This is a genomic window from Caulobacter sp. AVps18, from assembly GCF_058681425.1.
On the sequence record NZ_CM178737.1, the window covers coordinates 4370828 to 4483900 of the forward strand.

105 protein-coding genes, 1 tRNA gene, 1 other RNA gene and 2 pseudogenes (2 of these 109 only partly in view) are annotated in these 113073 nt (G+C 66.9%); 35 read left to right on the top strand and 74 right to left on the bottom strand.

Features of this window, described 5'->3' with window-relative positions; all coding sequences use genetic code 11:
- Positions 1-353, top strand: the 3' end of a protein-coding gene (locus ACW179_RS19890) for an alkaline phosphatase D family protein (RefSeq protein ID WP_492061357.1). It extends 760 nt beyond the left edge of the window; only the last 353 of its 1113 coding nucleotides appear in the window; the start codon falls outside the window, past its left edge; its stop codon occupies positions 351-353.
- 147 nt (positions 354-500) lie between these two features.
- Here ACW179_RS19890 and ACW179_RS19895 read toward each other — a convergent pair whose 3' ends face one another.
- From ACW179_RS19895 to ACW179_RS19905, 3 genes are read right to left on the bottom strand one after another with little or no spacing between them, the layout of a single operon-like run.
- Positions 501-947: an NUDIX domain-containing protein gene (locus ACW179_RS19895; protein WP_492061359.1), complete on the bottom strand. Its 447-nt coding sequence runs from the start codon at positions 945-947 to the stop codon at positions 501-503.
- 4 nt (positions 948-951) lie between these two features.
- Positions 952-1983 carry a phospholipase C/P1 nuclease family protein gene (locus tag ACW179_RS19900; protein WP_492061361.1) on the bottom strand — a complete coding sequence of 344 codons (1032 nt, stop codon included), beginning with the start codon at positions 1981-1983 and terminating at the stop codon, positions 952-954.
- A gap of 22 nt (positions 1984-2005) precedes the next feature.
- Positions 2006-2593, bottom strand: coding sequence for a glutathione S-transferase family protein (locus ACW179_RS19905; RefSeq protein ID WP_492061363.1), 588 nt, complete (start codon positions 2591-2593; stop codon positions 2006-2008).
- Positions 2594-2680: 87 nt separating this feature from the next.
- Between ACW179_RS19905 and ACW179_RS19910 the strand changes: the two genes are divergently transcribed.
- Both ACW179_RS19910 and ACW179_RS19915 read left to right on the top strand, forming a co-directional pair.
- The gene (locus tag ACW179_RS19910; RefSeq protein WP_492061365.1) at positions 2681-3178 is read left to right on the top strand and encodes a 3D domain-containing protein; all 498 of its coding nucleotides are present in this window, start codon (positions 2681-2683) and stop codon (positions 3176-3178) included.
- 117 nt (positions 3179-3295) lie between these two features.
- Positions 3296-3934 (top strand): CatB-related O-acetyltransferase, encoded by a 639-nt coding sequence (locus ACW179_RS19915; RefSeq protein WP_492061367.1) that lies wholly within the window; start codon positions 3296-3298, stop codon positions 3932-3934.
- On the opposite strand, the gene ACW179_RS19920 is transcribed toward ACW179_RS19915, so the two are convergent.
- The 5 genes from ACW179_RS19920 to cobA are packed head-to-tail and all read right to left on the bottom strand — an operon-like array spanning position 3931 to position 8057.
- Entirely contained in the window at positions 3931-4686 is a 756-nt protein-coding gene (locus ACW179_RS19920; RefSeq protein ID WP_492061369.1) for a phosphoadenylyl-sulfate reductase, read from the bottom strand. The two genes, ACW179_RS19915 and ACW179_RS19920, sit on opposite strands and share 4 nt — an antisense overlap.
- Positions 4686-5192 (bottom strand): DUF934 domain-containing protein, encoded by a 507-nt coding sequence (locus ACW179_RS19925; protein ID WP_492061371.1) that lies wholly within the window; start codon positions 5190-5192, stop codon positions 4686-4688. Before ACW179_RS19925 ends, ACW179_RS19920 begins: the two co-directional genes overlap by 1 nt.
- On the bottom strand, positions 5176-6834 hold the full coding sequence (locus tag ACW179_RS19930) for a nitrite/sulfite reductase (RefSeq protein WP_492061373.1): 1659 nt from the start codon (positions 6832-6834) through the stop codon (positions 5176-5178). The genes ACW179_RS19925 and ACW179_RS19930 overlap by 17 nt, the downstream gene beginning before the upstream one ends.
- A gap of 3 nt (positions 6835-6837) precedes the next feature.
- Complete coding sequence (locus ACW179_RS19935) at positions 6838-7200, bottom strand: DUF2849 domain-containing protein (protein ID WP_492061375.1); 363 nt, start codon at positions 7198-7200, stop codon at positions 6838-6840.
- Complete coding sequence (gene cobA, locus ACW179_RS19940; RefSeq protein ID WP_492061377.1) at positions 7197-8057, bottom strand: uroporphyrinogen-III C-methyltransferase; 861 nt, start codon at positions 8055-8057, stop codon at positions 7197-7199. The genes ACW179_RS19935 and cobA overlap by 4 nt, the downstream gene beginning before the upstream one ends.
- 188 nt (positions 8058-8245) lie before the next feature.
- Here cobA and gcvA point away from each other — a divergent pair, with 188 nt between their 5' ends.
- Complete coding sequence (gene gcvA, locus ACW179_RS19945) at positions 8246-9202, top strand: transcriptional regulator GcvA (RefSeq protein ID WP_492061378.1); 957 nt, start codon at positions 8246-8248, stop codon at positions 9200-9202.
- 7 nt (positions 9203-9209) lie between these two features.
- Positions 9210-9542 (top strand): chorismate mutase, encoded by a 333-nt coding sequence (locus tag ACW179_RS19950; RefSeq protein WP_492061380.1) that lies wholly within the window; start codon positions 9210-9212, stop codon positions 9540-9542.
- Between the two features lie 145 nt (positions 9543-9687).
- On the opposite strand, the gene ACW179_RS19955 is transcribed toward ACW179_RS19950, so the two are convergent.
- The 3 genes from ACW179_RS19955 to ACW179_RS19965 all read right to left on the bottom strand — a co-directional run bounded on the left by ACW179_RS19955 (position 9688) and on the right by ACW179_RS19965 (position 11892).
- Positions 9688-10518, bottom strand: coding sequence for a TIGR00266 family protein (locus ACW179_RS19955; protein ID WP_492061382.1), 831 nt, complete (start codon positions 10516-10518; stop codon positions 9688-9690).
- Positions 10519-10618: 100 nt separating this feature from the next.
- Positions 10619-11382, bottom strand: a protein-coding gene (locus ACW179_RS19960) for an IS5 family transposase (protein ID WP_492059466.1) whose coding sequence is annotated in 2 segments (ribosomal slippage) — positions 10619-11044 and positions 11047-11382 — 762 coding nt in all. Because the reading frame shifts where the segments join, the coding sequence is not laid out codon by codon here.
- A gap of 171 nt (positions 11383-11553) precedes the next feature.
- Complete coding sequence (locus ACW179_RS19965; RefSeq protein ID WP_492061384.1) at positions 11554-11892, bottom strand: Hpt domain-containing protein; 339 nt, start codon at positions 11890-11892, stop codon at positions 11554-11556.
- Positions 11893-11973: 81 nt separating this feature from the next.
- Between ACW179_RS19965 and ACW179_RS19970 the strand changes: the two genes are divergently transcribed.
- A tRNA-Lys gene (locus ACW179_RS19970) sits at positions 11974-12049 on the top strand.
- Positions 12050-12262: 213 nt separating this feature from the next.
- On the opposite strand, the gene ACW179_RS19975 is transcribed toward ACW179_RS19970, so the two are convergent.
- The 4 genes from ACW179_RS19975 to ACW179_RS19990 form a co-directional block, all read right to left on the bottom strand.
- A complete protein-coding gene (locus ACW179_RS19975; RefSeq protein WP_492061386.1) occupies positions 12263-19888 on the bottom strand; it encodes a family 16 glycosylhydrolase in 7626 nt (2541 codons plus the stop codon).
- 275 nt (positions 19889-20163) lie between these two features.
- A complete protein-coding gene (locus tag ACW179_RS19980; RefSeq protein WP_492061388.1) occupies positions 20164-22164 on the bottom strand; it encodes a TonB-dependent receptor in 2001 nt (666 codons plus the stop codon).
- 17 nt (positions 22165-22181) lie between these two features.
- Positions 22182-22487 carry an EthD family reductase gene (locus tag ACW179_RS19985; protein ID WP_492061390.1) on the bottom strand — a complete coding sequence of 102 codons (306 nt, stop codon included), beginning with the start codon at positions 22485-22487 and terminating at the stop codon, positions 22182-22184.
- A gap of 72 nt (positions 22488-22559) precedes the next feature.
- Positions 22560-25841, bottom strand: coding sequence for an amidohydrolase family protein (locus tag ACW179_RS19990; protein ID WP_492061391.1), 3282 nt, complete (start codon positions 25839-25841; stop codon positions 22560-22562).
- 289 nt (positions 25842-26130) lie between these two features.
- On the opposite strand from ACW179_RS19990, the gene ACW179_RS19995 reads away from it, so the two are divergent.
- Positions 26131-26733 carry a peptidylprolyl isomerase gene (locus ACW179_RS19995; protein ID WP_492061393.1) on the top strand — a complete coding sequence of 201 codons (603 nt, stop codon included), beginning with the start codon at positions 26131-26133 and terminating at the stop codon, positions 26731-26733.
- A gap of 170 nt (positions 26734-26903) precedes the next feature.
- On the opposite strand, the gene ACW179_RS20000 is transcribed toward ACW179_RS19995, so the two are convergent.
- The 17 genes and pseudogenes from ACW179_RS20000 to ACW179_RS20080 all read right to left on the bottom strand — a co-directional run bounded on the left by ACW179_RS20000 (position 26904) and on the right by ACW179_RS20080 (position 44006).
- Positions 26904-27230: a GIY-YIG nuclease family protein gene (locus ACW179_RS20000; protein ID WP_492061395.1), complete on the bottom strand. Its 327-nt coding sequence runs from the start codon at positions 27228-27230 to the stop codon at positions 26904-26906.
- Between the two features lie 43 nt (positions 27231-27273).
- A pseudogene (locus ACW179_RS20005) lies at positions 27274-27455 on the bottom strand (hypothetical protein); the annotation flags it as partial.
- 61 nt (positions 27456-27516) lie between these two features.
- The gene (locus tag ACW179_RS20010) at positions 27517-27972 is read right to left on the bottom strand and encodes a hypothetical protein (RefSeq protein ID WP_492061396.1); all 456 of its coding nucleotides are present in this window, start codon (positions 27970-27972) and stop codon (positions 27517-27519) included.
- Between the two features lie 57 nt (positions 27973-28029).
- Entirely contained in the window at positions 28030-28737 is a 708-nt protein-coding gene (locus ACW179_RS20015; RefSeq protein WP_492061398.1) for a hypothetical protein, read from the bottom strand.
- Between the two features lie 108 nt (positions 28738-28845).
- Complete coding sequence (gene murD / locus ACW179_RS20020; protein ID WP_492061400.1) at positions 28846-30255, bottom strand: UDP-N-acetylmuramoyl-L-alanine--D-glutamate ligase; 1410 nt, start codon at positions 30253-30255, stop codon at positions 28846-28848.
- Positions 30256-30266: 11 nt separating this feature from the next.
- A complete protein-coding gene (mraY, locus tag ACW179_RS20025) occupies positions 30267-31379 on the bottom strand; it encodes a phospho-N-acetylmuramoyl-pentapeptide-transferase (RefSeq protein WP_492061402.1) in 1113 nt (370 codons plus the stop codon).
- Entirely contained in the window at positions 31379-32767 is a 1389-nt protein-coding gene (locus ACW179_RS20030) for a UDP-N-acetylmuramoyl-tripeptide--D-alanyl-D-alanine ligase (protein WP_492061404.1), read from the bottom strand. Before ACW179_RS20030 ends, mraY begins: the two co-directional genes overlap by 1 nt.
- Complete coding sequence (locus ACW179_RS20035) at positions 32760-34217, bottom strand: UDP-N-acetylmuramoyl-L-alanyl-D-glutamate--2,6-diaminopimelate ligase (protein ID WP_492061408.1); 1458 nt, start codon at positions 34215-34217, stop codon at positions 32760-32762. The genes ACW179_RS20030 and ACW179_RS20035 overlap by 8 nt, the downstream gene beginning before the upstream one ends.
- Positions 34214-35989 carry a peptidoglycan D,D-transpeptidase FtsI family protein gene (locus ACW179_RS20040; RefSeq protein WP_492061411.1) on the bottom strand — a complete coding sequence of 592 codons (1776 nt, stop codon included), beginning with the start codon at positions 35987-35989 and terminating at the stop codon, positions 34214-34216. The genes ACW179_RS20035 and ACW179_RS20040 overlap by 4 nt, the downstream gene beginning before the upstream one ends.
- Positions 35986-36441 carry a cell division protein FtsL gene (gene ftsL / locus ACW179_RS20045; RefSeq protein ID WP_492061416.1) on the bottom strand — a complete coding sequence of 152 codons (456 nt, stop codon included), beginning with the start codon at positions 36439-36441 and terminating at the stop codon, positions 35986-35988. Before ftsL ends, ACW179_RS20040 begins: the two co-directional genes overlap by 4 nt.
- A complete protein-coding gene (gene rsmH / locus ACW179_RS20050; protein ID WP_492061420.1) occupies positions 36438-37376 on the bottom strand; it encodes a 16S rRNA (cytosine(1402)-N(4))-methyltransferase RsmH in 939 nt (312 codons plus the stop codon). The genes ftsL and rsmH overlap by 4 nt, the downstream gene beginning before the upstream one ends.
- Positions 37373-37837 (bottom strand): division/cell wall cluster transcriptional repressor MraZ, encoded by a 465-nt coding sequence (locus tag ACW179_RS20055; RefSeq protein WP_492061423.1) that lies wholly within the window; start codon positions 37835-37837, stop codon positions 37373-37375. The genes rsmH and ACW179_RS20055 overlap by 4 nt, the downstream gene beginning before the upstream one ends.
- A 499-nt stretch (positions 37838-38336) precedes the next feature.
- Positions 38337-41117: a pentapeptide repeat-containing protein gene (locus ACW179_RS20060; protein ID WP_492061426.1), complete on the bottom strand. Its 2781-nt coding sequence runs from the start codon at positions 41115-41117 to the stop codon at positions 38337-38339.
- A 99-nt stretch (positions 41118-41216) separates the two neighbouring features.
- Positions 41217-41609, bottom strand: an RNA gene (gene rnpB, locus ACW179_RS20065) — RNase P RNA component class A.
- Positions 41610-41785: 176 nt separating this feature from the next.
- Positions 41786-42391: an FMN-binding negative transcriptional regulator gene (locus tag ACW179_RS20070; RefSeq protein WP_492061427.1), complete on the bottom strand. Its 606-nt coding sequence runs from the start codon at positions 42389-42391 to the stop codon at positions 41786-41788.
- Entirely contained in the window at positions 42391-43116 is a 726-nt protein-coding gene (locus tag ACW179_RS20075) for an N-acetylmuramoyl-L-alanine amidase (protein WP_492061429.1), read from the bottom strand. Before ACW179_RS20075 ends, ACW179_RS20070 begins: the two co-directional genes overlap by 1 nt.
- A complete protein-coding gene (locus tag ACW179_RS20080; protein ID WP_492061431.1) occupies positions 43113-44006 on the bottom strand; it encodes a DMT family transporter in 894 nt (297 codons plus the stop codon). Before ACW179_RS20080 ends, ACW179_RS20075 begins: the two co-directional genes overlap by 4 nt.
- A gap of 163 nt (positions 44007-44169) precedes the next feature.
- Between ACW179_RS20080 and ACW179_RS20085 the strand changes: the two genes are divergently transcribed.
- Both ACW179_RS20085 and ACW179_RS20090 read left to right on the top strand, forming a co-directional pair.
- The gene (locus ACW179_RS20085) at positions 44170-45639 is read left to right on the top strand and encodes a flavin-containing monooxygenase (protein WP_492061432.1); all 1470 of its coding nucleotides are present in this window, start codon (positions 44170-44172) and stop codon (positions 45637-45639) included.
- Between the two features lie 199 nt (positions 45640-45838).
- Positions 45839-46501, top strand: a complete 663-nt coding sequence (locus tag ACW179_RS20090; protein WP_492061434.1) for a DUF4760 domain-containing protein — start codon at positions 45839-45841, stop codon at positions 46499-46501.
- Positions 46502-47231: 730 nt separating this feature from the next.
- On the opposite strand, the gene ACW179_RS20095 is transcribed toward ACW179_RS20090, so the two are convergent.
- Genes ACW179_RS20095 through ACW179_RS20110 form a run of 4 tightly spaced genes read right to left on the bottom strand, consistent with a single transcriptional unit; the run spans position 47232 to position 50136 of the window.
- Positions 47232-47750 (bottom strand): SgcJ/EcaC family oxidoreductase, encoded by a 519-nt coding sequence (locus tag ACW179_RS20095; protein WP_492061435.1) that lies wholly within the window; start codon positions 47748-47750, stop codon positions 47232-47234.
- A 34-nt stretch (positions 47751-47784) separates the two neighbouring features.
- On the bottom strand, positions 47785-48636 hold the full coding sequence (locus tag ACW179_RS20100; RefSeq protein ID WP_492061436.1) for a helix-turn-helix domain-containing protein: 852 nt from the start codon (positions 48634-48636) through the stop codon (positions 47785-47787).
- Positions 48637-48653: 17 nt separating this feature from the next.
- Positions 48654-49307 (bottom strand): DUF3052 domain-containing protein, encoded by a 654-nt coding sequence (locus ACW179_RS20105; RefSeq protein ID WP_492061438.1) that lies wholly within the window; start codon positions 49305-49307, stop codon positions 48654-48656.
- A 4-nt stretch (positions 49308-49311) separates the two neighbouring features.
- The gene (locus tag ACW179_RS20110; RefSeq protein WP_492061440.1) at positions 49312-50136 is read right to left on the bottom strand and encodes a crotonase/enoyl-CoA hydratase family protein; all 825 of its coding nucleotides are present in this window, start codon (positions 50134-50136) and stop codon (positions 49312-49314) included.
- A 392-nt stretch (positions 50137-50528) separates the two neighbouring features.
- On the opposite strand from ACW179_RS20110, the gene ACW179_RS20115 reads away from it, so the two are divergent.
- The gene (locus tag ACW179_RS20115) at positions 50529-50891 is read left to right on the top strand and encodes a response regulator (RefSeq protein ID WP_492064361.1); all 363 of its coding nucleotides are present in this window, start codon (positions 50529-50531) and stop codon (positions 50889-50891) included.
- Between the two features lie 64 nt (positions 50892-50955).
- A complete protein-coding gene (locus tag ACW179_RS20120) occupies positions 50956-51570 on the top strand; it encodes a pyridoxamine 5'-phosphate oxidase family protein (protein ID WP_492061441.1) in 615 nt (204 codons plus the stop codon).
- Between the two features lie 53 nt (positions 51571-51623).
- On the opposite strand, the gene ACW179_RS20125 is transcribed toward ACW179_RS20120, so the two are convergent.
- The 3 genes from ACW179_RS20125 to fliX form a co-directional block, all read right to left on the bottom strand.
- Positions 51624-52127 carry a DUF2199 domain-containing protein gene (locus ACW179_RS20125; RefSeq protein WP_492061443.1) on the bottom strand — a complete coding sequence of 168 codons (504 nt, stop codon included), beginning with the start codon at positions 52125-52127 and terminating at the stop codon, positions 51624-51626.
- 314 nt (positions 52128-52441) lie between these two features.
- Positions 52442-52870 carry an RNA polymerase-binding protein DksA gene (gene dksA / locus ACW179_RS20130; protein ID WP_492061445.1) on the bottom strand — a complete coding sequence of 143 codons (429 nt, stop codon included), beginning with the start codon at positions 52868-52870 and terminating at the stop codon, positions 52442-52444.
- Between the two features lie 235 nt (positions 52871-53105).
- Complete coding sequence (gene fliX, locus ACW179_RS20135) at positions 53106-53534, bottom strand: flagellar assembly regulator FliX (protein ID WP_492061446.1); 429 nt, start codon at positions 53532-53534, stop codon at positions 53106-53108.
- Positions 53535-53753: 219 nt separating this feature from the next.
- On the opposite strand from fliX, the gene ACW179_RS20140 reads away from it, so the two are divergent.
- From ACW179_RS20140 to ACW179_RS20150, 3 genes are read left to right on the top strand one after another with little or no spacing between them, the layout of a single operon-like run.
- Positions 53754-54866, top strand: a complete 1113-nt coding sequence (locus ACW179_RS20140) for a flagellar basal body P-ring protein FlgI (protein WP_492061448.1) — start codon at positions 53754-53756, stop codon at positions 54864-54866.
- A complete protein-coding gene (locus tag ACW179_RS20145) occupies positions 54866-55204 on the top strand; it encodes a rod-binding protein (RefSeq protein WP_492061450.1) in 339 nt (112 codons plus the stop codon). The genes ACW179_RS20140 and ACW179_RS20145 overlap by 1 nt, the downstream gene beginning before the upstream one ends.
- Positions 55205-55207: 3 nt before the next feature.
- Complete coding sequence (locus tag ACW179_RS20150) at positions 55208-55654, top strand: flagellar basal body protein (RefSeq protein ID WP_492061452.1); 447 nt, start codon at positions 55208-55210, stop codon at positions 55652-55654.
- A gap of 523 nt (positions 55655-56177) precedes the next feature.
- On the opposite strand, the gene ACW179_RS20155 is transcribed toward ACW179_RS20150, so the two are convergent.
- Positions 56178-56333 carry a hypothetical protein gene (locus ACW179_RS20155; protein WP_492061454.1) on the bottom strand — a complete coding sequence of 52 codons (156 nt, stop codon included), beginning with the start codon at positions 56331-56333 and terminating at the stop codon, positions 56178-56180.
- A gap of 254 nt (positions 56334-56587) precedes the next feature.
- Between ACW179_RS20155 and uvrA the strand changes: the two genes are divergently transcribed.
- Entirely contained in the window at positions 56588-59497 is a 2910-nt protein-coding gene (uvrA, locus tag ACW179_RS20160) for an excinuclease ABC subunit UvrA (RefSeq protein WP_492061456.1), read from the top strand.
- Between the two features lie 157 nt (positions 59498-59654).
- On the opposite strand, the gene ACW179_RS20165 is transcribed toward uvrA, so the two are convergent.
- Entirely contained in the window at positions 59655-60575 is a 921-nt protein-coding gene (locus ACW179_RS20165) for a hypothetical protein (RefSeq protein ID WP_492061458.1), read from the bottom strand.
- A gap of 176 nt (positions 60576-60751) precedes the next feature.
- Here ACW179_RS20165 and ACW179_RS20170 point away from each other — a divergent pair, with 176 nt between their 5' ends.
- Complete coding sequence (locus ACW179_RS20170; RefSeq protein WP_492061459.1) at positions 60752-61369, top strand: glutathione S-transferase family protein; 618 nt, start codon at positions 60752-60754, stop codon at positions 61367-61369.
- Here ACW179_RS20170 and ACW179_RS20175 read toward each other — a convergent pair.
- The 3 genes from ACW179_RS20175 to ACW179_RS20185 are packed head-to-tail and all read right to left on the bottom strand — an operon-like array spanning position 61366 to position 64111.
- Positions 61366-62196 (bottom strand): hypothetical protein, encoded by an 831-nt coding sequence (locus tag ACW179_RS20175; RefSeq protein ID WP_492061461.1) that lies wholly within the window; start codon positions 62194-62196, stop codon positions 61366-61368. The genes ACW179_RS20170 and ACW179_RS20175 overlap by 4 nt on opposite strands.
- 48 nt (positions 62197-62244) lie before the next feature.
- A complete protein-coding gene (locus tag ACW179_RS20180; RefSeq protein ID WP_492061463.1) occupies positions 62245-63045 on the bottom strand; it encodes a hypothetical protein in 801 nt (266 codons plus the stop codon).
- A 58-nt stretch (positions 63046-63103) separates the two neighbouring features.
- Entirely contained in the window at positions 63104-64111 is a 1008-nt protein-coding gene (locus tag ACW179_RS20185; RefSeq protein ID WP_492061464.1) for a hypothetical protein, read from the bottom strand.
- 98 nt (positions 64112-64209) lie between these two features.
- Between ACW179_RS20185 and trmFO the strand changes: the two genes are divergently transcribed.
- Together trmFO and ACW179_RS20195 are read left to right on the top strand one after the other, a co-directional pair.
- A complete protein-coding gene (trmFO, locus tag ACW179_RS20190; protein ID WP_492061465.1) occupies positions 64210-65634 on the top strand; it encodes a methylenetetrahydrofolate--tRNA-(uracil(54)-C(5))-methyltransferase (FADH(2)-oxidizing) TrmFO in 1425 nt (474 codons plus the stop codon).
- Positions 65635-65954: 320 nt separating this feature from the next.
- Positions 65955-69347, top strand: coding sequence for a TonB-dependent receptor (locus tag ACW179_RS20195; RefSeq protein WP_492061466.1), 3393 nt, complete (start codon positions 65955-65957; stop codon positions 69345-69347).
- A 39-nt stretch (positions 69348-69386) separates the two neighbouring features.
- Here the strand turns inward: ACW179_RS20195 and ACW179_RS20200 are convergent, their stop codons facing one another.
- Both ACW179_RS20200 and ACW179_RS20205 read right to left on the bottom strand, forming a co-directional pair.
- Positions 69387-70184, bottom strand: coding sequence for a DUF1365 domain-containing protein (locus ACW179_RS20200; protein ID WP_492061467.1), 798 nt, complete (start codon positions 70182-70184; stop codon positions 69387-69389).
- Entirely contained in the window at positions 70181-71521 is a 1341-nt protein-coding gene (locus ACW179_RS20205; RefSeq protein ID WP_492061468.1) for an NAD(P)/FAD-dependent oxidoreductase, read from the bottom strand. Before ACW179_RS20205 ends, ACW179_RS20200 begins: the two co-directional genes overlap by 4 nt.
- A 157-nt stretch (positions 71522-71678) precedes the next feature.
- Between ACW179_RS20205 and ACW179_RS20210 the strand changes: the two genes are divergently transcribed.
- The 4 genes from ACW179_RS20210 (at position 71679) to ACW179_RS20225 (ending at position 74481) form a co-directional block, all read left to right on the top strand.
- Complete coding sequence (locus ACW179_RS20210; protein WP_492061469.1) at positions 71679-72734, top strand: SAM-dependent methyltransferase; 1056 nt, start codon at positions 71679-71681, stop codon at positions 72732-72734.
- Positions 72731-73132 (top strand): DUF2177 family protein, encoded by a 402-nt coding sequence (locus ACW179_RS20215; protein ID WP_492061471.1) that lies wholly within the window; start codon positions 72731-72733, stop codon positions 73130-73132. Before ACW179_RS20210 ends, ACW179_RS20215 begins: the two co-directional genes overlap by 4 nt.
- Positions 73133-73204: 72 nt before the next feature.
- Entirely contained in the window at positions 73205-73759 is a 555-nt protein-coding gene (locus ACW179_RS20220; RefSeq protein ID WP_492061473.1) for a sigma-70 family RNA polymerase sigma factor, read from the top strand.
- On the top strand, positions 73756-74481 hold the full coding sequence (locus ACW179_RS20225) for an anti-sigma factor (protein ID WP_492061475.1): 726 nt from the start codon (positions 73756-73758) through the stop codon (positions 74479-74481). The genes ACW179_RS20220 and ACW179_RS20225 overlap by 4 nt, the downstream gene beginning before the upstream one ends.
- Here the strand turns inward: ACW179_RS20225 and ACW179_RS20230 are convergent.
- A complete protein-coding gene (locus ACW179_RS20230; RefSeq protein WP_492061477.1) occupies positions 74478-75035 on the bottom strand; it encodes a demethoxyubiquinone hydroxylase family protein in 558 nt (185 codons plus the stop codon). The genes ACW179_RS20225 and ACW179_RS20230 overlap by 4 nt on opposite strands.
- A gap of 252 nt (positions 75036-75287) precedes the next feature.
- Between ACW179_RS20230 and ACW179_RS20235 the strand changes: the two are divergent.
- The 6 genes and pseudogenes from ACW179_RS20235 to ACW179_RS20260 all read left to right on the top strand — a co-directional run.
- Positions 75288-76526: pseudogene (locus tag ACW179_RS20235) on the top strand (allantoate amidohydrolase); the annotation flags it as partial.
- Between the two features lie 145 nt (positions 76527-76671).
- Positions 76672-77892, top strand: a complete 1221-nt coding sequence (locus ACW179_RS20240; RefSeq protein ID WP_492061479.1) for a pyridoxal-phosphate-dependent aminotransferase family protein — start codon at positions 76672-76674, stop codon at positions 77890-77892.
- 121 nt (positions 77893-78013) lie between these two features.
- The gene (puuE, locus tag ACW179_RS20245; RefSeq protein WP_492061480.1) at positions 78014-78931 is read left to right on the top strand and encodes an allantoinase PuuE; all 918 of its coding nucleotides are present in this window, start codon (positions 78014-78016) and stop codon (positions 78929-78931) included.
- A gap of 163 nt (positions 78932-79094) precedes the next feature.
- Positions 79095-79619: a 2-oxo-4-hydroxy-4-carboxy-5-ureidoimidazoline decarboxylase gene (gene uraD, locus ACW179_RS20250; RefSeq protein WP_492061483.1), complete on the top strand. Its 525-nt coding sequence runs from the start codon at positions 79095-79097 to the stop codon at positions 79617-79619.
- Positions 79619-80806, top strand: coding sequence for a urate hydroxylase PuuD (locus ACW179_RS20255; protein WP_492061485.1), 1188 nt, complete (start codon positions 79619-79621; stop codon positions 80804-80806). The genes uraD and ACW179_RS20255 overlap by 1 nt, the downstream gene beginning before the upstream one ends.
- The gene (locus tag ACW179_RS20260) at positions 80803-81492 is read left to right on the top strand and encodes a TetR/AcrR family transcriptional regulator (protein WP_492061487.1); all 690 of its coding nucleotides are present in this window, start codon (positions 80803-80805) and stop codon (positions 81490-81492) included. Before ACW179_RS20255 ends, ACW179_RS20260 begins: the two co-directional genes overlap by 4 nt.
- Here the strand turns inward: ACW179_RS20260 and ACW179_RS20265 are convergent.
- Together ACW179_RS20265 and ACW179_RS20270 are read right to left on the bottom strand one after the other, a co-directional pair.
- Positions 81489-82190, bottom strand: a complete 702-nt coding sequence (locus tag ACW179_RS20265; protein WP_492061489.1) for a YceI family protein — start codon at positions 82188-82190, stop codon at positions 81489-81491. The genes ACW179_RS20260 and ACW179_RS20265 overlap by 4 nt on opposite strands.
- A 94-nt stretch (positions 82191-82284) precedes the next feature.
- Positions 82285-83238 carry an acetamidase/formamidase family protein gene (locus tag ACW179_RS20270; protein WP_492061491.1) on the bottom strand — a complete coding sequence of 318 codons (954 nt, stop codon included), beginning with the start codon at positions 83236-83238 and terminating at the stop codon, positions 82285-82287.
- A gap of 232 nt (positions 83239-83470) precedes the next feature.
- On the opposite strand from ACW179_RS20270, the gene ACW179_RS20275 reads away from it, so the two are divergent.
- The 6 genes from ACW179_RS20275 (at position 83471) to ACW179_RS20300 (ending at position 88592) form a co-directional block, all read left to right on the top strand.
- Positions 83471-83689: a hypothetical protein gene (locus ACW179_RS20275; RefSeq protein WP_492061493.1), complete on the top strand. Its 219-nt coding sequence runs from the start codon at positions 83471-83473 to the stop codon at positions 83687-83689.
- Positions 83686-85080 (top strand): AtzE family amidohydrolase, encoded by a 1395-nt coding sequence (locus tag ACW179_RS20280; protein ID WP_492061495.1) that lies wholly within the window; start codon positions 83686-83688, stop codon positions 85078-85080. Before ACW179_RS20275 ends, ACW179_RS20280 begins: the two co-directional genes overlap by 4 nt.
- The gene (gene hpxZ / locus ACW179_RS20285; protein ID WP_492061497.1) at positions 85077-85493 is read left to right on the top strand and encodes an oxalurate catabolism protein HpxZ; all 417 of its coding nucleotides are present in this window, start codon (positions 85077-85079) and stop codon (positions 85491-85493) included. Before ACW179_RS20280 ends, hpxZ begins: the two co-directional genes overlap by 4 nt.
- Positions 85494-85502: 9 nt before the next feature.
- Positions 85503-86477 (top strand): nucleoside hydrolase, encoded by a 975-nt coding sequence (locus ACW179_RS20290; protein ID WP_492061499.1) that lies wholly within the window; start codon positions 85503-85505, stop codon positions 86475-86477.
- A gap of 59 nt (positions 86478-86536) precedes the next feature.
- On the top strand, positions 86537-87250 hold the full coding sequence (gene radC, locus ACW179_RS20295) for a RadC family protein (RefSeq protein WP_492061501.1): 714 nt from the start codon (positions 86537-86539) through the stop codon (positions 87248-87250).
- Between the two features lie 88 nt (positions 87251-87338).
- Entirely contained in the window at positions 87339-88592 is a 1254-nt protein-coding gene (locus tag ACW179_RS20300; RefSeq protein ID WP_492061504.1) for a dipeptidase, read from the top strand.
- 216 nt (positions 88593-88808) lie between these two features.
- Here ACW179_RS20300 and msrQ read toward each other — a convergent pair whose 3' ends face one another.
- The 8 genes from msrQ to ACW179_RS20340 form a co-directional block, all read right to left on the bottom strand.
- On the bottom strand, positions 88809-89432 hold the full coding sequence (gene msrQ / locus ACW179_RS20305) for a protein-methionine-sulfoxide reductase heme-binding subunit MsrQ (RefSeq protein WP_492061507.1): 624 nt from the start codon (positions 89430-89432) through the stop codon (positions 88809-88811).
- The gene (gene msrP, locus ACW179_RS20310) at positions 89432-90352 is read right to left on the bottom strand and encodes a protein-methionine-sulfoxide reductase catalytic subunit MsrP (RefSeq protein ID WP_492061512.1); all 921 of its coding nucleotides are present in this window, start codon (positions 90350-90352) and stop codon (positions 89432-89434) included. Before msrP ends, msrQ begins: the two co-directional genes overlap by 1 nt.
- A gap of 73 nt (positions 90353-90425) precedes the next feature.
- Positions 90426-90911: a periplasmic heavy metal sensor gene (locus ACW179_RS20315; protein ID WP_492061516.1), complete on the bottom strand. Its 486-nt coding sequence runs from the start codon at positions 90909-90911 to the stop codon at positions 90426-90428.
- The gene (locus tag ACW179_RS20320) at positions 90908-91348 is read right to left on the bottom strand and encodes a hypothetical protein (protein WP_492061518.1); all 441 of its coding nucleotides are present in this window, start codon (positions 91346-91348) and stop codon (positions 90908-90910) included. Before ACW179_RS20320 ends, ACW179_RS20315 begins: the two co-directional genes overlap by 4 nt.
- A gap of 13 nt (positions 91349-91361) precedes the next feature.
- Positions 91362-91922 (bottom strand): RNA polymerase sigma factor, encoded by a 561-nt coding sequence (locus ACW179_RS20325; protein WP_492061521.1) that lies wholly within the window; start codon positions 91920-91922, stop codon positions 91362-91364.
- Positions 91923-91952: 30 nt separating this feature from the next.
- A complete protein-coding gene (locus tag ACW179_RS20330) occupies positions 91953-92363 on the bottom strand; it encodes an EF-hand domain-containing protein (protein WP_492061525.1) in 411 nt (136 codons plus the stop codon).
- A 111-nt stretch (positions 92364-92474) separates the two neighbouring features.
- Complete coding sequence (locus ACW179_RS20335; protein ID WP_492061527.1) at positions 92475-93545, bottom strand: DUF5694 domain-containing protein; 1071 nt, start codon at positions 93543-93545, stop codon at positions 92475-92477.
- A 135-nt stretch (positions 93546-93680) separates the two neighbouring features.
- The gene (locus ACW179_RS20340; protein ID WP_492061531.1) at positions 93681-96563 is read right to left on the bottom strand and encodes a bifunctional [glutamine synthetase] adenylyltransferase/[glutamine synthetase]-adenylyl-L-tyrosine phosphorylase; all 2883 of its coding nucleotides are present in this window, start codon (positions 96561-96563) and stop codon (positions 93681-93683) included.
- A gap of 113 nt (positions 96564-96676) precedes the next feature.
- On the opposite strand from ACW179_RS20340, the gene ACW179_RS20345 reads away from it, so the two are divergent.
- The gene (locus ACW179_RS20345) at positions 96677-97570 is read left to right on the top strand and encodes a M56 family metallopeptidase (RefSeq protein WP_492061535.1); all 894 of its coding nucleotides are present in this window, start codon (positions 96677-96679) and stop codon (positions 97568-97570) included.
- On the opposite strand, the gene ACW179_RS20350 is transcribed toward ACW179_RS20345, so the two are convergent.
- The 17 genes from ACW179_RS20350 to ACW179_RS20430 form a co-directional block, all read right to left on the bottom strand.
- Positions 97540-98757, bottom strand: a complete 1218-nt coding sequence (locus tag ACW179_RS20350) for an FAD-dependent oxidoreductase (RefSeq protein WP_492061537.1) — start codon at positions 98755-98757, stop codon at positions 97540-97542. The two genes, ACW179_RS20345 and ACW179_RS20350, sit on opposite strands and share 31 nt — an antisense overlap.
- 122 nt (positions 98758-98879) lie before the next feature.
- On the bottom strand, positions 98880-99251 hold the full coding sequence (locus ACW179_RS20355) for a type II toxin-antitoxin system RelE/ParE family toxin (RefSeq protein WP_492061539.1): 372 nt from the start codon (positions 99249-99251) through the stop codon (positions 98880-98882).
- Complete coding sequence (locus tag ACW179_RS20360; protein WP_492061541.1) at positions 99248-99517, bottom strand: type II toxin-antitoxin system ParD family antitoxin; 270 nt, start codon at positions 99515-99517, stop codon at positions 99248-99250. Before ACW179_RS20360 ends, ACW179_RS20355 begins: the two co-directional genes overlap by 4 nt.
- 60 nt (positions 99518-99577) lie before the next feature.
- The gene (locus ACW179_RS20365; protein WP_492061544.1) at positions 99578-100984 is read right to left on the bottom strand and encodes a sensor histidine kinase; all 1407 of its coding nucleotides are present in this window, start codon (positions 100982-100984) and stop codon (positions 99578-99580) included.
- Between the two features lie 3 nt (positions 100985-100987).
- The gene (locus ACW179_RS20370; RefSeq protein WP_492061546.1) at positions 100988-101302 is read right to left on the bottom strand and encodes a type II toxin-antitoxin system RelE/ParE family toxin; all 315 of its coding nucleotides are present in this window, start codon (positions 101300-101302) and stop codon (positions 100988-100990) included.
- Positions 101302-101523 (bottom strand): hypothetical protein, encoded by a 222-nt coding sequence (locus ACW179_RS20375; protein ID WP_492061548.1) that lies wholly within the window; start codon positions 101521-101523, stop codon positions 101302-101304. Before ACW179_RS20375 ends, ACW179_RS20370 begins: the two co-directional genes overlap by 1 nt.
- Before the next feature lie 33 nt (positions 101524-101556).
- A complete protein-coding gene (locus tag ACW179_RS20380; protein ID WP_492061550.1) occupies positions 101557-102228 on the bottom strand; it encodes a response regulator transcription factor in 672 nt (223 codons plus the stop codon).
- A 193-nt stretch (positions 102229-102421) separates the two neighbouring features.
- Positions 102422-103993 carry a trypsin-like peptidase domain-containing protein gene (locus tag ACW179_RS20385; RefSeq protein WP_492061552.1) on the bottom strand — a complete coding sequence of 524 codons (1572 nt, stop codon included), beginning with the start codon at positions 103991-103993 and terminating at the stop codon, positions 102422-102424.
- Between the two features lie 101 nt (positions 103994-104094).
- Positions 104095-104619, bottom strand: a complete 525-nt coding sequence (locus tag ACW179_RS20390) for a cytochrome c-type biogenesis protein (RefSeq protein ID WP_492061554.1) — start codon at positions 104617-104619, stop codon at positions 104095-104097.
- Complete coding sequence (locus ACW179_RS20395; protein WP_492061557.1) at positions 104616-106598, bottom strand: heme lyase CcmF/NrfE family subunit; 1983 nt, start codon at positions 106596-106598, stop codon at positions 104616-104618. The genes ACW179_RS20390 and ACW179_RS20395 overlap by 4 nt, the downstream gene beginning before the upstream one ends.
- The gene (gene ccmE / locus ACW179_RS20400; protein WP_492061559.1) at positions 106595-107092 is read right to left on the bottom strand and encodes a cytochrome c maturation protein CcmE; all 498 of its coding nucleotides are present in this window, start codon (positions 107090-107092) and stop codon (positions 106595-106597) included. Before ccmE ends, ACW179_RS20395 begins: the two co-directional genes overlap by 4 nt.
- Positions 107089-108222 carry a c-type cytochrome biogenesis protein CcmI gene (gene ccmI / locus ACW179_RS20405; RefSeq protein WP_492061561.1) on the bottom strand — a complete coding sequence of 378 codons (1134 nt, stop codon included), beginning with the start codon at positions 108220-108222 and terminating at the stop codon, positions 107089-107091. The genes ccmE and ccmI overlap by 4 nt, the downstream gene beginning before the upstream one ends.
- A 60-nt stretch (positions 108223-108282) precedes the next feature.
- Positions 108283-109617 (bottom strand): hypothetical protein, encoded by a 1335-nt coding sequence (locus ACW179_RS20410; protein WP_492061563.1) that lies wholly within the window; start codon positions 109615-109617, stop codon positions 108283-108285.
- A gap of 340 nt (positions 109618-109957) precedes the next feature.
- A complete protein-coding gene (locus ACW179_RS20415) occupies positions 109958-111355 on the bottom strand; it encodes an ATP-binding protein (protein ID WP_492064362.1) in 1398 nt (465 codons plus the stop codon).
- Between the two features lie 16 nt (positions 111356-111371).
- Positions 111372-112049, bottom strand: coding sequence for a response regulator transcription factor (locus tag ACW179_RS20420; protein ID WP_492061565.1), 678 nt, complete (start codon positions 112047-112049; stop codon positions 111372-111374).
- 13 nt (positions 112050-112062) lie between these two features.
- On the bottom strand, positions 112063-112380 hold the full coding sequence (locus ACW179_RS20425) for a PepSY domain-containing protein (RefSeq protein WP_492061567.1): 318 nt from the start codon (positions 112378-112380) through the stop codon (positions 112063-112065).
- Positions 112381-112481: 101 nt separating this feature from the next.
- Positions 112482-113073 carry the 3' end of a hypothetical protein gene (locus ACW179_RS20430; RefSeq protein WP_492061569.1) on the bottom strand. The gene runs 2261 nt beyond the window's last position, so only the last 592 of its 2853 coding nucleotides appear in the window; its start codon lies beyond the right edge, outside the window; its stop codon occupies positions 112482-112484.

Below are 113073 nucleotides of genomic sequence, written 5' to 3' on the forward strand. Positions count from 1 at the left end.
GCTGGATCAACTATGCTCGCGACCATGAGCGCCTGATCGCAGCGATCCGCCGCCAAAAGGCCGAACGCCTGATCTGCATCAGCGGCGACACCCACTATGCCGAGGTCTCGCGGCTGGACACCAATGTCCCCTACCCGATCTGGGACATCACCTCGTCGGGCCTGACCGAGGTCTGGCCCGTCGTGACGCCCAACGCCCTGCGGGTCTCGCCCGTGGTGCGCGAGCGCAATTTCGGGATGATCGAGATCGACTGGAGCGGTGCCGCGCCGGTGGCCACGGTCAGGGTCCATGACGAAAAAGGCGCGGTGAAGATCGAGCAGCGGATCGATACGGCGACGCTGACGGTCGGTTGATTTTTCGAAATACGCTCGGGATCGACCTGCCGCTCCAGCCCCCTCCGGATGCTACGCATCCTCCTCCCCCAACGGGAGAAGATGACGGCATCCGCCCCCTATGGGGGCGGACGACCGCGCAGCGGTCAGGTGGGGGCGAGTAAGGCGCTACCCCTGCCGCATCCAGGCTGCGACCGCCCAGGCGTGGGCATCGTGGCGCAGGGCGACGACGGCGTCGCGCGGGTCCAGCCAGACCAGGGTGTGGTCGTCCTCGACTTTCAGGGCGGGCTGGGTGCCCACCGCGCGGGCCACATGCACGCCGCCGACGTTTCGCACCGGCGCGCCGTTCGACTTGAGGAACAGTTGCGAGACCTCGACGATCAGGCGCTCGACCTCGACCACAAGACCGGTCTCTTCGCCAAACTCGCGGACCACGGCCTGGGGTTCGGTCTCGCCGGGATCGACCGCCCCGCCCGGCAGGTCAAAATAGGGCGGCTGGCCGGGCTTTTCCACCTGCACCAGGGCGATCTGGCCCGCCGCGTTCTCGACCACGCCGAAGGCGGCGGGCCGCTCCAGATAGTCGAGCCCCGCAACAGCCTTGCCGAAGGCGAGCACCCGGTCAGTCCTTGCCGTACAGGTCATTCCAGGGATCGGCCTTGCCGCTTTCGACGTCGGCCACGGTGATCTCGGGGCGATAGCCGATCTTGCCGTCGGCGCTGGCCTTCCAGGCATCCGTCACCAGATCGCGCAGGGCCGCCGCGCCGACCGCCAGTTGCTTTTGCACAAAGGCCCGGCCGCGCGGGTCGGTCTCGACCAGGGCGCCGGCCTTTTCCAGGGCATAGAGCGGCTCGGTCAGCTTCCAGGTTTGCGTCAGATAGCCCACCACGCGGGTCTCTACCGAGCAGGCGCAGTCGGTATAGGCCGGCATCAGGGCGGCCACCTGGACCGGGTCGCCCACCGCCTTGGCCAGCGGTCCCTCGAAGCTGCCATGGATGGCGCGCGACTGGGTGTAGCCGTTGGGATTGGGATAGTCGCCCCAGCCGTTATAGTGGACCGACAGGTGCAGGGGCTGGCTGGCGTCGCCGACATAGTGGGCCCAGACGCCAAGGTCGCGCAGCAGCAGCTCTTCGCGACGCTTCAGGTCGGCTGTGTAATAGGCCAGCCGGGTCGGGTCCTTCTCGATCTTCAGGGCCGCCGTCAACACGCGCCAGTAGGTGAAGTCCTTCACCAGCTGCTGGTAGCCGTCGATCAAGGCGTAGTTCAGATAGCCGGCCTTCCAGCTGTCGACCCCGACGGCGCGCAGGGCGGTCTCATAGTCGGCGCGCGTGGCCGGGATGGTCGCCACGGTGAACATCGGCCCGCCATACATCCGGCCTTCATCGTCGATGTCCAGGAAGTGGGCCGAGTCGCGGTCGTGGTCGTGGACCTTGCCCGAGCCCTTCCAGCGGTCGGGCTCGCGGGCATATTCGCCGATCGCGGCGATGGCGCTTTCGGTGCGCAGGAAGGCCGGAACGTCGGCGGGCAGGCTGCGCGCGCCCAGCACGCCGACCAGCCGGTGGCCCGAAGCGCCCCAGGCCAGGGCCGACTGGGCCGGCGCGGCCAGGGCGGCGGCGAGGGCGAGGACTTTCAGGCTGGACGACAGACGCGACATGCGAAACTCCGCACTTTTCAACTCAGGACAGGCCAAGGTCGGCGTCCACCCGCCCGATCCAGGCCTGGACGGCCGGATACAGCGCTAGATCGAAACCGCCCTCATCGGCGACCCGGGTGTAAGCCACCAGCGCAATATCCGCCAGAGTGAGGCTTTGCCCCACCAGATAGGGCGTGGTGGAAAGCTGGGTTTCGAGCCGGGCCAGGGCTGCGGCGCCCCGCTCGACCAGCTTGGCATCCAGGGCCTCGCGCGGCTTGCCCAGATAGGCCATCTGGAAGCGGGCCACGGCCACATAGGGCTCGTGGCTGTACTGCTCCCAGAACAGCCATTCCAGCACCTTGGCGCGGTCATAGGCGTCGGCCGGGATCAGGTCTGAGCCCTGCGCCAGATGCAGCAGGATGGCGTTGGACTGGGCCAGCGGCCGGCCGTCGTCCAGAACCACCATGGGCACCTGGCCGGCGGGGTTCAGGGCGAGGAACTCCGGGGTCCGCGACTGTGACTTCAGGATGTCGATCTCGACCCAGTCGAAAGCCAGGCCCAGGCGTTGCGCCGCCCATTTGACCTTCAGGCAGTTGCCCGATTTCGTATCGCCAAAGATGCGTAAAGCCACAGCTATACCTCCAGTGGGTTGTCACAGACCCGTGATCGGCCTATCCAGATCCTGCCCGACAGATACGCCGATAAGAGGATTCCCTCGATGCGTCGCACGCTCGCCGGACTATTGGCCATCTTGGCCATGTCCACCGCCCTCCCCGCCTTCGCTTCCGACTCCGAATCCGCCGCGCAGCCAGACCCTCTCGGCGACCTGATCGCAGGGGCCCTGACGGGGACTCTACCCGGCAGCCTGGAATGGAAGATGCGGGCCACCCTGTACCACGCCGGTGCCAAGGGCATTCGCGGCCTGGACTCCCTGGGCTGCAAGGTGGCGGCCATGCGCACCGTCGCCGTCGACCCCAAGGTGATCCCGCGCCGCACGGTGCTGTTCATCAAGGAAACCGTCGGCCTGCCCATGCCCGACGGCTCCACCCACGACGGCTACTGGTACGCCTCGGACATCGGCGGCGCGATCAAGGGCCTGAAGCTGGACCTGTTCAGCGGCCATGGCGCGTCTTCGATGGCGCCGTTGCGGGCCCTCAACCTCTCGACCCTGTCGGTGACCAAGGTCGGCGAGTTCAAGGGCTGCCCGCCGCAATAGGGCCCGGACCTGCGGTTCACATCGCCTGTTGGATACCGGCTGGCTCCGCAGCGGGTGACGGGGGCGCGCGTCCAAACCTCGGACTATCCGTAAATCGCGCCTGCAAGAGCATTTCCTATGACGAACGGCCCCGACCCTTCCGCCCGTTTCCCGATACCCGCCGCGCCGACCATGGTCTTTCTCAAGCCTGTGGTCAGCAATCCGCAGATCGAGATTGGCGAGTTCACCTATTACCACGATGACCACGACCCTGAGGGGTTCGAGAAGAACGTTCTCTACGCCTTCCCCTTCATCGGCGACCGCCTGGTGATCGGAAAGTTCTGCGCGATCGCGTCGGGCGCGACCTTCATGCTGAACGGCGGCAATCATCACACGGAAACCCTGTCGAGCTTTCCGTTCGGCATCTTCGGCCAGGGATGGGAAACCGCCCTGCCGGACCATTGGCCCAACAAGGGCGACCTTGTCGTGGGTCACGACGTCTGGATCGGCCAGGGTGCCGTCCTGACGCCGGGGGTCAAGATCGGGTCCGGCGCGGTGATCGCGGCGCGGTCCGTCGTGACCAGCGACGTGCCGCCCTATGCGATCGTGGGCGGCAATCCGGCCCGCGTGATCCGCATGCGGCGCTCGGAAGCGGAAATCGAACGCCTGCTGGCCCTGGCCTGGTGGGACTGGCCGATCGCGAAGATCACCCGCCTGGCACCGCTGATCGCTGCCGGCGACCTTGCTGCTCTAGAGAACGCCTCCGCAGAGGGTTAGATATCACCGCCCACATTCGGCGCGACACCCGGAGCCCGGGCGACGTGGATGCCGCACTCGGTCTTGTCCTGGCCCGCCCAGCGACCGGCGCGGACGTCTTCGCCCTCTTCGGCGGGCTTGGTGCAGGGCCAGCAGCCGACTGACGGGAAGCCCTGGGCCACCAGCGGATGAGCCGGCAGGTCATATTCGGCGACATAGGCGTCGAGTTCGGCCTTGGACCAGTTGGCCAGCGGGTTGAACTTGATCTTGCCGTCAGCTTCTTCGACCACGGCAAGGCTCAGGCGATCGGCGCCGTGAAAGCGCTTGCGGCCGGTGATCCAGCCCTCGAAGCCGCCAAGGGCGCGGTCCAGCGGCAGCACCTTGCGGATATGGCAGCAGCCGTCGACGTTGGTGCGCCAGAGGTCGGACTTGGGATCCTTGACGGCCAGGTCGGCGAAGGCCGGGCGCAGGTCGCGCACATCGGTCAGGCCCAGCCGGGCGGCCAACTGCTTGCGGTAGTCCAGGGTCTGGCCAAACAGCATGCCGGTGTCGAGGAACAGCACGCTGATGTCAGGCGACACCCGCGCGGCCAGGTGCAGCAGCACGGCCGATTCCGCCCCGAATGACGAGACCAGGGCCAGCTTGTTACCGAAGGTCTCAAAGGCCGTGCGCAGGATGGTCAGGGGATGGGCGTCGCGCAGGTCGGCGTCCAGCCGTGCAGCCAGGCCCGCGCTACCCGACAGGACCGTCGCATCGGTCTGGTCGTACGCCATCACCCTAGTCTTTCCTCATAGGCCACGGCGCGATCGTCGGCGGCGCGCTGATAGACATGGCGGAAGCGGCCGGCGGCCTTGGTCAGGATCTCGGGCGTCGTCGCATCGGCCGGTTCGAACCCGTCAAAGCCGCAGCGGAGCATGAAGCCCAGCTGCTCCTGCAACACATCGCCCACCGCCCTCACCTCGCCGGTAAAGCCCAGTCGCTCGCGCAGCAGGCGGGCCGACGTGTAGGCGCGACCGTCGCGGAACTTGGGGAAGGCCACCGCCACCACGGCCAGGCGCGGCAGGTCATAGGCCAGGGCCTCGACCTCCTCGTTGGACTCGATGCGCACCCCGACCTTGCGGCTGTTAGACGACAGCAAGGCGTCGCCCTCGGCCTGGAAGCGGGTCAGGGACAGGATCACGTCGCCCGTTTCCGGGATCGCGTCCTCGTCGGTGACATTGACGAAGCTGTCGTCGGCGAAGGCGGCGACGCCGCCCGTCAGCTTAATCAGCCTGGGCATAGACAGCCTCCTTGAAGGGTTCGAGACCGACGCGGCGATAGGTGTCGAGGAAGCGCTCCTCGCCCGTGCGGATGCCCAGATAGGCTTCGACCAGGGTGTCGATGGCGCCGGCAACCTTGTCGGCGGGCAGCGCCGGGCCGAGGATCTTGCCGATCGAGGCGTCTTCCGCGCCCGATCCGCCCAGCGACAGCTGGTAGAATTCCTCGCCCTTCTTATCCACACCCAGGATGCCGATGTGGGCCACGTGGTGGTGTCCGCAGGCATTGATGCAGCCGCTGATCTTGATCTTCAGCTCGCCCACCTTTTCGGCGTGGTCCTCGTCGGCGAACTTGGCGGCGATGTCCTGGGCCACCCCGATGGCGCGGGCATTGGCCAGGGCGCAGTAGTCCAGGCCCGGGCAGGCGATGATGTCGCTGGCCAGGTCGATATTGGCCGTCGCCAGACCCGCCGAGGCCAGGGCCGCGTGGACGGCCGGAACGTCGTCCAGCTTGACGTGCGGCAGGACCATGTTCTGGGCGTGGGTCACCCGCACGTCGTTGAGGCCATACTGCTCGGCGAGATCCGCGATCAGCTCCATCTGGTCAGCGGTGGCGTCGCCCGGTGTCTGGCCCTGGGCTTTCAGCGAGATCTCGACGATGGCGTAGCCGCTCTTCTTGTGCGGCTTGATGTTGTTGCGGGCAAAGCGTTGCAGGGCCGGGCTGGTGGCGCGAGCGGCCTCGAAGACTTCCGACACGGCCGGCAGGACCTCGAACGACGTCTGGGCGAAGGCACCGCGGATGCGGGCCAGTTCGAGGTCGGGCAGGTCGGCGCGGGCCGCGTCGATCTTGGCCCATTCTTCCTCGACCTGACGGCCGAACTCTTCGGCACCCAGGGCCGCGACCAGGATCTTGATGCGCGCCTTGTAGATGTTGTCGCGGCGGCCGTGGCGGTTATAGACCCGCAGCACCGCTTCCAGATAGCTGAGCAGGCGGCCGACCGGCAGGTGCTCCTTGATGGTCGGGCCGACATAGGGCGTGCGCCCCTGACCGCCGCCGACGATCACCTCAAAGCCCAGCGAGCCATCCCGGGCCCGGCGCAGCATCAGGCCGATATCATGCACCTTGGCGGCCGTGCGGTCCTTGAGCGCGCCGGTGATGGCGATCTTGAACTTGCGCGGCAGATAGCTGAACTCGGGATGCAGGGTCGACCACTGACGGATCACCTCGGCCCAGACGCGCGGATCGTCGATCTCCTCGGCCGTGGCACCGGCATAGGGGTCCGACGTGGTGTTGCGGATGCAGTTGCCGCTGGTCTGGATGGCGTGCAGGTCCACCTGGGCCAGGGCGTCGAGAATATCGGGCGCGTCCTTCAGCTTCACCCAGTTGAACTGGATGTTCTGACGCGTGGTCATGTGGCCGTAGCCCTTGTCGTAGGTCCGGGCGATCCAGGCCAGGCGACGCAGCTGGGCGGCGTTGAGCGAGCCATAGGGAATGGCCACCCGCAGCATATAGGCGTGCAGTTGCAGATAGAGGCCGTTCATCAGCCGCAGGGGCTTGAACTGGTCTTCGGTCAGCTCACCGGCCAGCCGGCGCTGCACCTGACCCCGGAACTCGTTGGAGCGGTCGGTCAGGAACTCGCGGTCGATGATGTCGTACTGGTACATCGCTTACTTCCTGCGGATCAGGTCGACACGGCCGGTCGAGCGGGCCGCGCCGGCCGCGTGGCGCAGGGCCTCGATGGCTTCGCCGCCGTCGGCCTGCTTGCCGTGGTCAAGTTCGTTGGTGGGGCCCAGCGCCCGGATGCGCTCGCGGTAGCTGACCGGCGCCCAGCGCCCCTCCGAGGGCGTCAGGTCGATCGGATAGACATCGACCACGACGGTAGGCTGGCCCTTGCCGGTGGCGACGGCGGCCTCGACGGCGGCGTCGTCGTTGTCGAACAGCTGGGCGTCGCCGAAGGCCTCGACCCACTGGCCGGACTTCCAGAACACGACCTCGCCGTCGAGCAGGCGGTTGGCGGTGATGGCTTTCATGAGCGCGAGCTCCGCTCGAACAGGGAAACGGGAAGGACCAGATCGACGGGCGCGGGCGCGACGTCGGCCATGGCCATGGCCTCGCCGACCATCAGCAGCGCGGGGCCCTTCAGGCCCTCGGCGGCGATGGCCAGGCCGGCCAGGGTGGTCAGGATGCGGCGCTCGTCGGCGCGGCTGGCGTTCTCTACGATCAGGGCCGGGGTCGAGACCGCGCGGCCGGCGTCGATCAGCCGACCCGCGATCAGCCCGGCGGTCGAGACGCCCATATAGACAACGACGGTCTGGTTGGCCCGGGCCAGCGAGGCCCAGTCCAGATCCGGCTCGCCCATCACGCCATCCTGGGGCGCGGCATGACCGGTGACGAAGGTGACGGCCTGCGCGCTTCCGCGATGGGTCAGAGGCGCGCCGGCCCCGGCCGAGGCGGCCAGGGCGGCGGTGATCCCGGGAACGACATGGCAGACGACGCCGGCCTCGCGGCAGGCGGCCAGTTCCTCGCCGCCACGCCCGAACAGGAACGGATCGCCGCCCTTCAGGCGCACGACGGTCTGGCCGTCCAGGGCCAGGGCGATCAGCAGCTGGTTGATATCGTCCTGCGGTAGGGTATGGCGCGACTTGCGCTTGGCGACATTGATGCGCTGGGCGCTGGCGGGGGCCAGATCGAGGATCTCGTCGGAGACCAGCCCGTCATGCACGATGACGTCGGCGGCCTGCAGCGCCTTCAGCGCCTTGATCGTCAGCAGGTCCGGATCGCCGGGCCCCGCGCCCACCAGGTGCACCACGCCCGGCGCGCGCACGGCCTCGCCCCCGCCGAGAACGACGAGGCCAGACTTGCGGTTACGGACCGTGGGCCGGGACATTGGGTATCAGAACCTCTATCAACGCAGTCGGGATAAATCCGTAGAATGCAAGACGGGGCCGTTCCAAGGAACGACCCCGCACGCGCTCACCTGTGAAAAGGGCCATTCCACCCGCGAGCCCTTGCAAACTGGTCGCGGGCGGTCCAATTCGCAAACAAGGACTTCTGCCGAGGCGTTCAGTAAAACTCATGGAAAGACAGAACGAGCGCCGTAGGCTTCCTCCGTTGAATGCCCTTCGGGCATTCGAGGCTGCAGCCCGCCATCTGAACTTCAGCCGCGCCGCCGACGAGCTTTCGGTGACCCCCGGCGCGGTCAGCCAGCAGATCCAGAACCTGGAAGACTATGTCGGCGCGGCCCTGTTCAAGCGCACGCCCAAGGGTCTTTTACTGACCGATGCGGCCCAGACCGCCCTGCCCGCCCTGCGCGAGGCCTTTGACCGCCTGGCCGAGGCCGCCAGCTTGCTCACCGCCGCCGTCGATGGCCGCCGCCTGACCCTGACCGCCGCCCCTTCGTTCGCCGCCAAGTGGCTGGTGCCGCGCCTGGGCAAGTTCGAACAGGCCCAGCCGCAGGTCGATGTCTGGCTGTCGGCCGGCATGGAGGTGGTCGATTTCGCGGCCGGCGAGGTCGACCTGGCGATTCGCTATGGCTCGGGTCGCTATCCCGGGCTGGAGGTGATCCGCTTGCTCAGCGAGACCGTGGTGCCGGTCGTCAGTCCCACCCTGCTGGCAGACAACCCTCTGGTCGCTCCCGAGGATCTCTCGCACCACATCCTGCTGCACGACGGCTCGCCCGACGCTGACGACAGCTGCCCCGACTGGGCCATGTGGCTGGCGGCGCGCGGTCTGCGCAGCATCGACGGCTCGCGCGGGCCGCGCTTCAACCAGTCCAGCATGGTCATCGAAGCCGCCGCCAACGGCCGGGGCGTGGCCCTGGCCAAGCGCACCCTGGCCCAGGCCGATCTGGACGCGGGACGGCTGGTGATCCCGTTCGAGATGGCCACGGCCGTCGACTTTGCCTATTACGTCGTCCATCCCAAGGCCAAGGGACGACTGCCGCAGGTGAAGGCCTTCGTCGGCTGGCTGAAGGACGAAGCGGCGGCCCATGAAGCGGCCCTGCTGACCCTGGACAACGGCGCGGGTATCTAGAGATTTCATGGCCAAGACGACGATAGAGATCGACGAGCGACTGGCTCCCGCAGACTGCCAGTCCATGGCCGATGTGCGCCAGGGCGTCGACGCCCTGGATCGGGCCCTGGTGGCCCTGCTGACCCAGCGCCAGGGCTATATGGACGCCGCCGCCCGCATCAAGCCCGACCGCAGCAAGGTCTTCGACCGCGCCCGGATCGAGGACGTGGTGGACAAGGTCAAGGCCGCCGCGCGGGAGTCGGGTCTGTCGGAAGCGATTGCCGAGCCGGTCTGGCGGACGCTGGTGGATCGCTGCATCGCCTATGAATATGCGAGCTGGGACAAAACGAAGGGCTCATAAGAGCCCCCTTCCCCCTTGATGGGGGAAGGGTTGGGGATGGGGGTGACTGCTGAGCAGGCCGCAGAGCGCGGCGCTCTAGATCATCCGCCGCATCACCACCAACCCCGCCCTTCCCCCATCAAGGGGGAAGGGAGAAGAAATGCCCCTACCTGTTCCCGCCGATCAGGTCTCCAAGCCCGCCCAGTAGCGACCCCTCGCCCTGGTTGCCGCCCTGGCCGCTCGCCGCCTGCATCATCCGGCCCGCCAGACGCGAGAACGGCAGGGACTGGATCCAGACCTTTCCGGGGCCACGCAGGCGGGCGAAGAACAGGCCCTCGCCGCCGAACAGCACGCTCTTGACCCCGCCGGCCATCACCAGATCGAAATCAATGCCGGGGGTGTAGGCGGCCAGGCAGCCGGTATCGACGTGCAGCTCCTCACCGGGTGCCAGCTCGCGCTCGACCAGGGTTCCGCCCATCTGCACGAACACCCAGCCGTCGCCCTCCAGCTTCTGCATGATGAAGCCTTCGCCCCCGAACAGGCCGGTCATCATCCGCTTCTGGAAGTGGATGCCGATCGACACGCCGCGCGCGGCCGCCAGGAAGCTGTCCTTCTGGCAGATCAGCTGGCCGCCCAGCTGGCCCAGGTTCAGCGGCAGAATCGAACCGGGCGTCGGCGAGGCGAAGGCCACCCGCGCCTTGCCCTGCCCCGTATGGGTGAAGACGGTGGTGAACAGGCTCTCGCCGGTGATCAGCCGCTTGCCGGCCCCCAGCAGCTTGCCCATGAAGCCGCCGCCGGCCTCGCCCGAGCCGTCGCCAAACACCGTGGTCATCTGGACGCTGGCGTCCTTCCAGACGAAGGACCCGGCCTCGGCCACGGCGCTCTCGCCGGGATCCAGCTCGATCTCCAGGAACTGAAGTTCCTGACCCTTGATGTCAAAGTCGATATCGTCGGCGACGCTGGCGTTGCGCTCGTGATGCCAGGGATTGGACGGCATGGAACAGGGCTCCGGTTGATTTGCCGCCAGCTTATCCGGACGCCCCGCCCCTCGCCAATTACACATCCTTCAGATTGAAGGCCCTAGGGGCTGTGGACACTTATCGCATCCAGAGTATTGCGGCAGCGAGGTGCAGGACGGCGAGGTAGTTTCTCGCCGTCTTCTCGAAGCGGGTGGCGACACGGCGGAACTGCTTGAGGCGACTGAAGCAGCACTCGACGAGGTGGCGCTGGGCGTAGAGGTGCGGGTCGAGCGTATATTTCTGAGCGCGTGAAGGATTGTTGGGGATGACGGCGACGGCGCCCTTGGCGGTGATCGCCTGACGCAGATGATCTGCATCGTAGGCGGTGTCGGCCATGACGACCTTGGCCGGCAAGCCTTCGATCAACGGACCCGCTTGAGGTGCGTCTCCCCGTTGCCCGGCCGTGAGAATGAACCGGACTGGTTGGCCCAGGCCTCGCACGGCCATGTGGACCTTGGTGCTCAGTCCGCCGCGCGAGCGTCCAAGGGCTTGATCTTCAGACCCCCCTTTTTGGCCCCGCTAGCGTGCTGGTGGGCGCGGACGATGGTGGAGTCTATGATCAGGTATTCGAAGTCTGGATCGCCCGACATCGCCTCGAAGATCCGCCGCCAGACGCCCTTCTGGCTCCAGCGACTGAACCGCCGGAAGGCGCTATTCCAATCGCCGAACACCTCGGGCAGATCGCGCCAGGGCGAGCCCGTCCTCACGATCCACAACACGCCCTCGACGAACATCCGGTTGTCGCGGCCGGTCGAGCCCTTCTGGTCAGGACGCCCGATGATCAGGCCAGACATCCGGTCCCAATCAGCGTCACTCAGCACCAAACGATCCATCACACCCAAGACCGCCTCCCAAAAGACAGTCTTGAATCACGCTTCGCACCCTTCGGGAATCCCTAGAGTCTACAGCTCCTAGAGCAACGCGCGCGAAATCAAACTCGCTTGCCTTGCTCTAGTTTCCTGTTTTCGCATCGCTTTTGCGGAAAACCGGGGGCCACTTTTCCGCGCGATGCTCTACCCCTTCAGCGATTTGAGCATCTGCTCGTGGGCATAGGCGGCGATGTCGAGCAGGGCCGCGTCCAGGGCCGTGCGCACGGCGTCCAGGCCCACCTCGCCCAGCTCGGCCTTCTCGCACACATCACCCAGCGCAAAGGCCCCAACGCCCCGCGCTGCGCCCTTGACGGTGTGGACCGCGTCACGCCAGCCTTCATGGGCCGAATCCAGCATGGGCGTCCACATGGAGGCCTGCTCCCGGAACAGGGCCAGCACCTCGTCTATGACGATGAAATCCCCTGCGGCGAACCCTTCCAGGTAAGCAAAATCCACTGCACCGCTAATGTCTCGTCTGGCCACGAAATAGCCCCTTGCGTTCCAAAAATCTTTGCGTATGTTCCGCGCCTCGCCGCTGAGGCACGCAAGTGCTTCGGACCCGGCGGGCGCATAGCTCAGTTGGTAGAGCAGCTGACTCTTAATCAGCGGGTCGTAGGTTCGAATCCTACTGCGCCCACCATTTTCTCCAAGAACTTCCAAAACTTAAAGCCATCCCCTTCGGGGACCCGGAAGCCTGCGCCACCCCCAAAGCGGCAGACGGCGCGGACCTGCGTCACACAACCCTACGTCAAGACAGGCGGCGTGGCGAACGCTCTCAGTCTACGCCCGGGCGATGAAGATTTCCACGCGTCTCAGCGTTGAAGGCGGTGGACCTGCGCGGTCCTTCGCGGTGTCAGACCAGCAGGATATCCGCCAGGGTCAGGGCCGGGCGGCCGTTCAGCACGGCGATCTGCACCTGATCGCTGGCGTCTCCGCCATTGGCGTCGAGGAAGAGCGCCCCGGTGGCGGTGTCATACCGCAACAGGGCCTCTCCGGACGCCGCTGGGGGGATAAGCGCGGTCGGGCCCGAGATCAGCTCCAGCGTACTGATCAGACCGAAACTGGCGCCGCGCAGCGCGATGTGGTCGACCCCGATCTGGAAGTCGGTGATGCGGTCCACGCCCAGGCCCGGCGCATCGAAATAGAAGGTGTCGGCCCCTGCCCCGCCGGTCAGCACGTCGGCGCCCGCCATGCCGCCCAGGAAATCCGAGCCCGCCGCGCCGGTCAGGGTGTCGGCCCCCGCCCCGCCGAACAGCGACGTGCCGGCCGCATTGGCGAAGCCCTGGAAATTGCCGGTGCCGATGAACAGCAGCTCCTCGACATTATCCTGTGCCTTGGCGCTGTTGAGGGTCGTCAGCAGGCGGTCGCGGCCCTGGCCGGCCAGCTCGACCACCGTGTCGCCGACGTTGTCGGAATAGTAGACATCATCGCCCAGGCCGCCGATCAGCCGGTCGGCGCCGGCCCGGCCATCCAGGATGTCATTGCCCGTTCCGCCCGTGATCACGTTGGTCAGGGCGTTGCCGAAAGCCTGGATTCTGCCCGCACCCGTATAGACAAGGTTCTCGATGTTGGCGGCCAGCGAATAGGCTTCAATCGCGGTCCGGACCGTATCGAAACCCTCGTTGGCGTTCTCGATCACGGCGTCGGCGATGTTGTCGACGACGTAGGTGTCGTTGCCGGCCCCGCCGATCAGGCGGTCAGCGCCCGCGCCGCCGTCCAGCACGTCAACACCCGCGCCGCCGGTGATCACATTGGCCAGGGCGTTGCCCGTGCCCTTGAACGGCCCGGTCCCGGTGAAGGTCAGGACCTCCAGCTCTGCGCCCAGCGTATAGGTGGTGGCCGTGGTCCTGACGGTGTCATGACCCCCGCCGGCCAGTTCGACGATCACGTCGCTGGCGCTGTCGGCCAGGTAGATGTCGTTGCCGGCCCCGCCCACCATCGTGTCGGCCCCGCCGCCGCCGTCCAGCACATTGATGCCGGCATTGCCCACCAGGGTCTGGGCATAGCTGTTGCCTGTCAGGTTGATCGCCGAGGTCCCGGCCACCAGGCTGAGCGACTCGATCGACACCCCCGCCGCCAGCCCGTAGCTGACCGTCGTGATGGCGCTGTCGAAGCCGCTGCCGAAGGTCTCGACAATAACGTCGCGCGCACTGTCCAGACGGTAGACGTCGTCGCCCGCCCCACCGATCAGGGTGTCGGTTCCGCCGCCGCCGTCCAGGGTGTCATGACCCAGCCAGCCGTTCAGCAGGTCAGCCGCTGCCCCCCCGGTCAGGCTATCGTTGTGGGTCGAGCCGAACAGGACCTCGATGGACTTCAGGGTGTCGATCCCGTCGCCGCCGGTATCCTGCGCCGTGGTCAGGGCCAGGCTGACCCGCACCCCGGCCAGGGCGGTGATGTAGCTGACCGTGTCGGTTCCGCCGCCGCCGTCCAGCTGGTCGTCGCCCGTCCCGCCCTGCAGGGAGTCGTCGCCCGCTCCGCCGCTCAGCGTGTCGGCACCGGCGCGGCCCGACAGGCTGTTGGCTCCGCTGTCGCCCGACAGTCGGTCGTCGCCCTCGCCCCCGGCGATGTTCTCGATGGCCGTCTGGTTGAGGCGGCCAAAACCGATGTCCTGCAGGCGTCCATTGGTGTTGAGATCGACCGTCGCGCCCACCTTCAGCAGGCCAAGATCGATGGTGTCGATCCCGCTGCCGCCGTTCAGGGTGGTGTCGGCCTTCTGCGGCGGGCGCAGATCGGGATCGACGCCGAACCAGAAGAAGTCGTCACCGTCGCCGCCCTGGGCCTCATCGGCACCGTCGGAAACGTGCAGGCTGTCGACGCCTGCCCCGCCCAGCAGCAGATCATCGCCCGCCCCGCCCTGCAGGGTGTCGGCGCCATCGCCGCCCGACAGCGTGTCGCGTCCGGCCCCGCCCTTCAGGGTGTCGGCGCCGCCCAGCCCCGTGGCGTCCACGCCCTCGGCCGAGGTCAGGCCCGAGGCGTCCAGCAGGTCGCCGCCGGCCGAGCCGGTGTAGTGGATCGTGTGCGGGGCCAAGCCCGTGCGCGAGAAGTCGCCGACAAAGGTCACCACCGCACCGGTGATCTCGATATCCTCGACCCCCGAAACGATCAGGTCCGGCGCACCGTCGCCGTCCAGGTCGGCCAGCAGCGACAGGCCGTCGTCGCTGACGGTAAAGCCCATCGGGCCGCCGCCCGCCTTCTCGGGCAGGTCAATGACCAGCACATCCTCGCCGACCCCGCCCAGGATCGTCCGCACCGCCGAGTTGGGGTCATAGACCAGGCTGCCGCCCGTCGGCGCGAAGACAAAGGTCGAGCCAGGCGCCGCAACGGCCTGGTCGGAGAACCTCAAGGTCTCGATCCCGGTCAGGGTGTCGGTTCCCTCGGACAGCCAGTCGCGGCGATCGCGCACCACCAGGGCCCCGTCGACCATGGTGATCTCGTAGTCCGCCATCACCGAGGAGAAGAAGGCCGTATCGACGCCCAGACCACCGCGCAGCACATCGTCGCCCGCGCCGCCTGCCAGCGTATCGGCACCTGCGCCGCCGTCCAGCGTGTCGAAGGCGGCATGGCCCAGAACGATGTCGTCGCCATCCGTGCCGGTCAGCGACTCCGCGATGGGCGAGCCCTGCAGGTAAAGGTCGCCGGCAATGGCGCTCAGCGCTGACTCGTGATCGGAAAACTGGATGTATTCGACGCCCGACAGGTGATCGGCGCCCTTCCACAGGCCCGCGCCGGTGACGAAATAGCCGCCATGGCCGTCGGTGAAGACCTCGTAGTCGGCCCGCGCGCCCGAATAGATCACCCGGTCGACACCGTTGCGGCCATAGATCTCGGCGCTGCCCCCGAAGGCATAGCGGAAGCCTGCCCCGCCCAGGATGGTGTCGTTGCCCGCGCCGCCGGTGACCGTACTGGTCACCCGGTTGTCCAGCTGAAGGCCGGTGGTGTTGTCGGCGATGGTCAGGCCGTCGATGGCGTAGGCCCGGACATAATCGATCTGGAACGCCGCATCACCCAGAGCGGCCGCATCGGGCACGTTCAGCCCGCCGCCGAACCCGCCGCCGACCGCCAGATTGAACAGCATGTACATCGGCTGATGCAGGTCTTGCGGCGTGGGGACCCGCAGTACTTCGACGCCGTCGATGTACCAGACCAGATCGGTGTCGCTCCACAGCAGGCCATAGGTGTGGAAGCTGGTTGTCGCGCCCGGCGTATGGACGATCTCGGCCACCGCCCGGCCAGGCAGATAGGCGTCGTGCAGGGTCAGGTAGCTGAACTCGGGATTGACCCCGATGCCTTCGAGGATGTCGATCTCGGGCGGGCTGCTGCCGCTGGAGGGCAACAGCCAGAAGGCAGGCCATGCGCCAGCCGCCCCCGGCAGCATGGCCCGGATCTCGTAATAGCCATAGGTCTGGCTGAACGAAGACTGCGAGGTCAGCAGGCCCGAAGTGTATTCATAGCCATACAGCTTGTCCTTCAACGCCTCGGGCGTGGCACTGGCCCTGATGCTGAGCACCCCGTCGGCCAGCGAGAAGGGATTGAGCCCCAGGGCCTTATCGCCCGACCCGGCATAGGCAGGATCGACATAGATCTGGTCTTCCCCGGTCAGAGCCAGGGTCCGGCTGGGCAAGGGTCCTGCGCCCAGATAGCCATAGGTGGTCTGCCAGACGCCCGAGACGCCATCGGTCAGGCTCAGGCTGTCGAAATTGTCCTCAAAGGCCAGGGTCAGGCCGGCCAGGTCGAAGGGCAGCTTGAAATTGTCGAGGGTGAAGTCGTCGATCGACACGCCCTGGAAGGTGATCTGGTCGGTGTCCGACAGGACCAGCACCACGTCGGTGCCCACCTGGGTCATGCGGGCCCTGACCTGCGCCAGGGTCGTGAACGACACATCGCTCAGCCGCACCTCGTCGCCGCCGTCGCCGGCGGAGAAGTCGGTGATCGTGTCGCGGCCCGATCCGTTGCGGAAAACAAAGGCGTCGTCGCCGCCGGCCCCGGTCAGGGTGTCATCGCCCGCCAGGCCGATCAGCACCTGATCATCGAGCGACCCGGTGATGCGATTGGCCAGGCTGTTGCCGACCCCGCTCAGCCGGACGCCGCGATTGCCCACGCCTGACATCTGCAGGTTCTCGACATGATCGGGCAGGACGAAGGTGGAATCGGTCACGACGGTATCGACGCCGCCATCGGCAGTCTCGACGATGGTCTTGGCTCGGGAGAACACCACATAGGTATCGTCGCCCGCCCCGCCCATCAGGGTCTCGGCGCTCCAGCCCCCGGTGATGACGTTGTTCAGGGCGTTGCCGATCCCGACAAAGGGGGCGTCGCCGGTAAAGGTCAGGTTCTCGACGTTATCGCCCAGTTCATAGCGGGTCAGGTTGGTGCTGATCGTGTCGATCCCGCCGCCCACCGCCTCAATGATCACGTCGCCCAGTTCATCGACGACATAGAGATCATCGCCGTCGCCGCCGATCAGGGTGTCTGGCCCCGCCGCTCCGTCCAGCGTGTCGGCCCCCATGCCGCCATTCAGCTCGTCCGCCTCGGCTGTACCGGTCAGCAGGGCCCCGCTGGCGGCACCGCTGGCCGAGACCAGGCCATCGGCGAAGCTCAGCCACTCGATGGAGACCAGGTGATCGACGCCGTCACCCATGGGCCCGGCCAACGTATCGGTGACCCGGAAGCTCCCGGCGCCGTCGGGCTGAACGACATAGCGGGCCCGCTCGCCGCCATAGACCGCGACATCCTCACCGCCGAGGCCGCTCAGGGTGTCGTCTCCGGCTGAGCCGATCAGGGTGTCGGCGGCCTCTGTTCCGGTGATCTCGGCAGCGACGACCCGGGCGCGCGCCTCAAAGGTCGCATCGGCGAAATGCAGGTCCTCGACGCTGGTCAGGTGATCGACACCCTCGTCGCCCAGACTGTCCTGAACGGTGAAGCCGCCCTGCCCGTCTGGCCGGACGACATAACGGGACGCCGGCCCGGCATAGACCGCCACGTCGCGACCCGCGCCGCCCGTCAGGGTGTCGTCGCCCTGACCGCCGATGAACAGCGCCGGCAGGTCGGCGGCGACCAGATGGTCGGCCCCTGCTGCGCCGATCAGGGCTGCGCCTGTCGTCGCGGCGGCTGCATCGACAACGCCGTCGGCGAATACCAGCCGCTCGATGCTGGTCAGACGATCGACGCCCGCATTGCCCAGGGCCGCGCTGTCGCGGACATACAGTGTATCGCCAGCCGCATAGACGCCGTAGCGCGATCGATCACCTTCATAGACCGCCGTGTCGACGCCCTCGGCGCCCACCAGGGTATCGGCGCCGCCACCGCCCAGAAAGCGCTGCCCGCCAGGCTCGCCGACCAGAGAGTCCGCGCCGGCGCCGCCGACCCAGAATACGCCCTGGACAAAGTCCGAGACCACCCCCGTGAAATCGTCAAACCGCAGGGTCTCGATGCCGGCCAGATGGTCACGCCCGCCGTCGCCCTTCTGGTCCTCGACATGGAAGCCCCCGGCGCCGTCGGCATAGACGGCATAGCGTCCGGCCGGGCCGTCAAAGGCGGCGGCGTCCCGCCCCGTCCCGCCCGTCAGGGACTGGTCGCCTGACCCGCCCATCAGCAGGACGCCTGTGGCGGTCTCGCTCGCGCCGTAGGACCCGTCGCTGAACACCAGCCGCTCGACGTCGATCACATGATCACGGACACCCGACCGCCCGCCGTCCAGCGTCTCGATGACATGGAAGCCGCCAGAGCCGTCGCCATAGACGTCGAACTGGTCGCGCTCGCCGGCGAAGATGGCGGCGTCGTCGCCCAGTCCGCCATAGATCACATCGCCGCCGCCAAACCCGATCAGCACGTCGTCGCCCGCGCCGCCGATCAGGGTATTGGCGGCATTGGTGCCGCTCAGCGTGGCGCCGATGGCCAGGTCAGCGGTGGCGAACACGCCGTCGGCGAAGCTGACACGCTCGACGCTGGTCAGCCGGTCGCGCCCTTCGGCGTGGCCTGAATTGCGGTCCTGCACATAGAAGCCGCCTGCCCCGTCGGGGGTGATCACATAGCGGCCATGGCCCCCGGCATAGGCGGCCAGGTCGTCGCCCGCGCCGCCGTCCAGGGTGTCGTCGCCCCGGCCGCCGGTCAGGGTATCGGCGCCGTCGCGGCCCGACAGGCGATCCCGGCCCACCCCGCCCATGATCGTGTTGGCCGAGGCGTTGCCGATCCCCTCGAAGCCAGCCGCGCCCGTATAGACCAGCCCCTCGACATTGGCCCACAGTTCGACCCGCGCCTGGCTGGTCTGGACATTGTCCACCCCCTCGCCTGCGGCCTCGATCACCAGGTCGCCGGCGTCATCGAGCAGATAGAGATCATCGCCCGCGCCGCCGGCCAGGGTGTCGCCCCCCAGGCCGCCGTCCAGCGTATCGGCGCCGTCCAGGCCCATCAGCCGGTCGCCCAGCGCTCCGCCGGTGATCCGGTTGGCCAGGGCGTTGCCACTGCCCTCGAAGGCGGCGGAACCGACATAGGCCAGGGTTTCAACCTCGGCGGCCAGGACGTAGAGCCCCAGCGTGGTGCGCACCGTATCAGCGCCCTCGCCGGCCAGTTCGATGACCCGGTCGCCGGCATTGTCGACCTTGAAGACATCATCGCCCAGTCCGCCGACCAGCGAGTCGACCCCGCCGCCGCCGTCCAGCGTGTCAGAGCCCGCCGCACCGATCAGGGTGTCGGCGCCCGAGCCGCCGATGATCGCCGAACCCGTGGCCGCCGCATAGCCGGTGAAGTTCCCGACGCCGCCATAGACCAGGCCTTCCACATTGGCCCGCGCCTTGTCGCTGGACAGCCGGCTGACCAGGATGTCGTAGCCCTCGCCGGCGTTCTCGACGATCGTGTCGCCCGCGCTGTCGGCGATATAGACGTCATCGCCTAGACCACCGATCAGCCGGTCGCCCCCCGCGCCGCCGTCCAGAACGTCAGCGCCCGCGCCACCGGTAATGACATTGACCAGGCTGTTGCCTTGGGCCGTGAAACCCCCAGCGCCGATGAAGGTGAGATTCTCCACTTCGTCGGTCAGGCTATAGGCTGACAGGGTGGTGCGCACCGCATCGAACCCTCCGCCCGCGACCTCGATCACCTGGGTGGCGGCGTTGCGCACCACATAGGTGTCGTTGCCGCCCATGCCCATGAGGGTGTCAGCACCGCCGCCATCGTCCAGGGTATTGATCCCGGCATTGCCTTCCAGCACCTGCGACAGGGCGTTGCCGGTCAGGTTCAGGCTGGCGGTCCCGAGGGCCACGATCCGCTCGATCCACGACCCCGCCGTCGCCACCCAGGACCGGGCCGTCTGGACGATGTCGAACCCGCCGCCTTCCAGTTCGATGACCTGGTCGCCGGCATTGTCGATCACATACAGGTCATCGCCCAGGCCGCCGACCAGGGTGTCGGCGCCTTGACCACCGTCGAGGGTGTCAGCCTCGTCGGATCCCGCGAGAACCTCCGCGGTGTTGGTCCCGGACACCTGCACTCTGTCGCGCCCCCCGGCGAGTTGTGAACGGCGATAAGGCTAAGGCCCTACGGCAAGCGATAGTCAGTTTCGTGAACCGGAAGGACCTTGCTCAAGGTTTGCCTGTTCCCGAGGCGCGTTTCGAGGCCTGCCGCCTGCAGAGGCAAGACCGTCATCTCCAGAATGGGTATTGCAGCGCTTTTAGTGCGTCTGGCCGCAACTGTGATGCTGTTTCAACCCCGGAGCGAAGGGGCGCGAATCCTGGCGCATCGCCGGTCGACATCGGGGCTCTATCGGGCGTAGGCGAACCCGATGCGAAGGGTGCGCGGCGCGTCAAAGCTGACGACGCCATCGCCGGTGCGGCCAGTGGCGACATCGGCGTCCAGGGCGTTGCGCAGCGAGATCCGCACGGCCAGGGCGTCGGTCACGGCATAGCGGGCCTGAACGTCCAGGGTGGTGGCACTGTTGAGCACCCGGCTGTTGAGATCATCGTCAAAGCGCGCGCTTTCATGGCGAAGATCAGCGGCCAGGAACAGGCGCGGGCTCACCCGCCAGTCGGCGCTGGCCGTCGCCGTCAGGCGCGGGGCCTGGGCCGGACGCTTGCCGGTCAGTTGAGGGGCGGCATCCTCGCCGTCCACCCTGGCGCGGGTGGCCGACAGGGCTGCACGCAGGGTCAGGCTCTGGCCGACCCTCTGCTGCGCATCCAGTTCCAGCCCGATTGCGTCGATGGCGCCGACATTCTGGCGGCGGCGTAGCACCCCGCCGGCCGGTACGAAGCCCGCAATCGGGAAGACCCCCGGTCCAGCGCCGAGCGTCACATTGGCCACGGGATCTTCCAGGCGATTGGCGAACAGCGTCGCCCCCAGACGCGTGTCGCCCTGATCAAGACCAAGGCCGGCCTCGATCCCCTGCAGGCGCTCGGGCTTGAGGCGCGCATTGGCCTCGGTGATGTCATTGCCCACCCGGAAGGGGCGATGCAGCTCGTTGAGGGTCGGCGGCCGGAAGCCCGCATAGCCAGCGGCGCGGCCAAACCAGCCCTGGCCCAGTTCGCGACGCAGACCCACGCGGGCCGTGGGGATCACCAGGCTCTGCCCCTCGGGGCGACTGTCCAGCGTGGTCGCCCCGGTCTGGGCGTCGCGTTCCAGCCGCCGGGCGTCCGAGGCGGTCCACAGGTCAGCCCGCAGGCCGCCGGTCAGCAGCCAGTCGCCATCGCTCCAGCTGCCATCGGCATAGAGGCCGCTGGTCAGGGTCTGACCACCCGCCTCGCGCACACGGGTGAACTGGCCGGCCAGGTAGCGAAAGCGCTCGCGGGACTCGCCGCTGGCGCTGCGCACATCGGCCCCGACCTCGCCCTCGAACGGCCCGCGTCGGGCGCGCAGGGCGGCGTTGAAGCCCAGACCCGTCGCGGGGGTCTCGAACTGGTCGTTGGCGGGCGTGGTTCCGGTCCGTCCGGCGGCTGTCGCCACCGAGCGGTTCACAAGGTCGCTGGTCGAGACCCAGCCTTGCAGCCGCCAGCCATAGGCGTCGGCGGAGGGTGCGCGGGCGAAGGTCAGGCTGGCCTGGACGCCGCGCGCGCGCGAGTCGGCGCCGAACAGGCCCGCCTGGCGGTTCTCGTCATAGGTGGAAAGCCGCGCGGCGACGGCGGCCCCGCCCACCGCGCCGTCATATTTCAGGGCTGCCGACCAGGCGTCCAGCGCCAGGGGGCCGTCGGCCGCGCCGCGACGGGCTCTGACGGGGATCCAGCCATCGCCGTGCTCTGCCGTGGCGGTCAGCAGCAGGCCGCCCCCGCCCAAGGCAACGGCGCCGCGACGATAGCCCTGGCCACCCGCGTCGGCTTCGACCCGGGCCACACTGTCCGTGGCGTCCACACCGGTCAGACCAACCACCCCGGTCAGGGCGCCCGCGCCATAGGCCTGGGCCCCGGCACCGCGCACGATATCGACCGCCGAGACCCCCTCCGAAGGCAGGGCCGTCCAGATCACCCAGCCGCCGAACGGGTCGTTCTGCGGTACGCCGTCCAGCGTCACCAGGGCCCGCCCCGCCCCCGACGGCGCGATGGAGCGCAGCGACAGGCCCTGGGTCGTCGGGTTGGCGCCCTGGCTGGAGGTGCGCCGAAACAGCGACACCCCCGGCGCCTGGGACAGTACCTCGTCCAGACGCGGACTGCGGGCCAGGTCGGCGCCGTCCAGGCGCAGGATCGAGAACGCCCGATCCCCCGCCGACGGCGGCAGGCGGGCACCGGTGATCACCAGTTCCTGAACGGGCGTGGCGGCGGGCGGAGCGTCGATCATTCAGGCCGGCTTCAGGATCAGCCGACCGGGCGCGAGATCTGGATCACGGGCTGGATGTCGGTGAACTTCGCCACATCGGCCGCCACCTCACCCATGCGCGGCGAGCCCATGGCCGCTGCCATGGCCCCGGCATCGGAAAACACGATATCGGCAATCAGCACAAACGGCGGCGGACCGCCGGCCGGATCACCCACGCCCTGGCGGATCACCACCTCGACCGGCGACAGAACCTCTTTCACCAGCGGCGTATGGTGCGCCAGATAGTAGTCCAGATCAAAGCGCGCGCCCGGGGCGGCGGGGTAGACCACAGTCAGGATCGACATCGGCGTTTCCTCATTGCAGCAAGAACCGTCAGGCTAAAGCGACTGCGCACGGTGGCCCAGCCTGCCGCGTCGTCAATCACGATCATGGCTGTGCGCGTCGGTGACCGTCAGGTCGACGCTGAGCGCCTCGCCGTCGCTGCTCTGGAACCAGAACGGCGGACGCTGCGGCTTGCCGGCCTCGTTCATCTTGGCATCGAACACCCGGCCGTTGGCGATGGTGTAGGCGATGGACGCGGTGTCGCGGATATTGGCCAGGGGGTTGGCGTCCAGCACCACCAGATCGGCCAGCTTGCCGGCCTCCAGCGAGCCGATGTCCTTGTCCATGCCCAGGGCCCTGGCACCGTTCAGGGTGCCGGCCCGCAGGGCTTCCAACGGCGTCATGCCGCCCTGGGCGAACATCCACATTTCCCAGTGTGCGCCCAGCCCCTCGCGCTGGCCGTGGGCCCCGATCTGGACCGAAACGCCCAGCCGGCTCAGCGCCGTAGCCTCGCGGGCGACCGAGATATGGTTCAACTCGTTGTCCGGCGTCAGGACCGGACGGCGCGCCCGGGCGTCCAGCAGTCGGCGCGGCACATATTGCTGAAGCCGCGCGTCGTCCCACACCTTGGTCGCCTGATACCAGTAGTTGTCGCCGGCATTGCCCCCGAAGGCCACGACCAGTGTGGGGGTGTAGGCGACCTTGGTCTGCGGCCACAGCTGGCGCACGTCGTCATACAGGCGCGCCAGAGGGATCGAGTGCTCCACCGTGGTGTGACCATCGACGATCATGGTCATGTCATGCTGGTACAGCGAACCACCCTCAGGCACCACCATCAGGCCTAGCTGGTTGGCGGCCTCGATGATCTGCTGGCGCTGGTCGCGGCGGGGCTGGTTGTAGCTCTTCACGCTCCAGGCCCCGACGGCCTTCATGCGCCGCAGGGTCGAGAGGGCATCGTCCAGGCTCTCGATCTTGGCGGTGAACGGCGTGGCCGCGCCGTAAAGGATCGTGCCGGTCGAGAAGATCCGCGGCCCCACCACCTTGCCGGCCCGCTGCAGTTCGGAATGGGCGAAGATCTCGCTGCTGTCATTCGAGGGATCGTGGATCGTGGTCACCCCGAAGCCGAGGGCCGCATAGTTCACCCAGCTGCGCTGCGGGATGATCTCGTCCGAGCCCATGGAACCGTGCCAGTGGGCATCGACCAGACCCGGCATGATGGTCTTGCCGGTCAGGTCCATCACTTTGGCGTCGGCCGGAACGCTCACCGCCCCCTTGGCCCCGACGGCGACGATGCGGTTGCCGTCCAGCACCACGACGCCGTCCTCGATGACCTCGTCGCCCTTCATGGTGATCAGGCGCGCCCCGGTCAGGGCGATCTTGCCGGTCGGCTTGAAGGCCGGCTGGCTGAAGCCCAGATTGATCCCCGCCTCGGCCGGCTTGGGCAGCTCGGCCGGTGCCCCCTCGACGAAGCTGAAGCTCTGCTTCAGGTCGCGGCTGAACAGCTCCGGGCCCAGCGCCCAGCTCAGGGTCTTGCTGTCGCCCGACCAGTGGATCCAGTCGCCGGCATCGCGCGTGACCTTGGTCTGCGGCAGGGCCTTGCCGTCGACGCTGACCGACACCGCTCGTCCGGTCTGCGTGAACGGCGCCACATAGGCGTTGAAGCGCTCGGTCCAGGCCACCCAGGCCTCGTCGGGCGAGACGGCGAACTCCGAGGCATATTCCGAGGTCAGGTGGGTGCGCGGCTCGTGACCGTTCAGGTCCACCGATTTCAGCGCCGCCAGCTTGTCCTGGCGGCCGACAAAATAGATCCGGTCATTGGCGGCCCCGAACTGCGGCGCTGAACCATTGTCGAGGATCAGACTGGCCTCGCCCCCGGCGGCGGGCACGCGATAGAGGCCAGGATTGCGGGTCCACAGGGCACTGAGCAGCGCGCCATCGGTCGAGGTGCGATAGACGATGGTCTTGCCGTCCGGCGAGAACACCGGCTCGACGAAGCGGCCAGGATTGGCATTGACCTTGCGGCCCTCGCCGCCGGTCGCCGCAACAACCCGGATGCTGCCCAGGCTGTCATCGTTCCAGGTGGTGTAGACGATGGATTTGCCGTCGCGCGACCAAGACGGATAGAGCTCGAAATGGTCAGTCTGCTTGGTCAGCCGGCGCGGCGTACCGGCCGGCAGGTCGCGGATCCACAGATTGCCCAGGGCCTCGAACACCACCTTGCTGCCATCGGGCGAGGTCTTGGCCCAGCGGATCATCTTCACATCGACGGTCTCGGGCGCGACCTTGACCGGGAAGCGGACGGCCTCGCGGGCCATGCGGGTATCGGCCACATGGAACGGGATCTCGGCCACGGCCTTGCTGGCCACGTCGATGCGCTTGATCTTGCCGCCGGCCCAGAACACGATGGCCTTGCCGTCCGGCGTCCAGCTCATGGCCGGATAGACGCCGTGGATGGCCCAGGTCTCCTGCATGTCGCGGTCCAGCGCGTCATGGATCGGCGTCTCGCGGCCCGAGGCGATGTCCATCACATACAGCACCGACTGGTAGCGAACCCGGCGGATGAAGGCCAAGGACTTGCCGTCCGGCGAAGGCGTCGGCCGGATCGCACCGCCGGGCCCGCCGAGGAACTTGCTGATCTCGCCCGTCTCGCGGTCCAGCCGCTGGATGGCATAGATCTCGGTATTGGGGTCCTTGCTGTATTCAAAGACCCCGCCGGGCGTGACGTCGTCGCTGAAATAGAGGTAGCGACCGTCGGGCGAGAAGGCCGGCTCGCCGCTATCTTTCTGCTGGGTGCGGCGCTCGGTCAGTTGCACGCCATTGCCGCCGCTGCGGTGGAACAGCCACATCTCGCCCGCCCCCAGCGAGCGGCCCGAGGTGAAGTGCTTGCGCCCGACGATGTACTGGCCGTCCGGCGTCCAGGCCGGCTGGCTGAGCAGGCGGAAGCTCTCGCTGGATACGGCCTTGGGGTTACTGCCGTCGCGGTCCATCACCCAGATATTGTCGCCGCCGCCCCGGTCGGAGGTGAAGGCGATCTGTTTGCCGTCCGGCGACCAGGTGGGCTGCATGTCCCACGAGATGCCGCTGGCGATGTTCTTGGCCTCGCCGCCGCTGATGGGCATCACATAGATGTCGCCCATCAGGTCGAAGACGACGTCCTTGCCGTCAGGGCTGACGTCCAGCGCCATCCACGAGCCTTCGCGGACATCGAGCTTCAGGGTGCGGTCATAGCCGGCGGCGGCGCGCACATCCCATTTGGGCTTGTCGGCCTTTTGGTCTTTGGGGGCATCCTTGGCGGGCGCTGGAGCGACCGGGGTCTGGGCCAGGGCGGCACCGGAAAACAGCAGAACGGCCGCCGAGGCCAGCAGGATGCGCTTCATGTCGTGTGATTCCCCAAGCATTCGGGCCGGAGCTTAGCGGATCGCGCGCGCGGCGCGATGGGGATGAACGCTGCCCCGTCGACGCCCCGCGCCCGGCTGGGCTAGCATCGCCTGCGCTTTGGATTGACTCGCAGCGCTGCCCCCCTCCGGCCCTCCGGGCCACCTCCCCCAAAAGGGGAGGATCACGCCGAGCCGATGCTCCCCCTCTGGGGGAGCTGTCGCGGAGCGACTGAGGGGGCAGCGCCGGCGGTCAACGAATAGCCGCAAGCCAACCGCAGGAGCCCCGCCCATGACCGCCCACTGGATCGCCCGTCGCAGCCTTCTGGGCGCCGCAGGTCTGCTGGCCGCCGGCGCCCTGCCCGCCCGCGCGGCAGGAGCCAAGCCCCGTGTGGCCATCGAGACGGCGCTGGGCGTCATCGTGGTCGAGCTGGAAGACCAGAAGGCCCCGATCACCAGCGCCAACTTCCTGCGCTATGTTGACCGGAAAAAGTTCGACGGCGGCACCTTCTATCGCGCCGTGCGCACCAAGGGCGTCAAGGGCGGCGGCTCGATCCAGGCCGGCCCCTCGCCCCGGGGCCGCCGCTTTGCGCCGATCGCCCACGAAAGCACGAAGATGACCGGCCTGCGCCACAAGGCCGGCACGATCTCGATGACCCGCAACGAACCCGGCAGCGCCACCAGCGACTTCTTCATCTGCGCCGACCCGTCTGCCTATCTCGACGCCAAGGGCACCAACCCCGGCTTCGCGGCCTTCGGCAGCGTGGTCAAGGGCATGGACGTGGTCCGCAAGATCCTAGCCTCGAAGACCGACGGCGTGGCGATCACGCCCAGCATGAAGGGCCAGATGATCAATCCGCCGGTGCTGATCACAGGGATGCGGCGGGTGGCTTAAGCTCCTAGCCCCAAATCCTACCGTCATTCCCGCCCTTGTGGCGGGAACCCCTGTTTCAGCCGAACCGTGAAGCGCCAGCGAAGTGCGCGCGCACTTCGCCCCTCCCGCACCTGCGGCGGCACGAGGGGTTCCCGCCACAAGGGCGGGAATGACGGGAGTGGTTTGTGGCTTCAAACCTGACGCTGAACAGGGGTCCATTCGAAGACGCCGGAATAGAGATCATCCCAGCGTGGATTGTCGCGCTCGATCAGGTTGATCTTCCACTGACGCGGCCAGCGCTTGATCGAGGTTTCACGCTGGATAGCTTCGGTCATCAGATCGTGGATCTCGAACCAGACCAAACGCTTAAGGCCGTAGGTTCTGGTGAACCCGGGCAGCTGTCCTTCGCGGTGCTGCACGATCCTGGAAAAGAACTGCCCCGTGACGCCGGTGTAGAGCGTGCCCCGGTATTGGTCGGTCATCATGTAGACGGCGATCCAGGCGTCGCGCTGAACCATGGCGCTGCTCCATTTCAACACGAAGAACAATACCAGAACAGAAACCTCCCGTCATTCCCGCCCTTGTGGCGGGAACCCCTGTTTCAGCCGAACTGTGAAGCGCCAGCGAAGTGCGCGCGCACTTCGCCCCTCCCGCACCTGCGGTGGACAGAGGGGTTCCCGCCACAAGGGCGGGAATGACGGGAGTGGTTTGGGTTGCCATGCGGCCAGACCCGACAGGCCTATCGACCCCTCATCCGCCGGCTTCGCCGCCACCTTCTCCCGCAAGGGGAGAAGGATCAACGCGCTATTCTTCAGAGCTATTCATTCTACAGAACACGACGACGTCACCGGAAGTCTTGATTTCGACGGCTCGTCCGAACTGACAACCACTGTCATTGGCCAGGGCAAGTGTCGGGGAGGCCTCAATGATCGCAGTCACGCGATCATGAAGTGCTCGTTCTTCATCATTGCAGCGAGCGACATCTACGGCCTTCATGACTGAGGGCTCGGCGCCGGTGCCTAGGGTGCCAACCAGATTTCCGCATCCTTCGAGCTGAAACATGGCCTCGCCTAAGTGGAGCGTTGGCCCACGGCCTGTTTTGCCGTTCAGCGCATGAAACGTCCAAAGACCATCAGTCGCCCGCACAGGCGCAGCCGGCTCATTCCTGGCTTCCCCACAGGAGGCGAGGGCGACAAGCGTCAAGGCAGCAGCCGCTGAGGTCAGGACAGAATGGCCAGTTTTTCGGAACTTCGCGCTCATGCCCCAACTTAGGTCCAAGCTCGTATCGAGTGCGACCGCAGAACCAATGATCAAGAGCTATGGCTTTGTAGCAGCGGCATCCAGAGATTGATTGTAAGCCTTAACGGCGGCGCGCACCTCGCGGCGGACTTGGCTAGGTCGCTCCACCAAAGCGAAGGCAGCAGCCCAAATCCGGGGCCCAGTTCCGGGCTCTACCACAGGATCGAGCGGGTCTTCATAGCCTGCAGGCTCGAGTAACAGGACGTAGTCGCGGCGCGGATCCAGGGACACGATAGCAGGCGAAAAATAGGCCTGATCGCCGCTGGAGTCGGTTAGGAAGGCCTGCTGGCAAGCGGATGGCACCGGCTGCCCCTCAAGGCCGGTGTTCAATAGGATTCTCACCCCTGCGCGAGGCGATACCTCGACCTCGGTGGCCGGAGCGCCGATGAGCGTCTCAACAACCTTGAACCTCAGCGCGCCGCTAGGCACAGCGGGATTGTCGTCCTGCCGGCAAGTGGCCGGGTTGACGTCCTGGGCCATGCGCTCGCGGCACCAGGCCAGTGCAGGCGGGCCGGGCTGAACCGTCGGCGCGCGCACCACACCCATCCAGGTCGCATCCTCGATCCCCTCGCCCAAGCGAATGAAGTTCAGCTGGGTTTCCTGGCTCGTGCTGGACAGCTCTCCGCAATAGAACCGGTCGACGACCACTGGAGCGGCTTGAGCCAACACCGGGACAAGCAGCAAGGTTGAAGCAAGCGCCAGAGCAGGGAATTTGAGCATGGTCAAAAGCTAGGCGTCATCGGCGACGCTTGGCAACCCTAGATTTTACAAGATTGGGCGACACACTCAGCGGACCAGGGCACGCCGCAGGGATCTCCTGCCGCAGATACCCCCCTACCCCGCCTTCGCCCCAATCCGGCTCAGCCCCTCGACCGCCGCGCGGAACGCCTCTCCGCGCGCTTCAAAGTCCGTGAACTGGTCAAACGACGCACAGGCCGGTGACAGCAGCACGATCGCGTCCTCACCGGAATCCAAAGCGTCGGAATAGGCTGCCGCCGTGGCGATCTCCAGGGAGGCGCAGTGGCGGACCGGGGCCTTGCCGTCGAGGGTCTGGCCGAAGTCCAGCGAGGCTTCGCCGATCAGGTAGGCCTTGGCGATGCGCGGGAAGAGGTCGGCCAGGTCCTTGATGCCGCCGGCCTTGGCCACGCCGCCGGCGATCCAGTAGAACTTGGGATAGCTGCTCATCGCCTGGCGGGCGGCGTCGGCATTGGTGGCCTTGCTGTCATTGACGAAGCGGACCTTGCCGATCTTGCCGACGGTTTCCATGCGGTGGGCCAGGCCGGGGAAGCTCATCAGGCCGTCCACCGCGTCTTGCGCGGGGATGCCGATGGCCTTGACGGCGGCGAAGGCGGCGGCGGCGTTTTGCCAGTTGTGGCGGCCCGGCAGGCTGCGGGCGTGCAGCAGATCGCCCATCTCGGTCACCCGGTCGCCGGTGGCGTCATAGAGCACGCCCTGCAGGGCATAGACGCCCCGGCCCATGGCCTTGCCGGCGCTGATCGGCCAGATGGTGCGGCGGTTGGCGGCGGTGATCTCGGTGCAGATCTGCTGGCACCAGGGATCGTCCACCCCGATGATGGCGGTGTCGCCCTTGCCCTGGTTGAGGAAGATGCGGCGCTTGGCGGCGATATAGCCTTCCATGCCGCCGTGCCGGTCCAGGTGGTCGGGCGAGATGTTGAGCAGCACCGTGGCGTCGGCCTTGAGGCTGCTGGTCAGGTCCAGCTGGTAGGACGACAGTTCCAGCACATAGACCGCGCCGCCGTGCATGTCGTCCAGGCCCAGCACGCCCGCGCCGATATTGCCGCCGACGCGGGTGTCGCGGCCGGCGCTGGCGCACAGGTGGCCGATCAGGGCCGTGGTCGTGGACTTGCCGTTGGTGCCGGTGATGGCGATGATCTTGGGCCGCTTGTGGGCCGGGGCCGCATTGACCGTACGGGCGAACAGCTCGATGTCGCCCAGGATCTCGACGCCGGCGTCCTTGGCCATCTTCACCGTCCAGTGCGGCTGGGGATGGGTCAGGGGCACGCCGGGCGACAGCATCAGGGCGGCGAACTGGCTCCAGTCAGCGCCGCGCAGGTCGACCAGCTTGAAGCCCTCGGCCTCGGCGGCCTTGCGGCTGGCCGGCTTTTCATCCCACAGGGCCACATGGGCGCCGCCCGCGACGAGGGCGCGCGCCGCCGTCAGGCCGGTGCGGCCCAGGCCGAACACCGCGACGGTCTTGCCCTCGAAACCACGGACGGGGATCATGATCCGGCTCCCTAGCGCAGCTTAAGCGTGGCGAGGCCAACGAAGGCCAGCATCATCGCCACGATCCAGAAACGGATCACGACGGTGGATTCCGGCCAGCCCAGCTTTTCGAAATGGTGGTGGATCGGCGCCATCAGGAAGACCCGCTTGCCGGTCTTCTTGAAGTAGGCGACCTGGATCATGACGCTCAGGGCCTCGGCCACGAACAGGCCGCCGACAATGCCCAAAACCAGCTCGTGCTTGGCGCAGACGGCGATGGCACCCAGCGCGCCGCCCAGGGCCAGCGAACCGGTGTCGCCCATGAAGATCTTGGCCGGCGGGGCATTGTACCAGAGGAAGCCCATGCCCCCGCCGATGATCGCGCCGCACAGCACGGCCAGTTCACCGACGCCCGGCGCGAAATGCAGGTTCAGATAGTCGGCGAACTTGTAGTTGCCGACCAGGTAGGTGATCAGGCCGAAGGTGGCGGCGGCGATCATCACCGGCACGATGGCCAGGCCATCCAGCCCGTCGGTCAGGTTCACGGCGTTGGAGAAGCCGGCGATCGTCACAGCGGCAAAGGCCACATAGAACCAGCCCAGATTGATCACCAGCGACTTGAAGAACGGGAAGACCACGCTGGTTTCCATGCCCGGTGTCATCGGCGACTTGGGCGCGGCCAGGATCAGCAGCACGGCCGCCAGGATGGCGACGATGAACTGGGCGACCAGCTTCTGGCCGCTGGAAAGCCCCGCCGTGGTCTGCTTGGTGACCTTGGCATAGTCGTCCATGAAGCCCAGCACGCCATAGCTGCCCGTGATCAGCAGCACGACCCAGACATGGATGTTGCGCAGATCGGCCCACAGCAGGGCGCTGACGAACAGCCCGGCCAGGATCATGAAACCGCCCATGGTGGGCGTGCCCGACTTTTCCAGAACATGGCGGGCGATGCCGTCGGTGCGGATCGGCTGGCCCTTGCCCTGCTTGGCCTTCATCCAGCGGATGAAGCGCGAGCCCATGGCCACGGCCACGATATAGGCCGTCAGCATGGCCATGCCGGTGCGGAAGGTCAGATACTTCAGCAGGTTCAGCAGCGGCACGTGCTCCTGCCCGCGCGCCAGCCATTCATAGAGGAAGTACAGCATCAGCCCCGATCCCCGAGATCCAGCGCCGCCAGGGCCCGGGCGACGACCCCGGCCCTGGAGCCGTTCGACCCCTTCACCATCACCACATCGCCCGGCGCGATCTGCGCGGTCAGAAGCGGCGTTAACGTTTCAGTAACTTCCGCGTAGCCGCCACGCCGAGTCGGCGGAAGCGCCTCCCACAGCGATTTCATGTGGACGCCTGCAAGAAAAACCAGATCGACCTTGGCGGCATCCAGCGGGGTGGCCAGATCGGCGTGAAAACGGGCGCTGCCCTCGCCCAGTTCCAGCATGTCGGTCAGCACGGCGATGCGACGGCCGGCCACCTTGCGTGCGCCCAGGGTCTTGAGCGCCGCCTGCATCGACAGTGGATTGGCGTTGTAGCTCTCGTCCACCAGGGTAAAGGCGCCGCCGTCGATGGCGACGGTCTTCTCGGCCCCGCGCCCCTCGATGGGCTCAAAGGTCGCCAGGGCCAGCAGGGCGATCTCGCGCGAGACGCCCAGCGCCTCCAGCATCAGCAGCACGCACAGGCTGTTGGGGCCCCAGTGGACGCCGGTCTGCAGGATCGGGAAGCTGAAGGCCTCACCCCGCAGCACGACCGACACCGTGGCACCGCCGGGGTGGACGTCAAAGCCGGTCAGTTGGGCGGTGCAGTCGGCAGAGGAGCCAAAGCTCCACACCGCCGCGCCGGCCTTTTCGGCCTCGGCCTGCAGCAGTCCAAACCAGGGATTGTCGGCGTTCAGCACCGCCACGCCCTGCGGCTCCAGACCGGCAAAGATCTCGGCCTTGGCGCGGGCGACGCCCGCTTCGCCGTCAGCGAAGTTTTCCAGGTGGACGGGGCCGACGGTGGTGATCGCCACCGCGTGCGGGCGGATGAACCGCGACAGGGGCGTGATCTCGTCGGCGTGGTTCATGCCCACCTCGAACACCGCGCGCTCGGTGTCGCGGGGCATCCGGGCCAGGGTCAGGGGCACACCGATATGGTTGTTGTACGACTTGACCGAGGCATGGGCCTTGCCGGCCAGGCGCAGGCCGGCCTCGACGGCGCGGGTGACGCTGGTCTTGCCGACCGAGCCGGTGATCGCGCCGCGACGGGCCTGGGGCGCGCGCAGCCGCGCCGCCTCGCCCAGCCGCTCCAGCCCCCGGAAGGTATCCTCGACCAGCACCGCCGGCACGGCCACGGGCTTGGAGACCAGAGCCCCGGCCGCGCCCTTGTCATTGGTCTGGACCACGAACTCATGGCCGTCACGGACGCCGGTCAGCGCCACGAACAGGTCGCCGGGCTCAATGCTGCGGCTGTCGATGGAGACGCCGGTGGCGGAAAAGTCGGCGGTGGCCTGACCGCCCGTGGCGGCGGCGATCTCTTGCGAGGTCCAGAGGGGCTCAGACATCTGCCATCTCCAGCGCAGCCAGGGTCTCGGCCACATCATCGAAGGGGTGGTTGACGCCCGCGACCATCTGGCCCTGCTCATGACCCTTGCCGGCCACGACCAGCACGTCGCCTTCGACCAACTGGGCGGCGGCGGCGCGGATGGCGGCGCGGCGGTCGCCGATCTCGCTCGCGCCCGGGGCAGCGGCCAGGATGGCGGCGCGGATCGAACCGGGCTCTTCAGAGCGCGGATTGTCGTCAGTGACGATGGCCACATCGGCCAGGCGCGCGGCGATCTCGCCCATCAGCGGCCGCTTGGTGCGATCGCGGTCGCCGCCGGCCCCGAACACCACGATCAGCTTGCCGGCGGTGTGCGGACGCAGGGCCTCCAGCACCGTCTCCAGCCCATCGGGCGTGTGAGCATAGTCGACATAGGCCTCGCCGCCCCTGGCGCCGCGCCCGACCCGCTGCAGCCGCCCGGCCGCACCTTCGAGGCTCTCCAGCGCCTTGAGTACAGCGGCGGGGTCTTCGCCGGTCGCGATGCACAGGCCCGCCGCGACCAGCACATTGCTGGCCTGGAAGGCGCCGGCCAGCGGCAGGGCGATCTCGTGAGTTTCGCCCACGACCTCGACCACCAGGGTCTGGCCCTGCGGGGTGGGCGTGCGGCTGAGCAGACGAAGGCCCTGCCCTGCCTCGCCGACCGACACGACGCTCTGGCCCGAGGTGACGGCCGTGGCGGCGAACAGGGCGAAGGCCTCGCTGTCAGCGTTCAGCACCGCCGTGGCACCCACCGGCAGCAGGGCGTCGAACAGGCGCAGCTTGGCCTCGCGATAGGCCTCCATCGAGCCGTGATAGTCGAGGTGATCCTGAGTGAAGTTGGTGAAACCGGCAGCCTTCAGGGTCACGCCGTCAAGCCGGCGCTGGTCCACCCCGTGCGACGAGGCCTCGACCGCCAGGTGGGTCACGCCATCGGCGGCCAGACGGGCCATCATCTCGGCCACATCGGCGGCGTCGGGCGTGGTCAGGCCCGGCGGGGTCAGTTGCTGGTCGGGCTGGCCCGCTTCACTCACCACCACGCCCAGCGTGCCCATGCTGGCGGCCTTATGCCCGAGCGCGGCAAAAATCTGGCGGGCGAAGCCCGCGACCGATGTCTTGCCGTTGGTGCCGGTCACCGCGATGCAGGTCGCCGGCTGGGCGCCCCAGAACGCCACCGAGGCCAGGGCGTAGGCCCGGCGCGGGTCCTCGACCTTGATGGTCGGCACGGCGAAGTCTTCCAGTCCGACGGGGCCCAGTACGGCAGCCGCGCCAGCGGCGATCGCGCCCGGCGCAAAGGTCGCGCCGTCAACCTTGGTCCCCGGCAGGGCGGCGAACAGCGTGCCGGCCGTGACCTTGCGGCTGTCGGCGGTGACACCGGTGATGACCGGATCGGCCTCGACCGCGCGGTTCAGAATCTCGGAAAGACGCTTGCTCATAGTCCCGCTCCCGGGGCGGCCTTGGGCTGGCTTGGCAGCACGACGGCTTCAATCTTGCGTTGGACTCCCAGGAAGGGCGCGATACGGGCGATCACGTGGCCGGCAGCCGGCGCGGCCACCCAGCCGCCGGTCGAGAACCCGAAGGTGCGGGCATTGCCCTTGGGCTCGTCCAGCAGGATCAGCACGAAATAGCGGTCGGCCTCGACCGGGCCGTCGGTGGGGAACACCGCCGCGAACGACGAGACCTGCCGCTGGTGGTTGTAGCCCCGAATGGCCGGATCGTACTTCTCGCCGGTGCCGGTCTTGCCGCCGACCGAATAGCCCGGAACGTCGGCCTTGCCACCGCTGCCGATGGGATCGGCGACATTGGCGCGCATGATCTTGAGCATCTCGCGCGAGGTGTTTTCCGTCAGGGCGCGGGGGCCTTCGGGACGCACGCCGTCCGCCAGCTTCAGGATGGTCAGCGGCGGACGCGTGCCGCCGTTCAGCAGCGGCCCCATGGCCTCGGCCAGGGCCAGGGGCGTGACGTTCATGCCGTGCCCGAACGAGGTGGAGGCCACGGCGTCCTCGTTCCAGACCTTGGGGGTCAGGGGCCGGGCCGACTCGCGCAGTTCCACCTTGGCCGGCTTGGTCAGGCCCAGCAGGGCGAAGTACTCGCTCAGTCGCTTGGCGCCCACGCCCACGGCCAGCTTGGCGGTGCCGATGTTGGACGAGTGCTGGAACACCTCGACCAGGTTCAGCACAGCCCTGGCGGCGTGATAGTCGTGGATGGTGCGATAGCCCAGCTTGTAGGGCTCGCGCGCGTCGAAGGTGGAGGTCGGCGTGGCCACGCCGGTGTCCAGCCCGATGGCGACGGTGAAGGCCTTGAAGGTCGAGCCCATCTCGAAAACCGACGCGGCGGCGCGGTTCAGCTTCTGGTCGTCAGTGGCCTCGCCGGCCTTGTTGGGATCGAAGTCGGGATAGCTGGCCATGCCCAGGATTTCGCCGGTGTGGACATTGGTCACCACGCCCACCGCGCCCTTGGGCTGGAACTCCAGCGCCGCCTTGCGCAGCTCGTCTTCCAGCGCCGCCTGCACCCGCACGTCGATGGACAGGGCCGTGGCTGTGCCGACCTTGCCGCCGGGAACGGCCGCCGCGCTGAGGATCGCCTTGTCCAGCGCGCCCTCGGCGCCGGCCAGGCCCTTGCCGCCGCTGTCGACGAAGCCGACCAGATGGGCACCCGTCGCGCCCAGCGGGTACATCCGCCGGCCCTGCGCCTCGAACGACACGCCCGGCAGGCCCAGGTCGAAGATCGCGTCTTTCTGCTCGGGCGTCAGGCCGCTGAGCAGGAAGGTGCGGCGATCGCCATAGATCACCTTGTCCAGCCGCTTGGCCGGCACCTGGGGCAGCGCCCTGGCCAGCAGGCGGCGCGCCTCGGCCTTGTCCCAGACATCCTTGGGATCGACATAGAGGGTGTAGTGGGTCAGGTCGACGGCCAGCAGGCGACCGTCGCGGTCGACCAGATCGCCTCGCGCGCCCTCGGTCGAGGCCATGTAGCCATTGCCGCGCCCGGCGTTCGAGAACAGCGCCGAACTACCCGCGCCCACGGCCAGGCCGATGAAGCACAGGCCGAAGATCGCCATGATGAAGAAGATGCGGATGCGGGTGTCGTCTTCCGGCTTGGCCGCCGCCCGCGAGCGCTCGAAGGCGTGCTCCAGCCGCCAGACGCGCTCGATCAGCCAGCGCCAGGCACCGGGCTGAAAGCCGCTGGGTCCCAGATTGGCCAGGCTCATCGCAGCGCTCCGGGCGCGGCCGGTGCGGTCGGCGCGGCGGGGGCCGCATCGTCGGGCACGGCTTCGGGCGCGTCGGCGGCCAGGGCACCCGGCGCGACCGGAGTCTGAACAAGGGCCACAGACTTGGCCGGCGCCATGTTGCGCGCCACATCCACCAGGGCATCCTCGGTGGTCTCGCGCTCGGCGGGAATGGGAACCAGCCCCATGGCCACGGCCAGAGCTTCGATCCGGCGGGGCTGCTCCAGATGGGCGACCTCAGCCTGCAACAGGCGCTTGCGGCCCTTCTCGTCCTCGATCTCGCGCTCGATGCGGGCGATCTCGTTGCGTTCCTTGCCGGCCACGGTCTTGGCCAGATAGACGGCGGTGACCAGGGTCAGCAGCACGCCCAGACCCACCACCTCGACCACGCGAAAGCCGCGAACCCGGCGATTGAACAGGTCCGAGAGACTCACGAGGCGGCCTCCCAGATCGGGGCGGTCGTGCGGATGGCGGCGCGCAGCTTGGACGAACGGGCGCGCGGATTGACCGCCAGCTCGGCCTCGCCGGGCGCGATGGCCTTGTTGGCGATCAGCTCGTAGCTGGACGGTGCCCCGGCCGGGGCCTGCGGCAGGTGGCGCGAGCCGCCCGGCGTGCGCCCGGCCCGCTGCGCCAAATGGTTTTTGACAATGCGGTCTTCCAGCGAGTGGAAGGTCACCACCGCCAGGCGACCGCCCGGCTTGAGGATGCGCTCGGCGGCGGCCAGGCCGGCTTCCAGCTCGGCCAGCTCTTCATTGACCGCGATGCGCAGGCCCTGGAACGAGCGGGTGGCCGGATGCACCTTGGCGCCCTTGCGGCCGCCCAGGGCGCGCTCGATCACATGGGCCAGGTCCAGGGTGCGCTCGAACCGGCGCTCTTCGCGACGACGCACGATGAAGCTGGCGATGCGGCGCGAAGCATGCTCCTCGCCATACACATAAAGAATGCGGGCCAGCTCGGTGTGGTCCAGATCATTGACCAGGTCGGCCGCCGTCGGCCCCGTGTCGCTCATCCGCATGTCCAGCGGGCCGTCGCGCATGAACGAAAAGCCGCGCTCGGCCTCGTCCAGCTGCATGGACGAGACGCCGATATCCAGCACCACGCCATCCACCGACTGCGGCGCGAAATGCTCGGCCATCTGCGAAAAGCGGTCCTGGATCAGGCGAAAGCGATCGCCCGGCAGGCCTTCAGTGAAACGCAGGACGGTCGGATCGCGGTCGAAGCCGACCACGCTGGCGCCTGTGGCCAGGATGGCGCGGGTATAGCCGCCCGCGCCGAAGGTGCCGTCAATGATCGTCTCGCCCGGCTTGGGAGCCAGGGCGGCAACGATCTCGTTGAGCAGGACGGAGATATGGGGAGCAACCTCGGTCATGCGCCGCCCAGCCTTGCGGTGCGCTGCGAAACCCGCATGGCCGCCAGCCCCTCGCGGGCCAACTCGCGCTGCGCGGCGCGGTGGGCCTGGAAGGCTTCCCGCGACCAGATCTGAAAACGCTCACCCATACCCACAACCGTCACCCAATCACTCAGGCCGAACATGTCGCACAGGTGGTCGGGCAAGGTAATGCGACCAGCTGTATCAAACGACAGCCTGGCCATGCCGCCCAGCACGCTGGTCTCCAGCGCCGAGCGCACCGGATCGCCAAATTCCAGCTCCTCGATCACGCCCAGATAGCGGTCGAACAGGGCCTTGCCGCCCCCCTCCAGGCAGTCGAACTCGATGGAGGGAAAGCAGACCACGCCGTCAAACGGGCCCGAGACGGCGGCGCGGAAATCCTGCGGCACAACGATGCGCCGCTTGCTGTCCACCTGCTTCTCGAACGTCGAGAGAAACACCCCGCCAAACCCCTTGCGACCCACGCCAGCCCGCGAAATCCGCTCGCCCGTGACCAAACTGGGTTAACATGGGATGAACTGGGAAACAATGACACCAACGGCCATTTAGCCGTGAAAACAAAGATGTCGCACCGCTTCGTGACTTGCATGCACAAACCATCAACAGAACATACACAGAACTGTTAAGTGTTGGGGGTGCGGCGGGACGGCAGATCGCAATCCTGGATCGCCTTGGAGCGTGATGGCTTTTCTCGGAAGCCTTTTCAAATCCGCTCATCCGCGCGAAAGCGGGGACCCAAGCTGAGCGAGCGCGTTCCGAAAAGTGGGAACCGGTTTTCGGAATGAAACGCGCGCGAAAACAAAAGACGAGAGCGGGTGATCTGATTCCATCAGATCGCAACCCGCTCTAGCGGAGCGTTTACCGGGCACACGGCTTGGATCGCCGCTTTCGCGGGGAAGAGCGGAGTCGAGAGTCGATTCCGACTAAACGCGACTTGCTCTAGCTGATCTGGAAACGCCGCTTCACTGCCAGGCCGAACAGGAAGAGCAGCAGGGTGGAGACAATCACCTGCACCATGGTGGCCACACGCAGCCCCAGCAAGATCGCGGGATTGTGGGTCAAGACCTCGATCAGGGTTTGGGGGACAGTGCCCGTGGAGATCTTCGATGATCCCGCCGCCTGAGGCGGCTGGGGCGTTTCAGGCAAAGCCACCTTCGGCTTCGGCGCCTCGATGGTCGAAAACGGCTTGAGGGCCGACAGCGCCACCCCCTGCCCTTCAAAGGCAAAGCTCTGCGTCACCAGCGGCGTAAACCGCCCGGTCACCAGAGACGCGCCCCACACCGCATAGAGATAGCCGCAAACCGCCGTCAGCAGCATCAGGGCCGCCAAGGGCCGCCAAAGGCTGGAGCCCAGGTCGGACAGCAGCCCATAGGCGGCGCCGAAGCCCTTTTCCCAGAGGTCGACATCGCTGCGCGCCAGCCGCGCCCGAAGCTGAAAGCGATAATAGCGCTGCATGCGCAACTCATCCTGGGCCTTGCCCATGGCGATCTTGAGCGCTCGGCTGCCGGCTTCCAGTTGGCGAAGGCGTGCATTACGGCCGACGTCCTTGCGGCTGCCCCCTACCAGCATCCAGGGCTTCACAAGGCGCCGCCTTAGCCGGCGAAACCAAAGGGAATTGGAACGAAAGGTCAGAAGCCCTCTAAGCGCCGCCATGCGGACGCGACGGGCCTTCTGCCAACGCCGGAGCTGTTTCCCCAGCGATACAGCCGGCCAGATCTGCTCGCGAAAATAGGCACGCGCCGCAAGATCCTGCCCATCGGTCAGCAGTATGGCCTTCTCGAACTGAGTCTCGACGAAGGCCGCCGCCAGCCGCCCGCCCTGATCTGGCCCCACCGCATCGGAAAAATCCGCGAGGGCCATGAATTGGGTCTTGTGGAAAGCGCCCGCGAAGTGCCGGTCCGGCCAGTCAATCGCCGCGCTGAAGCGAACGGAACTCTTAAACAGAGCTTCCTCAAAGCTCACGGGACCCGAGAACCGGCCTGTAAACCAAACCCTCTTTTCGAAAGTTGCGCTGTAGAAGCTGGCGTCGCCTAAGAAGGTTGCACTCTCGAAACGGGCTACGCCTGAGAAGGTTGCGCTGCCGAAGCGGGCGTATTTGAAGGTTGCGCTGTCGAAACGGGCGTCGCCTGAGAAGGTTGCGCTGCCGAAGCGAGCGTATTTGAAGGTTGCGCTGTCGAAGCGGGTGTCGCCTGAGAAGGTCGCGCCGTCGAAATCAGCGATGCCTGAGAAGGTTGCGCTGTCGAAACGGGCCTCATGTGAGAAGGTTAAGCTGCCGAAGCGGGCGTCTTTGAAGGTTGCGCTGTCGAACCGGGCGTCGCCTGATAAGGTTGCGCTGTCGAAATCGGCGATGCCTGAGAAAGTTGCGCTGTCGAAACGGGCCTCTTTTGAGAAGGTGGCACTGCCGAAGCGGGCGTCGCCTGAGAAGGTTGCGCTTTTGAACCGGGCGTCGCCTGAGAAGGTTGCGCTGCCGAAGCTGGCGTATTTGAAGGTTGCGCGGTCGAAGCTGGCGTAACCTGAGAAGGCTGCGCTGCCGAAGCTGGCGTAGGCTGAGAAGGCTGCGTCGTCGAAGTCGGCTTCGCTTGAGAAGGTTGCGTTGTCGAAGCGGGCGTCGCCCAAGAAGGTTGTGCTGTCGAAGGTAGCGTTGCCTGAGAAGGTAGCGTTGTCGAAGCCGGCGTTGCGCAACAAGGTTACGCTGCGGAAGCGGACGTAGCTAGCGAAGGTTGCACTGCCGAAGCTGGTGTAGCCTGAGAAAGTTGCGCTGTAGAAGTCGACATCGCGCAAGAAGGTTGCGCTGCCGAAGCTAGCGTTGCCTGAGAAGGTGGCGCTTCTGAAGCGGCTGTCGCCTGAGAAGGTTGCGCTGTCGAAGCGGGAGTCGCCCAGGAAGGTTGCGCTGCCGAAGCTAGCGTTGCCTGAGAAAGCGGCGCTGATGAAACTAGCATAGCCTGAGACGATTGCGCTGTCGAAGCGGGCGTTGCCTGAAAAGGCGGCGCTGTTGAAGCTGGCGTAGCCTGAGAAGATTGTGCTGGCGAAGCTGGCGTCGCCTGAGTAGGTGGTGCCGCTGAAGCTGGCGTCGCTTGAGAAGATTGTTCTGGCGAAGCTGACGTCGCCTGAGTAGGTAGCGCCGTTGAAGCTGGCGTCGCCTGAGAAGGTGGCGCAGCCAAAATCGGCACCCTTGCCGAATATGGCCTCTCGAAAATCGCCATCGCCCATAAAGGCCGTTCGGCGACAAGACAAAGACACGAGGCCTTCCCCAGCTTGAGGGCGGACGAGGCTAGACCCAAGCACGGCCCCGTCCCAAAGCGCCCGGCCGTCGTGGCCTTCCGGCACCCAGATGTAGTCCTCGCCCTCGTATCCAAACGCCCCAGGCATCTCAATTGCCACCGTCAGCCGCGCCGTCAGCAGGGCTTTTAAGGCGCTCCATTCCACCGCCTCCAGACCAGCCTTCCAGCTTTCCGCCCCATCACGCCCGCGCGGCGGCAGGTGGGCCAGATGCCACCAACTGCCATCAAGCTCGACCAGTTCGCCCGTGCGTCTCATGACCGCGTCGCTGCGGACATGGCCCGTAATCGGGTCATGCCTCCAGTAATCCTGCAGCGTCACCTCACCGAATTGGCCGCCGCCCCGGATGGTCTTCCCCGCCAGCCCGTCCCAGCTGTAGTCCTCAGCAAACCACTCGCGCCACCAGCGCGCCTGCCGCTGTTCCAGGGTTTCTTCCGCCATCACTGCCCCGCTGCGCCCGACGCGCGGGGCGTGAGCGGCTCACCCTAGCGCAACCTGCGGCAAGGCCAAGCTCGCCCTCGTTGCCGAGAGCGAGCCAGACGGACCAGACGGTCTATAAGCCGGGTTCTGTGCCACCCTTGCCCCGAAGGCCAAGAGCGCGACGATCATTCCTCTGGACCGCCCATTGCTGGACGGTTCTCGCGACCTACCCGGACCCTTCTCAGCCAGTGACGGCCTATCCGACGCGAGGTCGGCGCGGGGTCCCTATTCGGTCTTGCTCCAGGCGGGGCTTGCCATGCCGTCCCTGTCGCCAGGTCCGCGGTGGGCTCTTACCCCACCCTTTCACCCTTCCCGCCCCGTAGGGAGGAGGTTTGCTTTCTGTGGCGCTGTCCCTGGGATCGCTCCCGGTGGGCGTTACCCACCGCCTTGTCACCGTGGAGCCCGGACTTTCCTCGACCCTCTTGCGAGGACCGCGACCGCCCGACCGTCTGGTCCGGGACGGTGTTTGACGGGGCAAACCCCCAACGTCAACTTACATCCGCTCTGCCCGGCGAAGGCCGGGGCCCAGATTCAGCCTGAGCGTCTGGGGATGACGCGCCATCGGCCTTGCAGAGCCATGCACGCCTCTGGGTTCGATCTGGGTCCCGGCTTTCGCCGGGAAGAGCGGATTAGGGTGTGTTGCCCCGCATCGACCCCGCCAGCGGATGCTCGCCCAGCCCCTCGGCCGCGCCCAGCCGATCGGCCTGGCTCTTGTTCTGCGACAGCTTGAAGGTCCCCTCCAAGCGGTCGACGAACAGACGGCCGCCGATGATGCCGCGCAGCATCGCCTCGAACTTGCCGGGGGTCATCTTGTGGCGGGTCCAGAGCGGCTTGGGCGCCAGGCGCGCCTCTTCCTGCTCTGACAGGTCGTCAAGCTGGGCGATCAGGCCGGCCTCGTCCAGCACCGCCACCGAGCCCTCGGCCTCGACGGAGAGATAGTTCCAGGTCGGCACCTGGTCGGCGCTCTCGTACCAGTCGGGGCTGACATAGGCGTCGGGGCCGGTGGCCAGGGCGACGGCGCGAAAGCCCTGGACCAGATGCGGCGCCAGGAGGTTGCCGCGCGACAGGTGGAAGTCGATGACCAGCTCGCCCTCGATCTGGCGCACCACAGCCGGGGCCTGGGCCACCATGGGGCGGTCGCCGACCGACGCGGCCAGGGTCATGAACGGATGCTGGCGCAGGAAGGCGAGCAGGGTGTCGCGATCCTCGACCTTGAACGCTCGCGCCGGGTGCATCAGTCGCCCGCCCGCAGCAGCCCCACCAGCCGGGCGCGGGTCTCGCCGTCGGCGATGCCGTCGAAGCGGCTTTGCAGCCAGTGGCGCTGGAAGGCGCCGACCACGGTGGCGGTCCAGTCGTCATACTTGCCGGTCGGGGCGCAGTCATAGCCCAGGCGGGTCAGGCCGGCCTGCAGGGCGAAGACCCCCGTGCCCTCCTCGCCCACGCCCAGCGGCGCGCCGGGCGACGGCGGCGGCTCGATCCACAGGCCGTGGCCGGATTCCGCGAGACGCTTCCACGGGAAGAGCTCGCCCGGATCAATCTTGCGGGCCGGGGCGATGTCGGAATGGCCCAGAATACGCGAGTCCGAGATCATCCAGCGCGAACGGATGTCGGCCAGCAGGTTGATCACCGACGCAATCTGCGCGTCGGGAAAGGCGCGATAGCCGAACTCGTGGCCCGGATTGACGATCTCGATGCCGATCGAGGCCGAGTTGATGTCCTTGACGCCCTTCCAGAAGGCCGCCCCGGCGTGCCAGGCACGGCGCTCCTCGGCCACCAGGCGGAAGATGCGGCCGTCTTCCTCGACCACATAGTGGGCCGAGACCTTGGCCTCCGGGTCACGCAGCCGCTCGATCGCGCCCTCGCCCGTCTCCATGCCGGTATAGTGCAGGATCACGCAGTCGGGGATCGCCTTGCGGGCGTCGAAATTGGGCGACGGGGCCTCGATGAGGGGCAGGCTCATTGAATACGGTTCCGGATCGACATCAGCAGCGGCATCACCTGGTTCTTGCGCAGGGCGATGATCAGAACGCCTAGCAAAGCCAGGGCCGCGCCGACAGCCATCCGCAGATCGAAATGATCATGGGTGATCAGCACGCCCAGGCCGATGGTCATCAGCGGCGTCATCAGGGTCAGGGGCGCGATCAGATTGGCTTCATAGCGCTGGATCAGTCCGTAATAGGCCGTGTGGCCCAACACCGAAACGATCAGGGCCGAGAACACCACGGCGGCCACAAACGGCCAGCCGGCCTGGAGTGCGGCGCTTGCCGCCTGGGGCTCGGTAAAGCTGCTGAGCGCCAGCAGCGGCCAGACCGAGGCAAAGCCGACCCAGGCCTGGAATTGCAGGGGCGCGACGCCCTCGACCTGCTTCATCATCACCGCTCCCAGCGAGCCGGTGAAGGCGGCGGCGGCGATCAGCCAAAGGCCGGCCGAAAGATGCAGGCCGGTCGGGCTCCACATGACGATCACCGCGCCGGCCAGGGTCAGGGCAATGCCCAGACCGCGCTTCCAGCGGATGCGCTCGCCCAGCATCAGCATCGACAACAGGGTGGTGAAGGGCACGCCCAGCTGGATGATCACCGAGGCCGCCGAGGGCGACGCGGTCTTCAAGCCCATGAACAGCAGGGCGAAATTGCCACCGCCCATCAGCAGGGCCACCAGCAGCACGCGCCACAGCGGCCGCGGGGCAGGCAGCAGCCAGGGCAAGGTCAACAGGGCCACCAGGCCAAATCGCACCCAGGCATAGAACAGCGGCGGCACGCCCCACTGGGCGACCACGATCTTGGAGACGATATTGCTGCTCGCCCAGACGAAGCAGATCAGGACCAGCAGGCCGAAGTCGCGCAGGGACATGGTTGCACCGCATACGCCCCGATCCGGCCCCGCGCCAATGAAAACCGACGCGCCGCAACACGGCGAAGGTTGACCTTGGCCCGAAACCGCCGTCTCCTCCTGAACAATGATCAGATAAAAATCTCCGGAACCAGCCGGAGGTCGGTCAGGGACGGAAAACGCGATGAAAACCGAACATTTCGACGTTCTGGTGGTGGGCGCTGGCCTGTCGGGCATCGGCGCGGGCTGGCACCTGCAAACCCACTGCCCCGGCAAGACCTACGCCATCCTCGAGGGCCGCGAGGCCATCGGCGGCACCTGGGACCTGTTCCGCTATCCCGGCATCCGGTCGGACAGCGACATGTACACGCTTGGCTACAGCTTCAAGCCGTGGAAGGCCGCCAAGGCCATCGCCGACGGGCCCTCGATCCTCAACTATGTGCGCGAAACCGCCGCCGAGCACGGCATCGACCGCCACATCCGCTATGGCCACCACGTCAAGGCCGCCCGCTGGTCCAGCGACACCGCCACCTGGACGGTCGAGGCGCTGCATGACGGCCGGAGCGTCAGCTTCACCTGCGGCTTCATCTATATGTGCGCCGGCTATTACAACTATGCCTGCGGTTACATGCCCGACTTCCCCGGTGCCGACACCTTCCAGGGCCGCATCGTCCATCCCCAGCAGTGGCCCGAAGACCTCGACTATACCGGCAAGACGGTCGTCGTGATCGGCAGCGGCGCCACCGCCGTCACCCTGGTGCCGGAAATGGCCAAGACGGCGGCGCATGTGACCATGCTGCAGCGCTCGCCCACCTATGTGGTGTCACGCCCGGCCGAGGACGGCCTGGCCAACTGGCTGCGAGCAAAACTGCCGGCCATGACCGCCTACGGCATCACCCGCTGGAAGAACGTGCTGCTGCAGCTCCTGTTCTTCAACATGGCCCGCAAGAGCCCGGAAAAGACCAAGGAACGCCTGCTGGCCCTGGTCCGCGACGAGCTGGGCCCCGACTACGACATCGCCACCCATTTCACGCCGCGCTACAATCCCTGGGACCAGCGCCTGTGCCTGGTGCCCGACGCCGACCTGTTCGCCTCGCTGAAGTCGGGTGCCAGCTCGGTGGTCACCGACCATATCGACACCTTCACCCCGACCGGCATCAAGCTGAAGTCGGGAGCCAGCCTGGACGCCGACATCATCGTCACCGCCACGGGTCTGCGGATGCAGCTGCTCAGCGACATGCAGGTGGTGGTCGACGGCCAGGTTCAGGACCTGTCCAAGGCCATGAGCTACAAGGGCATGATGTTCAGCGACGTGCCGAACATGGCCTCAGCCTTCGGCTACACCAACGCCTCCTGGACGCTGAAGGCCGACCTGACCAGCGAGTATGTCTGCCGGCTGCTCAATCACCTGGACCGCACCGGCGCGGCCTCCTGCACCCCGCGCGTCACCGACCCGGACATGGAGCATGCGCCGTGGCTCGACTTCTCGTCAGGCTATGTGCAGCGGGCGATGGAGAAGTTCCCCAAACAGGGCACCAAGGCCCCGTGGAAGGTCCACCAGAACTACGCGCTGGACCTGCTGGCCCTGCGGATGGGCAAGATCGAGGACGGGGTGATGGAGTTTGGCCGGCGGCGGGTGGGGGTGGCGGCGTAAGGGGGGCTGATTCTTCGCTGCGCTCCATGCGGTCGACTGCCCGTTCAATAAGGGCAGAGCAGCTATGAGCCGGGCTCTAAAACAAGGACGCACTCAAGTGCAACTTGACACTCCTAAGAAAAAAATTCCCATAGTCTTGAACCGTGACTAGAGGCAGCCACGGCAGAATGTCCGCCGCTGCTTGCTGAAGGCACACCCAATGATCCGAGCTGTCGTTGAGAAAATTATCCGAGCTGCCGTTGAGAATCCGACAGCACTAGTCGCCACGATCGGCATCTGCGTCACCGTTGTTCTCTATTTGCACGGTGCTGAACGTAATCGAATGGACGCAACGTTCAAGGCATTGGAGCTGCTTCAAGCCAAAGACGCCCGCGAGGCGCGTTTCGGACTCCGTGACTTGCTAGGTCCCGCCGCCGCGCACGGTGGCGACTTTTCGAAAATGAAGTCCGAAGACCGTGCGACGGTATCGAGCGTAATGCTCATGTTCGGCTTTATAGCAGCCTTGGCTCGCAACCATCGTATTGAATTGAATATCTTCTTTGATGCGTTTGCTTCGTCGGTAGTCGTCAATCATGAACGCCTGCGCTCCTACTCCAAATGGCGAAACAGCTATCGTACGTACCGAGATGGAACACTCTGGAAGGACTTCGATTGGCTCGCGGAAAAAGCAAAGCGTTATCTTGCTATCCGTGGGGAGCCCAACGCTCTTCGTCGGATCGCAGTCCAATTAGGTGCCAGATACTCAACCGATGGGATTGCAGCCCTGGAGGCCAGCGCTCACGCACCGCTCCCCCAATCCCAATCCCAGTCAACGACCGATCAAGGCGGGGGAACATCGCTGGAAAGCAAAGCAGGCGGCTGAGGATAAGGCTTGTCCGACAATCACCGTCAATTCCTTCTCAGCTTCAAACGCATTGAACCAGATTGGTCGCCAATCGATCCACCCGAAACAGCGACACACGTTCTTTATCGGCAAACGGAAAATCGTCCGTCGATAAAGACCAAGCGCACCCATTCCCCCCAACACCGCCAAGAACAAGCATCCCCCCGGGATGCTTCCCCGCCCTGAAACCCTTGGTGGAATTGGAGCTCTGGGGTCTGGCCGTGTCAATGACCGGCCAGAGGCCGGCCGCGCGCGGCGGCGCGGCGCGCCGTCATTGACACGGCCTGAACCCAGAGCAAGCTCGCCTCCAAGGATTTAAGGCGCTGTGTGGGCCTGGGTGAGTGTCAACTTCCACCAACGCCCGTCATTCCCGCCCTTGTGGCGGGAACCCCTTTATCGGCCGCAGGTGCAGGAGGGGCGAAGTGCGCGCGCACTTCGCTGGCGCTTCAGGTAGCGGAAGACACAGGGCTCCCGAGCCAAAGGCTCGGAATGACGAGCGTTTTGGGGGAACGGCTGTCGCCGTTTTGATCCTGCCCTGTCCGGACACGGTGTAACCCCTCACCCTCCCACCGCTGCGCGGCGGGCCCCGCCCTCTCCCTCTGGGAGAGGGAAATTCGCGCTATCCCCGTTCTCGCACGGGCATGGACCACCAAGACCCCAGCAAATTCAACGCCCTGAAACCTGCCACTACCGTCACGATCGTGCCCCCCTACCCCTTGGGCATCCGGAGCACCGGGTCATTGTTGGCGGCCTGGGGGTTGATGATGGTGTTGTGGCCGTGGATCAGCAGCCAGCGGCCGTCGCGCTTGACCGCCGTCAGGGTCAGCCGGTCGTGGGCCTGGGGCATGCTGTTGCCGTCGGGCGTTTTGTAGGCGTCCTGGATCATGGTCACCACGGCCAGGGCGACGCCCGGCGCGATGGCCCGAGCCTGCGTCGAAACCAGGGTCTGTTTGCAGTCCTTGAAGATGGTCGACAGGAACAGCCTGTGGGCGAAAGCCACCTGCTCGCGACCGCGCCAGTGCATGCCCACCACATTGACCCAGCTGGCGTCCGGCCAGAAGTGGTCGGCATAGGCGTCCGCGTCGGTCGCATTCCAGGCCGCGATCAGGGTCTTCACCAGCCCCTCGATCTGGACCACGCCGTCATCGGCAGTCGCCGCTTCAGCCCCGCCCGCAACACCCGTCATCGCCATGCCTCCCAAGGCCAAAACTCCGCGCCGTCCAATCATTTGCCCTACTCCGCCGGTCAAGATTGCGACCAGGCTAGCGGGACGGCCCCGCTGCTGATTGTAGATTTCCGTCAGCCGGCACCACGATTTCCCGCGCCGGGGCCATGGCCGCCATCAGGCGTTCGGGGGTGTCGCCGGCCAGGGCCTGGAACTCGTGGATCATGTGGGCCTGGTCGACATAGCCGGCGGCCTGGGCGACGCCGGCCCAGCCGGTCTCGAGCCCGTCGGTCTTCAGGCGCAGGGCCTCGCGAAAGCGCAGCACCCGGGCATAGCGCTTGGGCGACACCCCCACGGCGCGGGTGAAGCGCCGCTCGAACTGGCGCTCGCCCAGATCGACGGCCCGCGCCAGATCGGCCACGCGCACCCCGCCGTGCAGGGCGGTCATCCGCTGCGCCGCCCAGGCGACGGGATCGGGCGGCCCGTCCGGAACCCGGGTCAGCAGCCAGTCCTGGGCGATCCTGACCCGCGCGGCCAGATCCGGCGCGGCCTCCAGCCGCTCGGCGATCCGCGCCACCTCGGGACCCAGCACGTCACCGGCGGCAAAGGCCTGATCAGTCAGGGCCGCCGTCGCCGCGCCGAACAGGGCGCAAAAGCCGGTCGGGGTGAACTGGATGGTGAATAGCCGCAGGGTCCCGGCCAGCATCACATCGACCCGCCGATAGGTCTGCAGGCCCACGAGCACGGCATCGGGCGCCGTCTCGACCGCCCCGCTGGCGATCTCGCGAACCCGATAGCGGTCGGCCAGATAGAATTCGAGGAACTGCTCGGTGCGGGCCGGCAGGGGCCGCAGCACCACCGTGGCGTCCAGCCGCTGAACCCGCTCCTCAAAGGCCTTCACAAAGGGGGCGAGGTGGCGGGAGGGTCGCTGGCGCCGAACCGGAAACATCGCCCCTCCCCCGCCCCTTAGTCTTCGTCGTCGAAGCCGGCGTCGTCATCGCCGACAGGCGCGGCGGCGACCGGCGGCCCGGCCTTGCGCTTCACAAACCGCAGGGCCGAATGGGTCTTGGAGAAGCTGCACACCTTGGTGTCGACCAGCCCCTGCTCGCGGGCGGCGGTCAGGATCTCGGTATCCTTCAACGGCGCGCCCTTGCCCTTCTGGGCCACGATCCAGATCGCGCCCTTGGGCCCAAGCCCGCCGATCAGGTCTTCCAGCTGGTCGAAATCGGCCAGATCCTCGACGCCCAGGAACAGCAGGTCGATGTTCTCGTCAGCCTCGACCGGTTCAACGCGGCCCGAGAGCTCTTCCAGGAACTCTTCATCCTCAAGCGCCAGCACAACCACCGTCTGGCCGGGCTTGACGCCCAGCTTGTCCAGCCGGCCGGGCGGGTTGAGGATGGCATGCAGCCACTTGTCGGCCTCGCCCGGCTCCATCTCAAACCGGGTGCCGTCGTTCAGCACCAGGTCGTTGCCCTCAACCTTGATGTAGCGCAGGGCATGGCCCTGATAGATGCCGCGATGGGCCCCGCGAAAGATCAGCTTGGGGAACTCCCACAGCAGCTTGCCCTCGCAGTCCCCGTCCGACAGGTGGCCCCAGACGCCGCGCGCTTCCTTGCCCATGACCTCAGGCGCCCTTGAAGACCGGGGCGCGCTTTTCGAGGATCGCGTCGACGCCCTCCATGTGGTCCTCGGTGTGGTGGGCGATGGCCTGGGCCGCCGCGCTCATCTCCATCAGGGTGTCATAGCTGGCGGTCGTGCCGTGCTTGAGCAGGCTCTTGGCCATGCGCAGGGCGTGGGGCGGCTGGGCGGCGATGCGAGTGGCCAGGGCCATGGCTTCGTCCATCAGGGTGTCGGCCGGCACGGCCTTGCTGATCAGGCCCCATTCGGCGGCCTTGGCCGCATCGATGACATCGCCGGTGAACAGCAACTCGGCGGCGCGGCTCATGCCGATAGTGCGCGGCATCAGCCAGGCCCCGCCGTCGCCGGGGATCAAACCCAGCTTCAGGAAGGTGACGCCGAACTTGGCGGTGTCGGCCCCGATGCGGATGTCGGTCATGCAGGCCACATCGCAGCCCAGGCCGATGGCCGCGCCGTTGACGGCGGCGATCGACGGGACCTCCAGGCCGTAGATGGCGCGGACGATGCGGTGGATATTCTTGCGATAGCCGTCGCGCACCTTGACGCCATTGCCGCCGAACGCGCCCTCGCGGGCCTTCATTGCCTTGACGTCGCCGCCGGCCGAGAAGGCCCGGCCCGCGCCCGTCAGGATCACGCAGCGGATGTCCTGGTCATCATTGATCGCCTCGCAGGCGGCCGCCACCTGGTCGCCGTCGCCCGGCGCGCCCAGGGCGTTCATGGCGTCCGGACGGTTCAGGGTGAGGATGGCGATGTGACCGCGCTTCTCGGTCAGAATGAGCGGAGAGGGAATCACGGGGGTGTCTTGCGACATGGGCGGGCGCTCCTGCGGACTTTTTTGTCTGCATAGCGCGGATTGGCCCACCGCGTCGCCTCTACAGGTTGTTCGGAGCATGCGGAAAACCGCAAACCCCGCGCGGGCGAACCCGATTTGAGTGGAGGCAGATCTTCCCGGCCAGGACGGCGCGAATAGTCTACCCAACCAGAACGTCGCGCAATGGTTGCCTGTCGATGGCGGCTCGCAACTCGCGGAAAATCGGGAAATCCAGTCTGTTTTCAGTCGAGCCGGCGAACCGCGTCTGCCTTGACCACGGATTCTGCGCGATTTGAGCCTGTGAGCACCTGCAACATCACGAAAAAGCGACTAGCGTGAAGCTCTATGTCAGCGCTGAAATCATCAAGGGACGAAAAAGAAGGCTGCGGCAAATGACCGTGCACATAAAGACCCGACATGCGCTGATCATCGAGGACGAGATCTTGATCGCCTTCGAGGTAGAAGCCCTGCTGGCTGAACAGGGCTTCACGAGCTTTGACATCGCCGATTGTCCGGAAGACGCCCTCGCGCTCGCGCTCGCCCGCCGCCCGGATCTGATCACCGCCGACTATCGTATCGTGGGCGGCACCGGCGTCGAGGCGGTCGAAGCCATCCATCGACGCCTGGGCGCGATTCCCGTGATCTACGTCACCGGCAACTCCGACCTTCTGCTGGGCCGCGAGCCACCGGTGGTGGGCAAGCCGATCTCGCCGCGCCGCCTGGCCGAGGCCTGCGCCCGGGCCTTCGCCTCGTAAAGCGGCTTTCGCCGAAGGCCGCCGCCCCCTAACCTGATGGCAGGTCACAACAGGGGAGCGAGGCATGACGACCATCGACAGCCTGGAGGCTCTGGAAGCGCTCTATTCAGCAGAGCCGGCCGCGGCTGCCATGGCCAAGGTTTCCAGCCACATCACGCCCCATTACCGCCAACTGATCGAGGCCTCGCCCTTCGTCGCCCTGGCCACGACGGGACCCGAGGGCCTGGATTGCAGCCCGCGCGGCGACCGGCCCGGCTTTGTGCGGGTGGCCGACCCCAGGACCCTGCTCCTGCCCGACCGGCGCGGCAACAACCGCATCGACAGCCTGCGCAACGTGATCCGCGACCCGCGCGTAGCCCTGCTGTTCCTGATCCCCGGCTCGGGCACCACCTTCCGCGTCAACGGCCGCGCGGTGCTCAGCAACGATCCCGACCTGCTGGACAGCTTCGCCATCGACGGTGCCGCCCCGCGCACGGTCATGGTGATCACCGTCGAGGAGGCCTATTTCCAGTGCGCCCGGGCCATCGCCCGCTCGGGCCTCTGGAAGGCCGAAAGCCAGGTTGATCCCGCCTCGATCCCCTCCCCCGGTGCCATGCTCGCCGCCGTCACGGCCGGCGAGGTGGGCGGCGAAGGCTATGACCGCGAGTGGCCGCAGCGGGCGGCGCAGACGATGTGGTGAGGTAGGACGGGGGCTGTAAAGGGCTGTTCAGGATAGTGAGCTGACCGCGCGCCTTAGTGCATGTAGGCTGCATAGAGCTCCGCGACACGCTCTACGGTAATCCCGTTCCGTTGCTCAACGGCGAGCGGATGGTCGGTCGGCTCAAGTTCGATGTAAGGCCGCTGACCTCCGTCCCTCAGATGTACCTTCGCCTTCAAGTTCTCGGTGTCGGGATATGTCATAACCGCTGCCGATAGCCAGCCGAAAAAGGGGCCATTCGGCGCTCTAAGCTGGCAATCGAAGAGTGCGTCAAACTCCTCAAAACTCTCGCGGCTGAGCGAGACCCACACGCCCCAAATGAACGGATCGGCGACGCCTTCAACAGGCAGTTCTATGCAACCACGAACGAAAAAATGAGCGCCATCAATGACGCACATGTCGGACGACAGCTGGCAACGCGTTTCGCGCTCGTCCTCCGGAACGCCGTAATAATAGAGGGGGGCCTCGGCGCTGAAGCCCGGCATGCCTTCGTGCCATTCTTCGCAACCTACACACTTGAAGCGGAACAGATCGGTCATTTTGGCCCTGTTGCGAAAGGCTCACCGCCATAGCGCGGGCTTACGCTAGCCGACCTTATGAGTGCCCGCCAAGGGTGCAAGACTAACACTGCCAGATCCTCCACCTCTGGGGGAGGTGGCCCGGAGGGCCGGAGGGGGCAGCGCGGCGTTCGCCCAGATGCCCCCCTCAGTCGCTCCGCGACAGCTCCCCCAGAGGGGGAGCATCTTGGGCCCGCTCAGCGGCGAAAGTCGGCAAATACCCTCGCCGCCCAAACAAAAGCGGCCCCGGGCTTTCGCGCGAGGCCGCTTGAAAACACATAAGCCGGTGAAGGCCGTTAGTCGTCGCGGTGGACGCGTTCGCGGCGTTCGTGGCGTTCCTGGGCTTCGAGGCTCAGGGTGGCTGTCGGACGGGCTTCCAGTCGGGCCAGGCCGATGGGTTCGCCCGTTTCCTCGCAATAGCCGTACGAGCCGTCCTCGACGCGGCGCAGGGCCTGGTCGATCTTGGAGATCAGCTTGCGTTGGCGATCGCGGGTGCGCAGTTCAAGCGCCCGGTCGGTTTCCGAAGACGCGCGATCGGCCAGATCGGCGTGATTTTCGGTTTCTTTCTGGAGATGGGCGACCGTTTCGCGGGATTCGCGAAGGATCTCCTCTTTCCACTCGTTCAGCTTGCCCTTGAAATACTCAAGCTGACGCGGGTTCATGAACTCTTCGCCCTCGGAAGGACGATAGCTCTTGGTATCGACTAGAACAGTGGCCGTTTGCATTAACGCCTCACGCCCCGATGAACTCAGCCCTGGTCAGGCCGGGTGCTTATACCAAAACAATAGCCGCGTTCAATGAACCTCGCGTGAGCGGCGCGTTCAGCCTCGCCCGGCATGCGAAATCCACGCCGAACACGGCCGGCGACAGACGGTGAAGCCAGCGAGATCATCGCCCGCAACATCTTGAATTTACTGGCGACATCCTGCCCACGCAGGGTTGTGAAAGCCGCGCCGCGCATCAGGCGCCCCGGGCCTGTTCGAGCTTGGCTTTTTCGACCGCAGCCCGGGTTTCGATCTCGTTGAGCACCCCGTCCAGACGCGGGTCGTCGGTCGATTCGCGCTGCTCGCGGATGGCGCGGGTCAGGCGATCCAGCGTGCCGGCCGAAACGTCGCCGTCCAGCAGGGCCAGCTTCACCTCGCCCAGGATATCAAGGATGGCGTCGGCGCGCTTGACCTGACGGCGCTTGCGCTCCAGCGGGTCGCCATTGGCCTGCAGGGCCAGAAGCGCGCCCAGCGAGCCCACGCCCGCCAGTCCGCCGACCGAGGCCGTGCTGGCCGCGCCGCTGGCGCCGCCCACTGACGGCAGCGAGAAACCCGACGCGCCGCCCGAGGACTTCGCCCGCGATGCGCCGCTCGCGCCCACGCCTCCCGTGCTCGAAACCTTCATGAGGAACGCATGCTCCAATCCGTTCGACGAGTCACGTCCCTCGCCGCCCTTTCATAATCTCGCCGGGCGCTTGCGGTATGGTTAATGCCGGGCAAATTCTGCCGAAAGGCGCCGGCGGGCCTGCGTCAAAACGCACAAAGCCTTTAGACTCAAGCCTTTGAGTTTGGCCCGCTTTTGGCATGGGGCAGACCGGGAATGTCTTCCCGCTGCAGGATAGCCATGTCGCGTTTACGCCTCCGCTCCGTTCTCGCCGTCTTCGCGACGGCCTGCGCCCTGGTCGCCGGCCCGGCCTTTGCCACCTCGCGGATCAAGGACATCGTCGCCTTCGAGGGCGTGCGCGACAACCATCTGATCGGCTACGGCTTCGTCGTGGGCCTGAACGGCACCGGAGACAGCCTGCGCAACGCGCCGATGACCAAGCAGAGCCTTGAGGCCATGCTGGAACGCCAGGGCGTCAATGTGCGCGACGCCAATCTCAACACCAAGAACGTCGCCTCGGTGATCGTCACGGCCAACCTGCCGCCGTTCGCCGCGCCGGGTGCCAAGGTCGATGTCACGGTCTCGACCCTGGGCGACGCCAAGAGCCTGCTGGGCGGCACCCTGCTGGTCACCAGCCTGCAGGGCGCCGACGGCCAGACCTATGCGGTGGCGCAGGGCAGCGTCCAGACCGGCTCGGTCTCGGCCGGCGGGGCCTCCGGGTCGTCGGTCTCCAAGGGCGTGCCCACAGCCGGCCGGATCGCCGCCGGCGGCATCATTGAAAAAGAGACCAATTTCCAGATGGTCGAGATGGGCGAGCTGCGCATGACCCTGCGCAATCCCGACTTCACCACCTCGCGCCGGATCGCTGACGCCATCAACGGCCGCTATCCCCGCAGCGCCCAGGCCCAGAACCCGACCATCGTCGCCGTTCGCCCGCCGGCCGGCATGGACATGATCAGCTTCATCACCGCCATCGAGAACCTGGAAGTCGAGCCCGACGGTCCGGCCAAGGTGATCATCGACGAGGTGGCCGGCGTCATCGTCATGGGCGACCATGTGCGCATCAGCAAGGTGGCCATCGCCCAGGGCAACCTGACCATCTCGGTGCAGGAAAGCCCGGCCGTCAGCCAGCCCGCCCCCTTCAGCCAGGGCCAGACCGCCGTGGTTCCCCAGTCGACCGTCAATGTCGAGGAGGAGAAGGGCAAGCAGTTGATCACGCTCGAAGCCGGGGCGTCGCTGAAGAGCCTGGTCGGCGGCCTCAACGCCCTGGGCGTGACCCCGCGCGACATGATCTCGATCCTGCAGGCGGTGAAGGCCGCCGGCGCCCTGCAAGCCGACATCGAGGTGATGTGATGAGCGCCCTGACCTCTACCCCCCTGGCCCTCACCGCCCCGCCGATCACCGGCCTGCAGGCCTCGGCGACCGGACCGATGTCGGCCGCTGAACTGGCCAAGCGCGGCCAGATCAAGGAAACCGCCAACAAGTTCGAGGCCTCGTTCCTGTCGGTGATGATGCAGTCGATGTTCGAGGGGGTGAAGACCTCCGAGCCGTTCGGCGGCGGCCAGGCCGAGGACATGTTCAAGTCCCTGCTGACCGAGGCCATGGCCAAGGAAGTCACCAAGGCCGGCGGGGTGGGCCTGGCCTCCAGTGTCCAGCGCGAAATGCTCAAACTCCAAGGCTTGAAGGACTAGACCATGGCCCTTGCCGCCAATGATCCCAATGACCGCGTCGACCAGCTGGTGCTGCTGACCGAGCGCCTGACCGACCTGATCGCCAAGGAGGCCAATGCCTTCGAAACCCACCGCCCGCAGGAGGCGGCCCAGTATGTCGAGGAAACGGCAAAACTGGCCAATCTCTACCGCTACGAGTCGGCGCGGGTGCGGGCCAATATCGCCCTGGTCTCCGGCGCCGATCCGGCCCTGCGCCAGCGCCTGATCCGCGCCACCGAAGCCTTCGACGCCGTGCTGGCCCGCCAGGCCCGCGCCCTGAACGCCGCCAAGACCGTCACCGAAGGCCTGGTCAAGGCCGTCGCCGAAGAGATCGCCAACCAGCGCGCTCCGGCCTCGGGCTATGGCGCCGGCGCGCGGATGAACAACCCGGTGTCCAGCGGCACGGCGATCACGCTGAACAAGAAGGCCTGAGGCGAGGCCGCAGGCCAGCCGCCGACTGCGCGGCGAGGAACTGACCAAGGCCAGCGACAGGGCGGGCCTCACCGTGCTGACCGCGCCGCAGGACGGGGTGATCCAGCAGATGCAGGTCCACACCCTGGGCGCGGTGGTCAAACCGGCTGATCCGCGTCGCGCACATCCTTAAATCTCACGCAGGCCAGCGTGCCGGACAGGACAGGCCTGTTCGGCGATCATCTCGCCGTGGGGTTTCGGGAGGGCCCCCTTCGGAGCGAAGGTGTGGGCGCCAGTCCAATAGATCGCCGTCATTCCCGCCCTTGTGGCGGGAACCTCTCGTACCGCCGCAGGTGCGGAAGGGGCGAAGTGCGCGCGCACTTCGCTGGCACTTCACGTGCAAGCTGAAGCAGGGGTTCCCGCCACAAGGGCGGGAATGACGGTAGGTATGGGGATACGCCGCGTGAGGCGGACCACTCACGTCTTTCCCCTGCCCGTCCGCGTTATGGGGGAACGGGGCAAAATGGAGATCTGTAAGGTGTCGCTAGTTGGGAACCGTGGTCACCAGCACATAGATCAGCGAACCGACGCCGATCGTGAAGGTCCAGAAGTCCTTCTCGGCCGAGCGGGGCTTTGGACCCTTGACCTTCTTGCCCTTGTCCGCCTTCCCGCTCGCGGGGGCCTTGGCCGCCTTGCTCATCGCGCTCTCCGTTGGAGGCGATTAGAGCGGGCGGGGCTGAAGATGGCGCTTCCGAAGGCGGTTAACCGGCGTGAACCCTGTTGCAAACGCCAGCGCCGGAGCCCCTCCCCTGCTGACACCTGCTGTCAGCAGCCCACGCCGCCGGGCGCATGCGACATTTGTTCCCAACTTGTTCTTGTGTTAATCGGCGTGCCGAGCCCTACATATAGCCGCTGCGCTGCACCCTCCCCGCAGCCACATGCGTTCCGGACATCATGGCTGAACAACTGAACTTCATCCGCGTGCGCGGTGCCCGCGAGCACAATCTGAAAGACGTCAGCGTCGATATTCCACGCGGCGAGCTGGTGGTGCTGACCGGGCTGTCGGGCTCGGGCAAGAGCTCGCTGGCGTTCGACACCATCTATGCCGAGGGCCAAAGGCGCTATGTCGAGAGCCTGTCGGCCTATGCGCGCCAGTTCCTGGAGCTGATGAGCAAGCCGGACGTCGACCTGATCGAGGGCCTGTCGCCGGCCATCTCGATCGAGCAGAAGACGACGTCGAGGAACCCGCGCTCGACCGTCGGCACGGTCACCGAGATCCACGACTATATGCGCCTTTTGTGGGCGCGGGTCGGCACGCCCTATTCGCCCGCGACGGGTCTGCCCATCGAGAGCCAGACCATCAGCCAGATGGTCGACAAGATCACCGTCCTGCCCGAGGGCACGCGCCTCTATCTGCTGGCCCCGGTCGTGCGCGACCGCAAGGGCGAGTACAAGAAGGAGATCGCCGAGTGGCAGAAGGCCGGCTTCCAGCGGCTGAAGATCGACGGCGAATACTACCCCATCGAAGACGCCCCGGCGCTGGACAAGAAGTTCAAGCACGACATCGACGTGGTCGTGGACCGCATCGTCACCAAGCCCGACATGGAGCAGCGGCTGGCCGACTCCATCGAGCAGGCCCTGCGACTGGCCGACGGCCTGGCCGTGGCCGAGTGGGCGACAATCGCCGAGGGCGAGAAGGAACCGCGCCGGCTGCTGTTCTCCGAGCGCTTCGCCTGTCCGGTCAGCGGTTTCACCATCGCCGAGATCGAGCCGCGGCTGTTCTCGTTCAACAATCCGGCGGGCGCCTGCCCGGCCTGCGACGGCCTGGGCGCCAAGCTGGCCTTCGACGCCGACATGGTGATCCCCGACAAGGACAAGAGCCTGCACAAGGGCGCGGTGGCGCCGTGGGCCAAGGGCCCCTCGCCGCTCTATACCCAGACCCTGCAAGCCCTGGCCCGGCACTATGGCTTCTCGATGGATGAGCCCTGGCACAAGCTGCCGGCCACGGCCCGCGACGTGGTCCTGTTCGGGTCCAAGGGCCAGAAGATCAAGTTCGTCTATGACGACAATGCCCGCAAATACGAGGTCGACAAGCCGTTTGAGGGCGTGTTGCCCAACCTCGAACGCCGCTGGCGCGAGACCGACAGCGCCTGGGTTCGGGAAGAACTGGGCCGCTACCAGTCCGACACCCCCTGCGAGGTCTGCCACGGCAAGCGCCTGAAGCCTGAGGCCCTGGCGGTGAAGATCGCGGGTATGGATATCGCCCAGGTCTCTCAGTTGGCCATCCGTCCGGCCAAGGACTGGTTCGCCGGGCTGGAGGGCCAGTTCACCGACAAGCAGATGGAAATCGCCCGGCGGATCCTGAAGGAAATCAATGACCGCCTGCGGTTCCTGGTCGATGTGGGGCTGGACTATCTGAACCTCTCACGCGGCTCGGGCACGTTGTCGGGCGGCGAGAGCCAGCGCATCCGCCTGGCCAGCCAGATCGGCTCGGGCCTGACCGGCGTGCTCTATGTGCTGGACGAGCCGTCGATCGGCCTGCACCAGCGCGACAACACCCGCCTGTTGCAGTCGCTGCAGGGCCTGCGCGATCTGGGCAACTCCGTACTCGTCGTCGAGCACGACGAGGAAGCCATCATGACCGCCGACCATGTCATCGACATGGGTCCGGCGGCCGGGGTGCATGGCGGCCAGATCATCGCCCAGGGCAAGCCGGCCGACATCATGGCCAATCCCGACAGCATCACCGGCCAGTACCTGACCGGCGCGCGCGAGATCGAGGTGCCGCAGGAGCGCCGCCCGATCAACAAGAAGAAGATGCTGAAGGTCATCGGGGCCACCGGCAACAACCTCAAGGGCGTGACCGGCGAGATCCCCATCGGCACCTTCACCTGCATCACCGGCGTTTCCGGTGGCGGCAAGTCGACCTTCACCATCGAGACCCTCTACAAGGCCGCCGCCCGTCGGCTGAACAATGCCAGCGACGCCCCGGCCCCGCACGAGCGCATCGAAGGGCTGGAGAACTTCGACAAGGTCATCGACATCGACCAGTCGCCCATCGGCCGCACGCCGCGCTCGAACCCGGCCACCTATACCGGTGCCTTTGGTCCGATCCGCGACTGGTTCGCCCAGCTGCCGGAAAGCAAGGCGCGCGGCTATGGCCCCGGCCGCTTCAGCTTCAACGTCAAGGGCGGCCGCTGCGAGGCCTGCCAGGGCGATGGCCTGATCAAGATCGAGATGCACTTCCTGCCCGACGTCTACGTCACCTGCGATATCTGCAAGGGCAAGCGCTACAACCGCGAGACCCTCGACATCCTGTTCAAGGGCAAGACCATCGCCGAGGTCCTGGACATGACCGTCGAGGAGGCGGCCGACTTCTTCAAGGCCGTGCCGCCGATCCGCGACAAGATGGAGACGCTGAAGCGCGTGGGCCTGACCTATGTGAAGGTCGGCCAGTCGGCGACGACCCTGTCGGGCGGCGAGGCCCAGCGCGTGAAACTGTCAAAGGAACTGAGCAAGCGCGCCACCGGCCGCACGCTCTACATCCTGGATGAGCCCACCACCGGCCTGCACTTCGAGGACACCCGAAAGCTGCTGGAAGTGCTGCATGAGCTGGTCGACCAGGGCAATACCGTGGTCGTCATCGAGCATAACCTCGACGTGGTGAAGACCGCCGACTGGCTGCTGGACTTCGGTCCCGAAGGTGGCGACGGCGGCGGCGAGATCGTCGCCGTGGGCTCCCCCCAGGACGTGGCCAAGGTCGAGGCCTCGTGGACCGGCCGCTATCTGAAGGACGTGCTCGACCGCCACGAAGAGCGCCGCAAGGCGCGGGTGGCCGAGCTGAAGAAGAGCAAGCGGGCGTAGAAAGCCAGGCGATCGCCAACACAAGACCTGTCATCCCGGCCGGAGGCCCGCAGGGCGGGAGAGCCGGGACCCAAGGTTGTTGCTTTGCGTTGGCCCCTGGGTCCCGTACAGCCTCTGCGAGGCTTCCGGGATGACAAGGTGTTGTGCGCCTTAGAGCCTAAACGTCGGCGTCCGACACTGGCACCGGGACTCCATCCGCCTTGAGGATCCTGTAGATCGTCGGGGCGGGTGAAAACAGGATCAGCGTCGTCAGGACCGAGACCAGGCCGGCGAACGCGGCGCGAACCAGGCCGACCGGGGTAAAGAAGGCCTGCAGAGAACTCATGTCCGGCTCGAACAGACCGCTCAGGCCGCTGATACCGCCGGACACAATGGCTCCGACCGCCGCGATGATGGTCATGATCAGAAGATAGACGATCACCGCCATCACAGCGGCCAGCAGATAGGCGCCGAGCAGCGCCCCGACATGGCCCTTGGTCATCGCCCAGGACCCCATGACCGACACCTTGCCGGTGTCGAAGGTGATGGCCGAGGCGAAGGAAAGCCGCACGGCGATGTAGATCATCAGGCAGGCCAGGCCGATAAAGCCGACCAGTCCCAGCAGACCTGCGACAGGGCCACCTGCCGCGACCCCGACAGCGAGCAGCACCGCAGAGACCAGCACGCCGCAAAAATAGACGCCCAACATCAGCAGGTTGACCAGAACCAGCGTAAGGGCCTGCCGGCCCTCGTCAGCGCCCAGGCGCAGGAAGGCGTTGCGTCCGTCAGCCGGTCGCAGGATCATCCGGTTGAGCGCCGCCAGCATCACCGAATAGAGCGCCAGGCTGTAGACCAGCGAAAACATCATCATCGGGGCCAGCCCCCCCATCATCTCAAGCAGGGCTTCCGGCGAGGGGTTGCTCTGGGCATTCATCGCCATGAACTCGGCCAGTTGCGGTCCGGCCAGCTTGATGGTCAGGGCGCTGACCGCAAGCGACAGCAACGTCATGGCCACAGCCCACACCGCCACGGTCCGGGGATGCTCTCGCACGAGCCGGAAGCCGACAAAGGCGGCGTCTGAGGCGGAAAACTTGGACATGCGGGCCTCAAAGGCTGGGGAATTGACTTGGGTTAACGCCTAACAAGCTTCGCGCCGCCGCAACAGGGGCCGATCGGCGAAATCGAACCCGCAGCAACCTGGCTTGCACACCCCACCCAGACCTCTAACATCTGTTTGAAAGCGACCGTCAGCGTCGCCTGTCCGGGAGGTCGATGATGAAGCTCTATGGCGAAGCCAACCCCGCGCCCAATCCGCGCCGGGTGCGGATCTTCCTGGCCGAGAAGGGCGTCGACCTGCCCGAGATCCGGATCGGCATGCGCCAGGGTGGCCACAAGTCGCCCGAGCACAAGGCCCGCAACAGCCTGGGCCAGGTACCGACCCTGGAGCTGGACGATGGAACCACGATCAGCGAGAGCGTCTCGATCTGCCGCTATCTGGAGGCGCTGCATCCGCAGCCGCCGCTGTTTGGCACCAGCGCCCTGGAGCAGGCCCGGATCGACATGTGGGTCCGCAGGATCGAGTTCCAGTTGATGACGCCGGTCGGCATGTTCTGGCGCCACGCCCATCCCCTGACGGCGGCCCTGCTGACCCAGTATACGGACTTTGGCGAGTCCAACCGCGAGGCGGTGACCCGGGTGCTGCGCTGGCTGGACCGTGAACTGGCCGACGGCCGGGCGTTTCTCGCCGGCGAGACCTATTCGATAGCCGATATCGTGGCCCAGACCACGATCGACTTCGCCGTCTTTACCGGCCTGGAGATCCCGAGCGACGACGCCCCGCACCTGACCGCCTGGCGCGAGCGCGTCGGCACCCGGCCCAGCGCGACAGCCTAGACCGCCAGAGACTCGCCCCGCGTCAGCTGCCGGTATGCGGCGGCCGGCGCGGCGGTGACGATCACCGCCTGCAGGGTCAGGAAGACGGGAGCCAGCAACAGATTGGCCAGCAGGGCCAGGATGACGCGCGGGTTTCCGACGCCGCTGGGAAGGTCGTCCTCAAGCCCGCCACCGATCACCGCAATAACGATGCTCGTCACCGTGGAGCCCAGGATCTGGATCGCGATGCATGAAAGGATGACGATCACCACCATCGCCAGCAGCCGCCAGAACAGGCCATGGGTCAGCAGCCAGGCCGCGCGGGGGTCGATGTGGCCGACCATGAAGGTGTGGGGAGCCAGCATTGACAGCCGCACCGCCACCCAGATCGAAAGACCCATCACCGTCAGTCCGCCCAGAAAGCCGACCCAGCCACCGGCCGCTGTGCCCGCGAGCAAGGCTGTCGCCAGGGCCACGATGCCGCCCGGGATCACTGTCACCATCAGGGCAGCAGCCCAGCTGATCAGCGAAACGACCAGCAGCCGCAGGTCTTCGCGACCGACGCGCAGATAGGCAAAGGCCCGCTGCTCGGGTTGCAACACCGCCCGCATGATCGCCGCCGCCAGCATGGCCCCCAGCACCAGGGCCAGCACGATCAGCAGGATCATAACGCCGCCCAGCTGCGAGACCATGTCGAGGATCTCGCGCGGGTCGGCCGAGCCCGAGCGTAGGGCCAGTTTGGCGCGCTGCTGCTCGTCCAGCCCGACCTTGACCAGCAGGCCCAGCAGCGGCAGTGCGACCAACGAAAAAACGGCCCAGGCCAGCACCACAAGGGGCTGCCGGCGCATGATCCTAAAGCCTTCGAACGCGGCCCTGGTCGGCGACAACGCGGTCATTCAGGCGTCCTGCGAAAGCGGCGCATCCGGCGAGCGGCGGCGTCTGTAGACGTAAGCCAGGGCCACAGCCCAGACCGGAGCCAGATAGAGATAGGTGGTCAGGGCCGAGACAACAGCCCGCACGAGGTCCAGGCCCGGTCCGGCGTGCGGCCCCAGCGCTGTAAACGCTGCGCCCAGCAGGATCAGCGGCAAGGCCAGGATGAAGCCGGCGGCCAGAAGCTGGGGCGCTATGCCTCGGGTCAGGTAAAAGCTGCTCAGCACCCGGACGCCGCCCTGCTCCACCGTGGCGGGCCCTGACAGCGACAGCCGCGCGGCCAGCCACACCAGCATGGCCAGGCTCAGCAGGGGCACCAGCCCCACCACGAAACCACCGACGCCCGCATTGGCCAGGGCCGCGCGCCAGCCGTCGGGCGAGGTCGCATCAAAGCCTGGCAGGCTGATGCGGGCCACGCCGATGGTCACGGCGGCAATAACGAGGGCCAGGACCGAAAGGATCACCAGGAAGATGACGACTTTCAAGAGCTGGGTCGCCAGCAGTCGCCATTCATCGACGCCCCAGCGCAGTCCGATCACGCCCGATGGGCGCTGGAAGGCCCGGCGATAGACAGCGCCGCCGGCCACGACCATGGCGATCAGCTCGATCGGCCCGGCCAGTACATCCAGCCCTTGCGGCAGCAGTCGGCCGGTCAGGCCCAGCAGGACGGCGACCGAAAGGGCCAGCCAGCCGGCGCGCAGGGCCGACCCCAGGCCCGACAACCCCGCCCGAACGGTCGCTCCGATCGCGACCGATCCATCCGTCATCCGCTGATCCCCTCGAAAACCGCCGCGACAACGCGAGTCGCGGGGACAGGCGAGGAGTTTACGACGGCAAAGCGGGGCTTGGCGAGACATCCTGGGACACCGGGTCCGGGGCCGTCAGGGCTTTGTAGATCGCCGCCCACGGCGCGCAGAAGATCGTCATGACGACAGAGGCCAGGATCGCCCAGGCCAGCCCCCCGACCAGCAGCCACGGCCACAGCACCGCCAGCCAGGTCGACGGCGGCTGATGGAAGAACGCCTCGATCCGCTGGGGATCGTTGAAGACGCCCGCCCCGGCGGCGAAGATCAGGCCGCCGCCCGCCGCCAGGCCGCCCACCACGATCTGGAACACCAGCAGGATGACGACCAGCAACACCCCGACGCCCAGCAGCGCCCCGCTGCGTCCTGCGGTCAGTGACCACGACTCAAACAGGCGAAACTCGCGCTGGGCGAAGGTCATGGGCGCAGCCATGGACAGCCGCAGGGCCACCCAGATCACGACGCACATCAAGGCCGCATAGCCGACCCCGCCGACCCAAAGCGCCGTCACCACCCCGGCCGCCTCGTCGCCCTTGGCACCCATGCCGGTCGCAAAGCCGGCGGCGGCGGCGGCCAGGATCACCAGCAACACGCCCACCCCGATGGCGATGGCGGCCAGCACCGTCTCGACCAGAAACAGCAAGGTTAGCCAGAGCTCCTGGGCCCCGACCCTCAGATAGGCAAGGCGCGAGTCGGCCGGCGTCAGCACCGCCCGGAAGATCGCCGCACAGATCAGCGCTCGAACAGCCGTTCCCCCGATCCAGCTGATCAGGTTGAAGGCCATCATCCCGGACTGCATGCGCGTGACCCGCTCCACCATGGCGGGATCAGGACTGCCGCCCTGGGCGCCGCTCCTGGCCGCCACCTCGATCAGATCGATGAACTGGGGCCCCATCGCCCCGACCATGCCCAGGCTGGGCAGGAACAGCAGCAGTGCGATCACCAAGGCCCAAACTGCCACCGCCAGGGGCTTGCGACCGATCAGGCCAAAGCCCGCCACCGCCGATCCCGCCACCGAAAACGCCGCCATTGCCAACTCCCCCACCTGTCGCACGTGCGTCATCGACGCCCCGCATTTCAGACTAGACACAGGTTTCGTCTCGCCGCCACCAGGGGTATGAGGTCGCCATGACAACTCAGCCTTCCCAAATCGCGCCCGTTCACGTCATCGGCGGCGGCCTCGCCGGTTCCGAAGCCGCCTGGCAGATCGCCAAGGCCGGCGTGCCCGTGGTGTTGCACGAGATGCGGCGAACCCTTCCGACCCCGGTCCTTACGGAAGCCCACCACACCGACGGCCTGGCCGAGATGGTCTGTTCCAACTCGTTCCGGTCCGACGACTGGCAGTTCAACGCCGTGGGCCTGTTGCACGCCGAGATGCGCCGCTGCGACTCACTGATCCTTTCGGCCGCCGACCAGCATCAGGTGCCGGCCGGCGGGGCCCTGGCGGTGGATCGCGACGGCTTCTCGGCCGAGGTCACCCGTCGGCTGGAAGCCCATCCGCTGGTCACCATCGTGCGCGAGGAGATCGCCGGCCTGCCGCCCGAAGACTGGGACAATGTCGTGGTCGCCACGGGTCCCCTCACCTCGGCGCCCCTGGCCGACGCGATCCTGGCGCTGTCGGGCGAAGGGCAGCTGTCGTTCTTCGACGCCATCGCTCCGATCATCCACCTTGAGTCCATCGACATGAGCGTCGCCTGGCGTCAGTCGCGCTATGACAAGGAAGGCCCCGGCGGCGATGCGGCGGCCTATATCAACCTGCCGATGGACAAGGCCCAGTACGAGGCCTTCATCGACGCCCTGATCGCCGGCCCCAAGGCCGAGTTCAAGGATTGGGAGCATGTCCCCTATTTCGACGGCTGCCTGCCGATCGAGGTGATGGCCGAGCGCGGCCGCGAGACCCTGCGCCATGGCCCGATGAAGCCGGTCGGCCTGACCAATCCGCGCGACCCCACCGTCAAATCCTACGCCATCGTCCAGCTGCGCCAGGACAATGCCTTGGGCACCCTGTGGAACATGGTCGGCTTCCAGACCAAGCTGAAGCACGGGGCGCAGGCCGAGGTATTCCGGATGATCCCGGGCCTGAAGGACGCCCAGTTCGCCCGCCTGGGCGGCCTGCACCGCAACACCTTCATCAACAGCCCGCGCCTGCTGGACCGCAGCCTGCGGATGAAGGTCGCGCCGCGCCTGCGCTTCGCCGGCCAGATGACCGGGGTCGAGGGCTATGTCGAAAGCGCCGCAACCGGCCTGCTGGCCGGTCGCTTCGCCGCCGCCGAGCGTCTGGGCCAGACGCTGGAGGCCCCGCCCGCGACCACCGCCCTGGGGGCCCTGATCGATCACGTCACCGGCGGCCATATTGCGAGTGAGGACGCCGGCAAGAGCAGCTTCCAGCCGATGAACATCAACTATGGCCTGCTGCCGCCGATGGAGGCCCCCAAGACCGGCGAAGACGGCGTCAAGATCCCCCTCAAGGAGAGGGGGCGCGCCAAAAAGCGGCTGATGAGCCTGCGAGCCCTGGCCGATCTTGAAGCCTGGCTGGAACCCGTGGCGACCTGACAGCCCCGAAAAGTCCGGCTTAGCGCGGCCGTGAATCCAGAACGCTTCACCCGCTAGGTCAGAGCGCTTTTTTCGTCCGTCGCATGACGGTCTCTGCGGCCGGCTGCCGCTTGAGTCCGCTCCGCCCTGTGAAATTGTGGCGCTGGGGCGGCGCAATTCTGTCAGCGCGCCTGGAATGTTGCGCAAAAGCCACCACAGCAGCCAATGACACCGGTTTCTATTGCAAATGACACCGGTAACCGATAGCCGTACTGCCATAATTGAAGGTGCGTCCGACTATAAAAGAGTCGTGCCTTTCGGAAACTGTTCGGGAGGAAACTATGAAGGACTACCAAAGCCACACCCGCGCGCGCGCGCTTCTCGGGCAGGCCTCGTTGAGCGCCCTGCTCGTCGCCTCGGCCCTGGTGGCCACTTCGGGCGTTGCAGCGGCCCAAACCGCTCCGGCCGCAGCTTCCGCCCCCGCCGAAGCCGACCAGGTCGAAGAGATCGTCGTCACCGGCTATCGCGCTGCCCTGCAAAGCGCCCTGAACCTCAAGCGCACCTCGAACGTGATGGTTGACGCCATCAACGCCGAAGACATCGCCGACTTCCCCGACGCCAACCTCGCCGAGTCCTTGCAGCGCCTGCCCGGCGTGTCGGTTGACCGCGAAAACGGCGAAGGCCGCACCATCACCGTCCGGGGCCTGGGCAGCGACTTCACCCGCGTTCGCCTGAACGGCCTGGAAGCCCTGTCGACGGCCGGCCCGTCGATCGCCGGCGATGCCGCCAACCGCTCGCGCGGCTTTGACTTCAACACCTTCGCCTCGGAACTGTTCAACTCGCTGAAGGTGCAAAAAACCGCCTCGGCCGAAACCGACGAAGGTTCGCTCGGCGCGACCGTCGACCTGGAAACCGGCCGCCCGCTGAACTTCAAGGGCCGTCGCCTCGCCCTGTCGCTGCAAAACGCCTACTATGAGAACGGCGGCACCAATTCGCCGCGCTTCGCCGGCCTGGTGTCGGACCGCTGGGAAACCAAGTGGGGCGATTTCGGTGCCCTGTTCTCGGTGGCCTATAACAAGCGCAACCAGATCATCGACAGCTATCAGCGGCAGGCCGGCCAGTCGGAATACACCTATCGCGGCTCGACCTTCGCCACGACGCCCAACCCGGCATCCGGTGCCTCGCGCGTCACGCGCCAGGGCTTTGCGGCCCCCATCGGGACAGCCTGCAACAGCGGCGTCATGAATGGCGTCAACATCACCAACGCGGCCTATTGCGCCACCCTGATCGGCTCGAACCCGGCGGCCTATGCCCTGATCAACGGCCCGCAAGGCTCGACCCTGACCAACACGGCGGGGGCAACCACCACCACCGCCGCTGGCCCTCTGGCGCGCATCCCCGCCCTGGCTACGCTGAACCAGCAGGACCTCACTCAAGAGCGCACCGGCCTGACGGGCGGCCTGCAATGGCGCCCGACCAGCCGCACCACCTTCAGCCTCGACTGGGTCTATTCCGAGCTCGAGCAGGGCTCGGTCAACTATCAGGTCCAGACCGTCGGCCTGAACCGCAACAACACCATCGCCGGCCTGAACGCGGCGACAGCCACCACGTCTGCCGCCACCAAGCGCGGCCTCTATCCGACCTGTACGGCGCAGGCGGCCACGGCCATCGCGGACGCCATTGACTGCGGCCAGGCGCTGAACGGCGGCGGCCTCGTCGCCGGCACCCAGTTCAGCTTCAACCCGTTCAACCTCGAGCCCTACGACTATTACAATGCCCCCGGCTCGGTCGGTTTTGTGTCCGACCCGCTGGGCCTGGGCATGCGCAACGCCTTTGTCGGCCGCCCGAGCGTTCGCCTGATCGACGCGGCACTGTCGCCCAGCGGCGCCAATGCCGACTATCTGAAACTGGGCAATGTCGACCTGCGCTCGGCAGCGGATGCGGCCTATTTCACGACCTACTTCCGTCAGACCTCGCTGAAGATGGATCACGAGTTCAACGACGATTTCTCGATGACGGCCGTCTACGGCAAGTCCTCGTCGAAGAACAAGACCCAGGGCCTGCTGGCCGACTTCATCCGCCTGGACTCTGGTCAGGGCGTGACCGGCAACGACTATCTCGTCTACGACGCCCGGGGCGGCGGCGACATGCCGCTGGTCAACCTCGGCTTCGACGCGACCCAGGCCTCGGCCTGGGACTTCGTGAAGGGCTATTCGGCCCTGCGTCACTTCCAGCGCTTCACCACCAATGACTACGAAGCCCTGCGCCTGGACTTCAAATATGCAGTCAGCGACGAGCTGGAGGTCAAGTTCGGGTTCAACCAGCGCGAATATGGCTTCTCGACCGCTGAATACCGCCGCCTGAGCGCTGAAACCCTCAATCCGAGCCTGAAAGAGGCCGGCACCACGCTGGATGCCGTCAGCAAGGTCATCAACTGGGGCACCGGTCTGGAGGTTCCGGCCGGCACGACCACGGCCTTCCGGGTTCCCGATCTGAACAAGATGGTCAGCCTGTTCAACTTTGACTGCAACTGCGTCAACAAGTGGGGCGACTGGCGCATGTCGTACCTGGCCAGCGCGGCCAACCGCTACGCCGTGGCGGAAAAGGACTCCGGTGCCTATGTCCAGTTCGACTACAATACCGAAGTCTTCGGTCGCTCGCTGCGCGGCAACATCGGCACTCGCTATGCCATCACCGAGGTGGAATCTGAGGGCCTGACCAACACCTCGCGTCCGATCTCGGGCGAGAACAAGTATACCGACCTGCTGCCCTCGCTGAACGCCGCCTATGAGGTCACCGACGACATCATCGTGCGGTTCGGCGCGGCCAAGGTCATGGCGCGTCCGCTGCTGGGCAACCTGGCGCCGAACGTCACGGCGATCAGCGTCCCGACCAATGGCGGCGTGGTCGGCGGCTCGCTGACGGTCGGCAATCCCAAGCTGGATCCATTCCGCGCGGTGAACCTGGACCTGAGCCTGGAGTGGTACTTCGCCCCCGGCGCCCTGATCTCGGTGGCCGTGTTCGACAAGGACATTTCCAGCTTCCCGCAAACCCTGATCAGCTCGGCCAGCCTGAGCTCGTTCCTTGACTCGGCCGGGATTGCCGCTCTGCGGGCGTCGCAGACCAACGTCAACGCCGTGGCCTATATCGACGCCGACAACCCCTTCGACGTGCGCCAGTTCGGCAATGCGCCAGGCGGCTATATCCGCGGCATTGAGTTCAACTACCAGCAGGACCTGACCTTCCTGCCCTGGTACTTCAAGAACCTGGGTGTGCAGTTCAACGCCACGCACTTGGAATCCGAGCTGCAGTACATCGTCACGCCGGCCAATACCCGCCTGGGTACGGCCGCCGTCACGGCCAAGGGTCCGTTTACCGGCGCAGCGCCGGATGCCTTCAACTTCACCGTCTATTACGAAGTCGAGAAGTTCACGGCCCGCGTGTCGAGCGCCTATCGCACCGAATATCGCACGACCTACCCGATCGCGGCAGGCACCTGCGAGCCCGGCTTCTGCGACTCGCCGCTGGTCAACGACTTCCTGGGCAACGACACCACGTTCAATGTCGACGCCTCGGCCACCTACAAGTTCAACAAGAACATCACCCTGACGGTTGAAGCTCTGAACCTGACCGACCAGACGGAAAACCGTTGGGCCTATCAGGATGACCCGGTCGTGACCCGCTATGCGGCAGTCGGCCGGTCGTTCTTCGCCGGCATCCGCTTCGTCTACTGATAGACGGCACGATCCGAGACGTTTCAGGCGGCGTGGGCACTAGCCCGCGCCGCCTTTTTCGTGGGCCGCATCCAGGACCGGCCGCTTGAGCCCGCGCGTCGCGCGCGGCTGAGGGAAGAACCGGAAGCCCTTGAGCAGGATCTTCACCGCTTCCCAATGGATTGCCGCCATCACCCCGAGCACCTGCCAGGGATGGGTCAGCATGGCCTTGAGCAGATTGGCATCAGTCAGTGGCCGACGCTCGCCGGCAAAGTTGGCCGTCAGCAACAGGCCGGCATCGTCGTGGACATCGACACCCACATGGACCGCCTCGCCCGGCTGCGCCACCTCGAAGGCGTAGCGCAGGTCCATGGGCAGGAATGGCGAGACGTAGAAGGCCTTGTCGCAGCCCTGCTCCACCCAGCCGCTCCGGGCGCGAGCGACAGGCAGCACATAGTCGTGGCGCTGACCAAAAGTGTTGCGCACCGCATAGACCATCGCCGCCAACCTTCCTTCGCCGTCGCGGCAGAAATAGACGGTCAGCGGATTGAAGGCGTGGCCCAGCACGCGGGGCATGCACAGCATGGCGATGGACGGACGGGGCAGATCAAGGCCATGAGCCGCCAGGCTGGCCTCGATCGCCGGCCGGATCGCCTCGGCACCGTCCAGATGATCGCGGTCAAAGAACGACAGCAGGTTGAAGCGATTGTGCGAGAACCGCTTCAGTCGCCGGTCCAGCGCTTCCAGTTCGTCCAGATCCAGCAGCAGCATGAAGATGCGGTAGCGCAGGGCGTGGCGGCGCGGCCGCGTCCGTGCGTGGGTGACCACGCCGTCATAGAGGGCTGAGACCAGGGTCAAGCCACCCTCGTTTGCGGATCATCTGCCGGGGCCCCGTCAAGGAAGATCCGGCCGGAAGGATTGGGGGTCAGCCAGGGCCGGTGAACGCCGCCCAGCTGCTCGGCCACCGCCAGGCCGGCCTGCAGACCGTCCTCATGAAAGCCCGACCCGAAATAGGCACCGCAGAACCAGGTGCGGTTGGCACCCTGCAGCGACCACAGGCGGCGCTGGGCCAGCATGGCCGGGCCGTCGAACAGGGGGTGCTCATAGACCTGATCGTGCAGGGTGTCGGGGTGGGCTGGTCCCTGTTCCGGGTTGAGCGACAGGAAGAACGGATCCTGGCTGCCCAGGGGCTGCAGGCGGTTCATCCAATAGGTCACCCCGCCCTGCCCGGCTCCGCCGCGCTTGCCCACATGGTTCCAGCTGGCCCAGGCCGCCTTGCGGCGCGGCATCAGGGTCTTGTCACGATGCAGCACGGCGCGGTTGCGGCTGTAGCGGAAGGCACCCAGCAAGGCCTCTTCGTCAGCGGACGGGCGCGCCAGCATGGCCAGGGCCTGGTTGGCATGGGCGCCGATCACCACCTGGTCAAAGCGACGCGACTGGCCGGTGGAGTCTTCGACCGTCACGCCGTCTGGCCCGCGCGCGATCTGGCGCACAGGGCGGCCCAGCAGGATCTCGCCCTGAAAGTCGCCCGCCAGCCGCGAGACATAGGACCGGCTGCCGCCCACCACCGTGCGCCAGACCGGGCGCTTGTCGATCGGCAGCATCAGGCCGTGATTGTCGAAAAACCGCAGCAGGGCGGCGGCGGGAAACTCGCGGATGTCCTTCATCGAGGCCGACCAGATCGCAGCGGCCTGGGGCAGCAGGTGATCCTCGGCGAAGGCCTCGCCAAAGCCCTGCTGACGCAGATAGTCGTCCAGCCGGCACAGCCCGCCCTTTTCCAGCTCCAGCACGTCACGCGCGCCGTTCTTGTAGAAGCGGGTGACGTCCAGCAGCATCTTCAGGAAGCGCGGGTTCAGCGCATTGCGCTTCTGGGCCAGCAAGGCGTTGCTGCTGTATTCCAGCGCGCCGTTGTCCAGCGAAACGCCGAACGACATGTCGCTGTCGACGGTGGGCACGTCCAGATGCCGGAACAGGGCCACCAGATTGGGGTAGTTGGGCTCGTTGTATACGATGAAGCCGGTGTCCACGGCGACGCCGTCGATCTCCACCGTATTGGCGTGACCACCCAGCCGGTCGTCGGCCTCGTACAGGGTTACCTCATGGCGACGCGACAGCAGCCAGGCCGCCGACAGGCCTGAAATACCCGAACCGATGACGGCGATGCTCTGGCGTGGGGTCGAATGCGGGGCGGACAAAGAGGACTCCTCGGGAGGCGCCACGGCAGCGCTGTGCGAAAAGATACGGATCTCCATACCGTTTGGACGCGTTGCGCATCCAGGAGTTCCGCTGCCGCGTAGCTTTAGCCTAAGCCATTCCGACGCCTTGCGTTGGACCCAGCCGCGAGGTGACGCCATGAGCCTGGTCAAGGCCGCCATTCACGCCTTTGAAGACGCCCCGATTCCCGATGTGGTGTCGCGTGCCGCGATCAATTTCCTGGTCGGCGACGCCCGCCGGCGGCTGGCCTCGACCGCGCCGGGTGCCTCTGCCGACTTCGCCCGCGACATGGCCGCTCACCCCATCGCCGAGCATACCGACGCCGCCAACGCCCAGCATTACGAGCTGCCGGCCGCGTTCTTTGAGGTCGTGCTGGGTCCCAACCTGAAATATTCCAGCGGCCTCTACCCGCCGGGTGCCAGAACCCTGGCCGAGGGCGAACTGGCGGCCCTGCGCGAGACCGAGGCCCATGCCGATCTGCACGACGGCCAGGCGGTGCTTGAGCTAGGCTGCGGCTGGGGCTCGCTATCGCTGTGGATGGCCGGCCGCTTTCCCAACTCGACCATCACCTCGGTTTCGAACTCGGCCTCGCAGCGCGCCTATATCGAGGCGCGGGCGGCCGAGCTGGGGCTGGGCAATCTGACGGTCATCACTGCCGACATGAACGACTTTGCCACCAGCCAGCGGTTCGACCGCGTGGTCTCGGTGGAGATGTTCGAGCACATGTCCAACTGGCGCGCCCTGCTGACCCGGGTGAACGGCTGGCTGAAACCCGATGGCCTGCTGTTCATCCACATCTTCACGCACAGGAACGCGCCCTACCGGTTCGACGTGGACGACCCGGCCGACTGGATCGCGCAGTACTTCTTCACCGGCGGCGTCATGCCCAGCCACGACCTGCTGGCCCAGTTCCCAGACCTGTTCACCGTCGAGCAGGACTGGCGCTGGAGCGGCGCGCACTATGCCCGCACCGCCGAGCAGTGGCTGGAAAACTTCGACGCCAACCGCTCCGTGATCGATCCGGTGCTGGAGCAGGTCTATGGCAAGCACGCCGTGGTCTGGCGGCGACGCTGGCGGCTGTTCTTCCTGGCGACGTCAGGCCTGTTCGGTCATCGTGGCGGCGAGGAATGGGGCGTCAGCCACTATCGTTTGCGGCCGGTCGCACAGGAAAGTCGCACAGGGAAACTGACATGAAGCGCTATGTTTACGGGTATCTCGGCACCGGCGCTGCGTTTCTGGTGCTGGATTTCATCTGGTTGACCCTGTCGGCTCCGCGCCTGTATCGCCCGGTGATCGGCGAGATCATGGCCGATACGGTCAATTTCACGGCGGCGGCGGCCTTCTATGTCATCTATCTGACCGGCGTTTTCGTGCTGGCCATTCTGCCGGCCGCCGAAAACAACAGCTGGAAGCGCCTGTTGATCAACGCCGCCGTGTTCGGGTTCTGCGCCTATGCGACCTATGACCTGACCAACCAGGCGACGCTGAAGGTGTGGTCCACGACCATCACCGTGATCGACCTGGCCTGGGGAACCTTCCTGACCACGACGGCTGCTTCGGTCGGGTTCCTGGTGATGCGCGCCACACGCTGACGCGACACCGATTGCGCACGTCCAAGCCCCATGCCACCGTCCGTGACATTGCACCGCAGGAACGACCGATAGATGGATGCCGATACCAGTCGAGCCTTGCTTTCGCGGGCGATTGCCCGCGTCGCCAACCGCGATTCCGACGCCCTGAAATATGTGTATCGCCACACGTCCGCGAAACTGTTTGGCGTCTGCCTCCGTATCTTGAACGACCGCGAGGAGGCGGAAGACGTGCTTCAGGATGTGTATCTCAGCGTCTGGAACAAGGCCGACCGCTTTGATCCCGAAAAGGCCAGCCCGATCACCTGGCTGGTCAGCATGGCTCGCAACCGGTCGATCGATAAGCTGCGCGCGCGTGGCGGGCGGGTGATGGCCGGCGTCGACGAGGCCGAATCCCTGCCCGACGCCTCTCCCCTCGCTTCTGCCCTGGTCGAGGCCGACGAGGATCGCCTGCGCCTCAATGGCTGCCTGGATCAGCTCGACCCCAAGCACGCCAGCGCGGTCCGCACCGCCTTTTTCGAAGGCGTTACCTATGACGCCCTGGCCCAGATGATCGGCGTGCCGCTGGGCACCATGAAGAGCTGGATTCGCCGTAGCCTGCTCAGCCTTCGCGCGTGTCTCGAAGCATGACCGACGTTGAAACCCCGATGGGCGATGACGACCGCCCCTTCGCCGGCGAATATGTGCTGGGCGTCCTCGACGCCGACGAACGTGCCGAGGCGCGTCGTCGCATGTCTGCCGAGCCCGCCTTCGCTCGCGCTGTGCAGTGGTGGGAAAATCACCTGACGCCGCTGGCGACAGACATCCAGGGCGTCGACCCCTCTGCCGGCCTGTGGCCGCGCATCGCCGGCCTGATCGGCGATCCAGTCCGCCCGACGCTCTGGAACAACGCCCGGGTATGGCGCGGCGTGTCCGTTGGTGCGCTCGCCCTGGCCGCCGCCAGCGTCGCGACGCTGGTGCTGACGCCGCGCGCACCGACTGCACCCGCCGTCGCACCGGCCTCCGCCCCGGCTGCTGCCGAAGTCGCCTTGATCAAGGACCCCGGCACGGACCAGGCCGCCCTCGTCGCGACTCTGGACCATGCCAGCGGTACGCTGATCCTGACGCCGGTCGCCATGAAGATGCCCGCCGGTCGCGAGCCCGAACTGTGGATCATCCCCGAAGGCCAGAAGGCCATCTCGCTGGGCATGCTGCCCACGGATGGACCCAAGGCCATACCCTTGCCCAAGGACCTGAAGGGCGCGGGCGTCTACACCGCGCTGCTGGCCGTGACCGACGAACCGCCCGGCGGTGCCCCCACCGGCGTCGCGACCGGTTCGGTGCGCGCGGCCGGGAAGTTTGCCAAGGCTTAAGCGACTACAGCGATCTCCTGCGCGAGACGCCGAGAATCGCCCCGCGTCGATAACCAGATCAGGCTTTCGGTCGCGGCGGCGATCACCACGCGCAACGCGCGGGTGAGTAGGTTGTCGTCCCCCATCGCCTTGGCGGCAAAGGCCATGTGGGCCATTTCCTGCTGCTGAATCTCGCGAATTGTATTCGACATTTCAGGGTCTGCGTCGCCGAGCCATGCCAGTTGCTCGTCCAGGTGACGATGCACTGTTCGCTCCACCGCTTCAGTGCAGACGAGGATCGCCTTGCGACCAAGCAGACCCGTCAACCCACCAAGAACCATACCGCCGACCGACCATATCCACATCAGTCGGCAGGGCTTGGCCGCGCGATCCGGCATCAGGGCGCGAAAGCGCACGAGATGCTCTCGCTCATGTGCCAGTGTTCCTTTCAGGAACGGGAGCAGGTCGGGCGCCCACAGTTTGGCCATGGCGATCTGAGCGCGATAAATCCTGATGGCACCGTGCTCGCCACCATGGTTCACTCTCAGAATTCTCGCGGGGATCGTACGATTCACGCCATGTGCCCTTGGGATGCAAGCACACCTACCATCCAAGCTTCCGCCAGCAAGCGTTTCGCGCTCTGCCCTCGCATCCGCTAAGTAAGTGGTTTATGACTTATTCGCAGGCACCGGCCGCAAGGTCTGGCGCCTGTCGAGGCATCGGCGGGTGATCGAGATCCCCATCGGTCTTGGGCCGCGCGGCTGAAACCAGCCTGCGCTACCAAGGACGCCACGGCAAGCCTAGCCGAGGATCGGAGCCAGGACGGGGTGACGGGGGACTTCAAGATCGGCGAAAGGGCCAAGGCGCGCTGCGACCTGCTGGGGTGCGTCCCCTTTAGCGAGGTCGAAGGCCAGCTGACGCGTCGCTTCCTGACCCCTGCCCACAATGCCGCCCTGCAAACCCTGACCCAGTGGATGACGGCGGCCGGCATGACCGCATGCCGCGACGCCGCCGGTAGTCTGATCGGCCGCTATGAGGGCGAGACGCCCGATGCCCCGGCCCTGCTGATCGGCTCGCACATCGACAGCGTCCGTAACGGCGGGCGCTATGACGGTCCGCTGGGGATCATTCTGGGCATCGACCTGGTGGAGGCCTTGCGCGATGCCGGACGCCGCCTGCCCTTCGCCATCGAGGTGATCGCGTTCGGCGACGAGGAGGGCTCGCGCTTCGCGGCCTCGATGAGCTGCAGCCGCGCCATCGCCGGGACTCTGGCCCCTTCGGCGGTGCTCGACATGCGCGACGCTGACGGGGTGCGCCTGGCCGATGCGTTCACGGCTTTCGGGCTCGACCCGAGCAAGATCACTGACGCTGCCCGCAATCCGTCAGATGCCATCGCTTTCCTGGAAGCCCACATCGAACAAGGTCCCGTCCTCGAAGCCGAGGGCCTGGCCCTGGGCGTCGTCACCGCCATCGCGGCCCAGAAGAGGCTGATGGTGCGCATCACCGGCATGGCCGGCCACGCCGGCACCACGCCGATGAACCTGCGCAAGGACCCCGGCCCCGCCGCCGCCGAGTGCATCCTGGCCCTGGAGCGGATCTGCGCGGCCGGAACCGACAATCTGGTCGGCACGGTCGGCCGCATGACCGCCCTGCCCGGCGCGTTCAACGTCATCCCGGGCGCGGTCGAATATTCGATGGATATCCGCGCCGAGACCTCAACCACGCGCGACGCGGCGGTCGAGGCTGTCACGGCCGAGATCCACGCCATCGCCGCCCGGCGTGGCCTGACGGCGTCCGTCACCCTGATGCAGGCGCTTTCCGAAAGCCCCTGCGATCCCGGCCTCACCGCCCTGCTGGAAGCGGCCGTCGCCGATCTGGGCCTGCCGCCGCGCCGGCTGCCCTCGGGCGCGGGTCACGACGCCATGGTGATGGCCGACCTGTGCCCCACCGCCATGCTGTTCATCCGCTGCGAGGGCGGGATCAGCCACAACCCGGCCGAGTCGGTCACGCAGGCCGATTGCGCCCTCGCGGCGCGGGCGATGCTGGGGTTCGTGGACAAACTCTCAGATCAGTTTTCCCAGCAAATTTCCTTGTCATCCCGGCCGGAGCGCGCCAGCGCGGAGTGCCGGGACCCAGGGGCCGCGCGCGCCGCCCCTGGGTCCCGGATCGCCCCTTCGGGTCGTCCGGGATGACAAACTTATGGATCGTGACATGAGCACCTTCGGCGAACTCGACCACCCGCCCCGCCTGCTGATGGGCCCCGGCCCGATCAACGTGCACCCGCGCGTGCTGCGCGCCATGTCGGTGCAACTTCTCGGTCAATTTGATCCGGAATTCACCGGCTATATGAACGAGACCATGGCGCTCTACCGCCAGGTCTTCCAGACCCAGAACCGCTGGACCTTCCTGATCGACGGCACCTCGCGCGCGGGCATCGAAGCGGCCTTGGTCTCGGTGCTGGCGCCGGGCGACGACGTGGTGGTGGTCAATGCCGGCCGCTTTGGCCTGCTGCTGTCCGAGATCGCCGAGCGCTGCGACGCCCGCGTAACCACCGTCGAGGGCGAGTGGGGCAAGGTGATAGACCCCCAAGCGGTCGAGGACGCCGTGGCCCGGGTCAAGCCCCGTCTGGTGGCCTGTGTGCATGGCGACACCTCCACCACCATGGCCCAGCCGATCGAGGCCATCGGCGAGATCTGCCGCCGCCACGACGCCCTGCTCTATGTCGACGCCACCGCCACCCTGGCCGGCATGAGCTGCCCGGTCGATCAGTGGCAGGCCGATATCGTCACCGCCGGCCTGCAGAAGTGCCTGGGCGGCCCCTCGGGCTCGGCCCCAATCACGATCAGCGACCGCGCCGCCGAGCACATCGCCGGCCGCAAGCATGTGGAGCGCGGCATCGCCACGGCGGGCGCCGTCAGCGGCCATGGCCGCCGCATCGCCTCCAACTATTTCGATCTGGCGATGATCATGGACTACTGGTCCGACAAGCGCCTGAACCACCACACCGAAGCGGCCAGCATGCTGTACGCCGCTCGCGAATGTGCCCGCGTGGCGCTGGAGGAAGGCCTGGACGCCCGCTTCGCGCGCCACGCTTCGGCCGGTGCCGCTGTGGTCGCCGGGGTCGAGGCGATGGGTCTTCAGGTCTACGGCGACCAGGCCCACAAGATGACCAACGTCACTGGCATCTGGATCCCGGACGGCGTCGACGGCGACCGCGTGCGGGCTCGCATGCGCACCGAGTTCGAAATCGAGATCGGCACGGCTTTCGGACCGCTGACCGGCAAGATCTGGCGGATCGGGGCGATGGGGGTCAATGCGCGCAAGCACGCGGTGCTGACCACCCTGGCGGCGCTGGAGGCGGTGCTGCGGTGGGAAGGCTTCTCGGCGACGCCGGGCGCTGGAGTCGATGCGGCGGCGAAGGTGTTTTCGTGAGAACCGCTGCGCTGCCCCCTCCGGCCCTCCGGGCCACCTCCCCCAGAGGGGGAGGATCTGCCACCCAGCTGCTCCCCCTCTGGGGGACCTGTCGCGGAGCGACTGAGGGGGCCTGCTCGGCATGACCGGCTATCCGAGAGACCTCATCGGCTACGGCGCCACCCCGCCCCACGCCCAATGGCCGGGCGGCGCCCGCATCGCCGTACAGTTCGTCCTCAACTACGAAGAGGGCGCCGAGCGCTCGATCCTGCATGGCGACCCCGTCTCCGAGTTCTTCCTGTCGGAGATGGTCGGGGCCCAGCCCATCGAGGGCATGCGCAACATGTCGATGGAGAGCCTCTACGAATACGGCTCGCGGGCCGGGTTCTGGCGCATCCGCCGGCTGTTCGACGACCTGGGCCTGCCCCTGACCGTGTTCGGCGTCGCCCAGGCGATGGAGCGCCATCCTGACGCGGTCGAGGCGATGATGCAGTCCGGCTGGGAGATCGCCAGCCACGGCTATCGCTGGATCGACTACCAGCATTTCTCGCCCGACCAGGAACTGGAGCACATCGGCAAGGCCATCGAAATCCAGACCCGCCTGACCGGCCAGCGGCCGCTGGGCTGGTATCAGGGCCGCACCAGCCCCAACACCGCCCGGCTGATCAGCGAGGAAGGCGGCTTTCTCTACGACGCCGACAGCTATGCCGACGACCTGCCCTATTACGACGACCAGCATGGCCGCCCGCAGCTGATCGTGCCCTACACGCTGGAGGCCAACGACATGCGCTTCACGGCGGCCCAGGGCTTCAACACCGGCGAGCACTTCTTCACCTATCTGCGCGACGCCTTCGACGCCCTTTATGCCGAGGGCGAGACGGCGCCGAAGATGATGAGCATCGGTCTGCACTGCCGCGTGGTCGGCAAGCCCGGACGCATCCTGGGTCTTAAGCGGTTCCTTGAGCACGTCATGGCCCATGACAGGGTCTGGGTGGCGCGGCGGATCGACATCGCGCGGCACTGGCTGGCGACGCATCCGTATGGAGGGAGCCTGAAATGAGCGCTTCCCATATTTCCCCGTCATCCCGGGGCTTGTCCCCGGGACCCATGGTTCAGCTGATCGGTGGTTGCGAAATGATCCCCGCCCTTGCGGCGGACGAATGGGTCCCGGGGACAAGCCCCGGGATGACGGAGATTATTGTCGGTCCTTCGGGAGCTAACGCATGAGCTCAGCCCCGCCCCTTTCGCTGAAAACCCTCAACAGCATGAACCAGACCGGTTTCACCACCGCCCTGGGGTTCGCTTTCGAGCTTTCGCCCTGGGTGGTTGAACGCGCCTGGGGCGAGCGCCCGTTCACCAGTGTCGAGCAGATGCACGCTGCCATGATGGCCGTGCTCGAAGCCTCCTCCACCGCCGACAAGCTGACCCTGATCCGCGCTCACCCCGAACTGGCCGGCAAGGCCGCCATCGCCAAGACCCTGACGGCCGAGAGCAATGCCGAACAGGCCAGCGCCGGCCTCGACCGGCTGACGCCGGACGAGTTCGAGCGCTTCCACCAGCTCAACGCCGCCTATGCCGAACGCTTCGGTTTTCCGTTCATCATCGCCGTGCGGCTGAACGACAAGACCTCAATCCTGGCGGCCATGCAGGCCCGGCTGAACCACGACGAGGCCCGGGAGATCGCCGAAGCGATGACCCAGATCGGCCATATCTCCCGACTACGCCTTCTCGACTCGGTGAGCGCCTGATGGACTATGATTTCGCCGCCTGGGCCAGCCTGGGCCTTCGCTGGCTGCACGTGATCACCGGCGTCGCCTGGATCGGCGCGTCGTTCTATTTTGTCTGGCTGGACAACAATCTGCGCGAGCCCGATCCGCCCAAAGAGGGCGTGAAGGGCGAGCTGTGGGCCGTCCACGGCGGCGGCTTCTACCACTCACAGAAGTACATGACGGCCCCGCCGCATATGCCCGACCACCTGCACTGGTTCAAATGGGAGGCCTACACCACCTGGCTGTCGGGCTTTGCCCTGCTGATCGTGCTCTATTACGTGGGCGCGCCGGTCTATCTGATCGACAGCGCCAAGCACGCGTTCAGCCAGGGCGGCGCCATCGCCACCGGCCTGGCCTTCATCTTCGGCGGTCTGCTGGTCTATGAGGCCCTGTGCCGCTCGCCGCTGGGCGCCCACCCACGCCTGTTCGGGATCGTGTGGTTCCTGAGCCTGACAGCGGCGACTTACGTCCTGACCCAGATCTTCACCGACCGGGGCGCCTTCATCCATGTGGGCGCGATCATCGGCACCTGCATGGTCGGCAACGTGTTCCTGATCATCATCCCCAACCAGCGCAGGATCGTCGCCGACATGCTAGCCGGCCGCCCGGTCGATCCGCGCCTGGGGGCCATGGGCAAGCAGCGGTCGGTGCACAACACCCACATGACCCTGCCGGTCATCTTCATCATGATCAGCAACCACGCGCCGATGGTCAGCGGCCATCCGCTGGCCTGGCTGTTGCTGGCCCTGATCAGCGCGGCGGGCGTGTCGATCCGCTACTTCTTCATCCTCAAGCACCACGGGACCATCCGGCACGACTTCCTGTTCTACGGCGCCATGCTGTTCTTTGCCGTCAGTGTGATCGCCAGCAGCAAGCCCAAGGCCGATGAAGCCGCCCTGTCGCCCGTGCCCTTCGCAACCGCCCAGGCCATTGTCGACAAGCACTGCGTCACATGTCACAGCCCGGAGCCGACCCATAAAGGCTTCAACGCCCCGCCCAACGGCGCGGTTTTCAATACGCCCGAACACATCCAGAAGTACGCCGCCCGGATTGACGAACGGGCGGTGGCCACCACCAGCATGCCGCTGGGCAACGAGACCGGCATGACCGATGACGAACGCGCCCAGCTGGGTGCCTGGATCAAGCAGGGAGCCAAGATTCCGTGACCGAAGCCGCCGTCCTGGACTCCCCTGAAACCGTGCCCGGCGACGCCCCCGCGCCGCGCAGGCGCGACGCCGAACGCACCCGCAAAGCGATCATGGCCGCCGCCCTCAAGGAGTTCTCGCAGGCTGGCTTCGCCGGGGCCCGCATCGAGCGGATCGTCAAGGCCGCCAAGTGCAATATCCGCATGCTCTATCACTATTTCGGCGACAAGAAGGGCCTGTACCTGGCGGTGCTGGAGGCGGCCTATGTCGACCTGCGGGCCCGCGAGGCCGAGTTGAAGATCGACTTCGACAAGCCTCTGGAAGGCCTGCTGGAACTCCAGCGCTTCACCTTCGACTATTTCGAGAAGAACCCGAAGTTCGAGGGCCTGCTGCGCAACGAGAACCTGATGCAGGGCAAGTTCGTCTCGCAATCGCGGATGGTGACCGAGACCGCCTTCCCCCTGCGCCGGACCATTGAACGCCTGATCGACAGCGGCCAGCGCCAGGGGCTGTTCGGTCCCAATCTCGATCCCGTGCAGCTGTATGTGACCATTGCTGCCCTCAGCCGCTTTCACCTGGCCAACGGCTATTCACTGTCAGTGACCCTGGACACCGACATGGGCACAACCGAGTGGCGAAAGGCCAGGCTGGTCCATGCCCTGGCCCTGCTGGAGGGTTATCTGACCGCCGGGGCCCACAAGGCCTAACGCACAGCTGGCGCGGGGGAACTGGCCGCCAGGGGCGGGCCGCTGAACTCGGCTTCGATGGAGACATTCACTGCGTCGCTGACTCCCATCGTCGTGCCCGGTGCCGGCACGCCGAAGGCGATCCCGAAGTCAGAGCGGTTGAAGACACCCTTGGCCGAGAAGCCGATGCGGGCATTGGGGTCCATCGGGTGGCCTGTGTAGCCGCCGTTAAAGACGACATCCAACGCCACCGGCCTGGTCACGCCATGCAGGGTGAAATCGCCCGTGACCTTGGCCGTATTGGCGCCGGTGACCTCGACCTTGGTCGATTTGAAAGTGATGGCCGGATACTGGGCTGCGTCCAGCCACTGCGGTCCGGTCAGCTCGTCCCTGAATCCCTTAGGCGGACTGGGCAGCGACAGCGATCGGGGATTGATCGTGGCTTCCAGCGTGGTCGCTTCGGGCTTGGCCGGATCAAAATTCAGCCTGGCGTCGAAGTCGGTGAAGCTGGCGGTGTAGTGCGAAAAGCCCAGGTGGTTGACCGTGAAGACCAGGCTCGCGTGGGTCTTGTCCAGCGTATAGGCGCCGCCCGGCACGGTCACGGCAGGCGCGGCGGCCTTGGCAGCTGCAGCCGGCGGCGGTTCGGACCTGGTTTCTGCGGGCTTGGGCGAGCAGGCGGCGAGGGCCAACAGGGCACCGACGGCGAGCATCTTCTTCATGGCGTGGCCCTCTACGACGCGTTGTTAAACCGAGCTTTGGTGAGCAGTCGATCCGCCAGAGACGCAGAGGTCAACTGCGGGCCGGCATCGCCGCCTAGAAAAGCACACCCTTCTCCAGCATGCCATGCACGCCCTTCTCGCCGTTGACGGTCTGGGTCACCCGGAAATCCACAGCCAGCGAGCAGAACTGATAGGCCTGGATGCGGGTCAGGCTGCTGCGGGCGGTGATGAAGTCGATCATGCCGCGCAGGGCCTGCTTCATAGCCAGGTCGAGGTCTTCGTTGAAGCCCATGATGATGAAGTGGGTGGGGGTCTCCGCGCGGGGCCATTGGGCGATGCCGGCATCGGCGACCTTGTGCAGGATGAAGCTGAAGGTCCCGGTCAGACCCATCTCCAGGGCGTTGACACAGACCTCGCCGTCGCCTTGCCGGCCATGGCCGTCGCCGGCTGAGAAATTGGCGCCCGGAACCCAGACCGGCAGGAACAGGGTCGCGCCGGCGCCCAGCTCCTTGTTGTCCATATTGCCACCATGCTCGCGCGGTTCGCGGCTGGAGAGGCGGCCATATTTCGCGGGCGGAGCAACGCCCATGGTGCCGAAAAACGGCTTCAGCGGCAGGGTCGGCCCCCAGCTGGGCTTGCAGGTCCCGGCCGCACGGTCCACCGCGATGTGGCTGACATAGCGGTCGGGAAAGTCTTCCGGGATCGTTCCCGCCAGCGGCCGCACAGCGCAGTAGCCCCAGTCGTTATTGGGCTCGACCGCCTCGATCCGCACCTCGAGCGTGTCGCCGGGCTCCGCGCCCGCGATGGCCACGGGACCGGTCAGGATGTGCGGTCCGATCCGTTCGGGCTTGCTGTCGTGGATGGCCTGCAACGCCGGCGGGATGACCAAACCGCTCTCGGGTCCCGGCATCACCTCGACCCCGCCCGACACGCACTCGAACGTCACGCTGTCGCCCGAGACCACGGTGAGCACCGGATCAAAGGCCGCGTCGAACATCCCAAAGCGGATCGTCTCAGGCGTGGAAGCCAGGTGGTGGTGCGTCATCAAGTAAGCCTTCTATTACAAGGCTACTTCGACGCCGTTTGCGGCCTATTCCCAAGATCGCCGGCGCACCGGTTTGACGATAGAAGCAAGGTGCCTGCCCCGTGGGCGTTTTGCGGCCCAAGTGTCCGCCGGACGGGCGGCCGCCTGGCACATCCCGCCAAAGCGGCACCGCACTAGCCTAGCCCCGCGACACGGGTATATGAATAAAATTCTTACTTATGGAGACCGCCCCACGATGGCGATCGACGCGGCGACCAAGGCCTTTCTCGACCTCACCGACGGCGATATCGCCGCCTGGGCCCAGGCCCGCGCGGCGGCCATCGACCTGACCCTGCCCGAAGCCACCCTGGCGGCAGTGCACGAGAACCTGAGCTTGCTACGCACCCAGACGGCCCTGTTCGTCGCCGCCCTGGGCGAGCACGCGGCCGAGACGGCCCCGGCGTTCGAGCCATGAGCTTTCCCGGTGCCCTCCAGATCGCCGCCGCCGTTCGGGCCGGCCAGACCACCGCCCGGGCAGAGACCACAGCCGCCCTCGCACGGATCGCGCAGCACAACCCCGCCCTGAACGCCTTCACCGCCACACTGTCCGAACGCGCCCTGGCCCATGCCGACGCGGTCGACGCCAGGATCGTCGCCGGCCAAGCCGTCGGGCCTCTGGCGGGCGTGCCCTTCGCGGTCAAGAACCTGTTCGACATCGCGGGCCTGCCCACCCTGGCCGGGTCGAAGATCCGGCGCGACGCAACGCCGCCCTCGCACGATGCTACGCTCATCCAACGGCTGGAGGCGGCCGGTGCCATACTGGTGGGCGCGCTGAACATGGACGAGTTCGCCTATGGCTTCGTCACCGAGAACGCCCATGACGGCCCGACCCATAACCCGCATGACCTGAGCCGCATCGCCGGCGGGTCTTCTGGCGGCTCTGCGGCTGCCGTGGCGGGCGGGCTGGTTCCCCTGAGCCTCGGGTCAGACACCAACGGCTCGATCCGGATCCCCGCCAGCCTGTGCGGGATCTTCGGCCTCAAGCCCACCTATGGCCGCCTGTCACGCCAGGGCGTGTTTCCGTTCGTCGAGAGCCTGGACCATGCCGGCGCCTTCGCGCGCTCCGTCGAAGACCTGGCCCTGGCTTATGACCTGATGCAGGGCCCCGATGCCGGCGGCGACGTGATCTGTGTCCGCGCCGCTGAGCCGGTGGCCGACAGGATCTCAGACCTGGCCGACCAGCCCTTGAGGGTGGGCGTACTGGGCGGCTGGTTTGCGCAAGGCGCTTTTCCCGAGGTGCTGGAGGCGCTGGATCTGGTGGCCCGGGCGCTGGACGCCAGGGACCGGGTGATCCTGCCCGGTGCCCAGGCCGCCCGCGCCGCCGCCTTCTGCCTGACCCCTGTCGAGGCGGGCGAGCTGCATCTGGCTGACCTGAAAAGTTCGGCGATGGACTATGACCCCGCCGTCCGCGACCGCCTGCTGGCCGGGGCTCTGCTGCCGCATGGCGTGGCCCAGGCCGCCCAGCGCTATCGCACGATCTTCCGCGACGAGGTGCGCCGGGCGTTTCAGAGTTTCGACATCCTGCTGGCCCCGGCCTCGGTCTGCCCTGCCCCCGGCATCGGCCAGACGACGATGGAGATGGGCGGCCAGCAGGTCTCGGTCCGCAAGAACCTGGGCGCCTTCACCCAGCCGATCAGCTATATCGGCCTGCCCGCCCTGGCCGCGCCGGTGAACCGTCCGGGCCAGCTGCCGATCGGCGTCCAGATCATCGCCCCGGCCTGGCGCGAGGACCTGGCCCTGGCCGCCGGGCTGAAACTGCAACGCCTGGGCGTCGTCGCCGCCCATGCTCCGGAAGGCTTGCAATGATCCTGAACGATCCGGCCGTGCTGGCGCAGGTGACCGCCGCTGTCGACGCCTATGAGACGGCGCTGATGGACAATGATGTCGAGGCTCTCGACGGCGCGTTCTGGGACTCGCCCCATACGGTGCGCCTGGGTGTGACGGAAAACCTGTACGGCTTCGCCGAGATTGCCGCCTTCCGGCTCGGCCGGGCCGGCGGCTCTCCGCCGCGCGCGCGGCTGCGCACCGAAATCACCACCTTTGGCGATGACTTCGCCATCGCCCATGTCGAGTTCCAGCGCGAGGGGTCCGACAGGATCGGCCGCCAGAGCCAGACCTGGATCCGCACCCCGCAGGGCTGGAAGGTTGCTTCCGCCCATGTCTCATTGAAGCAGGCCGGCGCCGACCAGCGTCTCGCCCTGCCGACCGAAAACCGCTAGAGCCGCCCCATGACCAACCCGACCAAGATCATCTTCGACACAGATCCCGGCATCGACGACGCCATGGCCCTGCTGTTCATTGAGGCCAGCCCGGCCCTGGACCTGATCGCGGTGACGACCATCTTCGGCAATGCCGATATCGAGACCACGACCCGCAACGCGCTGTATCTGAAGCAGCGCTTCGGCCTGACCGCGCCGGTCTTCAAGGGAACCGACAAGCCCCTGACCCGGCCGCGCAACCCCTCGCCCACCTTCGTGCACGGTGAGAACGGACTGGGCGACGTGGAGCTAACGGGCCTTGTCCCGGCCCAGCCCGAGGCCAAGCCGGCCCATCAGGCGATCATCGACCTGGCCCGTCAGTATCCGGGCGAAGTGGTGCTGTGCGCCGTTGGCCCGCTGACCAATCTGGCCCTGGCCCTGCAGGCGGATCCAGAGGTGGCGAGCCTGCTCAAGTCCGTCGTCATCATGGGCGGTGCCTTCGGCCTGGCCGGCAAGCCCGGCAATGTGACGCCGGTGGCTGAAGCCAATATCTGGAACGATCCCGAGGCGGCCGACCAGGTGTTCACCGCGCCCTGGCCCCTGACCGCCATCAGCCTGGACGTGACCACCCAGGTGGTGATGTCGCCGGCCTATATGGAGACCCTGGCGGACGCGGCCGGCGACGCCGGCGTGTTCCTGAACGAGATCTCCAAGCCCTATGCGGCCTTTTACGGCAGCCGGGACGGCATCACCGGCTGCTGCGTCCATGACGCCGCCGCCGTGGCCTTCGTGATCGATCCGTCGCTGTTCACCCTGAGGCGCGGCTCGGTGCGGGTGCTGACAGAGGGCATCGCCCTGGGCCAAACCTGCCTGAAGGCCGAAGGCGAACTGTTTGGCCCCTCGGCCTGGGACGACCAGCCGATCCAGGCGGTGAGCATCGGCGTCGATGAGGCGCGCCTGCTCAAGCTCTATGCCGAGACGATGCAGGCGGCCGCTGCAGGCTGAGCCCTCTCGACAACCTGAAGAGGTTAGGGCCAGATACTCGCCTCGGAATCGGGGGCGAAATGGTCAGCGCAAGATCACTGGGCGTGTCCGACGCAGCGCCGGCCCGCCATCAGCTTGGCCACCGCGAGCGCCTGCGCGAGCGGGCCAAGGCGGGGGGCCTTGTGGCCCTGCCCGACTATGAGCTGCTGGAGCTCTATCTGTTCCGCACCTTTGCGCGAGGCGACGTCAAACCGCTGGCCAAGGCTCTGATGACGCGGTTCGGTTCGTTCGGTGCCGTCATCAGCGCCTCCATCGAAGAGCTCAAGACCGTGCCGGGTGTCGGCGAGAGCGCGGCCATCGACCTCAAGCTGCTGCACGAGGCGGCGATGCGGGCCGGTCGCGACAAGATCGCCAAGCGGCCTGTGATCTCGTCGTGGAGCGCCCTGCTGTCCTATGTCCGCGTCGCTCTGGCCAATGAGCCGCGCGAACAGTTCCGGGTGCTGTTTCTGGACAAGAAGAACCAGCTGATCGCCGACGAGATCATGAACCGCGGCACGGTCGATCACGCGCCCGTCTATCCGCGCGAGGTGATGCGCCGGGCGCTGGAACTGTCCAGCAGCAGCATCATCCTGCTGCACAACCATCCCAGCGGTGATCCCACCCCCTCGCGCCCCGATATCGACATGACCAAGCAGATCGTCGAGGCCGGCCGGGCGCTGAAGATCAGCGTTCACGACCATCTGGTGGTGGGACGCGACGGGGTGGCCAGCTTCAAGGCGCTGGGGCTGTTCTGATCGGCTGCGGGCGCGCTGCGCCTTGACGCCTCAGGCGCGATCCGCAAGCGTGCCTGTTCCAGTCCGCGTTCATTCTCCCGGAGCCTCGATGCCCAATCGCCTGCTGACCGCCCTTCTGGGCTCCGCTGCCCTTCTGGTCGCCGTTCCGGCCCTGGCCCAGACGCCGGCCAAGTCGACCAAGCCCGCTGCCGTTTCAAAGGCCGACAAGGCCGCGCACGACAAGGTCCTGACCCTCGACACCCACCTGGACACCCCAACCCACTTCGCGCGGCCCGGCTGGAGCATGGTGGATCGCCATGAGGTCGAGCATGACTTCAGCCAGGTCGACCTTCCCCGCATGAACGAAGGTGGCCTCGATGGCGGGTTCTTCGTCGTCTATATCGGCCAGGGCGAGCTGAGCGCCGACGGCTACAAATACGCCCGCAACTACGCCCTGCATCGCGCGATCGAGATCCGCGAGATGCTGGCCGCCCACCCCGACACGTTCGAACTGGCCCTGACGGCTGCCGACGCGGTGCGGATCAACAAGGCGGGCAAGAAGTTTGCCTTCATCAGCATGGAAAACAGCTGGCCCCTGGGCGAGGACCTGACCCTGCTGGAAACCTTCCAGAAGGAAGGCCTGCGGATGGCCGGCCCAGTTCACTTCCGCAACAACCAGCTGGGTGACAGCTCCACCGACCCCAAGGGCAAGATCTGGAACGGCTATTCGCCGCTGGGCCTGCGCTGGATCGCGGAGGCCAACCGCCTGGGCGTTGTCATCGATGTCAGCCATGCCAGCGACGATGTGGTTGATCAGTCGGTTGCCCTGTCCAAGACCCCGATCATCGCCTCGCACTCCGGCCCCAAGGCGATCTACGATCATCCGCGCAATCTTGACGACGCCCGCATCAAGAAGATCGCCGACGCCGGCGGGGCGATCTGCATCAACTCGATCTACCTGATCGACACGACGCCCAGCCCCGAACGCAAGGCCGCGCTGGAGGCCCTGGGTCGCGGCCCCGACCTGAAGACGGCTACGCCCGAGGTGGTCAAGGCCTATGCCGACAAACGCGCGGCCATCGACAAGGCTCACCCCGCTGTGCGCGGCGACTTCGACCTCTTCATGAAGAGCATGCTGCATGTGCTGAAAGTGGCCGGTCCCAAGGGCGTCTGCGTTGGCGCCGACTGGGATGGCGGTGGCGGCATGGACGGGTTCGAGGACATCACCGACCTGCCCAAGATCACCGCCCGCCTGAAAGCCGAGGGCTATAGCGACGCCGATATCGAGGCGATCTGGAGCGGAAACGTTCTGCGCATCCTGGCGGCCGCAGATGCCTATGCGCAGGGCGTGGCGAAGAAGTAGCTAAGGCCACTCGCCCCCTCCGCGCCTGCGGCGCCCCTCCCCCGGAGGGGGAAGACGAGGCCATCTTCCCCCTCCGGGGGAGGGGCGCCGCAGGCGCGGAGGGGGCCAGTGACTAGAGCGTTAGTCAGCGAAGTGGATACCGGTTCGCCGCCGAAATAGCGCGCCAAAACAAGAATCTAGAGCAAACGACATGATTCAATCATGGCGACCTTTGCTCTAGGTCCGACGACGAACCTTGTCCCAGACCCGCCAGCCCATCAGCACCGCAAAGATCGCCGCATAGACCAGCGGCGGTCGGTGGTCGGCCTTGACCAGCAAGTAGTAGTGGGCCACGCCCAGCGGCGCGATCAGGTAGATCAGCCAGTGCAGGCGCTGCCACGCTGCGCGGCCCATGCGGATGATCCAGCCGTTGGTCGAGGTCACCGCCAGAGGGATCAGCAGCACGAAGGCACCCATGCCCAGGGTGATGAAAGGCCGCTTGAGGATGTCCTTCCAGAGCTGATTGAAGTCGAAGAACAGATCGACCCCGACATAGCTGAACAGGTGCAGCACGATGTAGGCGAAGGCGAACAGGCCCACGGTGCGGCGGAAACGTACTAGACGCGGTGCCTTGAATATCCGCGCCAGCGGCGTGATCGCCAGGCCGACCAACAGCAGCCGCAGACCCCAGACACCCAGCTGGCGGATCAGTTTCTCGATGGGATTGGCACCCAGATCACCGTTGAACCCCTGCCAGGCCAACCAGGCCAGAGGCGCAAAACAGGCCAGCCAGACCAGGGCATAGACCAGGTTGTCCCGGGCCTTTGAGGGGCGCTTCTTCGCCGCCTTGATCGCCACCATCAGAAGTTCTTCTTCAGGTCCATGCCGCGATAAAGATCGGCGACATACTGGCCATAGCCGTTGAACGGTAGGGTCTCGCGGCGGCGGAACTCGCCGATGCGGCGCTCGCTGGCCTGCGACCAGCGGGGATGGTCCACGGCCGGATTGACGTTGGAATAGAAGCCGTATTCGCGCGGCGCTGAAACGTTCCAGGCCGTGCGCGGCTGCTTGTCGGTGAGGGTGATCCGCACGATCGACTTGATGCCCTTGAAGCCATACTTCCAGGGCACCACCAGCCGCAGCGGCGCGCCGTTCTGGTTGGGCAGGGTTTCGCCATATAGGCCCACGGCCATCAGAGTCAGGGGGTGGGTGGCTTCGTCGATCCGCAGGCCCTCGCGATAGGGCCAGTCCAGCGTGTTCCAGGCCTGGCCGGGCATTTCGGACGGCCGCATCAGGGTCTCGAACGCCACGAACTTCGCCTTGGAGGTCGGCTTGACCGAGGCGATCAGGTCCTTCAGCGGAAATCCGACCCAGGGGATGACCATCGACCAGCCCTCGACGCAGCGCATGCGGTAGATGCGCTCTTCCAGCTTGTTGGCCTTGATCAGGTCTTCGATGCCGACCGTGCGGGGGGCTTCGCATTCGCCGTCGATGCGCACGGTCCAGGGTCGGGTCTTCATCCGGCCGGCGTTCTGCGCCGGATCGCCCTTGTCGAGGCCGAACTCATAGAAGTTGTTGTAGCTGGTGATGTCGTCCTTGGGGGTGGGCGCTTCCGTGGTCGAAAAGCCCTTGGAAAAGCTCAGCGGCGCGGCGCCGGCCGCACCCGCAATGCCCGCCAGGCCCAGCCCCGCCGCACCGCCGATAAACTCGCGCCGCCGCAGGTAGAGGTCGTGGCCGGTGACCTCGTTCTCGGTCAGGTCGGGGCGTTGGCGGATCAGCATGGCGGGCTCCGGTGTCGATGCACTGTCCTAGATACGGAGCAACACGCCGTTTGGTTACATCCAAATCCGCAAATCAGCGTCGGGGCGGTCTTTCAGGTCCTCGAGCGGCCTGCAGGCGCACGAGGCCTTCTGCCAGCGCCGCGCGCTCTTCCGGCGGCAGGGTGGCGGCATAGGCCACGATCGCGTCATCGACGCGCCCGCGCGTCTGACGGTCCAGGTCGCGGGCGGCCGCCAGCCGGCGCGAGGCCGAAGCTGCGTCGAAAGGTTCGTCCGCCAGGCTCTGCCACACCGCCCGCCGCTCGGAGCGCGCCAGCCCCGCAGGCTCGCGGTTGGCCAGGTTGGCCCGACGAACCGCCTGCCTCAGCCCCTGACGATGCTCGACCGTCAGACCCCGCCCGGCGGTCCACATGGGCGAGCGGCCCGTCAGGGCACCGACCACCGGATACTCGGCCTTGATCCGGTGGCGGATGAAGGCAGCCCCGGCGATGCCGCCGACCAGAAACAGGTTCAGGGCTCCAGAGATGATCAGGGCGATGGTCAGGGCGCGGGTCGTGGTCATGACGCAGCGGGCTCCTCAAGACTTTCGGTCGTTTCGGCGTCCCCAACGGAGGCGGCGATCAGGGCGTCGGCGCTCAGGTCGTCACGATCATGTGTGCCCAGCACGACCCCGGCCGTGACGCCCGCCATGGCCGCGACGCCCAGGCCCAGGGCCGCGCCCAGGGCGGCGACCCAGCGGCGGACAGAGGTGACCGGTCGCGGCGCGGCGGCGATCAGGCGGCCCAGCAAGGCCGCATCGACGGATCCGGCGGGTGCCTGGTCCATCAGACGATCCAGCGCGGCCGCCGCCTGCAGAATATGGCCAAGCCCCTGTGGATCCGCCGCCAGCAGCGCCCGCGCGGCTTCACGCAGCCCCTCGGGCCAGCGCCCGATATCGCCGCCATAGGTGTCCGCCAGTTCGGCAAACCGTTCAGCGGTAAGGGTTTCGTCGGCGGTCATTTCGGCGTCTCCGTCATCCGTCCGCGCGTGCAAGGTCGGCCAGCGCCGCCCTCAGCGCCCGCCTGCCGCGCCCCAGCAGGCTTTCCAGCGCCTCGACGCTGATCTCCATCAGGCCTGCCGCTTCGATATTGCCCAGACCCTGGTGATGGCACAGCACGATCGCCTCGCGCTGACGGGCGGGCAAGGCCGCCAGGGCCGCTTCGACCCGTTGCGAGACCTCGCGCCCCAGCACCCCGGCATCGGGGCGAGGGCCGGGATCGGCCTGCTCGGGGGGCTCGGCCATCACCACGTCGCGCCGCCGTCGCAGCCGGTCGTGACACAGGTTCAGCGCCACCCGGTGCAGCCAGGTATCGAACCGCGCCCCGTCCGGCCGCCAGGACCGCGCCTGCTTCCAGGCTCGCAGGAAGGTTTCCTGCGCCACGTCCTCGGCCTCGCCGGCATCGTTCAGCATGCGGCGCGCCAGGGCCAGGATGCGCGGAAGGCGTCGATCCAGAAGTTGACGGACGGCGACCGGGTCGCCCCGGCCGACATCCGCCAGCAATGCCTCGTCGGGATCGCCCCCCTGCGGCGTCAATCCTCACCTCTTCGCCGCAAACGGCACCGATCAGGCCTTGACCTTCATCCGATCCGCGCCGGCCTTCAACTCCGCTGCGCTCAGGGTGCCGTCCTTGTCGGTGTCCATCCGCTTGAAGCGCTTGGAGAGCAGGCCGTCCATTTCGCTGCGCGACAGGGCGCCGTCCTTGTCCGCATCCAGACGCGACCACATCCGGTCGGCGCGGCGCTGGCGCTTGGCCTTGGCCTGCTCCTCGCGCAGGGTCGCGAACTCGGCGCGCGACAGCTTGCCGTCCTTGTTGGCGTCCAGGACCAGCATCTGGGCCGAGCGGCCCGCCTGGAATTCCGACTGCGTGACCTTGCCGTCGCCATTGGCGTCCAGCTTGGCCCCAGGCTGGCCGGCGGCCAGGGCCGGCGCGGCGATCAGCGTGGCGGTGATCGCGATCAGAGTGTGCTTGAGCATGTGGTGGTCTCCAGAAACCGTCGGACGCCCCGTCCCAGTCACCGTTGAACGACCAAGGCCGCCGATTCCGTCGCAGCCTTCTGCAGGGCTACGGCCAGACTGTCAGCCCGCTCATTTGAGAACCGCAGCAACGTCGACAAGCTCAACTTCATGCATCTGGTTCAGATAGCTGTCAAAGTAAGGCTTGTGCGAAGCCCCAACAACCGAAAGCACTCTCGCGCCCGGCGTCTTCACGAAGGCAGCGCGAATATTGGCCACCATTCTGAGATTTCGCACCTCCCACCATCCTACATACTGACGGCCCCAATATTCCGGTGTCTTGTCCGCCGCAGCTTTGCCGAAATCAGATTTGATCGCGTACATTTGCATTTGTGGCGTGTTGTAGTAGCGGAAAAGGCTCAGCATCGCCGCGGCCGGATCGGCGTCTGACGCGCCGGCGGCCGGCGCGGCGTCTTTCGGGCTGGACCAGATGCGGGTTATCGCCGCTTCAAAGGCCGGATCTTCGCTCTGGACCGCATCCGAGGTGTGGTCGTCTGTGGAATACACGCGCTCCAGACCGCTCCGCGCGGCCAACACCGCAGCGATCTGATAGTTTTCATTGGGAGCTGCCGCGATCTCATTCAGCAGTTTCACGAGGGCCTTATCCAGCCCGTCGCCCACGCGCCGTTCCGCCGGCGGCAACCTCAGCCATTGCACCAGCGCCGAAGCCCTTTCATTGGCCGCCAGAAGCGTGCTGGCCAAACGACGGCGCGCGGCAGGCGTTGGGCTGGCCGGCCATGAGGCCAGCGTCGCCTCGGCCTGGGCATAGGCGGTGGGCACATCAAGACCCGTGGCTTTCTGGGCCAATTCGGTTGAGCGACAATACTGATCCGCAACGCCGGGATAGATCGTCGGATAGCGGCGCAACTGATCGCATTGCATGCCGGACAAGGCTTCGATGGTGATGACGGTCGGCTTGTAGGCGGCCAGCTTGTCTAGCAGCGCACTCATCGAGGCGGGGTCGAATTTCTCCAGATTGCTGAGATGAAGGCTCCCCAGCACCAGAACCTGCGTCTTGGGCCCGGCGACAAGGGGCTTCCAGGATGTGGGATCGAAAACCGGGCTCTGCGCCGCTGCGGGCTGCGCAACCGACAGAGCAAGGGCGGCCGCCAGACCAGCGCCACACGAGAACAGAACCTTCATTTCACACCACCCCTTTCACAAGCTCATCTGCGCTTTCCGATAGCTGACGAGTAGCGTACCCGCCATGCAGAAGCCGTTTAACGTTTGCCACTTTTCAAGCGTCTGCTGATTTGGACGCCGCTGAGCTGCCCTCCCCTATCGGGGCCGCACGATTGCAGCAAAGGCTGCCCGGGCCTCGGTCTTGGCCTTGGCCAGCTTGGGCCTCAACGCCTTGAACTGGCCCACGCCCCCGACCTTGGCCAGAAGGGCCTTGAACGCCTTGGGCTCGGCCTCGGGATCGGTGCCGTCTTCCAGCGCCACCTTGATCAGCTGCGAGAGATCCTGCTCCAGCCGCCAGGCGCTTTCCAGCGCTGCCAGAGAGGTCGCGTCGGCCAGACCGGCGGCGCGCAGGGCGGCCAGGGCCTGCCCGGTGTTCTGGGCCAACGGCCCGCCATCAGCGGCGTGCTTCAGTTGTAGGAACTGGGCGACGAACTCGATATCAACCAGACCGCCAGGAGTCAGCTTCAGGTCCCAGACGCCGTTGCCCGGGCGCTCCTGCTCCATCAGCGCTCGCATTTCCAGGACGTCCAGCGCCGTCCGGGCGGGATCGCGCGCCCGTCGCAGGGCGGCCTCAATGGCGGCCTCGGCCCGCGCCTGGAAGGCTGACGAACTGGCCCAGATCACCCGGGCGCGGGTCATGGCCAGCAGCTCCCAGGTCTCGGCCTCGCGGGCGTAATAGTCCTCGAAGGCGGCGAAACTGACCGCCACCGGCCCCTTGGTGCCCGACGGGCGCAGCTTGAGGTCCACCTCATAGAGGGTGCCCTCCCCGGTCGGCGCCGACAGGGCCGAGGTCAGGCGCTGGGTGAAGCGGGCATAGAAGCTTTCAGCGCCCCAGCCCTTGATCGCCGACATCGAGACCGGGCCTTCGGCGGCATACAGCGTCATCAGGTCCAGGTCCGACTTGGCCGTCATCTCGCGCGAGCCGGCCTTGCCCAAGGCCACCACCGCCACCTCGCCCGGAAAGGCCCCGCCCAGCCGCACCGTCTCGGCCAGGGCGGCCGGGGCCAGGCCGCCGACAATCAGGTCGCCCAGATCAGCGAAGGCGGCGCCGACGTCGCGGGCGTCGGCCGTACCGCTCATCACCCGCACGCCGATGCGAAAGCTCTGGTCGCGGAACAGCCGCCGCGCGGCGTTCATGGCGCCCTCGAAATCGTCCGGGTCCCACGGCGCGACCTCGGGCACCTCCATAGGCCCGAAGAAGGCGGGGTCCAGCAGGGCGTCCAGGGCCGTGGGTCGCCGCGCAAGCGTCGAGGCCAGACGGGGCGCAAAGGCCATGACCTCGACGATCAACTCGAAAAGGCGCGGCTGGGCCAGAAACAGCGACTGGATCTGCACGCCCGAACTCAGGGACGCGAAGAAGTCTGCAAAGCGATTGAAGGCGGTATCCGGCGCGCCCGTGGCGTTGGCGGCGTCCAGCAGGCGCGGTGCCAGCCGGGTGAACAGCTCACGACCCCGCTCGGTGCGGGTGGCGGCGATGTGGCCATGGTGCCAGCCCCGGATCGTGGCGGCCACCCGTTCGGGGCTTGAGAACCCCATGCGCTTGAGCGTCGCCAACGTTTCGGGATCGTCCTCGACGCCGGTGAAGACCAGCGAGCCAAAGCGCGAAGACAGTTCCTCTTCACCCGCGAACAGCTTGCCGTAGCGCTGATTGACGCCCTTGAGGATCTTGCCGACGTCGGCGTCGAACGAGCGCAGATTGCCCTGCCCCCAAAGGGCCGCGACCTTCTTGCGGTCAGTGTCGGACTCGGGAAGCTTGTGGGTCTGATCGTCGGCGATCATCTGGGCCCGGTGCTCCAGCGCGCGCAGGTCGCGATAGGCCTGCGTCAGCCAGACAGCGTCAGCGGGCTTGACGTGGCCTGCGGCGGCCAGGGCGGCCAGGGCGTCCAGGGTGCGGGGTGAGCGCAGGTCGGGCTGGCGTCCGCCCAGGATCAGCTGCTGGGTCTGGACGAAGAACTCGATCTCGCGGATGCCGCCGCGCCCCAGCTTCAGGTCGGCACCCTTGGCGGTCAGGCGGTCATCCACCTTGTAGGTATGGATCTGGCGCTTGATCGAATGGATGTCGGCAATGGCCGCAAAATCCAGGTTTCGCCGCCAGATGAAGGGCTGAAGGTGCGCGAGGAACGCCGCACCCTCGGCCCGGTCACCGGCCGCGATGCGGGCCTTGATATGGGCCGCGCGCTCCCAGTTCTGGCCGACGCTCTCATAGTAGTCGAGGGCCGCATCGATGGGCATGGCCGGCGGGGTCGAGGACGGATCGGGCCGCAGGCGCAGGTCGATGCGGAACACATAGCCGTCGGCCGTGCGCTCCTGAAGAATGCGGCCCAGATGGTTGGCGATGCGCACCGCCACGCCCTGCGGCTCGACCCCTTCGGCCACCGGCAGCTTTTCCGGCGCGTAAAAGATCGAGAAATCGATGTCGCTGGAATAGTTCAGCTCGAAGGCGCCATGCTTGCCCATGGCAATGCAGAACAGGCCCGGCGCAGGTCCGGCCTCGCCCTCACCGATGTGGGTCAAGGCCCCACGCGCCACTTCCAGACGGACGGCCTGGGACAGCGCCACATGCAGCGATATGTCGGCGAAGCGGGTCAGGGCACCGGTCACAGCGTCCAGATCCCAGACCCCGCCCAGGTCGCATAGGGCGGTCAACAGATGCAGGTCGGCCTTCAGCTCGCGCAGGCGGCGCCGGGCGGTCTCGAAATCTGGCTCGGCGCAGATCGCCTCCGCCGTCGCCAGGATCGCCGCCAGCCGCTCAATTGGGTCCGCCTCAAGGATTGAGGGCAAGCGCAGCGCATCGCGTCGCGCCAGTCCAGCCAGATAGGGCGAGGCCGCAAAGACCGGTGCCAGGGCGGGCCAGGCCGCCTCGACGCTGGAGGCTCCAGCCTCGCCCACCTTGCGCAGGATCGCCTCATGGGCCCGCTCGGCGGCCTTGGGATCATGGATCGGGCCACAGGGGGCCAGGTGGTCTAGCAGGCGAGTCATGACCCCACCGTGGCCCGGCGCGATCCAGCGGGCAAGACGCGCGCTTGACGGGTTGTTTTACAGTTGTAACCATTAGGCGTCGGCTCGCGCCGGCGCTGGGGTGGAGCACCAAGATGCTGGCCGAACTGCTCGCCATGACCCTGATCCGCGCCCAGATCGCTGCGGCGGCGGCCGTGGTCCTGGTGTTGCTGCTGCGGGTTCCGGCCAGAGGCCTGTTCGGCGCCCGCATGACCTACGGCCTGTGGGCGATCATCCCGGCGGCCGCCGCAGCCAGCGCCTTTCCCAGCCTGGCCGAAACTCTGGAAGTGGGCGCGCCCGCCGCGCCCCTGGGCAATGGACTGGCCTTAAGACTGCTGTTGCTGTGGGTGGCCGGCGCCGTCGCGGCCTCGGCCGTCTTTGCCTGGCAGGAAAGCGCCTATCGGCGCAGGGCGGCGCGGGGCCGCGCCGGCCCGGCCGTGATGGGCTCGCTCTGGCCCAGGATCGTGCTGCCCGCCGATTTCGCACAGCGCTTCGACGCCCGCGAGCGCGACCTGATCCTGCTGCACGAGCGCACCCACATCCGGCGCGGTGATCCGATCGCCAATCTGGCCATCGTCGCCTGTCGGGTGCTGGGCTGGTGCAATCCCCTGATCCAGATCGCCGCCGGCTTTGCCCGGATCGATCAGGAACTGGCCTGCGACGCCACGGTGATGGCCCTGCGGCGCGGCATCGGCGGTGACTATGCCCGCACCCTGCTCAAGGTGCAGATGGCGGCGCGCACCTCGCCCCTGGCCTGCGGATGGGCCACCCATCCCCTGATCCTGCGCGTCAGCCTTCTTGGCCGGGGCCAGCCGGGACTTCGGCGCGAGATTGCGGGCTTTCTATCCCTGACCGCCCTGGGCGTGGCCAGTTTCATCGCGGTCTGGAGCCTCGCGCCGCGCGGCCTGGACTATTACGATCTGGCCCCGCGCCTGGAGGCCGAGACCACCCGTGCTGCTCAGGCCGAGCCGGGCCTGCCCCGACTATAGAGCCCCGCAATGGTGCCGATGGCCGCCTCGGCTTCGCTGCGGCTGGCCACTTCATTGGCGTCGTCATAGCCCCAGGCCTCGGTCTCGCCGACATATTGCACCACGATCCCGTCACGGCGCGGCAGCACCGAGACGTTCTTGTAATAGAGGCCGTAGTTCACCTCCGGCTGGGGGATCAGCCAGGTGATCTGGCCGCGCACGGGCACCACGGTCTCGTCCTTCCACAGCGCCCGCGCGCCATAGCCGGTGCAGTTGACCACCACCTTCTGCTTCAGCACCGCCAGATCGGTGGGGGTGTGAAAGGTCATGGTTTCGATCCCGCCGCCGGCCAGCAGATAGTCGGTCATCAGCAGGTGGGCATATTCAGCGATATTGAACTGCATCGAGGTTCCGCGTCGCGCATAGGGCGTCGGGAACGGATGGCTGCCCGCCGGCAGATCCATGCCGCGCGGGGTGATATCGCGAACGCGGTCGACATACTCGACGAAGTGCACGCCGTTCGGGTCTGGTGGCGTCACGCGACCCGGTCCGGGCGGCGTGTCAAACAGGCTGTAGCGGTCGGTCCATTCCACAGGATTACCGGCCAGGCCCAGATAGGTCTGGAAGGCCTTGTAGGAGGTGCGGCACATCTCCTCCCACTGGGCCTCGAAGCCCGGCGCGGTGGCTCCGACGGCGGCGATGCGCGAGTCGGGCGACCAGGTGCCGGTGGCCCGGGCCGAGCGGGTATCGGGCGTGCGCTCGCTGGCATAGATGGTGACATTGGCCCCCGCGCGGCGCAGCAGGGTGGCCGTGGTCAGGCCCAGGGCGCCGCAGCCGATCACCGCGATGTCGCGCTCGCCGGTCGACAGAGCGTTCCTGGTGGCGATGGTCCCAGAGCCCCATGACAGCGACCAGCCGCTGCCGCCGTGGCCATAGTTGTGGACCACGGTCTTGTCGCCCACCGTCTCGACGTCCAGGCGCGGTCCAGCCTTCCGGAACGGCCGCAGGCAGACGGTGATCTTCGAGATGCGCTCGGGCTTCATCCGGAACGGTGCCAGGGGCGGTACGAGGTCGAAGGGCGCCAGACCGTTTGGCGCCGGCCGCGCGATCTGGCCCGGCGCGCAACCGGCCACGCCCATCAGGCCCAGACCGCCCAGTCCTGCCAGCAGGCGACGGCGGCTCGCGATCGCGTTGATCTCGAAAGTCATACAGGAACCCAAGCTGTAGCGTACTCCGCCACCTTCGCGCGGGCCGAAGCCCGGTTCGACCCTAAAGGTCGCCACATCCACAGCTAAAGATGGGCACGCCAGGAAAGCAGGCATCCACCACGTCAATCGAGGGCGCGACTGACATGACGCGCCAAATCCATGGCGTCGTGCAACAACCGCAGGACCAATACGGTCTCGGTATCAGGCAGTTCGTAGACCAGGAGGTGGCGCGGTGCCTTCACGCGCTCGCTGGGTGGCCTTACGCGATCTCGACTGAAGCGAAGATGGTAGGTGCGCGTTCGCTCCCCCAGTTCGGAACGCGCCAGGCTGCCCGGTCGCAGAGGGTCGGCAAGGATGTCCTCAAGCGCGAGATCGACAAGCGCTTCGTAGCGACGCCGGCTGACCGGTCCAAATCGTCGGGCGCTGCCGCTCAGCACGTCGACGATGTCGCTGCGCGCCAGAAAGGTGGGTTCCAGGTACCGTTGCAGGCTCAAGAGCCGGACGGCCTCAGGGTCGCCAGAAAAGCCTTGACCCCACCTGGCTCGATGCGAACGGTGCGCCCGTTTCGAGCGTCTTCTCGCCCCTGCTCTATGGCCTGGCGCAGGCGCTCCAGTTTCAGCTCATCCTCGCTCTGGCGCTGTTCGAGCAGACGCAAGCCTTCGCGCACCACCTCACTGGCGTTCTGAAAACGCCCGGACGCGACATTGGCATCAACAAAATCAGCAAGATGATCCGTCAGATTGACATTGCGCGGTGCCACGGTTGGTCCCCTCAAAAGGCCTATGACGCTAGCGCGATTGTCAATCCTTGCCAATGCCGCCTACTCCACCCGAGGCAACACCAACGCCACCCGCAGCCCTGGTCCGAAGCCGTTGTACTCGCCCGGCCCCTCGGCCAGTTCCAGGCGTCCGCCGTGCGAGGCGGCGACGGCCTGGACAAGCGACAGGCCCAGCCCTGCGCCCGGCTCGCTGCGGCTGTTTTCCAGCCGCACAAAGCGCTGGACGACCCGCGCGCGGTCCTCGTCGGGCACGCCGGGGCCGGTGTCGGTCACCGAAAACTCCAGCTCGCCCGAGGAGCGACGGCGCGCGCGCAGCATCACCGCCCCGCCGCTGGGCGTATATTTGATGGCATTGTCGAGGATGTTGGCCAGGGCCTGGGCGATGAACTCGCGATTGCCGCGGATATGCAGGGCCGGCGTGATCTCGGCCTTGAAATCCAGCCCCTTGTCCTCGCAGCCGGCCTCGTAAAGCTCGGCCATGTCGCTGGCCAGTTCGCTGGAGTCGAAGCTCTTTTGGTCGGGCGCCTGGCCGGCGGCCTGCAGCCGGGCGATGGCGAGCACGGCGTTGAAGGTCTTGAGCACGCCGTCAGCATCGACCAGGGCGGTCTCCAGCGCCGCCACCGGGTCACCCTTGCCGTTCTCGACGTCGATCAGCGCCACTTCCATCCGGGCGCGCAGGCGGGTCAGGGGCGAGCGCAGGTCGTGGGCGATGGCGTCGCCGGCATGACGCAGGCCGCCCATCAGCCGCTCGATGCGGTCGAGCATGTCGTTGAGGCCCTCGGCCAGTTCGTCATATTCGTCGCGCGCGCCGCGCACCTTGGCCCGGGCGTGCAGGTCGCCGGCCTGGACGGCGGTGACCAGGTCAACCAGTCCCTGCATGCTGCGCGAGACATTGCGGCTGATCAGAACCCCGCCGGCCAGGCCCAGGATGATGACCAGCGCCCCCGCGCCCCACAGGGCCCGGACGATCTTGCGGACATAGTCCTCGGAATCCTGCACGTCGGCGCCGACCATCAGCACCTCCTTGCCGTCCAGCTTCTCCAGCACGGCGCGGGTCGAGCGGCGGATCTCCGCGCCGTCGATATTTCGGTCGGTCAGCTTGAAGGTCACCCAGGTGGGGCCTGGCCCCTTGAAGTCATCGACCGGCAGGGCCTCGACCGATCCGGAGATCTTCTTGCCGCTGGCGTCCAGCAACAGATAGACGAACGGCCGCTCGCCGATGGCGCGCTCGATGATGGCCTGGTTGAGCGTGGCAACCCCGCCGACCCTATAGGTGGCCTCCAGGCTCTCCATCTCACGGCTGATCTCGGCGTCGGCGCGGCGGTTCACCTCGCCGGCGGTGGCGATATAGATATAGGCTAGGAATGCGCTGGCGGCCGCCGCGAACAGGGCCAGGAACAGCAGGGTCAGGCGGAACGGGGTCGTCCGCAAAAGGCGCGGCAGGCGCATGGTCTAACTCTTCTTGCCCAGCAGGGCGGCGAGGTCACGGCGGGTGTCGAGAATGCGGAGGACATGGATGCCTGCGCCGTCGGGAAGGGGGTCGTACACAATCAGCCACGGCGGAATACTGAAGCTGTAAGGCTCACCCTGGAAATCAATTCGACGTCGCCCGATCAGAGGTCGCGCGGCGAGCCGGGAGATTGTCCGGTCAAGCCGCAACAGAACGTCCCGCGCTCGAGCCCTTCCACTCTCGCCAGAAATCCAGGCTGCGAGCACTCTGAGGTCCCGCTGGGCGTCAGGAGATCGAACGACCGTCGGAGCCTGCATCAGCCTTTTTGGCTTTTCTCGAACTCGGCCTCGGCGTCGGCCAATATCGCCTCAATGTCCCAAGGCTCGGCCTTACCCTCCGCGAAATCCCGGCGCGCGCGGACGAGAGATGCGTTGATTTCGTCGCGATTGCGCGCGATCCAGGCCTCCATCTCGACCTCGGAAAGCTCCGGACCGAAAGGCTCTGCATCATCGGGAACGGGCTTCGTCAGCTTGTTCATGGCCCCTATCCTACCACGACGCCGCAGCGACGCCTACGGATCGAGCCGGTAGCCCGCCCCGCGCACAGTCTGCAGCATGGGCCGGTCAAAGCCCTTGTCGATCTTGCTGCGCAGGCGCGAGATGTGCACGTCGATGACGTTGGTCTGCGGATCGAAGTGGTATTCCCACACCTTCTCCAGCAGCATGGTGCGGGTCACCGACTGGCCGGCGTGGCGCATCATGAATTCCAGCAGCTGGAATTCGCGCGGCTGCAGGTCGATCTCCTTGCCAGCCCGGTGGACCGTGCGGTTGATCAGATTCATCTCGAGCTCGCCGACCTTCAGGGTCGTGGCGACGGCACCGGTTTCACGCCGGCGCGACAGCGCCTCGACCCGGGCCATCAGCTCGGGGAAGGCATAGGGCTTGACCAGATAGTCGTCGGCGCCGGCCTTGAGGCCCACCACGCGGTCGCTGACCTCGCCCATGGCCGACAGGAACAGCACGGGCGTGTTGTCACCCTCGCGGCGCAGGGTCTCGACGACCTCGACACCGTCCTTCTTGGGCATCATGCGGTCGACGATCAGTACGTCGAAGCCACCCTTGCCCGCTGCGATCAGGCCCGCCTCGCCGTCGGGCGCATGCTCGCACTGATAGCCGGCCTCGGTGAGCCCGTGGCTCATCGCGGCGGCGGCCTCGATATCATCTTCGATGATCAGAATGCGCATTATCCCGCCCCTTCATGCGTCCGTCATGCAGATACGCACCGACGTTCCACCGATTCGACCATCGGACGCGACACGTGGCCTCTGGATAGCGGCTTTGGGCACAACCGTACCTTAAACCTTGGACAGACTTCCAACGAAAAGCCCGCCCCGGTCAGACCGGGGCGGGCGGGTTCATTGCAGATCTGCGGGTAGATCAGGGAACGATATCGAGGGCCCGGATCACCGGAATACCCTGGCGCACAACCCTTGCCAGCACGCTGGGCCGGCCGGCCTTGCGCGCGGCGGCGATCGCCGCGCTGACGTCCGCCGAAGAGGTGACCGTCATGCCGTTGATGCCCGAAAGCACATCGCCCTTGGCCAGCCCCTTTTCAGCGGCATCAGAGTCTGCCTTGACGCCGGTGACCAGCAAACCCTTGAGGTCTGGATCGAGCTTGTAGGTCGAACGGGCGGCAGCGTCGATCGGAGCGAGGCTGAGACCCAAGGCTTCGAACTTCTGCGTCTGGGGCTTTTCCGGCGACGGCTTGGCACCGCCCTCAGCGTTTTCATCGCCGATACCCAGCGAGTCTTCAGACGGACGCACGCCCGACTTGACCTCGATGGTTCGGGGCTTGCCGCCCCGCAGCACCGACAGCTTGATCGGCTCACCCGGCCTGGTCTTGGCCACTTCGCGGGTCAGTTCCGAGCCGGTCTTGACGGCCACGCCGTTGACGGCGGTGACAATGTCCTCGGGCAGCAGGCCCGCCTTCTGGCCCGGCGCGCCGGCTACCAGTTCGGCGATGATCACGCCCTTGACGTCCGGCAGGCCCAGGGCCGCCGCCATATCGGCATCGAAGTCCTGGATGTTGGCACCGATATAGCCGCGCACCACCTTGCCGCCGGCGATCAGTTGCTTGGCGGTCGCCTCGGCCACATCAGCCGGGATCGCGAAGCCGATGCCGACCGAACCGCCCGTGGGCGAGAAGATCGCGGTGTTCACGCCGATGACCCGGCCATAGATGTCGAACGACGGACCGCCCGAATTGCCCCGGTTGATGGGGGCATCGATCTGGATGTAGTCGACGAAACGCGACGAGCTGTCGCCCAGATCGCGATTATAGGCCGAGATGATGCCCGCCGTGGCGGTGCCGCCCAGGCCGAACGGGTTGCCGATCGTGATCACCCAGTCGCCGACGCGCGGCTTGGCCTGGTTCTCGAAGTTCACATAGGGGAAGTCGGCGCCCTTGGCCTTGGGATCGGTCACCTTCAGCACGGCGAGGTCGGTGCCCTCGTCACGGCCCACCACGGTGGCCTTCAGCTCGCGACCGTCCTTCATGACCACCTTGATCTCGTCGGCGTCGGCCACGACGTGGTTGTTGGTCACCAGATAGCCGTCGGCCGAGATGAAGAAGCCCGAGCCCGAGGACTGCTGCTTGGGCGCAGCGGGCGCGTCATTGTCCTCGCCTTCGGCACCCGGCTTCTGGCCGCGCGGCACGATATCGAAGCCTTCCAGGCCTGGAATGCGCAGACGCGGCGAGGCGGCCGCCTTGGAGATCACTTCGATCTGGACGACGGCCGGGGAGACCTTCTCGAAGATGTCGGCGAACGACATCGGCGCGCCGGGAGGCGGCGCGAAATTGGCGACCGGTGCCATGGCTGCGTGGGCGGCGGCCGGCGCTTCAGCCGCGTCCGCGCCACCCATCCGCATGCCCGCGCCCGCCAGAGCCGCAGCAGCGACGCCTGCGCCCGCAACAGCGCCCAAAATGAAACCCGACTTCCTAGCGGTCATCTCTTGTCTTTCCTCACCCGCGGCGCCCGGCGCCGGGACCTGTCCGTGCAGAACCTAGTCCTGATGGCGTAACGCGCAATGGTTCCTGAAACATCTTTGCATCACGCCGGAGGTGCTTCTTGCGGCCGCTTTTCGGCGCAATCGTGTCCGTCGCCCTCTAGCAGCGCGGCCAACCGCGCCTCTTCTTCGGCTGAAAGCGCCTCCGCCTCGCCCGGCAGGTCCTCACCATCCACCTTCCGGCGGCGCAGCAGGGCCACCATCAGGCCACCGCCGACCAGCAAAAGGCCCGCCGGTGCCAGCCAAAGCGCTGCGTTTCCCAACGAAAACGGCGGCTTCAGCAGCACGAACTCGCCATAACGGGCCACCAGGAACGTGCGAACCTCGCGATCGCTGCGGCCCTGGGCGATCTCCTGGCGGACGATTCGCCGCAGATCCCCGGCCAGTTCGGCCTGCGAATCGTCGATCGACTCGTTCTGGCAGACCAGGCAGCGCACCTCGCGAAACAGGGTGCGAGCGCGGGCTTCCTGAGCGGGATCGGGCAGTCGCTCGGATGGCTCGGAAGCAGCGGCCATGCAGGCCACGGCGGCCAGGGTGACGAGAAGGATCCTGATCTGCGCGCCGCTCACGCCTTGGTCTCCGAAGCCCGCCGCCCCACACCCAGCCGCAGACGCCGGTCCGACAGCGACACCGCGCCGCCCAGGGCCATCAGCAGCGGACCCAGGAAGATCAGCCGCACCCAGGGATTGACGTAGCCGCGCACCAGCCAGGCCGGCTTGCCGCCCTCGCCCGCCCGGCGCTCGCCCATCACCAGATACAGATCATCCAGGCCCTTGGGGCAGATGTGAACCTCGGAGGTGGTCTGGCCGCCGGTCGGATAGAAGCGACGCTCCGGCTGGGCCATGCAGACCAGGCGGCCGGCCTTGTCGGTGATCGATACTTTGCCGCGCTCGGCCAGATAGTTGGGGCCTTCCACCGTGCCGACATCGGTCAGGGTCAGCTCATAGGCGCCCAGCTTGAAGGATTGGCCAAGGCTCAGCGCCTGGGCCTGTTCAACACGCCAGGCGGTTTCGAACGAGGCCCCCAACACGAAGACGCCCATGCCGGCATGGGCCAGGGTGGTGCCCCAGGCACCGCGCGGCAGGCCGGTGGCCCGGCGCCAGCTTTGGGCCAGAGGAACACGAAAGGCCTTTACGCGCTCGGCCAGCTCGGTCAGGGCTCCGCCGATCAGCCAGAAGCCCAGGGCGACGCCGGCGCTGGCCAGCGCCTTGCGCGGCGTGACAAGGGCGTAGGCCACAAGGCCCAGCAGGGCGGCGACGGCCAGGGCGATCCACAGGCGGCGCATCACGGCAGAAGCGTCGCCGCGCTTCCAGGCCAGCAGCGGTCCCGCCGGCAATATGGCCAGGGCCAGCAGCATGACGGGCGTGAAGGTGAGATTGAAGAACGGCGGCCCCACCGACACCGCCTCGCCGTCGATGGCCTCGCGGATCAGGGGATACAGCGTACCCAGCAGGACGGTCGCCGTGGCCGTCGACAGCACGATGTTGTTGAGCACAATGGCGCTCTCGCGGCTGACCGGGGCGAACAGGCCACCCGAGTTCAGGGCCGGGGCGCGCAGGGCGAACAGCAGGAACCCTGCCCCCGCCGCGATGCCCATCATGATCAGCAACAGCACGCCGCGCGTCGGATCGACGGCAAAGGCGTGGACGCTGGTCAGCACGCCCGAGCGCACCAGGAACGCGCCCAACAGGGAGAAGGTGAAGGCCGCCAGGCCGAGAAACAGCGTCCAACCGGGGAGAGCGCCGCGCTTTTCCATGACGATGGCCGAGTGCAGCAGGGCCGCCCCGATCAGCCAGGGCATGAACGAGGCGTTCTCGACCGGGTCCCAGAACCACCAGCCGCCCCAACCCAGCTCGTAATAGGCCCAGAAGGCGCCCAGCGTGATGCCGACGGTCAACAGGCTCCAGGCCGCCAGGGTCCAGGGCCGCACCCAGCGCGCCCAGGCCGCGTCGATGCGACCATCGATCAGCGCGCCCATGGCCAGGCTATAGACCACCGAAAAGCCGACATAGCCGGCGTAGAGGAACGGCGGATGCACCGCCAGGGCCCAGTCCTGCAGCAGCGGATTGAGCGAGCGACCCTCGACCGGCGGATCGACCAGCCGGGCCATCGGGTTGGACGCAAACACCGTATAGGCCAGGAACATGATCCCCAGCGCGCCCTGCACGGCCACCGCATAGGCTCGCAGGCGCGGCGGCAGGCTGGCGCCGAACAGAGCCATGGCCGCGCCATAGCCGGTCAGGACCAGGCACCACAGCAGCATCGAGCCCTCATGACTGCCCCAGGCCCCGGCCACCTTGAACAGCATCGGCTTGGCGGTGTGGGAATTGGCCGCGACATTGGCGACCGAGAAATCCGAGGTCACGAAGGCGTAGACCAGGGCCGCAAAGGCCGCCGCCACGCAGACGAAGGTCGCCACCGCCGCGCCGCGTCCCGCCCCGGCCAGTATGGTCGAGCAACGCGCGCCGCCCACGGCCGACAGGCCGCTCTGCAGGACCGACAGCACCAGCGCCAGGACCAGGGCGAAGGCGCCCAGTTCGACGATCATGGCTTGGATCCCTTGGGCGCATAATAGGCGGGCACGCCGGCGCCCTGCCCGCGCCACTCGCCCTGTTCTTTCAGGGCCTTGGACACTTCGCGCGGCATGTAGCGCTCGTCGTGCTTGGCCAGCACCTGGGTGGCGATGAAGAGGCCGTTTCCGTCGAACGACCCCTGCGCCACGATGCCCTGCCCCTCGCGGAACAGGTCGGGCAGGTCGCCGTGGAACTTGATCCGGGCGGTGGACTTGTGGTCGGCGACCACGAACTCGACATCGCCGCCGGGGTGCTTGACCACGCTGCCCACCTGCACCAGGCCGCCCAGCTGCACCTTGCGCCCGGCCGGCACCTTGGCCTCCTGGGCCTGGGCGGGGGTGTAGAACAGCGAGATAGCGTCGCGCATGCCGTACAGCGCCAGGCCGACCGCCAGGGCCAGCACCGGCGCGATGGCCAGCAGGATGGTCAGACGGCGACGCGCCTTGCGCGACTTGGGCCAGAAACTCATGGCCGTGTTTTCTCTTGCTGAGCAGGATTTGCGGGGGCGGCCTTGGCCTGTGGCGGCGTCTGGGCGGCCTGACGCAGGGCGGCGATCACCTTGGGCTGGTCGCCATAGCGCTGACTGGCGGATGCCAGGGCGGCGTCACGCTTGGCGGTATCGCCCAGGACGGCATAGGCCCGCACCAGCCGCACCCAGCCATCGGGATCGTCGGGGGTGGTTTTCAGCCGCGCGGCCAGTCCGTCCACCATGCCGGCGATCATGCCCTGCACCTGGTCGGTCTGGCCCGGATCGGCGACAGGCGCGGGAATTCCGCCGGCCTGCTGCACGGCGACGATCTCGCGTTCCAGGGCGATGCGGCCCTGATCGTCGGCAGGCAGGCCGGCGGCGAGGGCGCGCCAGTCGGCGAGTCCCCCCGCGACATCGCCCTCGGCGATACGGCCCCGGGCCAGGTGATAGCGCGGGCTCGGTGCCGCAGGGTCAATCTTCAGGGCCTCGCCGAAGGCCAGCCGCGCGTCGGGCCCGACCTGGCCCTCGCCCTCGGACACGAAGACCTCGCCCAGGGCGGTCCACAGGTCAGCGCGACGCGGTGCCAGGCGCACCGCGCGGCGCAGGGCCTGCTCGGCGCCCGCCAGATCGCCCGAGGCGGCGCGAGCCAGGGCCAGATGCTTGAGGGGCTCGGGATCACCCGCCCGTTCGGCGGCAATGGTCTCCAACACGGCAGCGATGCGCGGCGGATCCAGGGCGGATGGATCGGTGGCGCGCCATTCGGCCACCCGGCGGGCATAGGGCTGATCGCTCATGCCGGGCGCGCCGAGAGCGACATAGGCACCTAGGGCGACCAGCGGTGCCAGGGCTGCGGCCAGCAGGGCGACACGGCGCGGACCCGCACCCTCGACGGGCCAGTCCCGGGCGGCGTCGGCATCAGCCAGGAGGCGGCGACCGGCCTCTGCCCGTGCCGCCTTGCGCTCGGGTTCGTCCAGCAGGCCATCCTGCGCCAGGCGGTCGATCTCGCTCAGCTGGCGACGATGGGCGTCGAGTTGCGGCGCGCCGCTTGCGCCGGCTTTCGCCGCCTCGCGCAACACCAGCGCGCCAGCCGCAGCCGACAAACCGGCCGCCGAGATCCAGAATGCGATCATGATCGCCTGTTAGCCGGGAATGCGTCCGGCCGTTAGCAAAAAAAGCGCTTAAGGGGGTCGTTAGGCTGCGATAGCCGCAGCGGCGCGTCGACGGACGATTTCGGCTGTCTTGTCGTCGCGGGTAAAGGCGATCAGGTCGGCGGCGACATCCAGATACTGCTGGGCGATCACAGGGTCGCCACCCTCGCCCGTACGGGCAGCGTACAGAACGTCCTCGATATACTGATCAAGGCGGGTGTTTAGTTTTTCCAGGGCCTTGGTGCGCGTGTTGCCATAGCCGGCCTGGGCCGCGCAGGGGCGCAGGTCCGCGATGAAGGCCAGGGCGGAGGTTGCGCGGCGGACGCGGCGCTCATCCGGCGGGCTTTCCAGCTTGGCGACACCCTTGCCGCCCTTGCCCGCCAGAATCGAGATCGGGCGCGTCGGGAGGGCGTCGGCCAGTTCCTTGTCGGCGGCGGCCATGCGGATGTCGGCGGCCTGGGCCATGGCCTGCTTGAACTTGACCACCCGCTTGCCCCAGGGGCCATCCTTGGCGATGTTGACCGACTGCTCGAACTCGGTGATCTGCATGGCCACGCGCTGGGCGGCCAGGGCGGCCTCACGACCCAGCTTCTCACCCTTGTCGAAGTCGAAGTCGCGGATCAGGGCGATCGAGGTCTCGATATCGGTCAGCACCTGCTCGCCGAACGCGCCGGCCTCCGAGCTGGCCAGATAGCGGTCATTGGGACGGTCCATTACGGCCGAGATGATCCGCAGGATGCGCCAGTCTTCCGGCAACTGGGCGGCCATCATGTCGAACAGGATCGGGCCGGCGTCGTCGCGAATGAGGCACGCGTCGCGATAGGCCAGGCGCGCGGCGGCGGCGCTTTCGCCGCTCATCCGGCTGACCCAGTCCGACAGGCGGGGCAAGGTGGAGCGCACGATGGCAGAGAGGGATAGGCAACCCGCCAGGGCTTCGCAATCGGCCATCTCGCGCAGGGGTTCGAAAGCCTCCTGGGCCGGATCTCGAAGACCCAGCATGGCGATATGGCAAAGCTGATCGAAAACTTCCGGGGAGCCGTTCTCCAGGTCCCAGGGATTGCACTTGGAAGAGGCTTCCTCGACACGCTGCGGCGCGGCGACCTTCAGCGCCTTCCAGAGGCGCGGCAGGGTCACGGCCGGAAAACTGATCTGGCCGACCTTGGTGCGCGCGGCGCATAGCGGAACTATGGGGGCCAAAACGTTGTTGCGGACGAAACGCTCGGTGGTTTCGATCTCGACCAGGCCACGCACCTGGGCCAATCCGCCGACCTCGCCCACGCCCGACAGTGCCAGCTCAAGACTGCGCAGGGCTGCGTCAGGCGCGGTTTGCACCAGCGTCCGGACAATCTGCAACTTGTGAGCGGCTATGGCTGCCATGGTTCTCCGCCGGATCGAAAGACCGACAGCGTCAACCATGTTGCCAACGAGGTTAAGACTTTCCGAAACCGGACCAAAAACATTTCGGAAAACGCTGGATTGCCAAAAGCTGAAACACCATGGCCAGCAAAGATTTAACCCAATCCGCAGAAGGGAGCGCTACCACACTTGTCGCGACATCAGGTCGCGCGGGTGCTGCCGGCAGGATCGGGAGAGCCTCTGGCGAGTATTCTGACCTGACAACGCCACCAGCGAAGGAGGAAATGACTATCAATCAGATATCTAGAGCACTTCCAATCCGATGGCCGTTCCACGCCCATCAAAGTCCGGGACTGAACATCTAGCCATGGGCGCGCGGCAGGTCCAGCAGGACCCGCAAACCGCCCAGGGGTGATTCACCAAGCGTGACCGACCCGCCATAGGCCCGGGCCAGTTCGTCAACGATTGACAGGCCAAGGCCCGAACCCGGCGTGTGCTCGTCCATCCGCTGGCCGCGCTTGAGGGCGTCGCCCCAGCGGTCGGGCGGCAGGCCGGGGCCATCATCGTCGACCACCAGCGTCCAGCGCGCCTCGCCGACCGGCGTCGCCACCGCACGGATCTTGCCCCTGCACCACTTGCCGGCGTTTTCCATGACGTTACCCGCCAGTTCCATCAGGTCCTGCTTTTCGCCCTGGAAACACAGGTCCTCGGGGCAGCGCCAGTCGATCTCGACGCCCCGCCCTTCCGACTTGTCCTGGAATATCCGCTCAAGCGTAACCGCCAGCTCGTCGAGTATCGGCTCGACCGGCGTGCGCTCGCCGCTGGTCTGGGAGCGGGCGGCGGCACGGGCCCGGCGCAGATGGTGGTCAACCTGCTCGCGCATCACGTCGGCCTGACGCGACACCACTTCGGCCAGCGCGCCAGGCTGCTGGCCGGCTTCGGTGATCATCACCGACAGCGGGGTCTTCAGGGCGTGGGCCAGGTTGCCCACATGGGTACGCTGGCGCTCGACGACCTCCTGGTTGTGGGCCAGCAGGGCGTTCAGCTCGACCGCCAGAGGCTCCAGTTCGTCGGGATAGGTGCGGGTCAGGCGCTCGGCCCGGCCGCGCCGCACGGACGCCACTTCGCGCCGCAACTGGAACAGCGGCGCCAGGCCCACCTGCACCTGCACCACCACCGCCAGGATCAGGCCGCCGCCCAGCAGCAGCAGGGCCACGGCGGTGATCCGGCCAAAACGCGCGGCGTCGGCATCGATGGGCGAGCGGTCCTCGGCGGCTATGAACACCACCGGATCGGCATAGCCCGGCAGGCGGGCCAGCAGGGCGGCAGCGCGCAGCGGCTTGTCCTGCGGACCGCGCATGTCGAAAAACAGGGTCTTGCCCGGGGCGGCGTCCAGGCGGTCCACCGCGTCGGAGGCCACCATCAGGTCACTGTCGAACAGTGACCGCGAGCGCTCGATGACTTTCAGGGCCCCACTGGGCGCACGGTGCGAGATCGTCCAGTAGCGGCCCGAATAGGTGCGGGTGGCGCGGATATCGGTCAGGAACGGCGCCTTCAGCACCCCGTCCTCCACCGTCGAGCCCGCATAGAGGTCGTCGGTCAGCACCGCCAGGCTCTGGTCGAACCGGCGAATGGCGGCGTCGCGGAACTGGGCGGTCAGGAACAGGCCGGCCACGACCAGCACCACGATGTTCCAGGCGGCGGCCAGCAGCACCAGCCGCCGGACAAGCGAAGGGCGGCGCAGGTCGATCATGACCAGACCCTCGCCCGGATCGTCACTCGGTCGCCTCGCCCTCCAGCGCGGTCAGACGATAGCCCAGGCCGCGCACCGTCTCGATGCGGTCGCTGCCCAGCTTCTTGCGCAGCCGGCCGATGAACACCTCGATGGTGTTGGAGTCGCGGTCGAAGTCCTGATCGTACAGGTGCTCGACCAGCTCGGTGCGGCCGATCACCCTTCCCTGATGCATGATCATGTAGTGCAGCAGGCGGTATTCCAGCGAGGTCAGGCGCAGGGGCTCGCCATTGACGCTGGCCCGGGCGGCGCGCGGATCAAGGCGCAGCGCGCCGCAGGAGAGCGACGGCGCCGCATGGCCGGCCGAGCGGCGCAGCAGGGCGCGCAGGCGGGCCAGCAGCTCCTCGGTATGGAAGGGCTTGGCCAGATAGTCGTCAGCCCCGGCATCGAAGCCGGCGACCTTGTCGCTCCAGGCGGCGCGGGCGGTGAGGATCAGCACCGGCGTGGCGATATTGCCCCGGCGCCAGCGCTCCAGCACCGACACGCCGTCCACCTTGGGCAGACCCAGGTCGAGGATCACCGCGTCATAGGGCTCGGTCTCGCCCAGGAACTGGGCCTCTTCGCCGTCCGGCGCGTGGTCGACGGCATAGCCGGCATCGGCCAGGGCAAGCTTCAGCTGGCGCGACAGGTCGGGATCGTCCTCGACGAGCAGAATACGCATGAGGGGCCCTCGGTTAGTTGGCGCTGAGGATCTGGCCGGTCTCGGCGTCGACGATGAAGTCGATGCGGCGGCCGTCGGCGGTGGCCCAGCGAACACGATAGTTGCGGCCCTCCAGGCCGGCGTCCAGCACCCGGCCGGGCGTACGGCGGGCGATCTGTTCGATCACCTTGGCCAGCGGCACCAGACGGCCCGACTGCACGCCGCCACGCGCCTGGTCCGACTGCGCGCGCCAGTTGGCCCCCAGCGAGTCCGTGTCACGCTGCGCCGACGCCACGCCCGGCAGGGCGGCGGCGAGGACAGCGGCGACGAAAAGGGCACGGATCGGTTTCATATGCTCAGGTCTAGAGGGCTGCGGCTGAATGGAGACTGAACAACGCGCTTATGGACGGGGCGTGTCGTTCTGTCACGGGGCGAGCGCCTGATCGGGGGACATCAGCCCTCAAACGACTGGGTGAGGTCAATGTCACCTTCATCTTGAGAGCCCGCCTGTTCGCCGGTCGGAGCGCCGGACGTGATATCGCGACGCCTGAGCCCTCCCGCCTTTCGGAGCGCCGCCTCAAGCGCCGGGCGCTCGTAGGCGATCGCGACGTCGAGGGCCGTGCGACCGTCCGGGTCGATCTGGTTGATGTCGACACCAGGGGCCTCCACAAGCACCTTGACGCTGTCGGCGTTGAAGCACCCTGCGGCCAGCCCGTGCAGTGGAGGCCAGCGGCTGAACTCGGAGACGGGATACTTCAACGGCAGGCCGGATCGAACCAGAAGCCGGCCGGTCGAGGGCTTGCAGGGATTACCGAGGCTGGACCATTTGGACCAGATTACCTCGGGTGCCTTTACGCGCGACGGATCGAAGCCGCTCTTGATCATCAAGCTCAGAACATCGTCATAGCCGCTGTAGGTCGCGCTGGCGAAGGCCGGCTCAAGTGATGCCGCGCCTTTGGTGCGGACCAGTTCGGCGATGACAAGCGCCATCGCCGCCAGCTTTCCGGCGCCGGGACTACTGGGCAGACCCGAGGTATCGAAGTTC

Bases quoted from the DNA above. Each gene is read 5' to 3' on its own strand.
- ACW179_RS19900 (WP_492061361.1), bottom strand. From the start codon at position 1,983: ATGTCGCGTCTGTCGTCCAGCCTGAAAGTCCTCGCCCTCGCCGCCGCC.
- ACW179_RS19910 (WP_492061365.1), top strand. From the start codon at position 2,681: ATGCGTCGCACGCTCGCCGGACTATTGGCCATCTTGGCCATGTCCACC.
- ACW179_RS19915 (WP_492061367.1), top strand. From the start codon at position 3,296: ATGACGAACGGCCCCGACCCTTCCGCCCGTTTCCCGATACCCGCCGCG.
- ACW179_RS19920 (WP_492061369.1), bottom strand. From the start codon at position 4,686: ATGGCGTACGACCAGACCGATGCGACGGTCCTGTCGGGTAGCGCGGGC.
- ACW179_RS19925 (WP_492061371.1), bottom strand. From the start codon at position 5,192: ATGCCCAGGCTGATTAAGCTGACGGGCGGCGTCGCCGCCTTCGCCGAC.
- ACW179_RS19930 (WP_492061373.1), bottom strand. From the start codon at position 6,834: ATGTACCAGTACGACATCATCGACCGCGAGTTCCTGACCGACCGCTCC.
- ACW179_RS19935 (WP_492061375.1), bottom strand. From the start codon at position 7,200: ATGAAAGCCATCACCGCCAACCGCCTGCTCGACGGCGAGGTCGTGTTC.
- cobA (WP_492061377.1), bottom strand. From the start codon at position 8,057: ATGTCCCGGCCCACGGTCCGTAACCGCAAGTCTGGCCTCGTCGTTCTC.
- gcvA (WP_492061378.1), top strand. From the start codon at position 8,246: ATGGAAAGACAGAACGAGCGCCGTAGGCTTCCTCCGTTGAATGCCCTT.
- ACW179_RS19950 (WP_492061380.1), top strand. From the start codon at position 9,210: ATGGCCAAGACGACGATAGAGATCGACGAGCGACTGGCTCCCGCAGAC.
- ACW179_RS19955 (WP_492061382.1), bottom strand. From the start codon at position 10,518: ATGCCGTCCAATCCCTGGCATCACGAGCGCAACGCCAGCGTCGCCGAC.
- ACW179_RS19980 (WP_492061388.1), bottom strand. From the start codon at position 22,164: ATGATCGACGCTCCGCCCGCCGCCACGCCCGTTCAGGAACTGGTGATC.
- ACW179_RS19985 (WP_492061390.1), bottom strand. From the start codon at position 22,487: ATGTCGATCCTGACTGTGGTCTACCCCGCCGCCCCGGGCGCGCGCTTT.
- ACW179_RS19990 (WP_492061391.1), bottom strand. From the start codon at position 25,841: ATGAAGCGCATCCTGCTGGCCTCGGCGGCCGTTCTGCTGTTTTCCGGT.
- ACW179_RS19995 (WP_492061393.1), top strand. From the start codon at position 26,131: ATGACCGCCCACTGGATCGCCCGTCGCAGCCTTCTGGGCGCCGCAGGT.
- ACW179_RS20000 (WP_492061395.1), bottom strand. From the start codon at position 27,230: ATGGTTCAGCGCGACGCCTGGATCGCCGTCTACATGATGACCGACCAA.
- ACW179_RS20010 (WP_492061396.1), bottom strand. From the start codon at position 27,972: ATGAGCGCGAAGTTCCGAAAAACTGGCCATTCTGTCCTGACCTCAGCG.
- murD (WP_492061400.1), bottom strand. From the start codon at position 30,255: ATGATCCCCGTCCGTGGTTTCGAGGGCAAGACCGTCGCGGTGTTCGGC.
- mraY (WP_492061402.1), bottom strand. From the start codon at position 31,379: ATGCTGTACTTCCTCTATGAATGGCTGGCGCGCGGGCAGGAGCACGTG.
- ACW179_RS20030 (WP_492061404.1), bottom strand. From the start codon at position 32,767: ATGTCTGAGCCCCTCTGGACCTCGCAAGAGATCGCCGCCGCCACGGGC.
- ACW179_RS20035 (WP_492061408.1), bottom strand. From the start codon at position 34,217: ATGAGCAAGCGTCTTTCCGAGATTCTGAACCGCGCGGTCGAGGCCGAT.
- ACW179_RS20040 (WP_492061411.1), bottom strand. From the start codon at position 35,989: ATGAGCCTGGCCAATCTGGGACCCAGCGGCTTTCAGCCCGGTGCCTGG.
- rsmH (WP_492061420.1), bottom strand. From the start codon at position 37,376: ATGACCGAGGTTGCTCCCCATATCTCCGTCCTGCTCAACGAGATCGTT.
- ACW179_RS20060 (WP_492061426.1), bottom strand. From the start codon at position 41,117: ATGGCGGAAGAAACCCTGGAACAGCGGCAGGCGCGCTGGTGGCGCGAG.
- ACW179_RS20070 (WP_492061427.1), bottom strand. From the start codon at position 42,391: ATGCACCCGGCGCGAGCGTTCAAGGTCGAGGATCGCGACACCCTGCTC.
- ACW179_RS20075 (WP_492061429.1), bottom strand. From the start codon at position 43,116: ATGAGCCTGCCCCTCATCGAGGCCCCGTCGCCCAATTTCGACGCCCGC.
- ACW179_RS20080 (WP_492061431.1), bottom strand. From the start codon at position 44,006: ATGTCCCTGCGCGACTTCGGCCTGCTGGTCCTGATCTGCTTCGTCTGG.
- ACW179_RS20085 (WP_492061432.1), top strand. From the start codon at position 44,170: ATGAAAACCGAACATTTCGACGTTCTGGTGGTGGGCGCTGGCCTGTCG.
- ACW179_RS20090 (WP_492061434.1), top strand. From the start codon at position 45,839: ATGATCCGAGCTGTCGTTGAGAAAATTATCCGAGCTGCCGTTGAGAAT.
- ACW179_RS20095 (WP_492061435.1), bottom strand. From the start codon at position 47,750: ATGATTGGACGGCGCGGAGTTTTGGCCTTGGGAGGCATGGCGATGACG.
- ACW179_RS20100 (WP_492061436.1), bottom strand. From the start codon at position 48,636: ATGTTTCCGGTTCGGCGCCAGCGACCCTCCCGCCACCTCGCCCCCTTT.
- ACW179_RS20105 (WP_492061438.1), bottom strand. From the start codon at position 49,307: ATGGGCAAGGAAGCGCGCGGCGTCTGGGGCCACCTGTCGGACGGGGAC.
- ACW179_RS20110 (WP_492061440.1), bottom strand. From the start codon at position 50,136: ATGTCGCAAGACACCCCCGTGATTCCCTCTCCGCTCATTCTGACCGAG.
- ACW179_RS20115 (WP_492064361.1), top strand. From the start codon at position 50,529: ATGACCGTGCACATAAAGACCCGACATGCGCTGATCATCGAGGACGAG.
- ACW179_RS20120 (WP_492061441.1), top strand. From the start codon at position 50,956: ATGACGACCATCGACAGCCTGGAGGCTCTGGAAGCGCTCTATTCAGCA.
- ACW179_RS20125 (WP_492061443.1), bottom strand. From the start codon at position 52,127: ATGACCGATCTGTTCCGCTTCAAGTGTGTAGGTTGCGAAGAATGGCAC.
- dksA (WP_492061445.1), bottom strand. From the start codon at position 52,870: ATGCAAACGGCCACTGTTCTAGTCGATACCAAGAGCTATCGTCCTTCC.
- fliX (WP_492061446.1), bottom strand. From the start codon at position 53,534: ATGAAGGTTTCGAGCACGGGAGGCGTGGGCGCGAGCGGCGCATCGCGG.
- ACW179_RS20140 (WP_492061448.1), top strand. From the start codon at position 53,754: ATGTCGCGTTTACGCCTCCGCTCCGTTCTCGCCGTCTTCGCGACGGCC.
- ACW179_RS20145 (WP_492061450.1), top strand. From the start codon at position 54,866: ATGAGCGCCCTGACCTCTACCCCCCTGGCCCTCACCGCCCCGCCGATC.
- ACW179_RS20150 (WP_492061452.1), top strand. From the start codon at position 55,208: ATGGCCCTTGCCGCCAATGATCCCAATGACCGCGTCGACCAGCTGGTG.
- ACW179_RS20155 (WP_492061454.1), bottom strand. From the start codon at position 56,333: ATGAGCAAGGCGGCCAAGGCCCCCGCGAGCGGGAAGGCGGACAAGGGC.
- uvrA (WP_492061456.1), top strand. From the start codon at position 56,588: ATGGCTGAACAACTGAACTTCATCCGCGTGCGCGGTGCCCGCGAGCAC.
- ACW179_RS20165 (WP_492061458.1), bottom strand. From the start codon at position 60,575: ATGTCCAAGTTTTCCGCCTCAGACGCCGCCTTTGTCGGCTTCCGGCTC.
- ACW179_RS20170 (WP_492061459.1), top strand. From the start codon at position 60,752: ATGAAGCTCTATGGCGAAGCCAACCCCGCGCCCAATCCGCGCCGGGTG.
- ACW179_RS20175 (WP_492061461.1), bottom strand. From the start codon at position 62,196: ATGCGCCGGCAGCCCCTTGTGGTGCTGGCCTGGGCCGTTTTTTCGTTG.
- ACW179_RS20180 (WP_492061463.1), bottom strand. From the start codon at position 63,045: ATGACGGATGGATCGGTCGCGATCGGAGCGACCGTTCGGGCGGGGTTG.
- ACW179_RS20185 (WP_492061464.1), bottom strand. From the start codon at position 64,111: ATGGCGGCGTTTTCGGTGGCGGGATCGGCGGTGGCGGGCTTTGGCCTG.
- trmFO (WP_492061465.1), top strand. From the start codon at position 64,210: ATGACAACTCAGCCTTCCCAAATCGCGCCCGTTCACGTCATCGGCGGC.
- ACW179_RS20195 (WP_492061466.1), top strand. From the start codon at position 65,955: ATGAAGGACTACCAAAGCCACACCCGCGCGCGCGCGCTTCTCGGGCAG.
- ACW179_RS20210 (WP_492061469.1), top strand. From the start codon at position 71,679: ATGAGCCTGGTCAAGGCCGCCATTCACGCCTTTGAAGACGCCCCGATT.
- ACW179_RS20215 (WP_492061471.1), top strand. From the start codon at position 72,731: ATGAAGCGCTATGTTTACGGGTATCTCGGCACCGGCGCTGCGTTTCTG.
- ACW179_RS20220 (WP_492061473.1), top strand. From the start codon at position 73,205: ATGGATGCCGATACCAGTCGAGCCTTGCTTTCGCGGGCGATTGCCCGC.
- ACW179_RS20225 (WP_492061475.1), top strand. From the start codon at position 73,756: ATGACCGACGTTGAAACCCCGATGGGCGATGACGACCGCCCCTTCGCC.
- ACW179_RS20240 (WP_492061479.1), top strand. From the start codon at position 76,672: ATGAGCACCTTCGGCGAACTCGACCACCCGCCCCGCCTGCTGATGGGC.
- puuE (WP_492061480.1), top strand. From the start codon at position 78,014: ATGACCGGCTATCCGAGAGACCTCATCGGCTACGGCGCCACCCCGCCC.
- uraD (WP_492061483.1), top strand. From the start codon at position 79,095: ATGAGCTCAGCCCCGCCCCTTTCGCTGAAAACCCTCAACAGCATGAAC.
- ACW179_RS20255 (WP_492061485.1), top strand. From the start codon at position 79,619: ATGGACTATGATTTCGCCGCCTGGGCCAGCCTGGGCCTTCGCTGGCTG.
- ACW179_RS20265 (WP_492061489.1), bottom strand. From the start codon at position 82,190: ATGAAGAAGATGCTCGCCGTCGGTGCCCTGTTGGCCCTCGCCGCCTGC.
- ACW179_RS20275 (WP_492061493.1), top strand. From the start codon at position 83,471: ATGGCGATCGACGCGGCGACCAAGGCCTTTCTCGACCTCACCGACGGC.
- ACW179_RS20280 (WP_492061495.1), top strand. From the start codon at position 83,686: ATGAGCTTTCCCGGTGCCCTCCAGATCGCCGCCGCCGTTCGGGCCGGC.
- hpxZ (WP_492061497.1), top strand. From the start codon at position 85,077: ATGATCCTGAACGATCCGGCCGTGCTGGCGCAGGTGACCGCCGCTGTC.
- ACW179_RS20290 (WP_492061499.1), top strand. From the start codon at position 85,503: ATGACCAACCCGACCAAGATCATCTTCGACACAGATCCCGGCATCGAC.
- radC (WP_492061501.1), top strand. From the start codon at position 86,537: ATGGTCAGCGCAAGATCACTGGGCGTGTCCGACGCAGCGCCGGCCCGC.
- ACW179_RS20300 (WP_492061504.1), top strand. From the start codon at position 87,339: ATGCCCAATCGCCTGCTGACCGCCCTTCTGGGCTCCGCTGCCCTTCTG.
- msrQ (WP_492061507.1), bottom strand. From the start codon at position 89,432: ATGGTGGCGATCAAGGCGGCGAAGAAGCGCCCCTCAAAGGCCCGGGAC.
- msrP (WP_492061512.1), bottom strand. From the start codon at position 90,352: ATGCTGATCCGCCAACGCCCCGACCTGACCGAGAACGAGGTCACCGGC.
- ACW179_RS20315 (WP_492061516.1), bottom strand. From the start codon at position 90,911: ATGACCACGACCCGCGCCCTGACCATCGCCCTGATCATCTCTGGAGCC.
- ACW179_RS20320 (WP_492061518.1), bottom strand. From the start codon at position 91,348: ATGACCGCCGACGAAACCCTTACCGCTGAACGGTTTGCCGAACTGGCG.
- ACW179_RS20330 (WP_492061525.1), bottom strand. From the start codon at position 92,363: ATGCTCAAGCACACTCTGATCGCGATCACCGCCACGCTGATCGCCGCG.
- ACW179_RS20335 (WP_492061527.1), bottom strand. From the start codon at position 93,545: ATGAAGGTTCTGTTCTCGTGTGGCGCTGGTCTGGCGGCCGCCCTTGCT.
- ACW179_RS20340 (WP_492061531.1), bottom strand. From the start codon at position 96,563: ATGACTCGCCTGCTAGACCACCTGGCCCCCTGTGGCCCGATCCATGAT.
- ACW179_RS20345 (WP_492061535.1), top strand. From the start codon at position 96,677: ATGCTGGCCGAACTGCTCGCCATGACCCTGATCCGCGCCCAGATCGCT.
- ACW179_RS20350 (WP_492061537.1), bottom strand. From the start codon at position 98,757: ATGACTTTCGAGATCAACGCGATCGCGAGCCGCCGTCGCCTGCTGGCA.
- ACW179_RS20365 (WP_492061544.1), bottom strand. From the start codon at position 100,984: ATGCGCCTGCCGCGCCTTTTGCGGACGACCCCGTTCCGCCTGACCCTG.
- ACW179_RS20370 (WP_492061546.1), bottom strand. From the start codon at position 101,302: ATGCAGGCTCCGACGGTCGTTCGATCTCCTGACGCCCAGCGGGACCTC.
- ACW179_RS20375 (WP_492061548.1), bottom strand. From the start codon at position 101,523: ATGAACAAGCTGACGAAGCCCGTTCCCGATGATGCAGAGCCTTTCGGT.
- ACW179_RS20380 (WP_492061550.1), bottom strand. From the start codon at position 102,228: ATGCGCATTCTGATCATCGAAGATGATATCGAGGCCGCCGCCGCGATG.
- ACW179_RS20385 (WP_492061552.1), bottom strand. From the start codon at position 103,993: ATGACCGCTAGGAAGTCGGGTTTCATTTTGGGCGCTGTTGCGGGCGCA.
- ACW179_RS20395 (WP_492061557.1), bottom strand. From the start codon at position 106,598: ATGATCGTCGAACTGGGCGCCTTCGCCCTGGTCCTGGCGCTGGTGCTG.
- ccmE (WP_492061559.1), bottom strand. From the start codon at position 107,092: ATGAGTTTCTGGCCCAAGTCGCGCAAGGCGCGTCGCCGTCTGACCATC.
- ccmI (WP_492061561.1), bottom strand. From the start codon at position 108,222: ATGATCGCATTCTGGATCTCGGCGGCCGGTTTGTCGGCTGCGGCTGGC.
- ACW179_RS20410 (WP_492061563.1), bottom strand. From the start codon at position 109,617: ATGGCAGCCATAGCCGCTCACAAGTTGCAGATTGTCCGGACGCTGGTG.
- ACW179_RS20420 (WP_492061565.1), bottom strand. From the start codon at position 112,049: ATGCGTATTCTGCTCGTCGAGGACGATCCCGACCTGTCGCGCCAGCTG.
- ACW179_RS20425 (WP_492061567.1), bottom strand. From the start codon at position 112,380: ATGAAACCGATCCGTGCCCTTTTCGTCGCCGCTGTCCTCGCCGCCGCC.